The organism is Amycolatopsis sp. TRM77291, from assembly GCF_054166285.1.
Map to the genome: position 1 here is coordinate 7843456 of NZ_JBSZHF010000001.1, position 113603 is coordinate 7957058.

At 68.5% G+C, this 113603-nt stretch carries 109 protein-coding genes, 1 tRNA gene and 1 pseudogene (2 of these 111 only partly in view); 51 read left to right on the plus strand and 60 right to left on the minus strand.

The window, feature by feature from the left end; translation table 11 throughout:
* Positions 1-736 carry the 5' portion of an SIR2 family NAD-dependent protein deacylase gene (locus tag ACXIZN_RS36745; protein WP_457959452.1) on the minus strand. It extends 77 nt beyond the left edge of the window, so 736 of the gene's 813 nt are visible here — the first part of the coding sequence; it begins with the start codon at positions 734-736; the stop codon falls past the left edge of the window.
* Complete coding sequence (locus ACXIZN_RS36750; RefSeq protein WP_192743939.1) at positions 729-1037, minus strand: antibiotic biosynthesis monooxygenase family protein; 309 nt, start codon at positions 1035-1037, stop codon at positions 729-731. The genes ACXIZN_RS36745 and ACXIZN_RS36750 overlap by 8 nt, the downstream gene beginning before the upstream one ends.
* Before the next feature lie 40 nt (positions 1038-1077).
* On the opposite strand from ACXIZN_RS36750, the gene ACXIZN_RS36755 reads away from it, so the two are divergent.
* Positions 1078-2295 (plus strand): FAD-dependent monooxygenase, encoded by a 1218-nt coding sequence (locus ACXIZN_RS36755; RefSeq protein ID WP_457959453.1) that lies wholly within the window; start codon positions 1078-1080, stop codon positions 2293-2295.
* A 374-nt stretch (positions 2296-2669) separates the two neighbouring features.
* On the opposite strand, the gene ACXIZN_RS36760 is transcribed toward ACXIZN_RS36755, so the two are convergent.
* Entirely contained in the window at positions 2670-4112 is a 1443-nt protein-coding gene (locus ACXIZN_RS36760) for a M1 family metallopeptidase (RefSeq protein WP_457959455.1), read from the minus strand.
* Here ACXIZN_RS36760 and ACXIZN_RS36765 point away from each other — a divergent pair.
* On the plus strand, positions 4111-4893 hold the full coding sequence (locus ACXIZN_RS36765) for an alpha/beta fold hydrolase (RefSeq protein ID WP_457960691.1): 783 nt from the start codon (positions 4111-4113) through the stop codon (positions 4891-4893). The genes ACXIZN_RS36760 and ACXIZN_RS36765 overlap by 2 nt on opposite strands.
* Here the strand turns inward: ACXIZN_RS36765 and ACXIZN_RS36770 are convergent.
* The 4 genes from ACXIZN_RS36770 to ACXIZN_RS36785 form a co-directional block, all read right to left on the minus strand.
* Entirely contained in the window at positions 4883-5845 is a 963-nt protein-coding gene (locus tag ACXIZN_RS36770; protein WP_457959456.1) for a peptidoglycan recognition protein family protein, read from the minus strand. The genes ACXIZN_RS36765 and ACXIZN_RS36770 overlap by 11 nt on opposite strands.
* An 88-nt stretch (positions 5846-5933) precedes the next feature.
* Positions 5934-6809: an A/G-specific adenine glycosylase gene (locus ACXIZN_RS36775; protein WP_457959457.1), complete on the minus strand. Its 876-nt coding sequence runs from the start codon at positions 6807-6809 to the stop codon at positions 5934-5936.
* Between the two features lie 18 nt (positions 6810-6827).
* A complete protein-coding gene (locus ACXIZN_RS36780; protein ID WP_034310136.1) occupies positions 6828-7319 on the minus strand; it encodes a beta-class carbonic anhydrase in 492 nt (163 codons plus the stop codon).
* A 51-nt stretch (positions 7320-7370) separates the two neighbouring features.
* Positions 7371-8471 carry a LacI family DNA-binding transcriptional regulator gene (locus ACXIZN_RS36785; protein WP_034310329.1) on the minus strand — a complete coding sequence of 367 codons (1101 nt, stop codon included), beginning with the start codon at positions 8469-8471 and terminating at the stop codon, positions 7371-7373.
* Between the two features lie 200 nt (positions 8472-8671).
* Between ACXIZN_RS36785 and ACXIZN_RS36790 the strand changes: the two genes are divergently transcribed.
* From ACXIZN_RS36790 to ACXIZN_RS36800, 3 genes are all read left to right on the plus strand, one after another.
* Positions 8672-9604 carry a metal ABC transporter solute-binding protein, Zn/Mn family gene (locus ACXIZN_RS36790; protein ID WP_457959458.1) on the plus strand — a complete coding sequence of 311 codons (933 nt, stop codon included), beginning with the start codon at positions 8672-8674 and terminating at the stop codon, positions 9602-9604.
* Positions 9604-10437 carry a metal ABC transporter ATP-binding protein gene (locus ACXIZN_RS36795; RefSeq protein WP_457959459.1) on the plus strand — a complete coding sequence of 278 codons (834 nt, stop codon included), beginning with the start codon at positions 9604-9606 and terminating at the stop codon, positions 10435-10437. The genes ACXIZN_RS36790 and ACXIZN_RS36795 overlap by 1 nt, the downstream gene beginning before the upstream one ends.
* A gap of 174 nt (positions 10438-10611) precedes the next feature.
* Entirely contained in the window at positions 10612-11493 is an 882-nt protein-coding gene (locus ACXIZN_RS36800) for a metal ABC transporter permease (protein ID WP_126730193.1), read from the plus strand.
* A 90-nt stretch (positions 11494-11583) separates the two neighbouring features.
* Here ACXIZN_RS36800 and ACXIZN_RS36805 read toward each other — a convergent pair whose 3' ends face one another.
* The 3 genes from ACXIZN_RS36805 to ACXIZN_RS36815 are packed head-to-tail and all read right to left on the minus strand — an operon-like array spanning position 11584 to position 15364.
* Entirely contained in the window at positions 11584-12807 is a 1224-nt protein-coding gene (locus ACXIZN_RS36805; protein WP_457959460.1) for a DUF445 domain-containing protein, read from the minus strand.
* A 50-nt stretch (positions 12808-12857) separates the two neighbouring features.
* On the minus strand, positions 12858-14084 hold the full coding sequence (locus tag ACXIZN_RS36810; RefSeq protein WP_457959461.1) for a DUF445 domain-containing protein: 1227 nt from the start codon (positions 14082-14084) through the stop codon (positions 12858-12860).
* Between the two features lie 50 nt (positions 14085-14134).
* Entirely contained in the window at positions 14135-15364 is a 1230-nt protein-coding gene (locus tag ACXIZN_RS36815; RefSeq protein WP_457959462.1) for a DUF445 domain-containing protein, read from the minus strand.
* 123 nt (positions 15365-15487) lie between these two features.
* Between ACXIZN_RS36815 and ACXIZN_RS36820 the strand changes: the two genes are divergently transcribed.
* Positions 15488-16441, plus strand: coding sequence for a hypothetical protein (locus tag ACXIZN_RS36820; protein WP_457959463.1), 954 nt, complete (start codon positions 15488-15490; stop codon positions 16439-16441).
* 4 nt (positions 16442-16445) lie between these two features.
* On the opposite strand, the gene ACXIZN_RS36825 is transcribed toward ACXIZN_RS36820, so the two are convergent.
* The 4 genes from ACXIZN_RS36825 to ACXIZN_RS36840 all read right to left on the minus strand — a co-directional run bounded on the left by ACXIZN_RS36825 (position 16446) and on the right by ACXIZN_RS36840 (position 20920).
* Entirely contained in the window at positions 16446-17885 is a 1440-nt protein-coding gene (locus tag ACXIZN_RS36825) for an FGGY-family carbohydrate kinase (RefSeq protein WP_457959464.1), read from the minus strand.
* A complete protein-coding gene (locus ACXIZN_RS36830) occupies positions 17882-19216 on the minus strand; it encodes an MFS transporter (protein WP_457959465.1) in 1335 nt (444 codons plus the stop codon). The genes ACXIZN_RS36825 and ACXIZN_RS36830 overlap by 4 nt, the downstream gene beginning before the upstream one ends.
* Before the next feature lie 286 nt (positions 19217-19502).
* Positions 19503-20297 carry a DeoR/GlpR family DNA-binding transcription regulator gene (locus tag ACXIZN_RS36835; protein ID WP_192743925.1) on the minus strand — a complete coding sequence of 265 codons (795 nt, stop codon included), beginning with the start codon at positions 20295-20297 and terminating at the stop codon, positions 19503-19505.
* A gap of 5 nt (positions 20298-20302) precedes the next feature.
* Positions 20303-20920: a histidine phosphatase family protein gene (locus ACXIZN_RS36840; RefSeq protein WP_457959466.1), complete on the minus strand. Its 618-nt coding sequence runs from the start codon at positions 20918-20920 to the stop codon at positions 20303-20305.
* A 77-nt stretch (positions 20921-20997) separates the two neighbouring features.
* On the opposite strand from ACXIZN_RS36840, the gene ACXIZN_RS36845 reads away from it, so the two are divergent.
* From ACXIZN_RS36845 to ACXIZN_RS36870, 6 genes are all read left to right on the plus strand, one after another.
* Positions 20998-21684 (plus strand): HAD family hydrolase, encoded by a 687-nt coding sequence (locus ACXIZN_RS36845; RefSeq protein ID WP_457959467.1) that lies wholly within the window; start codon positions 20998-21000, stop codon positions 21682-21684.
* Complete coding sequence (locus ACXIZN_RS36850; protein ID WP_457959468.1) at positions 21681-23366, plus strand: dihydroxyacetone kinase family protein; 1686 nt, start codon at positions 21681-21683, stop codon at positions 23364-23366. Before ACXIZN_RS36845 ends, ACXIZN_RS36850 begins: the two co-directional genes overlap by 4 nt.
* Before the next feature lies 1 nt (position 23367).
* Positions 23368-23823, plus strand: coding sequence for a ribose-5-phosphate isomerase (locus tag ACXIZN_RS36855; protein ID WP_457959469.1), 456 nt, complete (start codon positions 23368-23370; stop codon positions 23821-23823).
* A 97-nt stretch (positions 23824-23920) separates the two neighbouring features.
* Positions 23921-24955: a 2-hydroxyacid dehydrogenase gene (locus ACXIZN_RS36860; protein ID WP_457959470.1), complete on the plus strand. Its 1035-nt coding sequence runs from the start codon at positions 23921-23923 to the stop codon at positions 24953-24955.
* Positions 24952-26400, plus strand: a complete 1449-nt coding sequence (locus ACXIZN_RS36865) for an FGGY family carbohydrate kinase (protein WP_457959471.1) — start codon at positions 24952-24954, stop codon at positions 26398-26400. The genes ACXIZN_RS36860 and ACXIZN_RS36865 overlap by 4 nt, the downstream gene beginning before the upstream one ends.
* Positions 26401-26402: 2 nt before the next feature.
* The gene (locus tag ACXIZN_RS36870; protein ID WP_457959472.1) at positions 26403-27053 is read left to right on the plus strand and encodes a class II aldolase/adducin family protein; all 651 of its coding nucleotides are present in this window, start codon (positions 26403-26405) and stop codon (positions 27051-27053) included.
* Positions 27054-27188: 135 nt separating this feature from the next.
* Here ACXIZN_RS36870 and ACXIZN_RS36875 read toward each other — a convergent pair whose 3' ends face one another.
* The 5 genes from ACXIZN_RS36875 to ACXIZN_RS36895 form a co-directional block, all read right to left on the minus strand.
* A complete protein-coding gene (locus ACXIZN_RS36875) occupies positions 27189-27881 on the minus strand; it encodes an HD domain-containing protein (RefSeq protein WP_457959473.1) in 693 nt (230 codons plus the stop codon).
* Between the two features lie 66 nt (positions 27882-27947).
* Positions 27948-28586, minus strand: a complete 639-nt coding sequence (locus ACXIZN_RS36880; RefSeq protein WP_257489673.1) for a hypothetical protein — start codon at positions 28584-28586, stop codon at positions 27948-27950.
* Between the two features lie 40 nt (positions 28587-28626).
* Positions 28627-29673 (minus strand): hypothetical protein, encoded by a 1047-nt coding sequence (locus ACXIZN_RS36885; RefSeq protein ID WP_457960692.1) that lies wholly within the window; start codon positions 29671-29673, stop codon positions 28627-28629.
* 149 nt (positions 29674-29822) lie between these two features.
* Positions 29823-30428 carry a transglutaminase-like domain-containing protein gene (locus ACXIZN_RS36890; RefSeq protein WP_457959474.1) on the minus strand — a complete coding sequence of 202 codons (606 nt, stop codon included), beginning with the start codon at positions 30426-30428 and terminating at the stop codon, positions 29823-29825.
* Positions 30425-30985: a TetR/AcrR family transcriptional regulator gene (locus ACXIZN_RS36895; protein WP_457959476.1), complete on the minus strand. Its 561-nt coding sequence runs from the start codon at positions 30983-30985 to the stop codon at positions 30425-30427. The genes ACXIZN_RS36890 and ACXIZN_RS36895 overlap by 4 nt, the downstream gene beginning before the upstream one ends.
* An 87-nt stretch (positions 30986-31072) precedes the next feature.
* Between ACXIZN_RS36895 and ACXIZN_RS36900 the strand changes: the two genes are divergently transcribed.
* Positions 31073-31792: an alpha/beta fold hydrolase gene (locus tag ACXIZN_RS36900; RefSeq protein ID WP_457959477.1), complete on the plus strand. Its 720-nt coding sequence runs from the start codon at positions 31073-31075 to the stop codon at positions 31790-31792.
* On the opposite strand, the gene ACXIZN_RS36905 is transcribed toward ACXIZN_RS36900, so the two are convergent.
* From ACXIZN_RS36905 to ACXIZN_RS36955, 11 genes are all read right to left on the minus strand, one after another.
* A complete protein-coding gene (locus ACXIZN_RS36905) occupies positions 31720-32199 on the minus strand; it encodes an HIT family protein (RefSeq protein WP_457959478.1) in 480 nt (159 codons plus the stop codon). The genes ACXIZN_RS36900 and ACXIZN_RS36905 overlap by 73 nt on opposite strands.
* A 9-nt stretch (positions 32200-32208) precedes the next feature.
* The gene (locus ACXIZN_RS36910) at positions 32209-32553 is read right to left on the minus strand and encodes a hypothetical protein (RefSeq protein ID WP_457959479.1); all 345 of its coding nucleotides are present in this window, start codon (positions 32551-32553) and stop codon (positions 32209-32211) included.
* Positions 32554-32566: 13 nt separating this feature from the next.
* Entirely contained in the window at positions 32567-34000 is a 1434-nt protein-coding gene (locus tag ACXIZN_RS36915) for an MBOAT family O-acyltransferase (protein WP_457959480.1), read from the minus strand.
* Positions 34001-34257: 257 nt separating this feature from the next.
* Entirely contained in the window at positions 34258-35214 is a 957-nt protein-coding gene (rlmB, locus tag ACXIZN_RS36920) for a 23S rRNA (guanosine(2251)-2'-O)-methyltransferase RlmB (protein WP_037335364.1), read from the minus strand.
* Positions 35215-35249: 35 nt separating this feature from the next.
* Positions 35250-36641, minus strand: coding sequence for a cysteine--tRNA ligase (cysS, locus tag ACXIZN_RS36925; RefSeq protein ID WP_457959481.1), 1392 nt, complete (start codon positions 36639-36641; stop codon positions 35250-35252).
* A 46-nt stretch (positions 36642-36687) separates the two neighbouring features.
* A complete protein-coding gene (locus ACXIZN_RS36930; RefSeq protein ID WP_457959482.1) occupies positions 36688-37374 on the minus strand; it encodes an HAD family hydrolase in 687 nt (228 codons plus the stop codon).
* A gap of 107 nt (positions 37375-37481) precedes the next feature.
* Positions 37482-37877, minus strand: a complete 396-nt coding sequence (locus ACXIZN_RS36935) for a PPOX class F420-dependent oxidoreductase (protein ID WP_457959483.1) — start codon at positions 37875-37877, stop codon at positions 37482-37484.
* A 22-nt stretch (positions 37878-37899) separates the two neighbouring features.
* Entirely contained in the window at positions 37900-38295 is a 396-nt protein-coding gene (locus ACXIZN_RS36940; protein ID WP_457959484.1) for a PPOX class F420-dependent oxidoreductase, read from the minus strand.
* Positions 38296-38323: 28 nt separating this feature from the next.
* Complete coding sequence (ispF, locus tag ACXIZN_RS36945; protein ID WP_034310203.1) at positions 38324-38794, minus strand: 2-C-methyl-D-erythritol 2,4-cyclodiphosphate synthase; 471 nt, start codon at positions 38792-38794, stop codon at positions 38324-38326.
* Positions 38791-39438 carry an IspD/TarI family cytidylyltransferase gene (locus ACXIZN_RS36950; RefSeq protein ID WP_457959485.1) on the minus strand — a complete coding sequence of 216 codons (648 nt, stop codon included), beginning with the start codon at positions 39436-39438 and terminating at the stop codon, positions 38791-38793. The genes ispF and ACXIZN_RS36950 overlap by 4 nt, the downstream gene beginning before the upstream one ends.
* Positions 39439-39497: 59 nt before the next feature.
* Positions 39498-39989, minus strand: coding sequence for a CarD family transcriptional regulator (locus ACXIZN_RS36955; protein ID WP_005165253.1), 492 nt, complete (start codon positions 39987-39989; stop codon positions 39498-39500).
* Between the two features lie 297 nt (positions 39990-40286).
* Between ACXIZN_RS36955 and ACXIZN_RS36960 the strand changes: the two genes are divergently transcribed.
* Together ACXIZN_RS36960 and radA are read left to right on the plus strand one after the other, a co-directional pair.
* Positions 40287-41006 carry a hypothetical protein gene (locus ACXIZN_RS36960; RefSeq protein ID WP_457959487.1) on the plus strand — a complete coding sequence of 240 codons (720 nt, stop codon included), beginning with the start codon at positions 40287-40289 and terminating at the stop codon, positions 41004-41006.
* 112 nt (positions 41007-41118) lie between these two features.
* A complete protein-coding gene (gene radA / locus ACXIZN_RS36965) occupies positions 41119-42477 on the plus strand; it encodes a DNA repair protein RadA (protein ID WP_457959488.1) in 1359 nt (452 codons plus the stop codon).
* Here radA and ACXIZN_RS36970 read toward each other — a convergent pair.
* Positions 42474-43592 carry a CU044_5270 family protein gene (locus ACXIZN_RS36970; RefSeq protein ID WP_457959489.1) on the minus strand — a complete coding sequence of 373 codons (1119 nt, stop codon included), beginning with the start codon at positions 43590-43592 and terminating at the stop codon, positions 42474-42476. The genes radA and ACXIZN_RS36970 overlap by 4 nt on opposite strands.
* Positions 43579-44190, minus strand: a complete 612-nt coding sequence (locus ACXIZN_RS36975; RefSeq protein ID WP_457959491.1) for an RNA polymerase sigma factor — start codon at positions 44188-44190, stop codon at positions 43579-43581. The genes ACXIZN_RS36970 and ACXIZN_RS36975 overlap by 14 nt, the downstream gene beginning before the upstream one ends.
* A gap of 158 nt (positions 44191-44348) precedes the next feature.
* On the opposite strand from ACXIZN_RS36975, the gene ACXIZN_RS36980 reads away from it, so the two are divergent.
* The 4 genes from ACXIZN_RS36980 to ACXIZN_RS36995 all read left to right on the plus strand — a co-directional run bounded on the left by ACXIZN_RS36980 (position 44349) and on the right by ACXIZN_RS36995 (position 47574).
* A complete protein-coding gene (locus ACXIZN_RS36980) occupies positions 44349-45014 on the plus strand; it encodes a C39 family peptidase (protein WP_034310216.1) in 666 nt (221 codons plus the stop codon).
* A 114-nt stretch (positions 45015-45128) separates the two neighbouring features.
* A complete protein-coding gene (locus tag ACXIZN_RS36985) occupies positions 45129-46085 on the plus strand; it encodes a glycoside hydrolase family 6 protein (protein WP_457959492.1) in 957 nt (318 codons plus the stop codon).
* Positions 46086-46248: 163 nt separating this feature from the next.
* Positions 46249-47301, plus strand: a complete 1053-nt coding sequence (locus ACXIZN_RS36990) for a WD40/YVTN/BNR-like repeat-containing protein (protein WP_457959493.1) — start codon at positions 46249-46251, stop codon at positions 47299-47301.
* Entirely contained in the window at positions 47302-47574 is a 273-nt protein-coding gene (locus ACXIZN_RS36995) for a MoaD/ThiS family protein (RefSeq protein WP_457959494.1), read from the plus strand. It begins immediately after the preceding gene.
* 332 nt (positions 47575-47906) lie between these two features.
* On the opposite strand, the gene otsB is transcribed toward ACXIZN_RS36995, so the two are convergent.
* The 3 genes from otsB to ACXIZN_RS37010 form a co-directional block, all read right to left on the minus strand.
* A complete protein-coding gene (otsB, locus tag ACXIZN_RS37000; protein WP_457959495.1) occupies positions 47907-50435 on the minus strand; it encodes a trehalose-phosphatase in 2529 nt (842 codons plus the stop codon).
* Between the two features lie 36 nt (positions 50436-50471).
* The gene (locus tag ACXIZN_RS37005; RefSeq protein WP_034310226.1) at positions 50472-51923 is read right to left on the minus strand and encodes an alpha,alpha-trehalose-phosphate synthase (UDP-forming); all 1452 of its coding nucleotides are present in this window, start codon (positions 51921-51923) and stop codon (positions 50472-50474) included.
* 81 nt (positions 51924-52004) lie between these two features.
* The gene (locus ACXIZN_RS37010) at positions 52005-53579 is read right to left on the minus strand and encodes a threonine/serine ThrE exporter family protein (protein ID WP_457959496.1); all 1575 of its coding nucleotides are present in this window, start codon (positions 53577-53579) and stop codon (positions 52005-52007) included.
* Between the two features lie 149 nt (positions 53580-53728).
* Between ACXIZN_RS37010 and ACXIZN_RS37015 the strand changes: the two genes are divergently transcribed.
* The 3 genes from ACXIZN_RS37015 to ACXIZN_RS37025 all read left to right on the plus strand — a co-directional run bounded on the left by ACXIZN_RS37015 (position 53729) and on the right by ACXIZN_RS37025 (position 56203).
* The gene (locus ACXIZN_RS37015; protein ID WP_457959498.1) at positions 53729-55480 is read left to right on the plus strand and encodes an alkaline phosphatase D family protein; all 1752 of its coding nucleotides are present in this window, start codon (positions 53729-53731) and stop codon (positions 55478-55480) included.
* Between the two features lie 44 nt (positions 55481-55524).
* Positions 55525-55597: transfer RNA gene (locus ACXIZN_RS37020), tRNA-Thr, on the plus strand.
* Between the two features lie 114 nt (positions 55598-55711).
* Entirely contained in the window at positions 55712-56203 is a 492-nt protein-coding gene (locus tag ACXIZN_RS37025; RefSeq protein WP_457959499.1) for a tyrosine-type recombinase/integrase, read from the plus strand.
* Positions 56204-56666: 463 nt separating this feature from the next.
* On the opposite strand, the gene ACXIZN_RS37030 is transcribed toward ACXIZN_RS37025, so the two are convergent.
* From ACXIZN_RS37030 to ACXIZN_RS37055, 6 genes are all read right to left on the minus strand, one after another.
* Positions 56667-56951 carry a hypothetical protein gene (locus ACXIZN_RS37030; RefSeq protein ID WP_457959500.1) on the minus strand — a complete coding sequence of 95 codons (285 nt, stop codon included), beginning with the start codon at positions 56949-56951 and terminating at the stop codon, positions 56667-56669.
* A gap of 337 nt (positions 56952-57288) precedes the next feature.
* Positions 57289-57585, minus strand: coding sequence for a hypothetical protein (locus tag ACXIZN_RS37035; RefSeq protein ID WP_457959501.1), 297 nt, complete (start codon positions 57583-57585; stop codon positions 57289-57291).
* A gap of 125 nt (positions 57586-57710) precedes the next feature.
* The gene (locus tag ACXIZN_RS37040) at positions 57711-58079 is read right to left on the minus strand and encodes a hypothetical protein (RefSeq protein WP_457959502.1); all 369 of its coding nucleotides are present in this window, start codon (positions 58077-58079) and stop codon (positions 57711-57713) included.
* 995 nt (positions 58080-59074) lie between these two features.
* Positions 59075-61771 carry a tetratricopeptide repeat protein gene (locus ACXIZN_RS37045; RefSeq protein WP_457959503.1) on the minus strand — a complete coding sequence of 899 codons (2697 nt, stop codon included), beginning with the start codon at positions 61769-61771 and terminating at the stop codon, positions 59075-59077.
* A 1310-nt stretch (positions 61772-63081) separates the two neighbouring features.
* On the minus strand, positions 63082-63285 hold the full coding sequence (locus ACXIZN_RS37050; protein ID WP_457959504.1) for a glycoside hydrolase family 48 protein: 204 nt from the start codon (positions 63283-63285) through the stop codon (positions 63082-63084).
* Positions 63242-65140, minus strand: coding sequence for a PEP-utilizing enzyme (locus tag ACXIZN_RS37055; protein WP_457959505.1), 1899 nt, complete (start codon positions 65138-65140; stop codon positions 63242-63244). The genes ACXIZN_RS37050 and ACXIZN_RS37055 overlap by 44 nt, the downstream gene beginning before the upstream one ends.
* A gap of 11 nt (positions 65141-65151) precedes the next feature.
* Here ACXIZN_RS37055 and ACXIZN_RS37060 point away from each other — a divergent pair.
* From ACXIZN_RS37060 to ACXIZN_RS37070, 3 genes and pseudogenes are all read left to right on the plus strand, one after another.
* A pseudogene (locus ACXIZN_RS37060) lies at positions 65152-65373 on the plus strand (SRPBCC domain-containing protein); the annotation flags it as partial.
* 32 nt (positions 65374-65405) lie between these two features.
* Positions 65406-66185, plus strand: a complete 780-nt coding sequence (locus tag ACXIZN_RS37065) for a DUF3800 domain-containing protein (RefSeq protein WP_457959506.1) — start codon at positions 65406-65408, stop codon at positions 66183-66185.
* A gap of 104 nt (positions 66186-66289) precedes the next feature.
* Positions 66290-68434 (plus strand): terpene synthase family protein, encoded by a 2145-nt coding sequence (locus ACXIZN_RS37070; RefSeq protein ID WP_457959507.1) that lies wholly within the window; start codon positions 66290-66292, stop codon positions 68432-68434.
* Positions 68435-68701: 267 nt separating this feature from the next.
* Here the strand turns inward: ACXIZN_RS37070 and ACXIZN_RS37075 are convergent, their stop codons facing one another.
* The gene (locus ACXIZN_RS37075; RefSeq protein WP_457959508.1) at positions 68702-69889 is read right to left on the minus strand and encodes a glycoside hydrolase family 64 protein; all 1188 of its coding nucleotides are present in this window, start codon (positions 69887-69889) and stop codon (positions 68702-68704) included.
* Between the two features lie 305 nt (positions 69890-70194).
* Between ACXIZN_RS37075 and ACXIZN_RS37080 the strand changes: the two genes are divergently transcribed.
* From ACXIZN_RS37080 to ACXIZN_RS37095, 4 genes are all read left to right on the plus strand, one after another.
* Positions 70195-70815, plus strand: coding sequence for a sigma-70 family RNA polymerase sigma factor (locus ACXIZN_RS37080; RefSeq protein ID WP_457959509.1), 621 nt, complete (start codon positions 70195-70197; stop codon positions 70813-70815).
* Positions 70816-71116: 301 nt separating this feature from the next.
* The gene (locus ACXIZN_RS37085) at positions 71117-71839 is read left to right on the plus strand and encodes a GAF and ANTAR domain-containing protein (RefSeq protein ID WP_457959510.1); all 723 of its coding nucleotides are present in this window, start codon (positions 71117-71119) and stop codon (positions 71837-71839) included.
* Positions 71840-71870: 31 nt separating this feature from the next.
* On the plus strand, positions 71871-72584 hold the full coding sequence (locus ACXIZN_RS37090) for a GAF and ANTAR domain-containing protein (RefSeq protein WP_457959511.1): 714 nt from the start codon (positions 71871-71873) through the stop codon (positions 72582-72584).
* A 52-nt stretch (positions 72585-72636) separates the two neighbouring features.
* Positions 72637-73551 carry a LysR substrate-binding domain-containing protein gene (locus ACXIZN_RS37095; RefSeq protein WP_457959512.1) on the plus strand — a complete coding sequence of 305 codons (915 nt, stop codon included), beginning with the start codon at positions 72637-72639 and terminating at the stop codon, positions 73549-73551.
* Here the strand turns inward: ACXIZN_RS37095 and ACXIZN_RS37100 are convergent.
* On the minus strand, positions 73533-74522 hold the full coding sequence (locus ACXIZN_RS37100; protein ID WP_457959513.1) for a small ribosomal subunit Rsm22 family protein: 990 nt from the start codon (positions 74520-74522) through the stop codon (positions 73533-73535). The genes ACXIZN_RS37095 and ACXIZN_RS37100 overlap by 19 nt on opposite strands.
* A gap of 152 nt (positions 74523-74674) precedes the next feature.
* Here ACXIZN_RS37100 and ACXIZN_RS37105 point away from each other — a divergent pair, with 152 nt between their 5' ends.
* Together ACXIZN_RS37105 and ACXIZN_RS37110 are read left to right on the plus strand one after the other, a co-directional pair.
* A complete protein-coding gene (locus tag ACXIZN_RS37105) occupies positions 74675-75091 on the plus strand; it encodes a YciI family protein (protein ID WP_457959514.1) in 417 nt (138 codons plus the stop codon).
* A 30-nt stretch (positions 75092-75121) separates the two neighbouring features.
* A complete protein-coding gene (locus ACXIZN_RS37110; RefSeq protein ID WP_457959515.1) occupies positions 75122-76396 on the plus strand; it encodes an RNA polymerase sigma factor in 1275 nt (424 codons plus the stop codon).
* A 56-nt stretch (positions 76397-76452) separates the two neighbouring features.
* Here the strand turns inward: ACXIZN_RS37110 and ACXIZN_RS37115 are convergent, their stop codons facing one another.
* Together ACXIZN_RS37115 and ACXIZN_RS37120 are read right to left on the minus strand one after the other, a co-directional pair.
* Complete coding sequence (locus ACXIZN_RS37115; protein WP_457959516.1) at positions 76453-76848, minus strand: sigma factor-like helix-turn-helix DNA-binding protein; 396 nt, start codon at positions 76846-76848, stop codon at positions 76453-76455.
* A gap of 121 nt (positions 76849-76969) precedes the next feature.
* Positions 76970-77842 carry a nuclease gene (locus tag ACXIZN_RS37120; protein ID WP_457959517.1) on the minus strand — a complete coding sequence of 291 codons (873 nt, stop codon included), beginning with the start codon at positions 77840-77842 and terminating at the stop codon, positions 76970-76972.
* A gap of 149 nt (positions 77843-77991) precedes the next feature.
* On the opposite strand from ACXIZN_RS37120, the gene ACXIZN_RS37125 reads away from it, so the two are divergent.
* Positions 77992-78402: a GNAT family N-acetyltransferase gene (locus ACXIZN_RS37125; protein ID WP_457959518.1), complete on the plus strand. Its 411-nt coding sequence runs from the start codon at positions 77992-77994 to the stop codon at positions 78400-78402.
* Here ACXIZN_RS37125 and ACXIZN_RS37130 read toward each other — a convergent pair.
* From ACXIZN_RS37130 to ACXIZN_RS37145, 4 genes are all read right to left on the minus strand, one after another.
* The gene (locus tag ACXIZN_RS37130) at positions 78383-80074 is read right to left on the minus strand and encodes an L-lactate permease (protein ID WP_457959519.1); all 1692 of its coding nucleotides are present in this window, start codon (positions 80072-80074) and stop codon (positions 78383-78385) included. The two genes, ACXIZN_RS37125 and ACXIZN_RS37130, sit on opposite strands and share 20 nt — an antisense overlap.
* Position 80075: 1 nt before the next feature.
* On the minus strand, positions 80076-80858 hold the full coding sequence (locus ACXIZN_RS37135) for an IclR family transcriptional regulator (protein ID WP_005165190.1): 783 nt from the start codon (positions 80856-80858) through the stop codon (positions 80076-80078).
* 281 nt (positions 80859-81139) lie between these two features.
* Positions 81140-81547 carry a CoA-binding protein gene (locus tag ACXIZN_RS37140; protein ID WP_125782248.1) on the minus strand — a complete coding sequence of 136 codons (408 nt, stop codon included), beginning with the start codon at positions 81545-81547 and terminating at the stop codon, positions 81140-81142.
* 34 nt (positions 81548-81581) lie between these two features.
* Entirely contained in the window at positions 81582-82154 is a 573-nt protein-coding gene (locus tag ACXIZN_RS37145) for a hypothetical protein (protein WP_457959520.1), read from the minus strand.
* Between the two features lie 417 nt (positions 82155-82571).
* On the opposite strand from ACXIZN_RS37145, the gene ACXIZN_RS37150 reads away from it, so the two are divergent.
* On the plus strand, positions 82572-83369 hold the full coding sequence (locus tag ACXIZN_RS37150; RefSeq protein ID WP_457959521.1) for a 2-keto-4-pentenoate hydratase: 798 nt from the start codon (positions 82572-82574) through the stop codon (positions 83367-83369).
* Positions 83366-84127, plus strand: coding sequence for a 2-keto-4-pentenoate hydratase (locus ACXIZN_RS37155; protein ID WP_457959522.1), 762 nt, complete (start codon positions 83366-83368; stop codon positions 84125-84127). The genes ACXIZN_RS37150 and ACXIZN_RS37155 overlap by 4 nt, the downstream gene beginning before the upstream one ends.
* Here the strand turns inward: ACXIZN_RS37155 and ACXIZN_RS37160 are convergent.
* The 3 genes from ACXIZN_RS37160 to ACXIZN_RS37170 are packed head-to-tail and all read right to left on the minus strand — an operon-like array spanning position 84108 to position 87164.
* Positions 84108-84992 (minus strand): alpha/beta fold hydrolase, encoded by an 885-nt coding sequence (locus ACXIZN_RS37160; RefSeq protein WP_457959523.1) that lies wholly within the window; start codon positions 84990-84992, stop codon positions 84108-84110. The genes ACXIZN_RS37155 and ACXIZN_RS37160 overlap by 20 nt on opposite strands.
* A 31-nt stretch (positions 84993-85023) precedes the next feature.
* Positions 85024-85215, minus strand: coding sequence for a hypothetical protein (locus ACXIZN_RS37165; RefSeq protein ID WP_126730283.1), 192 nt, complete (start codon positions 85213-85215; stop codon positions 85024-85026).
* Between the two features lie 47 nt (positions 85216-85262).
* Positions 85263-87164 carry an ABC transporter ATP-binding protein gene (locus ACXIZN_RS37170; protein ID WP_457959524.1) on the minus strand — a complete coding sequence of 634 codons (1902 nt, stop codon included), beginning with the start codon at positions 87162-87164 and terminating at the stop codon, positions 85263-85265.
* Between the two features lie 283 nt (positions 87165-87447).
* Here ACXIZN_RS37170 and ACXIZN_RS37175 point away from each other — a divergent pair, with 283 nt between their 5' ends.
* From ACXIZN_RS37175 to ACXIZN_RS37190, 4 genes are read left to right on the plus strand one after another with little or no spacing between them, the layout of a single operon-like run.
* Entirely contained in the window at positions 87448-87885 is a 438-nt protein-coding gene (locus tag ACXIZN_RS37175; RefSeq protein ID WP_192743874.1) for a hypothetical protein, read from the plus strand.
* Positions 87886-87917: 32 nt separating this feature from the next.
* Positions 87918-89510, plus strand: a complete 1593-nt coding sequence (gene boxC / locus ACXIZN_RS37180) for a 2,3-epoxybenzoyl-CoA dihydrolase (protein ID WP_457959525.1) — start codon at positions 87918-87920, stop codon at positions 89508-89510.
* Positions 89511-89517: 7 nt separating this feature from the next.
* Positions 89518-90939, plus strand: a complete 1422-nt coding sequence (gene boxB, locus ACXIZN_RS37185) for a benzoyl-CoA 2,3-epoxidase subunit BoxB (protein ID WP_457959526.1) — start codon at positions 89518-89520, stop codon at positions 90937-90939.
* A gap of 17 nt (positions 90940-90956) precedes the next feature.
* Complete coding sequence (locus ACXIZN_RS37190) at positions 90957-92555, plus strand: benzoate-CoA ligase family protein (RefSeq protein WP_457959527.1); 1599 nt, start codon at positions 90957-90959, stop codon at positions 92553-92555.
* Between the two features lie 54 nt (positions 92556-92609).
* On the opposite strand, the gene ACXIZN_RS37195 is transcribed toward ACXIZN_RS37190, so the two are convergent.
* Complete coding sequence (locus ACXIZN_RS37195; RefSeq protein ID WP_457959528.1) at positions 92610-93071, minus strand: MarR family winged helix-turn-helix transcriptional regulator; 462 nt, start codon at positions 93069-93071, stop codon at positions 92610-92612.
* A gap of 99 nt (positions 93072-93170) precedes the next feature.
* Here ACXIZN_RS37195 and ACXIZN_RS37200 point away from each other — a divergent pair, with 99 nt between their 5' ends.
* The 4 genes from ACXIZN_RS37200 to ACXIZN_RS37215 are packed head-to-tail and all read left to right on the plus strand — an operon-like array spanning position 93171 to position 96312.
* Complete coding sequence (locus tag ACXIZN_RS37200; protein ID WP_457959529.1) at positions 93171-94130, plus strand: ring-cleaving dioxygenase; 960 nt, start codon at positions 93171-93173, stop codon at positions 94128-94130.
* Positions 94127-94759, plus strand: a complete 633-nt coding sequence (locus tag ACXIZN_RS37205) for an alpha/beta hydrolase (RefSeq protein WP_457959530.1) — start codon at positions 94127-94129, stop codon at positions 94757-94759. Before ACXIZN_RS37200 ends, ACXIZN_RS37205 begins: the two co-directional genes overlap by 4 nt.
* Before the next feature lie 9 nt (positions 94760-94768).
* Complete coding sequence (locus ACXIZN_RS37210) at positions 94769-95917, plus strand: dipeptidase (protein ID WP_457959531.1); 1149 nt, start codon at positions 94769-94771, stop codon at positions 95915-95917.
* Positions 95918-95955: 38 nt separating this feature from the next.
* The gene (locus ACXIZN_RS37215) at positions 95956-96312 is read left to right on the plus strand and encodes a lipopolysaccharide assembly protein LapA domain-containing protein (RefSeq protein ID WP_457959532.1); all 357 of its coding nucleotides are present in this window, start codon (positions 95956-95958) and stop codon (positions 96310-96312) included.
* Here the strand turns inward: ACXIZN_RS37215 and ACXIZN_RS37220 are convergent.
* Entirely contained in the window at positions 96300-97229 is a 930-nt protein-coding gene (locus ACXIZN_RS37220) for an AraC family transcriptional regulator (protein WP_457959533.1), read from the minus strand. The two genes, ACXIZN_RS37215 and ACXIZN_RS37220, sit on opposite strands and share 13 nt — an antisense overlap.
* 82 nt (positions 97230-97311) lie before the next feature.
* On the opposite strand from ACXIZN_RS37220, the gene ACXIZN_RS37225 reads away from it, so the two are divergent.
* Positions 97312-97710 carry a pyridoxamine 5'-phosphate oxidase family protein gene (locus tag ACXIZN_RS37225; RefSeq protein WP_457959534.1) on the plus strand — a complete coding sequence of 133 codons (399 nt, stop codon included), beginning with the start codon at positions 97312-97314 and terminating at the stop codon, positions 97708-97710.
* On the opposite strand, the gene ACXIZN_RS37230 is transcribed toward ACXIZN_RS37225, so the two are convergent.
* A complete protein-coding gene (locus tag ACXIZN_RS37230; protein ID WP_457959535.1) occupies positions 97691-98542 on the minus strand; it encodes a maleylpyruvate isomerase family mycothiol-dependent enzyme in 852 nt (283 codons plus the stop codon). The two genes, ACXIZN_RS37225 and ACXIZN_RS37230, sit on opposite strands and share 20 nt — an antisense overlap.
* Positions 98543-98622: 80 nt before the next feature.
* On the opposite strand from ACXIZN_RS37230, the gene ACXIZN_RS37235 reads away from it, so the two are divergent.
* The 8 genes from ACXIZN_RS37235 to ACXIZN_RS37270 all read left to right on the plus strand — a co-directional run bounded on the left by ACXIZN_RS37235 (position 98623) and on the right by ACXIZN_RS37270 (position 110455).
* Complete coding sequence (locus tag ACXIZN_RS37235; RefSeq protein ID WP_457959536.1) at positions 98623-99405, plus strand: Abi-alpha family protein; 783 nt, start codon at positions 98623-98625, stop codon at positions 99403-99405.
* Between the two features lie 7 nt (positions 99406-99412).
* Entirely contained in the window at positions 99413-100657 is a 1245-nt protein-coding gene (locus ACXIZN_RS37240; RefSeq protein WP_457959537.1) for a DUF445 domain-containing protein, read from the plus strand.
* A 151-nt stretch (positions 100658-100808) separates the two neighbouring features.
* Positions 100809-103781 carry a patatin-like protein gene (locus ACXIZN_RS37245; protein ID WP_457959538.1) on the plus strand — a complete coding sequence of 991 codons (2973 nt, stop codon included), beginning with the start codon at positions 100809-100811 and terminating at the stop codon, positions 103779-103781.
* Between the two features lie 223 nt (positions 103782-104004).
* The gene (ectA, locus tag ACXIZN_RS37250; RefSeq protein ID WP_192743858.1) at positions 104005-104496 is read left to right on the plus strand and encodes a diaminobutyrate acetyltransferase; all 492 of its coding nucleotides are present in this window, start codon (positions 104005-104007) and stop codon (positions 104494-104496) included.
* A 38-nt stretch (positions 104497-104534) separates the two neighbouring features.
* Entirely contained in the window at positions 104535-105785 is a 1251-nt protein-coding gene (gene ectB / locus ACXIZN_RS37255) for a diaminobutyrate--2-oxoglutarate transaminase (protein ID WP_457959539.1), read from the plus strand.
* A 44-nt stretch (positions 105786-105829) separates the two neighbouring features.
* A complete protein-coding gene (locus ACXIZN_RS37260) occupies positions 105830-106219 on the plus strand; it encodes an ectoine synthase (RefSeq protein WP_007033454.1) in 390 nt (129 codons plus the stop codon).
* A 24-nt stretch (positions 106220-106243) separates the two neighbouring features.
* Positions 106244-107143, plus strand: a complete 900-nt coding sequence (gene thpD, locus ACXIZN_RS37265; protein WP_457959540.1) for an ectoine hydroxylase — start codon at positions 106244-106246, stop codon at positions 107141-107143.
* A gap of 522 nt (positions 107144-107665) precedes the next feature.
* Complete coding sequence (locus ACXIZN_RS37270) at positions 107666-110455, plus strand: BTAD domain-containing putative transcriptional regulator (protein ID WP_457959541.1); 2790 nt, start codon at positions 107666-107668, stop codon at positions 110453-110455.
* A gap of 349 nt (positions 110456-110804) precedes the next feature.
* Here the strand turns inward: ACXIZN_RS37270 and ACXIZN_RS37275 are convergent, their stop codons facing one another.
* From ACXIZN_RS37275 to ACXIZN_RS37295, 5 genes are all read right to left on the minus strand, one after another.
* A complete protein-coding gene (locus tag ACXIZN_RS37275) occupies positions 110805-111455 on the minus strand; it encodes a DUF4190 domain-containing protein (protein WP_457959542.1) in 651 nt (216 codons plus the stop codon).
* 161 nt (positions 111456-111616) lie between these two features.
* Positions 111617-112501 carry a hypothetical protein gene (locus ACXIZN_RS37280; protein WP_457959543.1) on the minus strand — a complete coding sequence of 295 codons (885 nt, stop codon included), beginning with the start codon at positions 112499-112501 and terminating at the stop codon, positions 111617-111619.
* The gene (locus ACXIZN_RS37285; protein WP_126730318.1) at positions 112498-112974 is read right to left on the minus strand and encodes a DUF6932 family protein; all 477 of its coding nucleotides are present in this window, start codon (positions 112972-112974) and stop codon (positions 112498-112500) included. The genes ACXIZN_RS37280 and ACXIZN_RS37285 overlap by 4 nt, the downstream gene beginning before the upstream one ends.
* A gap of 91 nt (positions 112975-113065) precedes the next feature.
* Positions 113066-113497: a hypothetical protein gene (locus tag ACXIZN_RS37290; protein WP_457959544.1), complete on the minus strand. Its 432-nt coding sequence runs from the start codon at positions 113495-113497 to the stop codon at positions 113066-113068.
* A 7-nt stretch (positions 113498-113504) separates the two neighbouring features.
* Positions 113505-113603 carry the 3' end of a cell envelope biogenesis protein OmpA gene (locus tag ACXIZN_RS37295; protein ID WP_457959545.1) on the minus strand. 618 nt of this gene lie beyond the right edge of the window, so 99 of the gene's 717 nt are visible here — the last part of the coding sequence; its start codon lies beyond the right edge, outside the window; it ends in the stop codon at positions 113505-113507.

Here is a 113603-nt window from a genome sequence, read left to right on the forward strand (position 1 = left end):
CCTGTGGCTCGCGCGGGTTGATCCGGACCAGCGCGCCGGTCGCGGCGCTGGCCAGCTCCGAGTACCGCCGCACCGTCGGCACGGCCTGCCCGGCGCCGAGCTCCACCACGACCAGGTCGCGATGCTCGCGGCGCCACGAGTTCAGCTCGTCGAGCTGGGCCTGGCTGCGCTGCCCGAACCAGTCGTAGTCGCCGAACATCAGGATGTTGGGCCGGGCGAGGCCCCCACAGCGCGGGCAGGACGGCAGCGGTTCGAGCGCGCGCATGCTGTCTTCGTCGATCGGGACCGCGACGTCGTCCGCGGGCCAGATCTCCTTGGTGCACCTGGCGAGGCATTGCAGGTGGTGGATGGATCCGTGCGCCTCGGCGACCTGGGAGTAGCCCGCCTTCTGGAACTGTCCGTCCACATTGGACGTGAACGCGCGCGTGCCGCCCGGTTTACGCGCTCCCCAGGACAGCAGGAGCGCGAAGCCGTCGTGGGGGACGGTGGCGCGGTACAGCGCGAGCCGGTGCCCGTAGAAACCCCAGGCCAGCTCGGGGTCTTCGGCGAAATGCCGCGGGTCGGCCAGCTCGACGAACCTGATACCCAGCCGCTCGTACGGCGGATACGCCTTCCAGAAACCTTCGTCGCCCCGGAAATCGGGCAGGCCGGAGTCGACGCCCATCCCGGCACCGGCGCAGACGAGCAGCGCGCCGGCGCCGTCGATCAGTTCCGCGGCTCGTTCGAGCTCACTCACCCGGCTTCGAAGCCTGGACGACCTCGAATTCCAGCAGGTTCGCGCCGGTGGAAACCGGCTTCGCGCGCTCGCCCGCGTGCGCCTCACGCGCCGGGCCGGACGCCCACGCCTGGTACGCCTCTTCGGACTCCCACTTGGTGTAGACGAAGTAGCGCGTCTCGCCGGAGACCGGGCGGAGCAGTTCGAAGCCGAGGAAGCCAGGCTGGTTGTCGACGGCGTGAAGCCGCGCGGCGAACCGCTTCTCCAGCTCGGGGCCTGCGCCTTCGGGGACCTCGATCGCGTTGATCTTCACGACAGCCATGCCGCCAGCCTACGACGAAACTCTTTTGCGCCGCGATGTGATGCGTGGGACCTTCCCAAGGGTGGCCGACACCAAGATCCTCATCTCCGGAGCGAGCGTCGCCGGGCCGGCGCTGGCCTTCTGGCTCGCCCGCTACGGCTTCCGGGTGACCGTCGTTGAGCGCGCGCCTTCGCTGCGCCCCGGCGGCCAGGCCGTCGACCTGCGCGGAACGGCCAAGGAGGTCGCGCGCCGGATGGGCCTGGACGAACGTATCCGCGCCGCCTGCACGGACACGAAGGGCGAGACGCTCGTCGACCGCAAGAACCGCACGAAGGCCACGATCCGCGCCGACGACTTCGACGGTGACGGTGTCGTCGCCGAGATCGAGATCCTGCGCGGCGACCTGACCGAAGTGCTCTACGAGGTGACCAAAGAAACGGCGGAGTACATCTTCGGCGACCGGATCACCGCGCTGGATGAACGGACCGACGGCGTCGACGTCACCTTCGCCGGCGGTGCCAGGCGGACGTACGACATGGTCATCGGGGCGGACGGGCTGCATTCGGGAGTGCGGGCGCTGGCCTTCGGCGAGGAGTCCCGGTTCGTCCGGCATCTGGGCTCGTACCTGGCGTTCTCCACCGTGCCGAACCGGCTCGGATTGCGGAACTGGGCCGTCGGCTACGACGACGTCGGCCGGTCCGCCGGGATCCGCGCCGTCCGCGACGGCGACGAGGCGATGGCCTACTTCGGGTTCGCTGCGGAGAAGGTGGACTACGACTATCGCGACGTCGAGGCGCAGAAGGCGCTGGTGCGCGAGTTCGCGGCCGGGATGGAGTGGGAGGCGCCCTGGCTGCTGGACCGGATGGACGAGGCCCCCGACTTCTACTTCGATTCGTGCGCGCAGGTGATCATGGAGTCCTGGTCGCGTGGCCGCGTCGGGCTGCTGGGCGACGCCGCTTTCTGCCCGTCGCCGCTTTCCGGGCAGGGTACGAGCCTGGCGTTCGTCGGCGCGTACGTCCTCGCCGGGGAACTCGCCGCCGGTCTCGACACCGGGCTCAAGCGCTACGAGGCGGTCATGCGCGAGTTCGTCGAGAAGACGCAGGAGATGGGGCGGGAGAACGCGGCGTCGATCTTCGCGAAGTCCCGTGCCGCGCTGCGGATGCGTTACGTGATGATGCGCGTGATGCGGCTGAAGCCGTTCGCCGCGCTGGCTTCACGGAAGATGCGGGACGTGGTGAACGGCATCGACCTGCCGGACTACCCCGCCTCCCGCATTTAGAGGACTAAATGCGCCGGGCACACGTCACCCGCGGGCCGTGTCGCGAAAGCCACTTTCGGGACGTCTGGTGTCCCGAAAGTGGCTTTCGCGACATCCAACGTCCGTGCCCACGCGCGCGAAGGCGACCGCGCCCACGCATTTAGAGGACTAAATGCGCCGGGTAGGTGGGGGTCGACCGCACCTCCCCNCCCGCGGGCCGTGTCGCGAAAGCCACTTTCGGGACGTCTGGTGTCCCGAAAGTGGCTTTCGCGACATCCAACGTCCGTGCCCACGCGCGCGAAGGCGACCGCGCCCACGCATTTAGAGGACTAAATGCGCCGGGTAGGTGGGGGTCGACCGCACCTCCCCGCATTTAGAGGACTGAACGCGGGGAGTCAGCCTCGCAGGGTGCCGGGCAGGAGTTCGGCGTCCGGCGGGATCGACGTGCCGTGGAACCACGCGTCGAAGAACGGCCGCAGGTCCTGCTCCGAAACCTTGATCGTGAACGCCTCGAAGTCCGCCCAGGAGGCGTTGGCGTTCCGATACGTCGCCGGCCACTCCTTCAGCAGGCGCGTGAACGCGACTTCGCCGATCTTCCGCCGCAGCGCGTGGATGGCCAGGATCCCCTTGTCGTAGACGCCGCGGAACTCCTGCCCGGTCCCCATGTCGACCAGTTTCGACTTCCAGAAATCCTGGCTGCCGCGCATGATCTCGAGGGCGGCGCGGTAGCGGTCGTCCAGGTTCTCGTGGTCCCGCGACTCCTGCCAGAGCCATTGCGCGTACGACGCGAGGCATTCGTTGAGGCAGATGTCGGACCACGATTTCAGCGTCACCGAATCGCCGAACCACTGGTGCGCGGTTTCGTGCACGACGGTGATCAGGTCGGCCCATTTCGCGTAGGTGGGCCTGGTCTGGGTCTCCAACGAGAAATGGATGTCCTCGTCGAGATAGATACCGCCCGCCGCGTCCACCGGGTACGGCCCGAACTTCGAGCTCAGGAAACCGATGATCTCCGGCAGCCGCCTGCCGGTGTCGCGCCGGTCCTCGGCGCCCGGCGCGTACGCGTTGACCACCGGCGTCCCGTCCGGGAGCGCCATCCGGTCGACGGTGAACTTGTCGATCGCCACCGTGGTCAGATACGACGCCACGGGCGTGCGCTCCTGCCAGGACGTCGTGGTCCAGCCGTTCGCCGAGGTCTTCTGGATCTCGCGCCCGTTCGAGATGACGGTCCAGCCGTCCGGCGTACGCGCGGCGAGGGTGAACATCGCCTTGTCACGCGGGGTCTCGTTGACGGGATACCAGAACGACGCCGAATGCGGCTCGCCGACGATGAACGCGCCGCCGTCCTTCGACTTCTGCCAGCCGTTCTCGCTGCCGCCCGCCTTGGGCGTCGCCGACGGGTCGCCGCCGTAGAGGACCTTCGTGCGGAATTCGGTCCCATTGCGGATCGGCTCGGCGGGCGTCACCACCAGCTCGAAGTCGCCTTCGCGTGCGAACTTCGCCGGTTTCCCGTCCACTTCGATGGATTGCACGGTCAAGCCGCGTAAGTCCAGGTTGTACCGATCGAGGTCCTGAGTCGCTTTCGCGATCACCGTGGTGTCGCCGTCGAGACGCCCTTTCGCGGGGTCGTAGGTGATCCCGACCTGGTACTCGGTCGCGTCATAGCCGCCGTTCCCGTCCATCGGGTAGTACGGATCGCCCGCGCCCGAAGCGCCCGGAGCCGGGTTCATCGGCGGCGGCGGTGGGGGCGCGGCCGGAGCGGGATCGGCGGTGCATCCGATAATCAGGGCGCAGACGGCCCCCATGACCAGACCGGCGGCGGGGACACGGCTGCGCATGGAGGGGAGCTTAGTGGTGATCCAGCGCGACGGGTTGATCACTTTCGGCGGCGACGGGCCGCCGATCGTCCTTCTGCACGGGCTGATGGGCAGGGCGACGACGTGGTGGCGGGTCGCGCGGAGGCTCCAGCCGTACGGGCGTGTCCACGGGCTCGACGCGCGAGGTCACGGACGCGGACCGCGCGGCGGGCCCTGGCGCACCGAGCAGTTCGCCGACGACGTCGCCGCGGTGCTGCGGAACTTCGACGAGCCCGCGGTCCTGATCGGGCATTCGATGGGCGGCCTGCACGCCTGGGTCACCGCGGCCACGCATCCCGGCCTCGTCCGCGCCGTGGTCTGCGAGGACTTCGCGCCGGACCAGCGCGGCCGGACCGTGGACACCTGGCGCGGGTACTTCGAATCGTGGCCGGTCCCGTTCCGCTCGCTGGCCCATGTGCGCGAGTTCTTCGGTGACACCGGCGACTACTTCATCGAATGCGTCGAGGAACGCGAAGACGGCTACCACCTGATCGCCTCGCTCCCGGACCTGTACGAGATCGCGGCCGAATGGGGCAGGCGCGACTTCTGGGAGTTCGTCGAACGCGTGAAATGCCCGTTGCTCGCGATCGAAGGCGAACGGACAGCGATGCCGCCCGGGCAGCAGGCCGAGCTGGCCGCACGCGTGCCCGGCGGCCTCGGACGGCACATCGTCGTCCAAGGCGCCGGGCACGTGGTGCACGACGAAGCGCCGGAAACCTACTTCGGCGCCGTGGAAGCTTTTCTCTCCGACGTCATCCGTTGAGTTGTGCTTTCAGCGCCCGGAGATCGGTGCCGGAGCCGGCGATGAGGGGCCAGACGTCGGAGCCGAGGAAGCCGGTCTCGTCGGTCGCCGCCGTCGCGCCGCAGGCGTCGCGCTCCAGCCCGTGCCGTGCCGCCACCGCCGCGACCGCGTCCTTTGTGGACTGTCCGAAAAGGCCATCGGTGGGAACGGCGAAACCGCGTGCCCGCAGGAGTTCCTGCGCCATCCGCACCCGCGGCCCGCTGTCGCCGGGTTTGAGCAGCGGCCACTCCGGCAGGTCCACCCTCGGCGACGAGGAGCCAAGCAGCTTCCCGACCTCGGCGCGCAGCTCCGGAAGCCGGTTGTAGAGCACGGTGCCCGGGCATTCGGTGGAGTTGAAGTCGCGGTGCCCCTTGATGAATTCCGGCGAGATCCCGTACTGCGAAGCCATGTACGCGACCAGCTTCACCAGCGAGTCCCAGAGCGCGGGCGTGACGTCCTCTGTGCTGTAGAGGCCTTCGTTCTCGATCCCGATGCAGGTGCTGTTGTTGTTGCCCACGTTCGCGCCAAGCACGTGCCGGGTGCCGCCGCGCAGAATCTCCAAGCTGCGGTGCCGCCCTTCGGTGATGTGCCCGCCGCGGCTGTTCGTGAACTGCTGGCCGGTGTCGATCCAGCCACGGGTGTCCATGTGGAAGTTCTGGATCGCCCGGGATGCCCAGAAGGCGTGTTCGAGGCTGTAGTCGGTGACGTTCCCCGGTTCGACCGTGTGGTGCACGACGATGTACGTCGGCTTGTGGTTCTGCACCTCGATCGTCCCGCTCGGCGGCCGCGCGTTCCACGCGGCCGTTCCGTGGATCTTGGGTTCTGTCACCCCGGACGCCGCGTCGGCGGCGGAAATCGTTGGTGTCCCCAGTAGCCCGACGGCGCTTGCCGTCAGGCCGCCCTTGAGCGCGGTACGTCGGTCGAAGTCGGCCACGGGCGTAACTCCCATCATGCGCGTTGGCCGGAAAACTAACCCGCCATCGCGCCGATGACAACCATTGACCAACTTTTGTCGTAATGCGTTAGTGTTCGCCGGGGAGTGCGAACAGACCGTCCTTGGTCTGTTCGAGCAGTCCGTCCACCAGCAGGGAGTCGAGGCAACGGTCGCGCTGGCCGGATTCGTGCCAGACGAGGTCGAGCCGCGCCTTCTCCACCGGGCCTTCGCTGCCGCGCAGGACGTCGAGCAGCAGCCCGCGCACCTGACGGTCGGTGCCGGCGAACTTCTGGACCTGCTTCGCGGGCCCGGCGTACGCGGGCCGTCCGGCGTGCTGCCACGCGCAGTCGTCGTAGATCGGGCAGTCCGCGCATCGCGGCGAACGGGCGGTGCAGACGAGCGCGCCGAGTTCCATCAGCGCGGCCGAAAGTTTCGCGGCGGGCGCGTCTTCCAGCGGCAGCAGGGCCTCGACGTCGGCCATGTCGCGGGTGTTCGACGGCGGCCCGGCATCACCCGCGCCGTGCACCGCCCTGGCCACCACGCGCCGGACATTCGTGTCGACCACCGGCGCCCGCTTGCCGTACGCGAAGGCCGCGACGGCGCGCGCGGTGTACGCGCCGATACCCGGCAACGCGAGCAGAGTGTCCACATCGGACGGAACGACGTCGCCGTGTTCGGCGGCGATGACGGCCGCCGCGGCGTGCAGCCGCAACGCGCGCCGCGGGTAACCGAGTTTGCCCCAGGCGCGCACGACCTCGCCCTGTGACGACGCCGCCAGCGCCGACGGCACCGGCCAGCGCGCCATCCATTCGAGCCAGATCGGCTGCACGCGCGCGACCGGTGTCTGCTGCAACATGATCTCGCTGACGAGCACACCCCAGGCGGTGCATTCCGGTTCACGCCAAGGGAGGTCGCGCCCCACCTCGTCGAACCACCCGGTCAGCACATCCGCGTCGACGCCCACCGGGCCAGCTTAAAACCCTTACGCGACCTCGGTCAGGCGGCCCAGCTTCACGTCGTAGACGAACCCGCGCACGTTGTCGGTGTGCGGGAGGAAGTCGCTGCGCCGGACACGCTGCACCGACCGGCGCACGCTGTCCTCCACCTCCCGGAACGCCTCGACCGACCACGTCGGGCGCAGTCCGCTGGCGGCTTCGAGTTCGTCCTTGAAGTCGTCTTCGGTGACCATGGAAAGGCCGCAGTCGGTGTGCTGCACGATCAGCACCTCGCGCGTGCCGAGCTTCCGCTGGCTGAGCGCGAGCGAGCGGATCATGTCGTCGGTGACGACCCCGCCCGCGTTGCGCAGGATGTGGGATTCGCCCTGGATCAGGCCGAAGATCTCGAACACCCGGATACGGGCGTCCATGCAGGTCAGGATCGCTACCTGGAGTGATGGCCTCGGAGACGAGCGGTCACCAGGAGTGACATCACCCAGCTCCTGGTTGCGCTTGAGCAGTACGTCGATTGAGGTCACGCGTTCATTGGAACCGACACGCCGGGGTAGAGCAACGCGAGCGGACGCAGATCACGGCCCGAACCAGCGTTCTTCGGCCGTTCGTGGCGGCGCCGACGTGCGGCCGACCCGCAGTTCCGTGTGCAGGGTGATCACCTTCGGCCCGACCCGGTCGGCCGAGCTGAGCAGCAGCTTGCCCGCCGCCTTGCCCTTTTCGAGCACCGGCTGGTGGACCGTGGTGAGCCCGGAGCGCTCGGCCTCGGTGATGCCGTCGAATCCGGTGACCGTCAGATCCTGCGGCACGCGCAGGCCCCGGCGCTCCGCCTCGGCCAGCGCGCCGAGGGCGAGGATGTCCGAGGTGCAGATCACCGCGGTCACCTGCGGATACGCGTCGAGCAGCTGACGCGCGGCCGACGCGCCGTCGTCCACCGTGTGGTCGAAGCGCTCGACCACCGGCACCGTCGCCCAGTCGACCCCGGCCGCCGAGAACGCGGCGGCCAGCGCCTCCAGCCGGATCCGCTGGACGTGGAAATGCGCGGCGCTCTGCCGCTGGATGGAGACGAAGTCGTCGTTGCGCTCGCGGGCCAGCCGCATGCACAGCACGCCGATCTGCCGGTGGCCGAGGGAGATGAGGTGTTCGGCCATAGCGGTGACCGCGGCCGCGTCGTCCGGGCCGACCCGGTCGACCCCGTCGACGCGCGGCTGGTCGACGATCACCGTCGGCACCGGGCGTTCCAGCACGGCGCCGAGATGCGGGTCGTCGTCGGGCACCGAGTAGACGACGAAACCGTCGACGCCGGCGCGGTGCACGGCCGCGACGTCCTCCCTGCCCGGGCTCGCCGGGACCAGGTGCAGGCCGACGCCCGCGTCCTCGCAGGCCAGCGCGAGCCCTTCGAGCACGCCGACGGCGGCGGGGTCGCGGAAGGCGTAGGAGAGGTTCTCGGTGAGCAAAAGACCGACAGCGCCGGCTTTGCGCGTCCGCAGTGAACGGGCCACCGGGTCCGGGCCCGGGTAGCCGAGGCGGCGTGCGGTCTCGAGGACGCGACGGCGCAGCTCAGGGGACAACTGGTCCGGTCGGTTGTAGGCGTTCGAGACGGTGGTCCTCGACACACCGAGCTCTGCGGCCAACGACGCCAGTGTCGCCTGCCTCCTGGTGCGGATAGGACGGCCCATCCGCAAACCGTAACGGTTCAGAACGTTTTGCAGAAGCATCACCCGACGTGTGGCAGGTCTCGATTCAGAGTGACCCTGGGTACAGCTCGGACCAGGACCGGAGGCGTCGTCATCCGGATGGGGTACAGTTGAATCTGACAACGGTTTCCATTACCCGGCATTGGGGACACCTGGCCAGGGCATCCGCAGGAGTGCAGTAAATGAATTCCCGCCGTACCAAGAGTGTTTTCGCGGCCGTGTCGGCCCTGGCCGTCTTCGCGCTCGGCGCGACGGCCTGCGCGTCGAGCGACAAGGCGTCGACGGGCACCGGTTCGCAGAACGCGTCCGCCGCGAACCCGGGCGGCGGCGAGAAGATCAAGGTCGTCGCCTCGACCGACGTCTGGGGCAGCGTCGTGACCGCCGTCGGCGGTGACAAGGTCGAGGTCACCTCGATCATCCACGACCCCTCGGCCGACCCGCACTCGTACGAGACCACCGCGAGCGACGCCGTCGCCGCGAAGAACGCGAAGCTGACGCTGTCCAACGGCGGTGGCTACGACGACTTCTTCTCCAAGCTGGCCGACCAGGCCACCGGCGCGCAGAAACTGGTCGCCGTCGACATCGCCGCGACCGGCAACGAGAACGAGCACGTCTGGTACAGCCTGCCGGGCGTCGAGAAGGTCGCCGACCAGGTCGCCGCGAAGCTCGGCGAGATCCAGCCCGCCTCGAAGGACGCCTTCACCGCCAACGCGACCGCGTTCAAGGGCAAGACGCAGGAGCTGCTGAAGAAGGTCTCGGGCCTGGGCGCCTCGAACGCGAAGGTCGTCGCCACCGAGCCCGTCGCGCACTACCTGCTCGACAGCGCGAAGGTCACCGACGCGACGCCGCCGGCCTTCGCCGAGGCCGTGGAAGCGGAGCAGGACGTGCCCGCCGCCGCGCTCAACGAGGTCAAGCAGCTGATCTCCGGCAAGCAGGTCAAGGCGCTGGTCAACAACGCGCAGACCACCACCCCGGTCACCCAGCAGGTCGTCGGCGACGCCAAGAACGCCGGTATCGCGGTCGTCGACGTCACCGAAACGCTGCCCCAGGGTGTGACCGACTACATTGCATGGATGACCAAGGAAGTGGACGCGCTGGCCGGAGCACTGAAGTAGTGACCTCCGTTCCCGCCGAAGCTCGCCCCGCGGTCCGTGTCCGCGGGGCGAGCCTCGCGTTCGGCACCAGGACCCTCTGGTCCGGGCTCGACCTCGACGTCGAGCCCGGCGAGTTCCTCGCCATCCTCGGGCCGAACGGCTCCGGGAAGAGCAGCCTGCTCAAGGTGCTGCTCGGCCAGCAGGGGCTGCCCGAGGGCACGGTCGAGATCGCGGGGCGGCGCCCCGGCGGGACGAACCGGCGGATCGGCTACATCCCGCAGCAGCGCGCCCTCGACGAGGGCCTGACGATGCGCGGGGTGGATCTGGTCGGCCTCGGCCTGGACGGGCACCGGTGGGGCACCGGGCTCTTCGGGATCTCGAAGCGGCGTCAGCTGGTGTCGCGGGCGATCGAGTCCGTCGGCGCGCAGGCGTACGCGAAGCAACCGGTCGGCCGGCTTTCCGGTGGCGAGCAGCAGCGGCTGCGCGTCGCCCAATCCCTGGTCGGCGACCCCGAGGTCCTGCTCTGCGACGAGCCGCTGCTCTCCCTCGACCTCGCGCACCAGCGCGCCGTCAGCGAACTGATCGACGAGCGGCGGCGCTCCGCCGGGACGGCCGTCCTGTTCGTCACCCACGAGATCAACCCGATCTTGTCCTATGTGGACCGGGTGCTGTATCTGGTGAACGGCCAGTTCCGGGTCGGCAAACCGGACGAGGTGATGAACTCGGAGACGCTGTCCGAGCTGTACGGCACCCGTATCGAGGTGCTGAAGGTCGGCGGGCAGATCCACGTCGCCGGTGCGCAGAGCGCGCTGTGCGAGGACGAACCCCACCACATCGACGAACAGGCCGGCTAGCACCGTGGTAGACGAAGTGAGGTCATTCGTGCGGCCTGAACCACACGTGGAACCCGCCCTGGCCGGAGGCCTCGGCATCGGGGCGGCAGGGCGCCTCGGCAGGCCGGCTCGACCGACGGCGCGAACTCGCGCCCTGGCGACGCGATCCCGGTCGCGGGTTCTTGGATAGACACCGTGGACAAGATGTTCGACTTCGCCCTGACCGGCGAACTCCTCGGTCTCGATTTCGTTCAGACGGCGTTGCTCGCGGCCGCCGTCCTCGGCCTGGTCGCCGGGGTGCTCGGCCCGCTGGTGGTCATGCGGCGGATGTCGTTCGCCGTGCACGGCACCGCCGAACTGGCCTTCACCGGCGCGGCAGGCGCGCTGCTGCTGGGGGTCGGCGTCGAACTCGGCGGCCTCGCGGGCGCGGTCATCGCCGCCCTGCTGATCGGGCTCCTCGGCGGCCGCGAGTCCGAACGCGACTCCGTGATCGGCGTGATCCTCGCCTTCGGCCTCGGCATGGGCGTCCTGCTGCTGTCGTTCTACGAAGGCCGCAGCGCCAACAAGTTCGGCATCCTGGTCGGGCAGATCATCACCATCGACTCGACCAACCTGAACCTGCTCGTCGGCGCATCGGTCGTCGTGCTGGTGGTGCTCGCGGTGATCTACCGGCCGCTGCTGTTCGCCACGGTCGACCCGGCGGTCGCGACCGCGCGCGGCGTGCCGGTGCGGCTGCTGTCGCTGATCTTCGCGGTGCTGGTCGGGATCTCGAGCGCGCTCGGCGTGCAGATCGTCGGCGCGCTGCTGGTGGTCTCGCTGATGGTGACCCCGGCCGCGGCGGCCGCGCGGGTCACGGCGAGCCCGTGGAAGGCGACCGTGCTGTCGATCGTGTTCGCGGAGATCGCCGCGCTCGGCGGGATCATCCTTTCGCTGGCGCCGGGGAAGCCGGTGAGCGCCTTCGTCACGACGATCTCGTTCGTGATCTACCTCGTCTGCCGTCTCATCGCGTGGCTGCGCGGGCGTTCGTCGCGGGTCCGCGTCGAGCCGACGGCGGTGGCACAGCCCGCCGTCCCCTAGCGGATCGGGTGCTCACGCCCAAATCGCGTTTAGCCCGCTAAACGCAGGTGCGCGCGGACCTGCGTTTAGCGGGCTAAACGCGATCCGGCGTCAGTGGAGCATCAGGAGGACCTGGAGCTCGCCGACCACGAAACCGATGACCCCGCCCACCGCGATGAGCTTCCACTCGTCCTGCCGGAACGCGGGCCTCAGCAGCCCCTCGAACTCCAGCGGGGTCAGCCCGAGCATCCGCCGCTCGACGATCTTCGCGACGTCCATCGCCTCGGTCAGGTAGCCCTCGGCGTGGCGGATCGTCGGCGGCAGCCGCTCCAGCGCCTTCCGCGCGGCCGCCTGTTTGATCTCCTGCAGCCGCTGCCCGCCGACGGCCATCGCGACCACCGGTTTCGCGACGCTCGCCTGTTCGTCGACGGCCCGCGCCACGAGCCGCTCGACCAGCGCGTACAGCCGATCCGACCGAGGCCCCCGCAGGACGGCGTCGAGCAGGTTCGGCACGGTGAGGATCTCGTTCGCGATCATCTCGCCGTACTGATGCGCGACCTCGGCCCGCCGCCGCTGGAACTTGCCCTGCAGGACCACCCGGCCGAACCGCACCGGCTCACGCGGCACGAAGATCAGCTTGATCGCGAGCCAGTCGGTGAACAGCCCGATGCAGCCGCCGAAGATCGGCAACACCCACGGTTCCTTCGTCAGCGCCCAGACGAACGCCTGCACGATGCCGAGCCCGAAGCCGAAGTAGATCCCCGTGCGCGCGATGAACGCCATCTCCGGCCGCGACGTCTCGCGGATCAGCCGGACGAGCAGCTTCTTGTCCCTGGTGAGCCGCTGCACGGTCATATGCTGGAAGTCGAGCACCTCGTCGAGGTTCTCGGTCATCTCCGCCATGAACTCGCGCACCAGCCGCGGCGTCGACGCCTGGACCTGCTTGATCAGCAGCTCCTGCGCCATCGTCGGCATGACCTCCCAAAGCCTGGGATGGTGCTTTTCGAGCACTTCGCGGGCGACGTCGTCCACGGCCCGCAGCAGCGGCTGCTCGATCTCGCGCGTGATGATCGCCGGGTCGATCCGCCGCAGGACCTCCTTGACGTCCAGCAGGTTCGACGTCAGCAGCTCGGTCGCGACGGCGGCCATCCGCCCGCCGTGTTTGGGCACCACGCCCTGCCAGCCGAGGAACGGTTTGATCCCGACGAACTCGAGCGGTTTGAACATCATCTCGATGGCGACGCGTTTGGTGACGTAGCCGATCAGCGCGGCGACGAACGGGATCGCGGCGTACAGCCACCAGTGCCGGGCGAGGTCGTCCAGGACCGCGTCCACTCGACCTCCTCGCATCGCTCAGGGAAGGGGGAAACGGTATCGGGTGGCCGTCAGTGAAGCAGCAGAAGCACCTGAAGTTCACCGACGAGGCCCCCGATCACCGCGCCGACGGCGATCAGCTTCCACTCGTCCTGCCGGAACGCCGGGCGCGGCAACTGCTCGAATTCGAGCGGGTTCAGCCGCCGCATCCTGTCCACAATGGTGTTCCGGACGTCGAGCGCGTTGACCGCGTAGCTCTCGGCGTGGCGGATCGTCTCCGGGATCCGTGCCGCCGCCTTCGCCGCCGCCGTCTGCTTCATCTCTTGGAACCGCCTGCTCCCGACGGCCAGCGCGACGAACGGCTTCACGACGCTCGCCTGTGCGTCGATCGTCCGCTGCACCTCGCGGGTGATCATCGTGAACAGCTTGTCCGACTTCGGCCCGCTCAGCACGGCTTCGAGCAGGTTGGGGATGGTGATGATCTCGCGCGCGATCATGTCACCGTAGTCGGCGGAGACCTGGTCCTTGCGCTTCTGGAAGACGCCTTGCCAGGTGTAGAAGCCGAAGAACCGCTTCGGCTCCCGCGGCAGGAAGATCATCTTCAGGGCGATCCAGTCGGTGAACCAGCCGATGCCGATCCCGAACAGCGGCAGCACGATCGGCGACTTCGTCAGCGCCCACACCAGCAGCTGCACACAGCCGAGCGAGAACCCGAACACGATCCCCGACCGCGCGATGAACCGCATCTCCGGCCGTGAGATGTCGCGGATCAGCCGGTTCAGCAAGGCCTTGTCGCGCACCAGGTTCGTCACGACCATGTGCTTGAGGTCGAGTACGTCCTCGATGTTCTCCGCGATCTCGCCCATGATCTTCGTGATCGCGCGCGGCGCCTCGGCCTGCACCCGTTTGAGCAGCAACTGCTGGGCGGTGTTCGGGAGCACTTCCCAGAGCCTTGGCTGGTACTGCTCCATCACCTCGCGGGTGACGTCCTCGACGATCCGCAGGAGCGGCTGCTCGATCTCCTTCGCCACCTGGGCCGGGTCGAGCCTGGCGAAGATCTCCTTCGGGTCGACGAGGTTGGTCGTCAGCATTTCGGTGGCGGTCGCGGCCATCCGCTCGGCGTTGGCCGGCAGCACCCCCTGCCAGCCGAGGAACGGCTTCACGCCGACGAATTCGACCGGTTTGAACATCATCTCGATGGCGACGCGTTTGGTGACGTAGCCGATCAGCGCGGCGATGAACGGCATGCTGACGTACACCGGCCAGTGCTCGCCGAGATCGGCGATGACGGCGTCCACTTTCCAGCCCCTCCCGCGTCGCGCTTGAGGGGCAACCTAGCCGCCTGTCCTCAATGGAGGAGTAGCAGGACCTGAAGTTCACCCACGAGCCCGCCGATCACCGCGCCGACCGCGATCAGCTTCCATTCGTCCTGCTGGAAGGCGGGACGGAGGATCCCCTCGAACTCGAGCGGGGTCAACTGCTGCATCTTCGTGACGATGGTGTTGCGGACGTCGAGCGCGTCAGTGGCGTAGCTCTCCACGTGTTTCACCGTTTCGGGGAGATACGCGATGGCCTTCTCCGCCGCGGCCTTCTTCATCTCCTGGTACTGGACCCCGCCGACGGTCAGCGCCACCAAGGGTTTCGCGATGCTCGCCTGCGCGTCGATGGTGCGCTGCACCTCGCGGGTGATCATCGCGAACAGCTTGTCCGACTTGGGCCCGGTGAGCACGGCCTCCATCACGTTCCGCACGGTGAGCACCTCGTCCGCGATCAGCGCGCCGTAGTCCTTGGCGACCGCCTGGCGACGTTTCTGGAACATGCCCTGCCAGCTGAAGAACAGGAACCGGCGCGGCTCGCGCGGGTAGAAGATCATCTTCAGGGCCAGCCAGTCCGTGACGAAGCCCGTGACGAAACCGAAGATCGGCATGATCAACGGCTGCTTCGTCAGCGCCCACACGACGAACTGGACCAGGCCGATGACAAAACCGAACCAGATACCGGACCGGGCGATGAACCGGAGTTCCGGGGTCGCGACCTCCTTGATCAGGCGGCAGGTCAGCGATTTGTCGCGGACCATCGCGTTGATCAGCATCTCGTTGACGTCGAGGACCTCGTCGATGTTCGCCGACACCTCGCGCATCAGCCTCGCGACGACCTTCGGCGCCTGCGCGCGCACCTGGTCGACCAGCATGCGCTGCGCCCGGGTCGGCAGCAGTTCCCACAGCCTGGGCTGGTACTGCTCCATGACCTCGCGGGTGACGTCTTCGACGGCCTTGAGTAGCGGCTCCTCGAGTTCCTTGACCACCTCCTCGGGATCGAGCCGGGAAAAGATCTCCTGCGGATCGACGAGGTTCTTGGTCAGCAGGTCGACGGCGGTGGTCGCCATCCGGCGCGAGTTGGCCGGGATGACCCCCTGCCAGCCGAGGAAGGGTTTGATCCCGACGAACTCCAGCGGCCGGAACATCATCTCGATGGCGACGCGTTTCGTGATGTACCCGATCAGCGCGGCGATGAAGGGCATCGTGGCGTAGACGTGCCAATGCTCGCGGATGTCTTCGAGGATCGCCGAGATGTCCAACCAGGCCTCCTCTGCTTACGAGCCGTCAACAAAGCAGGATGCCATGTGATCGCCCTGCCGTACGCCGAGTGCAGCCGTTTGGCGGTACTGCCGCACGGGTCCCCGCTCATTAAGGTGGCCGCCATGGTCGCTCCTGAGAAGACGGCGCCTCAGGCGCCCTCAGCGAAATCGTCCCAGTTCGCGGGCGCTGTCCGCGGTTACGACAAGCGTCAGGTCGACGAGCGTCTCGCCGAGCTGGCGGCCGAAATCAAGCAGGCCTCACGCAGCCGCGACGAGGCCGTGGCGACCGCCGGTGAGCTCACCAAGGCGCTCGGCCACGCCCAGAAGGAACTGGACGAGACCAAGGCCGCCCTCGTGCGGATGAGTTCGAGCCCGTCCGGCGCCGGCGCGATGGCCGAACGCGTCCGCATGATGATGCAGCTCGCCGAGGAGGAGATCGCCGACCTCAAGGCCGCCGCCGAAGCGGACGCCAAGTCGGCACGGGCCGAAGCCGACAAGTACGCCCACGAAACCCAGCGTGCGATCGACAAGGCCGCCAAGGACGCGCAGGCGGAGCGGGAGAAACTGCTCGCGGACGCCAAGGCCGAGATCGAACGGCTGAACTCCGAGGCGGCGCAGAAGCGCAAGGAACTGGACATGGAGAGCGTCCGGACCCGCGCCGCGGCGGACAAGAAGGCCGAGGAGGCATCGGCCGCTCGCCGCGCGGAGGCGGAGAAGGCGTCCGCGGACAAGATCGCGGAAGCCGACCGGGTGTCCGCGGCCAAACGCGCCGAAGCCGAACGGATCTCGGCGGAGAAGATCGCCAAGGCGGAGAAGGCTTCGGCGGAGGACATCGCCGCGAAGCAGGAGCAGGTCGCGGAGGCCCTCGCCGACGCGAAGACCCAGCAGGCCGAAGCTCAGCAGGCGAGGAAGCTCGCGCTGGAACTCCGGTCGAAGGTCGCCGACCGGCTTTCCGCCACGGACGTCGCCGTCCAGGAGGCCATCCGGCTGCTGGCTCCCGCTCCTGAGGCCGCCGAGGCGCCCAAGCCCGCACCGAAGCCGGCTCCTGACAAGACCAACGGCCCACGTCCTTCCTGATCTCTCACCGCTGGGCGACGGCGAACAGTTCGTCGTCGATCCAGCCCCGGGTGTGCAGCTCGGTGCAGAACCGCCGGTACGACTCGGCGAGCGCGGCGCTTTCGCGCTCGTCGGGTTCGACCAGCACTCCCTTGCCGAGCCCTGCGGACGCCTCCGCGAGCCCGCCCGGCAGGACTCCCGCCGCGGCGAGCAGCGCGGCACCGTATCCCGTTTCGGCCTGTGGTGACACCCGCAGGCCGAGACCGGTGACGGTCGCCCGGATCCGAGTCCACAAAGGACTCTTACTGCCGCCGCCCGCCGCCAGCAGCGGATCGGTGATCGTGACGCCGAGGCGGCGCAGGTGATCCAACGCCAGCCGCTCTAGGAAGGCGACTCCCTCCAGCCGGGCCCGGTGCAGCTCGACCTCGTCGGCTTCGCCGGACACGAAGCCTTCGGCGTCCGCGCTGGTGAACGGGAAGCGTTCGCCCTTGCGCCGCAACGGGTACGCGACGATCTCGGCCGGGCCACGGGCGGCCGCCGCCGCGTCGAACTCCGGAAGACGCTCCTGCCCGGCGACGGCCTCGCCGCCGGTGTTCGACGCGCCACCCGGGAGCCACCAGCCGTCCGGATGACGGTGGCTGTACATCGCCCCTGTCGGATCCGGCACCAGTTCCTCGGTGACTCCCTTCAGTACATAGGTCGTGCCGAGGATGCCGACGAAACTGCCGGGGGTGACCGCACCGGCCGCGAGCTGGCCCGCGCAGCCGTCGGTCATCCCGGCCACGACCCGGCAGCCTGCCGGAAGCCCGGCGACCGGGCGGGCCACCTCGCCCAGCACGGTGGCCGGTGCGACCACCGAGGGCAGCAGGCTCTCCGGCACTCCCAAGGCATCGAACACCTCGCCCGGCCATTCGAGGGCGAGCGGGTCGTAGCCGCTCTTCAGCGCATGCGACCAGTCGGCGGCCACCGGCCCGCCGGTGAGTTCGGCGGCGATCAGGTCCGGCGTGTGCCGGATCCCGGCGACGCCGGGGACGTGCCCGGCCAGCCAGGCGATGCGGCCGAGCGCGGCCGTGGCGGACACGCCGAAACCGAGCCGCCGCCAGCGGTCCGCGCCGAGTTCGGTGGCCTCGCGGTTGAGCTCCGCGCCACGCCTGTCGTCGTACATCAGCGCGGGCGTGACCGGCTCGCCCGAGGCGTCGACCCCGACGATCGTCCCCGACGTCGCGGCGACGGCCACCGCGACGACCTCGCCGCCCCTGCCCGGCAGGTCGCCGGTGACCTTCGCCAGCACCGTCTTCACCGCGGGCCACCAGGACCGGGCGTCCTGCTCGCTGCGCCCGCGGCCGTCGCGGACCGGTGTGGGCAGCGGCGTGGCGGCCGAAGCGAGGACGGTGCCGCCGCCCACCGCGAGGGCGCGGACCCCCGCGGTGGCGACGTCGATGCCGATCGTGACGGGTTGGTTCACGTGGTGACGACCTTCTCTCCGACTTCTTGCAGACTCTTGTCCTCTTCGATCGCCTTCGCCGTCTCCTCGGGCAATTTCAGATAGCGCACCATGACCGCCGCGACCAGATACAGCACGGCGAAGACGATCACCACTCCGGCCGCGCCCAGCGGGCCGAGGAACAGGCTGACGATCGCCGGCCCGACGAACGCCGCCGCGCCCGCGCCCAGGTTCAGCAGCGCCATCGCACCGCCCTTGTTCTCCGGGGCGAGGGAGGGGAGCAGTGCCGAGATCGGCACGAACCCGGCGAGCGTGGCGCCGTACAGCGCGCCGACGAGCAGCGCGAGCCAGTAGTACTCGGCGCCCATGGCGATCGGGACGAAGTACAGCAACAGGATCGAGATCGCGCAGCCGATCGCGCCGAACCAGAAGATCGTGGTGCGCCAGCCGATCCGGTCGCTCAGCACGCCGAAGATCAGGTTGAAGAAGATGTTCGTCCCGTAGATGACCGAGACCAGGAGGAGCCAGCGGCTCTCCCCGAACCCGATGTCCTCGATGAAGATCGTCGGGAAGAACACCAGCATCCCGAACTCGGGCGCGGTGTTGATGACGCGGACGAGCATCCCGACGCCGACGCGGGGCTTCTTCCACGCGATCGACACGCTGGACACCAGGCTCTGCACCGGTTTCACGTCCGGCGGCGCGAGCCGGGTGTACCCCGTCCGCTGCCGGACCCCGAAGATCGCCAGCACTCCGCCGAGCCCCAGCAGCGCCACCGACAGCCAGAGCGTGCCGTACTGGCCGAGAACGGGGTTCGTGAAGCTCGCGACCAGCGCGCCCAGCGTCGGCAATCCGCCGGTGAACGCGAAGTAGAACCAGCCGACGGCCGCGCCGAGCCTGGCGACCGGCGCCACCGCCGTGATCCAGACCAGGAAACCGAACGCGAACATCGGATAGCCGAAACCGCGGAGACCGTAGAACACCAGCATCAACGGGTAGCTCTCGCCGGAGACCGCGACCGCGAGGAACAGCACGTCGAACACCAGCCAGATGGCCAGGCCGATCATCATCACGCGCCGCGGCCCCCACAGATCCGAGAGCGCGCCCGACAACCACGACGCCAGCATCACGGCGACGCCGTACACGGTGATCACGTACGAAGCCTTGAGCTCGGTGCCCGCGCCGTTGTCCGCCATGAACGGCGCGATGAAGCCCGACTCGACCCCGTCGCCGATCATGAACAGCAGCAGCCCGGCGTAGCCGAGGAACAGCGGGGCGGGCAGGCCCCAGCGGTTCAGTACACGGGCGAACCCGCTCTCGGGTCGCGATAACGGCGATGTTACCTGGTTCATGCACGCCTCCATGACGTCGTGTTCAGCGTATCATGGATCGTGTTAACTTAACTTTCAAGATGTTACGTCGGTCGATTTTCGTGTTAGCCTCGCGCGTCCGGGCGGATCCGGGGCCTTCGCGGAACGGCGGCACATGCGTCGGCCGTGAGTGACGATTCGAGGTGACCGGTCAGTTCGGCCGAACGCGTCGCGAAAGCCACTTTCAGGACATCAGGCGTCGCGAAAGTGGCTTTCGCGACATGGGCGCGGGCGGCGCGCTGGCCCCTCGGCCCGCGATCCAGAGCCCTCAGAGCTCCGCGATGTCCACTTCCACCTGGCTCCGCATCTCCTCGGCCAGATGTTCTTCCACCCCGTCGTCGACGATCAGCACGTCGAAGTCGCTCAGCGGCGCCAGCCGGTGCAGTGCCGCGCGTTCGGTCTTGCTGTGGTCCATCAGCAGCACCTTCGTCCGGGCGCTGGCCAGCATCGCGCGTTTCAGCATCACGATCTCCGGCTCCTGGTGGAACGTCATCCGCGTGTTCATCGCCGAGGTCGAAACGAAGGTCGCGTCGACGTTGATCCGCTCGATCGCCTCCAGGCTCTGCATGCCGAGGAACGAGTCGTGGGTCGCCGAGTAGTCGCCGCCGATGCAGATGAGCCGCAGGTCGGGGACGCCTTTGAGCAGCTCGATGGCGCCGAGGTAGTTCGTCGCGACGGTCAGCGGGGTGACCCGGTGCAGCATCTTCGCCAGCGCGAGCGCGCTCGTGGAGTCGTCGAGCAGGATCGACATCCCCGGTTCGACGCGGGCGAGCGCGTGCGCGGCGATGGCCATCTTCTCCTCCGAATGCACGTTCATCCGGTAGTCGGCGTTGCTTTCGAAGACGGTCGACGGCATGGCCGACACGCCGCCCCGGTACTTCCGGAGCAGGCCGCGCCGCGCCAGTTCGTCGACGTCGCGGTGCACCGTCATGGTGCTGACGCCGGTGAGTTCCACCAGTTCGGCGATGCTCGAGGAGCCGGTCTTGAAGACGTATTCGGTGATCAGCTGCTGACGCGTGTTACGAGAGTGTGCGCTCGCACCGGCCGTCTTCTCATCGCTCATGCCGTTCAGTATCGCGTGCGCGCCGGCTGGTTGAAGCGCAGCAGGCCGGTGCGCGTGCCGTCGATCGCGATCTCGGTGACGGCAGCGTTGTCCAGCCGCGGGAACACCGTGCGGTAGGTCTCGAGCGGGATGCCGAGCAGCGCGCACAGGGTCAGCCTGATCAGCGTGTTGTGCGCGACGACCAGCACGGTCTCGCCTGGGACCTCGGCGGCGATCCCGCGCAAAGCCGCGGCTCCGCGGGCGGCGGCTTCCGCTGGAGGCTCCGAACCCGGGAAGGCGCCGGTCACGGGGTCGGCGAGAAACCGCGCGACCGCCTCGGGATCCGACGCCGCCAGCTCGTCCCGGGTGCGCCCTTCCATCAGTCCGAAGTGGACTTCACGCAGGCCGTCGACCACCCGCAAGGGCAGGCCCAGTGCCTCGGCCGAAGGTTCCGCCGTGCGACGGGCCCGGCTCTGCGGCGAGCAGAAGACGGCCGACGGCTCGATCGCGGCGGCGAAGCCGGCGAGTTCGTCCGCCTGGCGCAGCCCTTCCTCGGTCAGCGCGACGTCGCTGCTGCCCGCGTACCGGTTCTCGGCGTGCCATTCGGTCTGGCCGTGCCGTGCCAATAACAACCGTGCGACCACGGGATCCCTCCTCAGGGCTTGTCCAGATCACATCATCGATGTTAACTTAACAGCATCGATGTGAAAGGAGACGCCGGATGGCACTCGCCGCGGTGGTGTTCGACCTGGACGGTGTCCTCGTCGACAGTGAACACCTTTGGGAGGAGAACTGGGTGGCGTACGCCGCCCGGCACCGCACCGAATGGACGGCTGAGGACACCGCGTCCGTGCAGGGGATGAGCGCGCCCGAATGGGCCGCGTACCTCGCGAAGCGGTCCGGCACCCCGGAAAGCGCGGCCGAGGTCGAGCGTGCCGTGGTGGACGGCATGATCGCCGCGATCGAGGCGGGGGAGGCGCCCTTGCTGCCGGGCGCCGGGGAGATGGTCCGCGAGGTGAGCGCGAAGGTGCCGGTCGCGCTGGCGTCGTCGGCCGCCCGCCGGGTGATCGACGCGGTACTCGGCAAGCACGGGCTCACCGGCGAGTTCTCCGCGACCGTGTCCAGTGCCGAGGTCGCCAGGGGCAAGCCGAGTCCGGACGTCTATCTCGAAGCCGCGGCCAGGCTGGGCCGGTCCGGCGAGGAATGCCTCGGCGTCGAAGACTCCAGCAACGGCATCCGCGCCGCCGCGGCGGCCGGGCTCACCGTGATCGCGCTGCCGAACCCGGTGTACCCGCCGAAACCGGACGCGCTGGAGCTGGCCGCCGAGGTCGCGGAGGACAACGACGACGTGCGCCGCAAGCTGCTCGCGTACCTGTCCGGCGAATTCGCGGAAGCGAGCGGGCGATGACGGTCCTGGGTACCGCGGAGACGTTCAAACGCGACTGGCTGGACGGGTTCGTCACCGCCTACGGGCGTTCGGTGCGCAAGGTGCCCGATGCCTACGGCGTGCTGCGCCGGGAGGAGTCCGCGCCCAAGGTCGCGGTGGTGATCGGCGGCGGCTGCGGGCACTATCCCGCGTTCGCCGGGCTGGTCGGTCCCGGTCTCGCCGACGGGGCCGTGGTGGGCGACGTGTTCACCAGCCCGAGCGCCGAGCAGGTCTACCGCACCGCGCGGGCCGCGGAGAGCGGCGCCGGTGTGCTCTTCGGTTACGGCAACTACCAGGGCGACGTGCTGCATTTCGGGCTCGCCGCGCGCAGGCTGGCCGCCGAGGGCGTCGAAAGCCGGACGATCCTGGTCACCGACGACATCGCCAGCGGTCCCGCGGACGCGCCGGAGAAGCGCCGCGGTGTCGCGGGCGACTTCCTGGTCTTCAAGATCGCGGGTGCCGCCGCCGAGCGGGGGGACGATCTGGCCGCCGTGCACGCGGTGGCGGAGAAGGCGAACGCGAACACGCGGACCTTCGGCGTCGCGTTCGGCGGATGCACCCTGCCCGGCGCTTCCGCGCCGCTGTTCACCGTCGGCGAGAGCGAGATGGAGCTGGGGCTCGGGATCCACGGCGAGCCCGGCGTGCGCACGGTCGGCAGGCTGAGCGCGCGGGAGCTGGCCGACGAACTGGTCGACGGCCTCCTCCCGGAGCTGCCCGCCGGTGACGGCCGGGTGGTGGTCCTGCTGAACGGGCTGGGCCGCACCAAGTACGAGGAGATGTTCGCGACCTACACCCGCGTGCACGAACGGCTCGCCGCGGCGGGGCTCAGCCCGCTGCACACCGAGGTCGGCGAATTCGTCACGTCGCTCGACATGGCCGGTGTCTCGCTGTCGATCCTGGTGCTCGACGACGAACTCGCCGAGCTCTACGCGGCTCCTTGCGACACCCCTGGCTACCGGAGCACCGGCGCCGCGCTGGCACCGGTGCCGCTGGAGTCCACAGTGGACTCACTGCTGGCCGAGACCCCACCGGGACAGGGCATCGTGGACCGGGCGCTGACGGCGGCCCTGCACGACATCGAGGCCAACGAGGCCGAACTCGGCAGGTTGGACGCGGTCGCGGCGGACGGCGACCACGGGCTGGGCATGACGAGGGGAATGCGGGCCGCGGTGGCCGCCGCACGGCGTGACGAAGACTCGCTGTCCACCGCGCTCCTGGCCGCCGGGACGGCGTTCGCCGACGCGGCGGGCGGTGCGTCCGGCGCGCTGTACGGGGTCCTGCTCGCCGAGACCGGTGCGGGGCTGCGCGGCCGGTCTCCGGGCGAGGTGACCACGGCGGACCTCGCGGACGCCGTCGACGGCGCCGTGGCGGCGTTCGTCGAACTGGGCAAGGCCGAACCCGGAGAGAAGACCATGCTCGACGCCATCGAGCCGTTCAGGCTGGCGTTGCGCGAACAGGCCGAGGCGGGCGCCGACGTCCCGCAGGCCTGGCAGAAAGCGGCCCAGGTCGCGGTGAGCGCGGCCGAGGCCACGGCGGACCTGCTGCCCGTCAAGGGGCGGGCGGCGCGGTTGGCGAAGCGGAGCGAAGGGCACGCCGATCCCGGGGCCACTTCGTTCGCGTTGCTCGTCACCGCGGTCGGCCAAGCTCTGGGAAAGGAAGACTGAAATGCGGATCGTGGTGGCGGCGGACAACGCCGGGGTCGTCCTCAAGGATCAGCTGCGTGATCTGCTCCTCGCCGACGACCGGGTGGACGAGGTCACCGACCTCGGCGTGGCCGACGGCGCCGACGACAAGGCGTATCCGCTGCTCGGCCTCGCGGCGGCGGAGAGGATCGCGCGAGGCGAGGCGGATCGCGGCGTGCTGGTCTGCGGGACCGGGATCGGCATGGCCATCTCGGCGAACAAGGTCCCGGGGGTGCGGGCCACGGTCGCGCACGACTCGTACTCCGCCGAGCGTTCGGTCAAGTCGAACGACTGCCAGGTGATCACCTTCGGTGCCCGGGCGATCGGTCCGGAGCTGGCGAAGAAGATCGTCGCCGAATGGGTCGGCTACCGCTTCGACCCGGCCTCGGCCAGCGCGAGCAAGGTCGCGCACATCACCGAATACGAGCAAGCGCACTGAATCGGACGGCGAAAGCCGAGCGGCGTCGATTGCGGTGGCGGGTTCACCAACAGACACTGAGAACTGCCCGATGCGGGCACGGAGAGAGGACGCAGAGTTGCGGATACTCGCTGCGGGAGACCATTTCGTCGGCACCGGCCTGCTGGCCGGCGCCGTCCGTGCCGAGATCGGCGCCGGGCACGAGTTCTCGGAACTCACGCTGCCGTGGCCGGTGGAGCCGTTCGGCCCGGTCGCGAACGTGCACGAGGCCAGCGGCACCGAGGAGCAGGTGATCGAGGCGCTGGCTGGAGCCGAGGTCGCGGTGACCCAGATGGCGCCCTTCACCAAGCAGGTGTTCGCCGCCGCGCCGGGCCTCAAACTCGTGTCGGTGTGCCGGGGAGGCCCGGTCAACGTGGACCTCGCGGCGGCCACCGAGGCGGGTGTCGCGGTGACGTACGCGCCCGGCCGGAACGCCGGCGCCGCCGCCGAGTTCGCGGTGGGGATGATCCTGGCCGCGATGCGCCGGATCTCGACGTCCTCGGCCGAACTGCTCGGCGGCACGTGGCGCGGCGACTACTACGCCTACGACCAGACCGGTCTCGAACTCGACGGGACCACCGTCGGCCTGGTGGGATACGGCGCGATCGGTGCGCGGGTGGCCAAGGTGCTCGTCGCGTTCGGCGCGAAGGTGCTGGTCTCGGATCCGTTCGCGGATCCCGCCAAGATCGCCGCCGATGGCGCGGAGCTCGTCGAGCTGGACGATCTGCTTCGCCGCAGCTTCGTGGTGAGCCTGCACGCCCGGCTCACCGAAGAGACCCGGCATCTGATCGATGCCGCCAAACTCGCCCTGCTGCCCGAAGGCGCCGTACTGGTCAACACCGCGCGCGGGGGCCTGCTGGACTACTCGCCGCTGCCGGAAGCCCTGCGTTCGGGACGGCTCGGTGCGCTCGCGCTCGACGTGTACGACGTCGAGCCTCCGCCTGCGGACTGGGCGCTGCGGGACGCACCGAACGTGATCGCGACCCCGCACCTCGCCGGAGCCAGCAAGCAGACGGCGGAGCGCGCGGCGAGCATCGTCGCCGCCGAAGTCGGCCGGTACGTCCGCGGGGAGGCGCTCGCGAATCTGGCGAACCCCGAGGTCCTGCGGCCATGATCATCGGTGTCGACATCGGCACGTCACTGACGAAGGCGGTCGTCTTCGACAAGGCCGGGATGTCCGTGGCGAGCGCGTGCACCACCTCCGAGGTGCACCATCTGCCGGGCGGCCTGGTCGAACAGGACCTCGACCAGGTACTCGCCACCGTGGCGACGGTGGTGCGCGAGGTCGCCGCCGGGCTCGACGGCCCGGTCACCGCGTTGGCCCTCACCGGTCAGGGCGACGGATTGTGGCTGCGCGACGAAGCCGGCGAGGCCGTCCGCCCGGCGATCTCCTGGCTCGACGGCCGGGCGAACTCGCTGCTCGCCAAGTGGCAGGCCGACGGAGTGACCAGGGAGGTGTTCCGTCGCACCGCGTCGGGAATGTTCCCGGGTTGCGCCGCGGCGATCATGTCCTTTTTGGACACTCACGAACCGGAGTCGCTGGACAGGGCGGCGGTGGCGGGTTACTGCGTCGACGCGGTGCTCCAGCGGTTGACCGGCGAGATCACCGTCGACGCGTCGGACGCTTCGCTGCCCTTCCTCGATCCGGCGACCCGGCGCTACGACGAAGCCGCCATCGCGGCCGTCGGGCTCTCCCACCGCCGAAGCCTGTTCGTGGAGCCCGCGGCGCCGAAGACCGTCTTCCGGTTGGACGAGCGCGGGGCCGCGCTGCTCGGTCTTCCCGCCGGGCTGCCGGTCACCGCGGGCCCGTTCGACCTGCCCGCGAGCGCCATCGGCGCCGGCGTACGACGTCCGGGCGACGGCATCCTCACGGCGGGCACCACCCTCGCGTGCCAGGTCCTGACGGATTCGGCGGCATTCGATCGGGAGGGCGAGCCGGCGGGCATGTTCCTTTGCACGCCGGAACAAGGGGAGTTCCTGCGGGCGATGCCGGCGATGGTCGGCACCGCGGGCATCGACTGGGTGTGCCGCCTGTTCGGCATCGCGGTCGAGGAGATCGGTCCGCTCCTCGACGCGAGCAGGCCGGGCGCGGGTGGCGTTCGCGCGCTGCCGTTCCTCTCCGCGTCGGGTGAGCGAGCCCCGTTCGTCGACGCTTCCGCGAGGGCGCAGTTCTCCGGGCTGAGCCTGGAGAGCGAACGAGGCGACATCGTCCGGGCGCTGTGCGAGTCGATCGCTTACGCGGCAAGGCATTGCTTCGACGCCGCCGGGCTAACCGGCACGTTGTACGCCTGTGGAGGCGGGGTCCGCTCGCTCGAGTGGACCCGGATCTTCGCCGATGTTCTCGGGCGGCCCATCGTCATCCCCGGCGATCCCGGGGTCGGTGCGCGGGGTGCGGTGATCGTCGCGGCGGACGCCCTCGGCGAACCGGTCGACAGGGAGCTCTGGGCGGAAAGCGCACGCGTCGTCGAGGTCCGGCCCGGGAACGTAGAGTTCTACGAGCAGGGCTACGCCGACTATCAGGCCTCACTGGCCGCGGCCCGCGGACTCTGGAGGTTGTGACGGTGATCCTCGCCAAAGAACGCTTGGCGGTCTGCGAATTCGCCCGCCGGATGACCACCGACGGGCTCGTGGTCGGCACCTCCGGCAACGTCTCCGCGAGGCAGGGCGACCTGATCGCGGTGACCCCGACGGGAGTCGACTACGCCGGGCTGCGGCCGGAAGACGTTCCGGTCGTCGGCCTCGACGGGGAAACCGTGGAGGGCTCGCTCAAACCGACGAGCGAACTCCCGATGCACCTCACCGTGTACCGGCAGGCGGCGGATCCCGACGGCAAACCGGTCTCCGCCGTGGTGCACACGCATTCCGTGCACGCCACGGCGGTCTCGACCCTCGTCACCGAGGTGCCGCCGATCCACTACATGCTCGCCGCGATCGGCCCGACAGCCCGCGTCGCGGCCTACGCGACGTACGGCACCGAGGAACTCGCCAAAGTGATGCTGGAAGCGCTGGAAGGCCGCCGCGGCTGCCTGCTGGCGAACCACGGCACCGTCACCTTCGGCGACAGCCTCGGCTCCGCGTACAGCCGGGCGCAGCAGCTCGAGTGGGTCTGCCAGGTGTGGCTGACGGCCCGGGCGGCGGGAACACCGGCCCTGCTCCCGCCTGCCGAGATCGAGCACGTCGTGGAGAAACTCCGCGGCTACGGCCAGCGCTGAACGCACGCGAGTTACGCCCCCGATCACGCGAGTCGCGTCTCTGATCACGCGAGTTACGGCTCTGATCACGCGAGTTACGGCTCGGATCACGCGATATCCGCTGTTCGCCGACCGACGAGCCAGCATCACGCGGGATCAGGAAGCAGCGGGCTCGGCCTCGAAGTCGGTGGCGTCCACGGCGTGTACCGCGTCGAGGAGTTCGACGACCGTCGGATCGTCGACGGCTTCCTTGATGCACTGCCACAACTGAAGATTCGCCAGTGCCCAGCGGGAGTAGTTCTCCGCCGCCTTGGGGTTGTAGAAGTAGTAACCACTGTCGTGGACATCGCACTGTTCGCCCACGATCTTGTCCGCCAGCTCGCGGAGGCTCAACCCGTTCTCCCGCAGATAGCGGTGGGCGAGTACGACGGGCGTCACCGGCAGCGCCTTGAACAGCGTGTCGGCGTCGCTCAGCGCCTGAGCTTCGAGCGAGATGTGACGGCCTCTGGTGGCCATCTCGGCTTCGTCGATGATCTCGTCGACCCACTCGGCGACGGTTTCCTCGACACCGCATTCCTGCAGGATGCCCATCCGGAGGTCTCGCCCGGCGGCCGCGGGGGAATTCCGGTGCACGATGTAGTTCACGTCGTGCACCAGTGCCGCCACCTCGACGACGGCGCGATCCGCACCGTTGTGATCGGCGAACCCCGCGGCCTTGGCCCGGACGAAACTCACGTGGTGCCAGCCGTGGAACTGCAGTTTGTCCGCATAACGCCAGCACAGTCGCCGGACATGGTGTTCGACGGCTTCGATGGTCTGGGAAGGAATCGTGCTCTTTCGCGCGCGCATACACCTCTCCGATCCCGTTTACGGACGGGTGGAGCAAGGGTATGCGCCTTCGACGGCGGTGTGTAGTCAGATACGGCCTGCCAGGTCCCCCAATCGGACCTCGACCGGAACGTGACGATGTCCGATTCCGGTCTTCGGGTCGAAGGAAAGACTGAACTCGCTCACCGGACGTGATTTCACCAGAAACGTCATAGTCCCTTCGGTGGCTTCGGGAATCCGATGGAACTCGTCCGCGTACATGACGCCCGCCGACCCTGTCTGGCACAGGGTGCTACGTCGTAACCGAACCGATGTGATCAATCCGGAAAGTTGATCTCGCAGGGTCGAATATCGCTCGTGGACGTAGTTGCCACGGAGGATCGTGGTGCAGAAGTGATATCTGTGATTGTGCACTGAATCGGCGTACCCCTCGCGCCAATCCGACGGCGCCTTGTACTCGTGCAGCCAGATCGAGAAGGGATCCGTCGGGCAATCGAGCAGGCACCAGGCGAAATGGGTGGTGGTCTCCCGGGACCGCTCGAGCACCGCGCTCGCTTCGTCCGGGCTCAGCGAAGCCAAATGCCGCCGGAGGTCGTCGCGCAGCTCTGGTCTCGACGTCCAGTCGCGGAAGATCCCGTCGACGATCTGCCAGTGCTGCGTCAGCGGCAGATCCGTGGTCCGGAGCAGCGCGGAGAGCTGGGTGAGGGGGGACAAGCGAGTGAGCAACTTCAGCTCCTCAAATCTAGTGCCGTGCGACGCCGAGGGGTCAGGGGTTCAGCTCGGCGATTGTGGTGAACTCCTTCCGGAAGGTGTGGAATTTCCCTTCCAGTTCGAGGAAGTTCTCTTCGGACAGGGGAGAGCCGGTGATCTTTTCATACAGGGCGAGGAAATCCGCCCTCGTCGTCGTGGTCGAGATACGGAAGTGCCGTCCGGAGCGCGATTGCGACACGCGCAGGAACTCGGAACGTTCCTTGTTGTACAGGAACGAACCTTCGCTGAACCGCAGCGTGCGCGGATACAACGTCGTCGCGCCGCGGATGTCGCTGTACAAGGTCACCCAAACGCTCTCGTCGAACACTTCGAGCCGGTCCAGTGGCGGGTCGGCGACGACGGTGATGTCCACCAGCGAGCACCGGCTGCGCGCCAGGAACAGCCCGACGAGGCCGATGCTGATCTCGTCGTTGAGCCGCTTCTGGATCGTCTCGTAGTCCATCCCCGCTTCTTCACTGCGCAGGAGATAGCGCGCCCTGCCGCCGATCGCGCCCTCGTCGCGCGGGTCGGCGATGACCACGCGAAGCTCCCTCTCGGTGCGGGACAACAACAATCGGGCGGCGGCGTGCCTGCCGGAGAAGCCGCGGAAGAAGTAGTGCCTGGTCGCGTCGAGGTCTTCGGTCATGACCCGGTTGAACATCGGGTCCGGATCGGTGGTCGCCTCGAAGACGTGGGTGGGGAAGAATTCCTTGTTGAGCGAACGGTATTCGGCGCTGAGCGCTTCCAGCGCCCGGCGGCTCTCCTCGATCACCGGGGTCACCATCGCGCGCTGTGACGCGGTGGCGGTGATCAGGGTCTGGCCGAAGCCGACCACCGCGGAGATCAGGGTGCCGGTGCCCACTGAGGTGAGCAGTGTCTTGCCGGCGCCGGGATCCATCATGCTGGAGATCCACAGGCTGAGGCCCGCGACGACGACCAGTACGGTGAGCAGCAGACTCGTCCTGGTCCAGAAGATCTCTTGCAACGGGGTACGGCGGAGCCGATCGGCTTCCGCGGGCACGAAGGTCACCTCCTCGATCAGCACTCGAACGGACGAACGCAGTGCGTATCTGTTCGAGTGCGGGGAGTTACTCTACGCGCATCGTGACCAGCCCGAAATAAGAAATTCGGGGGAAAGCGACCGGCAACGAATGTGACGCTCGGCGATGCCGGTTTCGCATCGGAGGTTTCGCCGGATCACGGAAAAACCACTCACGGAGCGTGTGGAAGTATTCCTTCGTACCAGGCGGGTCCGGGCTTCGCCGACGACAAGGTTTCGACGACCGCCGAAGACGGTGCGGTGTACACCGTGGGGAAGTCGATCTCGCCCTTGCCGGGGTCCAGCGTCCACGCGAGCCGCTCATCTTCCGGCAGGCTCGCTTGTATCAAAGGAAAGTGCGCGTCCGCACCGTTTTTGTTGCCTCTGGGGTCGAGCCGGATCCACCGGTCCAAGCTCGCGAGGTACACGCCGTTGAGCCCGTGCAGAACGCCGATCCGCTGATAACAGAACCCGGCCGGGATGCCTTGGCTGCGAAGCAAAGCGGCCAGAAGATGGGCCTTCGCGTAGCAGAGCCCGACTCCCTCGCGCAGAACCTCGGAGGCCATAAGAGTGACCCGGGAATCGGCGGCGTCCACCGTATGGTCGATCTCGTCGCGCACGAAGTGAAACATCGAACGAATCACGTCGACTTCGGTGCCACCGGTCGGTGACAGTCTGTCAGCCGTTTCGCGGATCAGCGGGTGATCGTGATCGACGATCGCGTCGGCGACGAGATAATCTTCGAGGCGCTCGGATTCGATCTTCAACGTGATTTTCACGCGGCACCACCCAGTACGGTATCGACGGCTTCTTCGAGGAATTTCGATCCGGCGTCGCCGCCGCGCAGGAGCAACCGGAACCAGATCGCCCCCGCGAGCAGATCCATCACCAGAACCGGGTCGACGCCGGCGCGCAGTTCGCCTCTCGCGGTGGCGCGTTCGAAGATCGGCTCTTCGCGTGCCATGCGGTCGGCGAAGAAACTCCGTGACACCTCACCGAGTTCGGGGCGCCGGGGGCCCGCGGTCAAGGCCGCCGTGACGACCGGCGCGGTGCGCTCCGAGGTCAGCAATCGATGGATTTGCGTTGCCACGGCGAGAAGATCGCCGCGCAGGCTGCCGGTGTCGGGGACGTCGACGGCGAACAGGCCCGAATCGCGCAGCGCGGCGGCCAGGAGCGCGTCCTTCGACGGCCACCATCGGTACAGCGTCGTCTTGTTGACGCCGGACCGGGTGGCCACCGCCTCGATGGCGAGCTTGTCGTAACCGTGCTCGGCCAGCAGTTCGAGGGTGGCGGCGAAGATCGCCTCGGCCTTGCGCGGACCGTTCTGGGTGGTCACCCGCAAACAATACAACGCACCGTTGCGTTGGGTGTCGAGGGCGGGTACTTTGCAACGCAACGGTGCGTTGCATTCAGGAGGTAGTTCATGGTCCCCCTCGTCCTCGTCCACGGCATCCGGCTCAGCGGCGCCGCGTGGACCGAGCAACTCGAACTGCTCGGAGAGGCCGCGAAAGCAGTCGATCTCCCAGGCCACGGCACCCGCCGGGGAGAGCGGTTCACCGTGGCAGAGGCGGCGGACGTGATCGCCGAAGCCATCACCGAACCCGTGCTGGTCGTGGGGCACTCGCTTGGTGGCTACGCCGCGATCGCCGCGGCCGCGCGGTATCCGGAGCGCGTGGCAGGCCTCGTCGTCGCGGACTCGACCCTCCTGCCCGGCCGTGCCCTGGAGACTCCGTTCCGCGTAGCGCACCGCCTGCTCATGCGGCTGCCGGACCAGGGCGAGCGGCTGAGCCGATGGCAGTTCCGAAGCGTCCTGCCGCCGAAACTCGCCGAAGCGGTGATCGGCGGCGGCATCGCGACCGAGGTGATCCCGGATGTCGCCGAGGCCTTCGCGGACTTCGACGTGCTGGCGGAACTCGCGGCCTACCCGGGCCCCACGTGGATCGTCAACGGCTCACACGACCACTTCCGCCGCCATGAACGCCGCTTTCTCGACGCGTGCGCCGACGGCAGGCTGGTCAATGTCCCGAAGGCGGGGCACTACCTGCCGATGGTGCGCGGCAAGGAGTTCGCTCAGCTCGTACTCGACGCGGCCCGTAGCCTGTCGATCTCCGCGGTCAGCTCGGAACGCAGCGAATCGTGCTGAGGCCCCAACGAAGAGGCCCAGTTTTCCACCGGATACAGCCAAACCGGCCGTCCGGCCACCTCGGCGGGCTCCCAGTCGTAACGCGGCCAGACGTGCGCGTGCAGGAACGGATCCGTGTTGCCGAGAATCTCCAGATTCACCCGGCGGAAGCCCGGATCCCTACGCGCGCAGACGTTTTCGACGGCTTCGCCGAGCAGCTCCATGTCTGCCAGGAACTCCAGCCGTCGCGGCCGCGGTAGGTCGGTCAGCCTGCCGACGGCCGGGGAATCGGTCAGCAGGACACAGTAGCCCGGCAGGAACTGCGTATCGCCGATCACCGCGAACCCCGCGTCCAGCCGCCGCAGCACCGTCGGGTTCTCCCCGCGCAGCGCCGAACCGATCCGATCCCGCTTCCAGTCGCCGGTCATGCGGCCAACCTAGCCGACCGGGAACATCGAACCGCCGGATCCGGTGAACTGGGCGGTCAGGCGGACCGGCTCCGGATGGGGGGCCAGCACGATCGAGGCGAACGGTGTCGCGGCGGCCTGTGACCCGTAATTGGTGTGCAGATGCGCGCTGACGTGGACGTTCCGGTCGGCGGGGATCTCGAACGTGACCGCACCCCACGAGACCAGGAACTGCCTGCCGTCGATGCTCACGAACGGGGCGTACGGCACCGAGCTGGAGGGGAACGGCCGCAGTTCGACGGTGAGCAGCCGGCGCGGGCCGTCGTGGGCGTCCACGTACGGGATCACGCCGGGCCGGCTGGACAGGTCCGTCATTCTCGGGGCTCCCTCAGAACTGGTAGTAGAGGAACGGGCTGAACGTCCCGGTCGCGATCAGGATGGCCGCGTACACCAGTCCGACGGTCATCACGCCGATCCGCAGCGCCGTCGCCGGGCGGCTCCGCGAGGACTCCAGCAGCGGCCCGGTCACCGGATGCGCGGGCAGGAACACGATCGCCAGCGCGCACAGCAGGATGATCAGCCGCTGGTTGGTGACCGCGCTTTCGACGACGTCGGTGAGGCCGGTGAAGTCCGGCAGCACCATGTGCCCGATCATGCCGAGCGCCTGCGGCAGGTCCTTGGCGCGGAAGAACACCCAGCCGAACACCACGAGCACGAGCGTCAGCGCGCGGCGCCCGATACGCGCGGCCTGCGACTTGGGGGTGGTGTCGTAGCCGAAAGCGCGTTCCACGATCAGGATCGCGCCGTGATACATGCCCCAGATCAGGAACGTCCACTGCGCGCCGTGCCAGAACCCGGTCAGCACGAAGACGATGCACAGGTTCCGGTACGTGCGCCCGGCGCCGGCGCGGTTGCCGCCCAGCGGGATGTAGACGTAGTCGCGGAACCAGCGCGACAGCGACATGTGCCAGCGCCGCCAGAACTCGGTGATCGTCACCGACGAGTACGGTCTCGCGAAGTTCTCCGGGAGCCGGAAGCCGAGCATGCGGCCGAGCCCGATCGCCATGTCGGAGTACCCGGAGAAGTCGAAGAACAGCTGCAGGGTGTACGCGATCGCGCCGAGCCAGGCGATCGCGAAGGTCATCTGATCCGGTGGTGTGTTGAAACAGGCGTCCACCAGCGGGCTGAGCGAGTCCGCGATGATCGTCTTCTTGCACAGCCCGAGCGCGAACCGCGGGAAACCGGCGGCGATGTCGTCGAGGCGGTGGGACCGCTGTTGCGGCAGCTGACCCGCGATCTCCCGGAACCGCACGATCGGCCCGGCCACCAGCTGCGGGAACATCGCGATGTACGCGGTGAACGCCACGGGGTCGCGCAGCGCGCGGCGTTCACCGCGGTAGATGTCCACCACGTAGGAGATGTGGTGGAACGTGTAGAACGAGATGCCGATCGGGATGACCAGTTCGGCCACCGGGAAATCGCCGCCGAACCAGTGCGTCACGGCCGCGATCTGCTGCGTCGCGAATCCCGCGTACTTCCAGATCAGCAGCATGCCGACGTTGAGGCCGATGACCCCGATCAGCAGCCGCTTGCGCCGTTTGTTCTGCAGGTCCCAGGCGTTCGGCTCCAGCGCGGGCCCGGCCAGGAAGTTGACCACCATGCAGCCGAGCAGCACCAGCGTGTACGGGCCGGCGCCGGTGGCGTAGAAGATCAGGCTGCCGACCGCGACGATGCCGTTCCGCCAGCTGCGCGGGCACACCAGGACGGCGAGCAGGATCGCCGGCATGAAGTACCACAGGAACAGCGGTGAAATGAACGACATCGGTGCGGGTCCCCCAGGGCGGTTACGCGTTAGCCGCTGGTGACCTTAGCCTGCGTTCCTGTTGGCGGAGCCGGGATGGCCTCGGAAAAGTGACCACCCGCATGAACCCGCACGGCCGGAGGCCCCGCTATCGCGGTGGCAGGGCGCCATGTCACCTCCAGCGAGGTGGACGATCAGGCCGCGCCCCGCCGACGTCGATCGCGGACGCGGGTTCACCAAGGGACACCGCTTCCCGCACCGTGTGACGAAGTGCGGGGTCAGACACGTCCCGCGAGCCGCCGGCGGCGCGCCACCTCGGCCAGCAGCACCCCGGCCGCGACCGACGCGTTGAGCGACTCGACGCCCGCCGCCATCGGGATCGACACGGTCGCGTCGCAGGTCTCGCGCACCAGCCGGGAGAGGCCGCGGCCCTCCGAGCCGAGCACGATGACCAGCGGATCCGCCGCGAGGTCGAGTTCGTCGATGTCCACCGAGCCGTCCGCGTCGAGGCCGACGACCATCAGGCCTTCGTCCTTCCACGCCTTCAGCTGACGGGTGAGGTTGGTCGCGACGGCGATCGGCAGCTTGGCCGCGGTGCCGGCGGAGGTCCGCCACGCGACCGCGGTCATACCCGCGCTGCGCCGCTCCGGCAGGAGGACACCCTGCGCGCCGAACGCGGCGGCCGACCGGATCACCGCGCCGAGGTTGCGCGGGTCGGTGACGCCGTCGAGCGCGACGAACAGCGGGGTCTGCCCGGAGTCCTTCGCGACGGCCATCAGGTCGCGCGGGTCGGCGTAGACGAACGGCGGGACCTGGAGGCCGAGGCCCTGGTGCATGGCCCGGTTGGTCTTGCGGTCCAGTTCCTCGCGTGGGATCTCCAGGATCGAGATGCCCTTGTCGCCGGCGAGCCGGACGGCCTCGTTCACGCGGTCGTCGATCTCGATGTTGATCGCGACGTACAGCGCGGTGGCCGGCACGTCGGCGCGCAGCGCCTCGACCACCGGGTTGCGCCCGGCGATCAGTTCCGGCTTGTCGGCCTTCTTCTGCCGCGCCTGGTCCTTGCGGTCACGCGCGTTGGCCATCCGGTACGCCTTGTGGCCGGGCCGGTCCTCGGCCTTGGGCGTCGGGCCCTTGCCTTCGAGGCCCTTCCGGCGCTGGCCGCCGGAGCCGACGACCTGACCCTTCTTCGTGCCGGGCTTGCGAATAGCGCCCTGGCGCCGGGAGTTGCCTGCCATCAGTGAGAATCCTTGAGCTAGAGACCGAGTAAGGGTCAGACGTCCTTGACGGTCCACTGTGGACCGTTCGGGGTGTCCTCCACCACGATGCCCGCCTGCTGGAGGCGGTCACGCGCGGCGTCCGCACGGGCGAAGTCCTTCTCGGCGCGGGCCTGCTGCCGTTCGGTGAGCAGCCCTTCCACGAGTTCGGACAGTGCCTGCCGGGTGGGCGTCTCATTGCCGCCCGCCTCGGACCAGCGCGCGGAGAGCGGGTCGAGGCCGAGCACGTCGGTCATCGCGCGCACGGAGGCGGCGATTTCGAGTGCCTTGGAATTGTCGGACGCGTCGAGGGCCGCGTTACCGTCGCGGACCGTGTTGTGCAGCACTGCGAAGGCCTGCGGAGTGGCGAGGTCGTCGTCGAGCGCGGCCGCGAACCCGTCCGGGATCTCGCCGAGGTGGACCGTGCCGGCGATACCCGCCGTGCGGCGGAGGAACTGTTCGATCCGCCGGTAGCCCTGCGCGGCTTCGGTGAGCGCTCCGTCGGAGTACTCGATCGTCGACCGGTAGTGCGGCTGAACCAGGTAGTACCGGAGTTCGGGCGCCCGGTAGTCCTTGAGCATCTCCGGGATCGAGACCGTGTTGCCCAGCGACTTCGACATCTTCTCGCCGGACATGGTCACCCAGGCGTTGTGCAGCCAGAACCGCGCGAACGGGTCACCCGCCGCGTTCGACTGGGCGCGCTCGTTCTCGTGGTGCGGGAACACCAGGTCGACGCCGCCGCCGTGGATGTCGAACTCCGCGCCGAGGTACGTGGTCGCCATCGCCGAGCATTCGAGGTGCCAGCCGGGACGGCCGGAGCCCCACGGCGTCGGCCAAGACGGCTCGCCCGGCTTCGCGGCCTTCCACAGCGTGAAGTCGCGCGCGTCGCGTTTGCCCTCGCCGAGGCTCTCGCCCTGCTGGACCTCGTCGAGCTTCTGGCCGGAGAGATCGCCGTAGCCGTCGAACGCCTTGACCGAGAAGTACACGTCGCCGCCCGAGGCGTACGCGTGCCCGCCGTCGATCAGCCGCTGCATCAGCTCGACCATCTGCGTGACGTGCCCGGTCGCCCGGGGAGCGATCGAAGGCGGCAAGCAGCCCAGCGCCTCGTACGCCGACTCGAAGGCGCGCTCGTGCGTGGCCGCCCACTCCCACCACGGGCGATCCGCCGCGGCGGCCTTGGTGAGGATCTTGTCGTCGATGTCGGTGACGTTGCGGACCATCAGCACGTCGAGTCCACTGTGGACGAGCCAGCGACGAAGGACGTCGTAGTTCAGCGCGCCGCGGACGTGGCCGATATGGGGAACACCCTGCACGGTGGCACCACACACGTACATGGACGCCGTTCCGCTACGGGCGGGATGGAATTCCCGCACGCTCCGGGTCGCGGTGTCATAGAGGTGTAGTGCCACCCTAAAAGGGTACGGGGTAGGCGTGAGCGGTGTCGCAGTGACCGTATTACAGCACGTTGCGGGCGCGCATGACGTTGAGCAGGGCGTCCGGCCGCTCGGCCGTCGGCAGCGGCTCTACCAGCGCGAACGCGCAGCCGATCTCGCGTGCGGCGCCGTCGGCCTCCTCGCTGTCGCCGACCATGAGCGTTTCCGCCGGGTCGACCCCGAGCCGCTCGACGGCCGCGCGGAAGATCTCCGGCTCCGGCTTCACCGCTCCGACCTCGAACGACAGGATGAATTCGTCGACGTAGGCGTCCCAGCCACGGCGGCCGAACGCGGGGCGGATGTCGAAGGCGATGTTGCTCAGCACCCCGACCTTCACGCCCTTGCCGGAGACGCCCTTGAGGACGGCTTCGGTGTCCGGGTACGGCGTCCACTGGGTGGGATCGATCAGCCGGGTGTAGAGCGCGACCGCCTGGTCGGCGTGCGGCACCCCGGACTGCTTGAGGACCTCGAGGTACACCTTCCGGTGCAGCACCGGGTCGCGGTCGCGGTGGTTCCAGGCGTGCAGGTGCTCCTCGTCGAGGTCGACGACCTGGCCGACCGGCGCGGTCATCCGGCGCATCAGTTCGGTCTGGGCCTCGATGTCCAGGCTCTCGCCCTGGTGGTCGGTGAGGTCGGCGAGCCAGGTCTCGTCCTGTTCGAGCCGGAAGACCGTGCCGGAGAAGTCGAACAACACAGCGCGAAAGGTCACGAACCCCACATTAGCCACGATCGTGGGATCTTCGCCGCCCCTCGCGTGTGAGATGAAAGGTCCTTTCCCGGCGGGATTCGCGAGGAAAGGACCTTTCATGGCGCGCGTCAGGCGGCGTTGCCGGTGATCCGGGTGGGCGTGATCCGGACCAGCACGCGGACGACGTCCGCCGGCTCCTCCGGGTAGTCCTTGCCGAGGTACTTGTGCGAGAGCTCGTTGATCAGCTCGCGCCCGCCCTCGTCGGTCATCTCCACGGTCCCGCGGATCTCGACGTAGTCGTACGGGTTCTCCTGGTCGAAGACCGAGACGGACACCCGCGGGTCCCTGGCCATGTTCCGCTCCTTGAGACGGCCCCGGACGGTCGCGAAGACCACCGTGTCGCCGTCCCGCTTCGCCCACAGCACGGACGTCTGCGCGGAGCCGTCCGCGTTGATGGTCGCCAGCACCGGGAAGTTGTTGCCGTCGAGGAGTTTCTTGGTCGCTTCGTTGAAGGTCACACCCATGGCTGAATCCTAGGCAGCCTGATCACCGGACGTTCCCGGCGATCCGCTCGACCCGCAGGCGGACGATCACCCGCTCGACGTCGTCGCCCTCCGGCGGCGGGTCCTGGCCGAGGTACTTGTGGCTGAGCGTCTTCGGCAGCGTCTTCCCGGGATCCGGGGTGATCGTGACCGTGCCGCGCAGTTGCGTGTGCCGGTACGGGTTCTCCGCGTCGGTGATCGACACGCTCGCGCGAGGATCGCGACGCAGGTTCCGGACCTTCAGCCGGTCTTCGGTGGCGCTGAAGACGAGATCGCCCTCGTCGAGGCCCACCCAGATGACCGAGGTCTGCGGGCCGCCGTCGGCGTCCAGCGTGGCCACGGTCGCGAAGTTCTTGCCGTCCACCAGTTCGCGGACCGGTTCGGGAAGTGTGACTGCCATGACAGCCGGAACCGGCGCCCGGCGGCGGCTATTCCTGCGAGGGCAGGAGCAGCGCGGTCGCGAACGCCGCGATGCCCTCGCCGCGTCCGGTCAGGCCGAGCCCGTCGGTCGTCGTCCCGGAGACGCTCACCGGCCCGCCGACGGCTTCGCTCAGCACCTTCTGCGCCTCTTCGCGGCGCTTCCCGACCCGCGGCGCGTTGCCCACGATCTGGACGGTCGCGTTCCCGACGGTCCAGCCGCCCGCCTCGACCAGTCGCCGTGCCTCCGCGAGGAATTCGACGCCGTGCTTGCCCGCCCAGCGCGGATCGCCGGTGCCGAACACCGCCCCGAGATCACCGAGCCCGGCCGCGGACAGGAGCGCGTCGCACAACGCGTGCGCCGCGACGTCGCCGTCGGAATGGCCCGCGCAACCGTCGACACCCGGCCAGAGAAGACCGGCGATCCAGCATTCGCGGCCCGCCTCGACGGGGTGGACGTCGACGCCGTTCCCGATCCTCACAGGGTTTCCTCTTCCCCGGCCCGGGCGATCGCCTCGGCCAGCTTCAGTTCGAACGCGTTGGTGACGCGCATCGCGTCGGGATGGCCCGGGACGGTGTGCGCGCCGTCGAGAGACGGCTCGCCGGCATACGAGAGAAAAGTCTCACGCGTGAAGCCGAGCGGGGTCTGGGCAGTGCGCAGGTATGTGCGGTCTTCGGTGCCAGTGATCACCTTCGCCGCGTCGGTCACCTTCACGGTGTCCGCCATCGGCAGTACGGGAACCACGAAAGGCGAGCCCGCGCGAACCGCGTCCGCGACAGCCCGGACCGTGTTCGCGGGGGTGAAGGCGCGCAAGGCGTCGTGCACGAGGATCACCGGATCCCCGGCGATCTCACTTTCGACGGTGTCGAAAGCATGCGCGAGTGACGCGCCGGGTACTATCCGGCATCGCTCTTCGAAGCCGCGCAAAGCGGCCGAAAAAGAATCAGCACACCGCTCGGGGGCCGCTACGACCACCAGATCGAGATCCGGCAGAGCGAGCAGCCCCCGCACAGTGTGCGTGAGTAAAGCCTCACCATTGACCGGCGCGAGAGCGAGCTCCGCGTCGGAGGCATGGTGTCGAACGACAGTGACGAACACGATCGTGCTCATAAGGACGGTGCTCATATGTGCGCGATCGTAGAGGTATCCCCCGCAGCCTCACCTGGCGTGGGACACCCGCCGGTTCAGACTGCCGCGGTTTCCAGAACTTCGTCGAGGAGGACTTCAGCCTTGTCCTCGTCGGTGCCCTCCGCGAGCGCCAGCTCGCTGACCAGAATTTGCCGCGCCTTCGCCAGCATGCGCTTCTCGCCGGCTGAAAGTCCGCGGTCCTTCTCTCGCCGCCAGAGGTCGCGCACCACTTCGGCCACCTTGTTCACATCGCCGGAGGCGAGCTTCTCGAGGTTGGCCTTGTACCGACGAGACCAGTTGGTGGGCTCTTCGGTGTGCGGAGCACGCAGAACGTCGAAAACCTTGTCCAGTCCTTCTTGCCCGACGACATCACGAACGCCGACGATCTCGGCGTTGTCTGCGGGCACGCGAACCGTAAGATCCCCTTGCGCGACTTTGAGGACGAGGTACTTCTTCTCCTCGCCCTTGATCACGCGGGTCTCGATGGCTTCGATGAGTGCGGCACCGTGGTGCGGGTAGACGACGGTCTCTCCGACCTTGAAAACCATGTGTCCTCTGCCCCTTTCGCTGAATTCATCTTAGCACGTGCCGACGAGGCCCACCTAGCGGCCCGCGATCGTCGTCGCAGGTCAGCGGCCTGACGGTGCTCCGCCCGGGGGTTGACAAACCCAATTCGCCCATGCTCACGCTGGTGAGAAGCGAACGATTTCCAAATCCTTTGTGGACGGTTGATCTTGGGCACGTCACCGCATTGGTGGGGTGCCAACACGCACCGGGTTCTCCGGCCGCCGAGGCGCCCGGCTAGTCTTCGCGGTGAAGAGGCCGTGAGATGGAAGGACTCCGACGTGAGGCTGCAGAATCGTCGCGTGTTCGGCGCAGGTGTGCTGGCGCTCGGCGCCGCGCTCGTGCTCGCCGGCTGCGGTGCTGGTCAGATCACCCAGACCGACTCGCAGCAGCCCGCGGTCAACGGGACGTACGCGCAGGCGAAGGACCTGGTGCTGCGGAACGCCGCGCTCCAGTTCCCGACCGAGGGGCAGGCGTACCCGGCCGGTTCCGCCGCGCCGCTGACGCTGACCATCGTGAACCAGGGCAAGCAGGACGACGAGCTCGTCTCGGTCTCCTCCGAAGCCGCCGCCGGTGACGCCAAGATCACCGGGTCCAAGGTCATCGCCGCGAGCCACGCGCTCGTGATCGGCCCGTCCGACTCGGTCGAGTCGACCAAGGAGGTCGCCCCGACGAGCGCCCCGTCCTCCGCGCCGGCGTCGTCCTCGGGCGCGCCGTCGTCGTCGGGTGCCCCGTCGTCTTCCGGTGCCCCGTCGAGTTCCGCCGGGACGGTCACGCCGTCCGCGGGCCCGGAGGCGACCAACGCGCCGGACCAGGTTGGCAAGGCCACGATCGAGCTGCAGGGGCTGAAGCAGCCGGTGTGGGCGGGCCAGACCATCAAGGTCACCTTCGTCTTCAAGAACTCCGGCTCGATCACGGTGGACCTGCCGGTCGCGGCGCCGTCGCACCCGGGCAGCCGGGCGCCCGCGCCGGAGAAGGAAGCCAAGGGCGGCGGGCACTAAGTCCTCAGAAGTACGTGAAGGCCCCCTTCACTGCGCCTGGCGCGGTGAAGGGGGCCTTCACGTACTTGCGTCGTTGCCGGGGTTTGTCGGTGGTGGCCGCTAGCCTCGCGGGGTGGTCAAGAAAGGCAGCACCTACCGCTGCGGTGAATGCGGGTACGAGGCTTCGAAGTGGGTCGGGCGCTGCCCCGAATGCCAGGCATGGGGGACCATCGAGGAACGCGGCGACGCCCGCCCCGCGATAGCCAGGGTCGCGGCGGGAGCGCCGAGCGCCCCGGCGCGCCCGATCGGCGAGGTCGACGTCGAGACGGCGCGCGCGAAGCCCACCGGCGTCTCCGAGCTGGACCGCGTGCTCGGCGGCGGCTTCGTGCCGGGCGCGGTCATCCTGCTCGCGGGCGAGCCCGGTGTCGGCAAGTCGACCCTCCTGCTGGAGGTCGCCTACCAATGGGCGGCCACCGCGGGCCGGGCGCTCTATGTCACCGGCGAGGAGTCGGCGGGGCAGGTGCGCCTGCGCGCCGAGCGCACCGGCAACGTCCACGACGAGATGTTCCTCGCGGCCGAGAGCGATCTCTCCGCGATCCTCGGACATGTCGACGCGGTCAAACCCGGGGTGCTGATCGTCGACTCGGTCCAGACCATGGCCTCGCCGCAGGTGGAGGGCGCGCCGGGCGGCGTCACCCAGGTCCGCGCGGTCACCTCCGGGCTGGTCGCGCTGGCCAAGGAGCGCGGGCTGCCGATCGTGCTGGTCGGGCACGTCACCAAGGACGGCTCGGTCGCCGGGCCTCGGGTGCTGGAGCACCTGGTCGACGTGGTCCTGCAGTTCGAGGGGGACAAGCATTCGACGCTGCGGATGCTGCGCGGCATCAAGAACCGGTTCGGCGCCGCCGACGAGATCGGCTGCTTCGAACTGGTCGAGGAGGGCATCGTCGGCGTACCCGACCCGTCGGGGCTGTTCCTCAGTCACACCGCGGAGCCGGTCGCGGGCACCGCGGTCACGGTGACCATGGAGGGCAAGCGGCCCCTGCTGGGCGAGGTGCAGGCGCTCGTGTCGGCGACCCAGTCACCGCAGCCCCGGCGGGCGGTGAGCGGCCTCGATTCGGCACGCGTCGCGATGGTGCTGGCCGTGGTCGAGAAGCGGGCGAACATCAAGGTCGGCGACAAGGACGTCTACGTGGCGACGGTCGGCGGCATGAAGATCACCGAACCCGGGATCGACCTCGCGGTGGTGCTGGCCCTGATCTCCTCGGCGAGGGACACACCGCTCTCGCCCAAGCTCGTCGCGATGGGCGAGGTCGGGCTGTCGGGCGAGGTCCGGCGGGTGCCGAGCGTCGGGCGGCGGCTCGCGGAGGCCGCCCGGCTCGGCTTCACCTACGCGCTGGTGCCGCCGGACTCCGGCAAGATCCCGCCGGGTATCCGGGTGCTGGAGGTCCCGGACGTCGGAAGCGCGCTCAACGCCGCCAAGCACGCGCGCTAGCTGGGTTCGGGGCCGCCGTCGTCGGTGATCACCACCGAGATCGACGTGTCGAACAAGGTCAGCCCCGGCCAGCCCTCGTCCTGTCGGCTGGACCGCACGGCGCGGTTCCCGATGACGGCCGCCGTCGCCCGGTCGACGACGAACGTGCGCGTCCGGTCCGGCAACGCGACCGTGAAGGACACCGCGGGCCGTCCACCGGGAGCGACCAGGCTCGCCACGGCGATGCCGGGCATCCTCGCGAGCGCTTTGCACAGCGCCACCCGCATCGCGCCGAAGCCCTGGGACGAGCGGAGGACTTTGAAGGCCATCTCGAACATCTCGGGGGTGGAGTTCCCCTGCTCCGGTGAGCGGCCGTCACGGCGGAGCCGTTCGGACAGCTTCCCCGGGTCGGCAGGCAGTTCGGCAAGGAACTCCGGCGTCGGGTCGGTCCACCCGTTTTCCGGCGTCAGCCGGTCCTCGGAGGTTTTCAGCGGAGGAGGCACCGGTGACGTGGTGGTCGTCCGCGGCGACCGGGCCTCCGCCACGGTGACGTGGGAAGACGGGCCCGGAAGTGTTTCGCCGTGGGCCATGGCCGTCTGGTAGTCGCCCTTGACCCAGCGGATCTCGCCGGTACCGGTGAAGCGCGTCTTGACCCGCATCCAGCTGCGCGGCGGCAGCCATCGTTCGAGGATCTCATGGGTTTGGTAGACGAGCCCCGTGTTGGTGACATGCGTGGTCCACGTGGACTCGGTGACGAGCCGGAACTGGTCGTCCCGGATCGGGAAGTCGTCGCCGTGGAGGCCTTCGAGGGCGTTTTCGCCCTGGGTGACGGTCGAGTGGGCAGCGGGATCCGGGCCGTCGTCGACGGTGAAGACGTTCGTCGCCACGATCCCGCCGCCGGACACCAGTGCCGCGGCGGCCGCGGCCGCGATCCATCGCCAGGAGCCCGCCCGCTTCTTCACCGGGGGCGCGGTCATGGGAAGGAGTTCGTCCTCGACGTCACCGGCGGCGCGCAGGAGCGCCGCCTTGGCGCGGGAAAGTTCGTCCTGCCGGGTTTCGGGCCCGGCGTGGAGGTCGGCCAGCGCTTCGTCGAGTTCGGCCTCGGACCACACCTTCCGGATGTTATCGCCGTGCACTTCCGCCGCCCTCCTTTGTGGACTCCGGTGCGTTGGCGCGCAGCCATCTCCGGATCCGGTGCAACCGTGATCTGACCGTCCCGGCGGGAATTCCCAGCGCCTCGGCGACCTCGCCGGCGTCCAGCCCCGCCCACGAGACCAGCAGCAGGGTGTCGCGGTCCGCGACGCTCAGCTCGGCCAATGCTCCCGCGAGCTGGGCCGCGCGGGATTGGGCGTCGACCCGTTCGGCGACGCGGCCGTCGTGCCCGGCCGAGACCGTCTGTCCCGCGGCCGCGAGCCGGGCCGTCGCGTGGAGCGCCCGGGTCTCCGTGCGGACGTGGTGGCGCAGCAGGTTCGTCGCGATCCCGTAGAGCCACGCGCGCGCCGTGCCGGCCTCGGGGCGATACGTCTCGCGTCGCCGGAGCGCCACGAGGAACGTCTCGGCGACGAGGTCATGCGCGGTCTCCGTGCCGACGCGGCGCGCGAGATAACGCTGCAGCGGGGCCGCGTGGGCGTCGAAGAGCAGGCCGAAGACGGGTGCGGGATCCGGGCCACCGAGATCCGGCCTGTCCAGCCCGCGCGTGCCGGCCTGCTCGTGATCGTCTTTCATCACCTGCACGATCGCTATTGCCCGATGACCCCCGGAGCGTTCATCCGATCCTACTTTCGTCGTGGGCCGATCGGGGAAAGCGCAGGTGACGCCGCAGACAAAAGCCGCGGGACCGGAGATCCTGTTCAGGATTCACCATTCAAAAGTGAAACTGGGGAAGGATTACCATGCGTCGACTCAGGACCGCGGTCGTGGCCGCGCTCGCGGTGTCCGCACTGATCACCGCTCCGGCCGCGGCCGTCGCCCAAGGCGAGAACGTCGTACCCGCGCCCGACTTCGTGAAGTCGATGGCGCCGCCCGCCAAGGTCGAAGGGGTCAGGGCGGCCGCGGAGCTCAACATCCAGTACCAGATCCAGGAGACCGGATACTGGTGCGGCCCGGCCGCCACCCGCATCGCCATCTCGGCCAAGAACGGCAACCCGCCGAGCCAGCAGCAGCTCGCGAACGAGCTCCCGACCAGCACCAACGGCACCGACTGGATCGGGCAGGTCACCCGCGTCCTCAACAACCACGTCGCCGGCGGCTGGTACGAGACCAAGGAGATGCCGAACGACCCGCCGACCCAGGCGCAGCGCGACCTGCTGTGGCGCGACATCGTGCTGGACGTCGACAAGGGCTACGCGATCGTCGCGAACATCGTCGCCCCGGCGAACAACCACCCGCCGGGCTACCCGAACTACACGATCTACCACTACTTCACGATCATCGGCTACAACAGCGACAACATGACGGTGAAGATCGCCGACCCGGCCAACTTCGGCGGCAACCAGATCTACTGGCTCACCTTCAACCAGCTCGCCACCCTGATCCCGCCGAAGGGCTACTCGGCCTGACCCCGCCGCGTTTCGTCCTCTGGATGCGTTACTTGCACGCGCAACGACCGCATTCAGAGGACGAAACGCGTGGGTTGTACGAATCTTGTACGGGAGGGCTCGAAGCTGGTGGACATGCGCATCAAGACGCTCGGTCTGCTGGCCGCCTCGCTGCTGGCGCTGGTCGCCACGCCGGCCCAGGCCGCCGACGGCAACCCCCTCGAGAAGACCAACGGCTTCTATGTCGACCCGAATTCCAACCCCGCGGTCTGGGTGCGGGATCACCCGGGCAGCACCGCCGACAAGATCAAGGCCGCCATCTCCACCAAGGCGGGCGCGCGCTGGTTCGGCAACTGGAGCGGGAACGTCAAGACCGCCGTCGACGGCTACACCTACGCCGCCGACGTGGCCGACAAGCTGCCGATCCTGGTCGCCTACAACATCCCCGGCCGCGACTGCGGCGGTCACTCCGGTGGCGGCGCGGGCAGCCCGGAGGCGTACCGGACCTGGATCTCGAACTTCGCCGACGGTATCGGCGGCAAGCCCGCGGTCGTCGTCATCGAGCCGGACGCGCTCGCACAGGTCGACTGCCTGCCCGCCGTCGAACGCCAGACCCGCCTCGACCTGCTCAAGTTCGCCGCCGAGCAGTTCGCCGCCAAGGCCCCGAACACCTGGGCGTACATGGACGGCGGCAACTCGACCTGGATCCCCGCCGCGACCATGGCCGACCGGCTCAACGCCGTCGGGGTGAAGTCGATCCGCGGTCTCGCGATCAACGTGTCGAACTACAAGACCACCACCGACTCGGCGAACTACGGCAAGGCCGTCAGCGCCGCCCTGTCGAGCAAGTACGGCTACACCAAGCCGTTCGTGATCGACACCAGCCGCAACGGCAACGGCCCGCTGGGCTCCGAGTGGTGCAACCCGGCCGGGCGCAAGCTCGGGGCGACCTCGCAGACCGGCGGCGGCGCCGAGATGCTGCTCTGGGTCAAGGTGCCCGGCGACTCCGACGGCAAATGCGGCATCGCGCCGAACGTCGAAGCCGGTCAGTTCAGCCCCGATCTGGCGCTGCGCCTGATCAGCGGGACCTGACCGCCCCCGAAGCCCGTCGCGCCGGCTGTTCGTCTGTGACCCTCGTTCTCCCGAGAAGGCGAGGGCCACGACCCCTTGGACAGCAGCCGGCGCGACGCCTCCATTTCCAGCCTTTCGGTAGTACGGTGACCTGAGTCACAGTGTCGGCCGAGAGGATGGCGTCGTGGAGTTCCAGCTGGGGATCGGTACCAGGAAGGGCTTGTTCCTCGCCCGCAGCGAGGACCGCGTGAACTGGGAGATCTCCGAACCGAAGTTCCCCATGGAGGCCGTCCGGGCGGTCGCGCTGGCCCCCTCCAAGGTCTACGCGGCCGCGGTCAACGAGCATTTCGGCCCGACGATCGCGACGTCCGGGGACTTCGGCGAGACCTGGTCCCAGCCCGATCACGCGCCGGTCGCCTTCCCCGCCGATACGGAGACCGCGCTCGAAGGCATCTGGCAGGTCGTGCTCGCCGGGGACGTCGTCTACGCCGGTGTCGAGCCGTCCGCGCTGTTCCGGTCCGAAGACGGCGGCGAGAACTTCGAACTCGTCCGCGGGCTCTGGGAACACGAGCACCGTCCACACTGGACTCCCGGTGGCGGCGGCCAGATGATCCACACGATCCTGCCGCATCCCACGGATCCGGGGCGGATCACCGTCGCCATGTCGACGGGCGGGGTCTACCGCACCGAGGACGGCGGCAAGAGCTGGACGGCGGCCAACCGCGGGATCAGCGCCGGTTTCCTGCCCGACGAGGAGCCCGAATTCGGGCAGTGCGTGCACAAGGTCGCGATGCATCCGTTGCGTCCCGAACGGTTCTTCCTGCAGAACCACGGCGGTGTCTACCGCAGTGACGACGACGCGAAGACGTGGCGGTCGATCGCCGGCGGCCTGCCGAACGACTTCGGGTTCGCCATGGTCGTCCATCCGTCCAAACCGGACACCGTCTACAACTTCCCGTTGGTGGCCGACGTTCTCCGCTTCCCGCCGGAGGGCCGTTGCCGGGTCTACCGCAGCGAGGACGCGGGCGAGACCTGGACGGGCCTCGGGAACGGCCTGCCGGACAAGGGGTTCTACGCGGGAGTGCTGCGAGACGGGATGTGCGTGGACTCGCGGGACGGCATCTACTTCGGCACGCGATCCGGTGAAGTGTGGGCGAGTCCCGACGAAGGCGACACCTGGCATCAGGTCGCCGCGCATCTGCCGGACGTGCTGTGCGTGCGGGCCCAGGTGGTCTAGGTGGTCCGGGTCCTGTTGCCCGCGATGCTGCGGCACCTCGCGGACGGCCGCGGCGCGCTCGAAGTCGAGGCCTCGACGCTCAACGGTGTCCTGGACTCGCTAGGCGCCGGGTACCCCGCGCTGGAACGCCGCCTGCGCGACGAGACCGGCGCGCTGCGGCGTTACGTGAACTTCTATGTGGACGGTGAGGAATGCCGCCGTCTCGACGGTGCCGAGACTTCACTCGCGGAGGTGAAGGAAGTCCAGATCATCCCGTCGGTCGCCGGGGGCTGAAGGGGACTTTCACGCGTCGCCCGCGGTCCGGAGGTGTCGCGAAAGCCACTTTCGGGACGTCAGATGTCCCGAAAGTGGCTTTCGCGACATGCCCACCACAGCCTCAAGCCCGGTCGATGACCGCCTTGAGGAACCGCCGCGTCCGGTCGTGCTCCGGATCGTTGAACAGCTTGTCCGGCGTGGCGTCCTNCACTTTCGGGACGTCAGATGTCCCGAAAGTGGCTTTCGCGACGCTCGCCTCGGGCGTGCCTGACCCCGGAGGTCGTGAAGGCCTCCTTCGCTACCTTGAGGGTAGGGAGGGAGGCCTTCACGGCGTCTCGAACGTGGGCGCGTTACTGGGAAAGCAGGTTCGCGCAGCGGATCAGCCCGATATGCGAGTACGCCTGCGGGTGGTTGCCCAGCGAGCGCTCCGCGATCGGGTCGAACTGCTCGGGCAGCAGCCCGGTCGGGCCTGCGGCGTCGACGATCTGCGTGAACAGTTCCTCGGCCTCGGTGCGCCGCCCGGTGAGCAGGTACGCCTCGATGAGCCAGGCCGCGCAGATGTGGAAGCCGCCCTCGCCGCCGGGAAGGCCGTCGTCGCGGCGGTAACGGTACACAGTGGACCCACTGCGCAGCTCCGCCTCGATCGCGGTCACCGTGGACTGGAAGCGCGGGTCGGCCGGATCGATCAGCCCGGTCAGCCCGACGAACAGCGACGCGGCGTCGAGATCCGTTCCGTCGTAAGCCGTGGTGAAGGCCTGGACCTCTTCGTTCCAGCCCTTCTCCAGGACGTCCGCGGCGATCTCGTCACGCAGCGCCGGCCACGCGCCCGGAACCGCACGGCCGTAGACCTCGCCGAGCTTGATCGCCCGGTCGATGGTCACCCAGCACATCACCCGCGAGTACACCCGGTGGCGCGGCACGTGCCGCTCTTCCCAGATGCCGTGGTCCGGCTCGTTCCAGCGCCGCGTGACGGCCTCGGCCATCGCGCGCACCATCTGCCAGTCCTCGTCGCGGAGTTCGCCGCGCGCCGCCGCCAGCGTCTGCACGAGTTCGACGACGGGGCCGAACACGTCCAGCTGGACCTGGTGGTTCGCCAGGTTGCCGACGCGGACCGGCCGCGAACCGGCGTACCCGGGCAGCGACTCGATGACCGCTTCGGCGCCGATCACGCTGCCCGCCAAGGTGTACAGCGGGTGCAGCCGCTCCGGACCGGCCAAAGTGGACAGCACGCCGTGCAGCCAGCGGAGGTAGCCTTCGGCCTCCTCGGTCGAGCCGAGGTGGACCAGTTCGCGCACGGTCATCGCCGCGTCGCGGATCCAGCAGTAGCGGTAGTCCCAGTTCCGGACGCCGCCGATCTCCTCCGGCAGCGAGGACGTCGCCGCGGCGAGCACGCCGCCGGTGTCGGTGTTCACCAGCCCGCGCAGCGTGAGCGCCGAGCGGCCGACGAGGTCGGTCTGGACGCTGGGCAGTTTGAGCGTCCGCGCCCAGGTGCTCCAGTAGTCGCCCGCACGGGCCCGCCGGTCCACTTCGGACAGTTCGTGCGCGCCGAGATCCGAGGTGCCGCAACGGAGTTCGAGCACCACCGGGCTGTCCGGGGTGGGGGTGACGAGCGCCGTCGCGGTGTCGTTCATGCCGTCGGAGGTGATCTCCCACTCGACGCCGGGCGAGCGCAGCGCGAACGGTTCCGAGGTGCCCTGCACCAGGAGCCCGTCGCCCTGGGCGACCAGCTTCACCGGGACACCGCCGAACTCGGGCCGCGGCGCGAACACGATCTCCGCCGCCGCCTCGCCCGAGATCACCCGGACGAGATCCGTGCGGTGCGCGGGGCTCTCCGGCTCGAGGTAGTCGGTGACGAGCAGCCGCGACCAGCGGGTCTCGACCGTCATCGTGTTCGGCAGGTAACGCTGCCCGAGCGGCAGGCCGTTGCGGTGCGGCTTGATCGAGAAGTGGCCGGCGCCGGCCCCGCCGAGCAGGTCCGCGAAGATCGCGGGCGCGTCGGGACCGGGGTGGCACAGCCAGGTCAGCCGGGCGTCCGGGGTGACCAGCGCGACCGAGCGTTCGTTGGCCAGCATGGAAAGCCGCTCGATCGGCGGAGCCTGCTCGCCGTACAGCCAGTTGCGCCGCTCTTCGAGGAGGAAGGCGAGCGCCATCGCGACGTCGACGGTGTCCGGGACCCGGTATTGCGCCAGGCTCTCCCCGTCGCCGACCTTCACGCCGACGTCCGGGCCGGAGATCCGGGCGAACGCCTTCTCGTCGGTGACGTCGTCGCCGAGGAAGACTGCGGCCGTCGCGCCGACCTGGTGGCGCAGGGTGTCCAGCGCGCGGCCCTTGTCCGTCTGGACGACCGCGAGCTCGACGACCTCCTTGCCGTCGGTCGTGGACACGCCCTCCCACTGCGCGGGTCCATTGTGGACGTCGCGCAGGACCCGGCGGCCCGCCTCGTGCTCGGCCCGGCGGACGTGTACCGCGATACTCGCGGGCTTGACCTCGAGTGAGACGCCCGGCACGTCGAGCACCAGGTTCTCCAGCTCGGCTTCGAGCCGTCTGTGCAGCTCGCGGGCCTTGTCGTCGAGAGCGTGGATGAAGCCGATGTCGAATTCAGACCCGTGGCTGCCGACCAGGTTCACCTCGGCCGGGAGACGGGACAGGGTGGCGAGATCACGCAGCGCGCGGCCGGAGATGACCGCGGTGGTCGTCTCGTGCAGGCCGGCCAGCGACCTGAGAGCGCCTACCGATTCGGGCAGCGGCCGGGCTTCGTCCGGGTTGGCCGTGATCGGAGCCAGCGTGCCGTCGTAGTCGCAGGCGACCAGCAACCGCGGGGTGCGCGCGACCTGGACGATCGCGCGCCGCAGCTCGGCGGGCAGTGCCTCGGCGGTCAACGATTTCTCCTCGGGAACGTAGCGGGGGTTGGGGGATCAGTCGGCCGGTTCGGCACCGAGTGCTTGGAGGAACGAGCGCGCCCAGCGGTCGACGTCATGCGTGAGGACCTGTCGACGCATGGCGCGCATACGGCGGCGTCCCTCTGCGGGGTCGAGCGTAATGGCAGTCTCCAAGGCGTTCTTCACCCCGTCCAGGTCATGGGGGTTGACCAGGAGCGCGCTGGTGAGCTCCGCCGCGGCGCCGGCGAACTCCGAAAGCACGAGCGAACCGCCCAGGTCGTGGCGGCAGGCGACGTACTCCTTGCAGACGAGGTTCATCCCGTCACGCAGGGGAGTGACCACCATGACATCGGCCGCGGAGAAGAACGCGGCCAGCTCCGTCCGGTTCACGGACTGGTGCAGATAATGCACGACCGGGTGACCCACGCGGGCGAACTCCCCGTTGATCCGCCCGACCATCTGCTCGATGTCCCCGCGCATCCGCTGGTAGTGCTCGACGCGTTCGCGACTCGGGGTGGCCAGCTGGACGAACGTCACGTCCTCCGGCCGGACGCGGCCCTCGTGCAGCAGCTCGTGCAGCGCCTGCAACCGCAGGTCGATGCCCTTCGTGTAGTCGAGCCGGTCGACGCCGAGCAGGACCTTCTTCGGGTTGCCGAGGTCACGCCGCAGCTGGGCGGCGCGTTCGGCGACGCCCTTGGTCTTGGCGAGTTTGTCGAGGCCGATGGCGTCGATGGAGATCGGGAACGCGCCGACCCGCACCGTGCGGTCGCCGACCTGCATCAGGCCGGGACGGGTGCGGATGCCGACCGCGCCGCGGCTGGACTCCAGGCCCGCCAGCTGCCGCGCCAGCCAGAGGAAGTTCTGCGCGCCACCCGGCCGGTGGAACCCGACGAGGTCGGCCCCGACCAGGCCGCGGACGATCTCGGTCCGCCACGGCATCTGCATGAACAACTCGACCGGGGGAAACGGGATGTGCAGGAAGAACCCGATCCGGAGGTCGGGACGCAGCTCGCGGAGCATCGCGGGGACCAGCTGCAGCTGGTAGTCCTGGATCCACACCGTCGCGCCCTCGGCCGCGACCTTCGCGCTCGCCTCGGCGAAGCGCCGGTTCACCCGGACGTAGGCCTCCCACCAGCTCCGGTCGAACACCGGCCGCTCCACCACGTCGTGGTACAGCGGCCAGAGCGTCGCGTTGGAGAAGCCCTCGTAGTAGTCGCGGACGTCGTCCGACGTCAGGGAGACCGGGTGCAGCACCAGGCCGTCGTCGTCGAACTCCTCGACGTCGACGTCGGGCACACCCGGCCACCCGACCCAGGCTCCCTTGCGTGACCGCAGGAACGGTTCGAGCGCGGACACCAGTCCGCCCGGGCTCGCCGTCCAGCGCCTGCTTCCGTCGGCGGTCCGTTCGAGGTCCACCGGGAGCCGGTTCGCCACCACCACGAAATCCGCGGAGGCCGTTCTGCTCGTCTCGGCAATCACTTCGTCCACCAGCCGCTCCCTCGATTCGCGGGTCGCTGCCCTAAGCGGAAACCCTATCGCGCGAGGAGGCCGCGGCCGGTCGGCGAGCGATCACTCCAAGCGTCGTTCGGCGGGTTCCATCGGGCCCGCCATCCTCGGGCCGGCGAACTTGCGTTCGAGCCTGCCGAGACCCGTGCGCACCGGCTGCGCGAGGTATTCGCCGAGTACCACACCCGCTGCCAGGGCAAGCCCGATCGCGACCGCGGTCATCAGCGTCGAGATGTTCCCGCCGGGCTCGACGCCCAATTGGTATAGACCACGATAGGTGGAGAGGCCGGGGAGGAGCGGCGTGATGCCGGACACAGCCACCACCAGGGGGGTCACCTTGAGCCGCCTGGCGAGTACGCCGCCGCAGAAGCCGACCAGCGTGGCGGCCACGGCGGACGAACTGACGGCCTGGAAGTCGGTCAGCATCAAGGCGCCGTAGACCGCGCCGCCGATGGCGCCCGCCGCTCCCGCGACGATCATCGCGCGCAGCGTCGAGTACGAGGCCAGCGCGAAGCAGGCCGACGCGCCGACGCTGCCCAAGATGATGATCGGCAGGTCCTGTGGCGTCGACGAGACGACCTCGGGCAGCGGCGTCAGCGGGAGCCCGAGCAGCAGCGCTATCTTCAGCGCCAGCACCACGCCCGCGATCAGCCCGGCACTCATCAGGGCGGTTTCCATCGTGCGCCCGGCCGCCGTGACGTAGTAGCCGGTGATGGCGTCCTGCACGGCCGAAACCGTGGAGAGACCGGACAGCAGCACGGTGACGGCCGCCGCGACGACCAGCGTGGGTTTGTCCGTGGTGAGCAGGTTGCTGCTGACTATCGCCATCGCGGACAGGGTCGCGACCAGGCCGCCGATCACCTGCTGGAAGAAGAACGGCAGCGCGAAGCGGTTGAGGAACCGGCCGAGGCGGTCGATGACCGCGCTGATCACGAGCGCGACCAGCGCGACGTCGATGCTGCCGCCGAGGATCAGGGTGATGAACGCGGCCAGCCCGCCCCAGGCGGCCGTGGCCACCCAGCGGGGGTACGGGTGCGGCGCGGTCGTGATCCGCTGGAGTTCCTGCTGGGCCTCTTCGGCGCCGATGTTGCCGCGGACGATCCGGCGGACCAGCGTCTCGGTCTGGGTGAGCCGCGTGTAGTCGAGGCTGCGTGAGCGGACCACCCGCAGCGCCGTCACCGGGGCCATGTCGGTGCCGCGGTGGCAGGTCACCGTGATCGACGTGAAGATCACGTCGACCTCGCAGTGCGGGAGGCCGAGCGCGGAGGTCAGCGCGATGATGGTCGCCGTGACGTCGGAGGCGCCGGCGCCGCTCGACATCTGGACCTCGCCGATGCGCAGGGCGAGGTCCAGGACGAAGTTGACCGTCGAGTCGTCGGGCGGCTTCGGGCCCATCGCCTCGTCGCTCTCGACGGCGGGCTGCTCCGCCGTCGGCGCTTCGAGGATCTGCCAGGCGCGGCGGCGCAGCAGATTCGGCCGGTGCGAGCGGGCCTGGGGGATCGATCGCTCTCCGTCACGTTGGCGCGGCGCTTCCAGCAGCCATTCGCCACGTTCGGGTGTTTCGTCCTGGTTCTTTTCGACACCGTGCTGCCTGGGTTCGCCCGGCTGGGCCCTCTTGGTGTGCTCGTTGATCTTCATGATCGATCCACCTCCTCACTCTGGTTCGAGGGACTTTCCCGAGGAGCATCGGGGCCGGTGCCTCGACCGTTGCAGGAAACCCGAAGTGGCGTCCACCACGTCGGAGGAAGATCATCGCGGGCACGCCGGTTTACGGCACACTGCAGGCCATGGCGTCCTCTGTGAGCAGGAGATCCGTTCTTCGCGCGGCCGGGGTCACCGCCGCCGGAACAGCGACGGCATTCACCCTTTCGGGTGCATCTAGCGGGGCGGAGGCCCCGGTTTTCGCGCACGGGGTGGCTTCGGGCGATCCGATGCCCGATTCGGTACTCCTCTGGACCCGTGTCACCCCCTCGCCGGACGCGGTTCCGGGATCCGGAAAAGGGACGCCCGTGGGCGTCCGGTGGGAGGTGGCCGAAGACGCCGGATTCACGCGCGTCGTCGCTCGCGGTCACGTCCGGACGGGGCCGGAACGCGACCACACGGTGAAGGTGACGGCGGGCGGGCTGTGCGCGTCCACCGCGTATTGGTACCGCTTCACGTCTCAGGGGAAGGTCTCGCCTGCCGGGCGGACACGCACCGCGCCTTCTCACGACCAGGATGTCGCGAGCCTGCGGTTCGGCGTGGTCTCGTGTGCCAACTGGGCTGTCGGTCACTTCGCCCCCTACGGCTGTTTGGCCGACCGTGACGACCTCGACGCCTTCATCCACCTGGGTGACTACCTCTACGAAGGGAATCCCAACCCTGCAAGTGATCTCCGCCCTTCGGTACCGCCCTACGAGTTGATCACCCTGGGGGACTACCGGCAACGCCACGCNAACTGGGCTGTCGGTCACTTCGCCCCCTACGGCTGTTTGGCCGACCGTGACGACCTCGACGCCTTCATCCACCTGGGTGACTACCTCTACGAAGGGAATCCCAACCCTGCAAGTGATCTCCGCCCTTCGGTACCGCCCTACGAGTTGATCACCCTGGGGGACTACCGGCAACGCCACGCGATGTACAAGACCGACGAACACCTCCGGCGGCTCCACGCCCGTCACCCGATGGTCGCGACCTGGGACGACCACGAGGCCGCCGACAATGCCTGGTCCGGCGGGTCTCCGTCACACGATCCGGCGGCCGAGGGAAGCTGGCTGGACCGGATGCGGGCCGCGCACCAGGCGTACTTCGAATGGATGCCGGTGCGGCACCGTGGTGACCGGCTGTACCGGCGGCTGAAGTTCGGGAAGCTGGCCGACCTGACCATGCTGGACCTGCGGACGTACCGGACCCGGCAGCCCGGCCCGGCTCCGGGGACGGACGGCACCATCCTCGGCGCCGAGCAACGCCAGTGGTTCCTCGACGGCCTCGCCCGCGGGACCGCCTCCTGGAACCTGATCGGGAATTCGGTGATGGTCACGCCGATCAAGATCCCCGCGCTGCCCACCCGCGAGCGGCTCGCGCTCGACGACCTGCTCGACGGCCAGCCGACCACGGTGAACACCGACCAATGGGACGGCTACACCGAGGATCGTCGCCGGGTCCTCGACACCATCGCGGCACAGGGCCGGGGCAACACGGTGTTCCTGACCGGCGACGTCCACTCGTCGTGGGCGAACGACGTGCCGCGCGACGGGACGAGCGTCGCCGTGGAGTTCGTCTGCCCGTCGGTCACCTCCGACAACATCGACGAGCAGCTCGGCGTCCCGCCGCGGACCGGCTCGCTGAAGGTCGAGGCCGCGATCCGCGCGCTGAACCCGCACGTGCGCTTCGTCGAGCTCGACTCGCACGGCCCCGGCGTCCTCGAAGTGACCCCGGAAGCCGTCCGGATGAACTGGTACTACGTCGCCGACCGCCGCGACCCGGCGACCGCCGTGACGTTCGCGCACGCCTTCCGGACGGTGGCCGGTGACCCCCGGGTGCGCCCTGCGGACGGCTGAACGGGCGCCGATATACTGGCCTTGCCCAGGCTGTCCTGGGCAAGGCCGCTATAGCTCAGCTGGTAGAGCATCTGTCTTGTAAACAGAAGGTCAGGGGTTCGAGCCCCCTTGGCGGCTCAAGATCAAATATGGCTCCGAGCAGTATGTTTCTTCGGAAACGGCTCTGGCGGACCACTCTGAAGTGGATCTTGGTCCACATTTCGGTCCACCGACCCTGCTAGCTTGAATTTCGTGGCGACCACGGGCTCGATCGAAGGCGGGCGGCAGCGCGGCAGCGTTCGTCGCCACCGTGATGCGTTCCAGGTGCGAGTGTCCGCCGGGAAGGACCCCGTGACCGGGGAGCGGATCGTTCTCATGGAATCGGTGTCGATCGAGAGGCCGGGGAACGAGAGGTCCGAGCGTGCCGCCTTGAAGGAAGCCGAGAAAGTCAGGACGCGGCTTCAGCATGAAGCCGACTCCTTGAAGGTCGCCCAAACGAGGTCGACTTTCAGCGCACTCCTCGACCAGTGGCTTCCACAGGCGGAGATTGACCCCACGACCCGCATGAACTACGAGTGGATGATCAGGGATCACATTCGTCCTGTGCTCGGCGACCTTCCGTTGGTTCTGCTCATGCGTGACGCTCCAGAGCGCTTGGAGAAGTTTTACGCGGACCTGCGTCGTTGTCGCCAGCGTTGCGACGGGAAGCCGTTCGTCGAGCATCGAGTCGACGGTCAGCACTAGTGCCGAGTTGTGGTGAAACATTCGGCGACCTGGGCGACCGACTGCCGAGGAGTTGGCGAATCACAACTGCGATTCGGTGGGCTGTGAAACGGTCGAATGCCGGCCACATGTGTGCAAGCCCTACGCGGCGTCGTCGATTCGTTCGATCCATGGCGTCATCAGCGGAGCACTGAGTGCGGCTGTGTGTTGGAAGCGGATCCCATATAACCCGGCGCCGAGTGTTCGCCTGCCCGCCAAGCGGAAGACGCAACCTCGCCCGCCGTCGAGCCAAGAGATGGCGCGAATGATCGAAGCCGCACGAGGTCAGCCCCGAGTGGGGAACCTATGTCTGGCTGTCCGCGGTGACAGGTGGCTCCGTGCCGTCCTCGACACCCCCGAAGCGATCGCCTGACCCGCGAACACGCCGGTAGATGCAGAAGGTCCCCGTCGGTATGACGAGGACCTTCTAAGTTCGGGCGGTTCGTCAGGGTCTGCCGAGGCGGACCAGGCCGAGGTCAACGGTGGCGTTCAGCAGCCACAGCACGCCCGCGACGACGGCGAGGATGACGAGCAGTCGGATGGTGGCCGGCCAGGATCCGAGGATCTGCCCTGCGAGCTGGAACAGGGCTCGCCGTTCGGCGCCTGTCTCCTCACGCTCACCGACCGGCGGATTCGGTCCCGGTACTGCTACCTGCTGTTCGTCGTCGCGTGGGACTGTCGTTCTGTCGTTGCGGGCTCGCGAGACTTCCCGTGGAGCATCTATCGTCATGGTGTTCCGTTCTCACGTGTTCCTGCTGGAGGCAAGACACCACCGGACGGGACAGCTATTGGGGGGCGGCCTCTCGGATCAGGAGAGACCGCCCCCGCTTTGCGGCCGATGGTGCTCACGAACGAACCTATGAGAACGCGATCGACCTGAAAACCGACGTTCGGCGTCCGGCCGCTCCGTGCAGCGAACGCGCGGCAGTCCGACATGCCGAGCCGAAACCGCACGCCCGCCCACCGTTTTCTACATGCGATGAGCGGCTTTGCGGTCGCGGTGAAGGACTTCTCGCGGCACGATCACGCTGCGTTCACCGCGCCCGCGGCGACGGTCCTCAGAGGATCTACACGTCGCGGCGACGGAGAGCGTCCGAGACGACCCATTGGGCGTTCCGAATTCCGCCGCGGTCAAGGTCCCCGATCGTGAAGACCACCCAGCCGACCCAGTGACCGGTGGTGGTCGCCTGCCTCATTCCGAGGAACCCGGGGACCGTGACCGTCAGGTCAAGCTCGTCCGGCAAGGTCGGACGGCACTCGCCTACCTGGTAGACCTTGCTCAGATCGACCCACACTGGACGGCTCGGCCGCACCATGTGCAGGTACGGCGGCCCTGGCGAGGTCGTATCGCCGGTATCGAGCATGCGTTCGATTATGCATCGAACGTCGCAGTTCGCAGTAGGCGAGCTGATCGCCGGTGAGGCGCGCGCGGCCGGCTTCGATGACTTGGCCACCGAGATGGTCCATGACCGCAGTCTGGCCGGGTGCGTCAGCCCATGGTCAACGGAAACGCGTCGTGGCGGGTCCGGTTTCGCCAGCGCCCCCGCCACGTGACGACCACGACATCCCCGGGGGTGCAATCGCTGACGTCGAGTTGTGCCCAGCTGAAACGGTTGAACGAACGTCCTTCCAACTCTGCGCGCAGGTCGGTGGCCTGAAGTGGCATCCGATGTGGAATGTGGACCTGCACGACAGTGACCTGTCTGCGCCATCCAATGTAGGTCAACACCGCGACTCCTCCGGCTGCCGCAGACAAGCGCCAGGCCGCGCGCGGCCGGTTGACGTCCCACGCCAGAAACGCGAAGCACAGCGACGCGCTGGAAATGCCGATACCGATCCACGGTGCCACGTCGCCCATCGCCGCAGCTAAAGCCGCAGCTCACGCAGGCCCACGAATCAGGGCGAGCAGGACTGGACCGTATGGAGTGATGTAGCGGACTGGTGACTCTCTAACTGTTGCAACCGCGCCACGAAGCGTGGAGGGTGGCACGTGGCTGCCGGATGGAGCGCCAACTCCACCCGGCAACCAAGCGCGTCACTTGATGAAGTGGTGCATGATCGGGCTGATCAGAGGAATGAGCACGATTAGGAGCTTCAGGTACTGCACGTGAAGCTCGCTGAAGTTGCGTCGGCCAGGGCTGTTACCCCTGGTCCGGCGCTTCTTCCGTCTTTCGGGGTGTTTGGGCAAAGCTGATCTCCAGGTGGAGACGGGCCTCTTGTTGAGGCGGTGGTGTTCCGACGTGACCGATCACGTCGGAACGAGGGACATCCCCGTGCGCTGGGCTTGTGGCCTTCGAACGGTTGGTCGAGATGGTGGAGCGTCTGCCTGGACCGGCGCAAGTTCGCCTGGGTACTGGCCTGTGGATAACTTGTGGAAAACCTGCTTGAGCTGGGCACAGTGGGGGCTGAAGCTGTTCACACCTTAGGGGCAACTTTTCGGCTGCGGCCTAAAGTCCCTGCTTAGGGCCTATGGGCAACCTGTGGAGAACTTTGTCGAAGCGTGCACGGCGTGTCGGGCAAAACTCGTTCGTCGGCGTGTCGCTATGAGGTGAAGGCTGTGGACCACCAGGTGGTTGAGCCAGCGCCGATAGTAAGAGCCGTGTGTTCAACGTCGTAGAGCGGCACACGGCCGTGTCGTGGTCTCAGCCGCAGATCGAGTGCCGCAAGACGAGGACGCAGTTGATCAAGGGTGCCACGATGGGTGCGAACCCCAGCCGGGAGCATCCAGACAAGCCAGTCCAGCCACGCCCTGGTTCACGTCAACCAGCGGTATACGCCCCAGATGCCTTCGGCCAGCACTTTTGCAAGGCGTGGTTCGACAGTTAAGCCTCAGCATGTACCGCTCGCGCAGATCTATGGTCTACCAAGTACTCCCCGCCAGTAGGCGAGGTTGTTTCGGGTGGTGAGGGTGTCGGGGTGGCCGGGGCCGAGTACGCGCAGTCGGTCGGCGAGCAGTTCTTGGTAAGCGTCGGCGGCGCCAGTGGCGTCGCCGACTTCGCCTCGCCAGTGAGCGAGGTTGTTTCGGGTGGTGAGGGTGCTGGGGTGGTCGGGGCCGAGTAGGCGTAGGTAGTCGGTGAGCAGTTCTTGGTAAGCGTCGGCGGCGCCAGTGGCGTCGCCGGTGTGGCCTTGCCAGGAGGCGAGGTTGTTTCGGGTGGTGAGGGTGTCGGGGTGGTCGGGGCCGAGAACGCGCAGTCGGTCGGCGAGGAGTTCCTCGGTTGCGGCGGCGGCACCAGTGGCGTCGCCAGCTTCGCCTTGCAAGGAGGCGAGGTTGCTGCGGGTGGTGAGGGTGTCGGCGTGGTCGGGGCCGAGAACGCGCAGTCGGTCGGCGAGGAGTTCCTCGGTTGCGGCGGCGGCACCAGTGGCGTCGCCAGCTTCGCCTCGCCAGTAAGCGAGGTTGTTTCGGGTGGTGAGGGTGTCGGGGTGGTCGGGGCCGAGAACGCGTAAGTAGTCGGGGAGGAGTTCCTCGTATGCGGCGGCGGCACCAGCGGCGTCGCCGCCGCGGCCTTGCCAGGAGGCGAGATTGCTGCGGGTGGCGAGGGTGTCGGGGTGGTCGGGGCCGAGAACGCGCAGGTAGTCGGGGAGGAGCTCCTCGGTTGCGGCGGCGGCACCAGCGGCGTCGCCGGTGTGGCCTTGCCAGGAGGCGAGGTTGCTGCGGGTGGTGAGGGTGCTGGGGTCGTCGGGGCCGAGAACGCGCAGTCGGTCGGCGAGCAGTTCTTGGTAAGCGTCGGCGGCACCAGTGGCATCGCCAGCTTCGCCTCGCCAGTGAGCGAGGTTGTTTCGGGCGGTGAGGGTGCTGGGGTGGTCGGGGCCGAGTACGCGCAGGTAGTCGGTGAGAAGTTCTTCGTATGCGGTGGCGGTGCCAGTGGGGTCGCCAGCTTCGCCTCGCCGGGAGGCGAGGTTGCTGCGGGCCATAAGGGTGTCGGGGTGGTCGGGGCCCAAATGCTTATGTGCTTCTTCGTGAAGTCGAGTGCCAGCGATGATGGCGGAGTTCAGAAGTCCTGCTTGGCCTAAGCTTCCCTCGTTGCGAAACAGAAGGGGATGACCTGCGGGTTTCCACAGGTGTTGCTCGGCGATGCCATGCAGGACGACCGTGTTAGCTCGTAGAGCCTGGACCAGTTCGCGGTCGGTCTCAATAACGGGCCACACCCCGACGAACGCGTCTGCGGTTGTACGTGCGAGGTCTCCTAAAGAGCCATCGGAGACTGTGTCGCGGACGGCGCGCTGAACCAGGGCGTGTACTCGAACTACCCGGTGAGGTTCGTTGAAGTCGAGTGTTAGCAGACTAAACCGGCTTAAGCACTCCAGCCCGCCCTCGGTATCGCTGACTGTGACTCCCTGGCCCAAGCGGTTGGAGAGATATTGGGTGACGGCTTCGGTGGTGAAAATGGCTGCGGGGATGCCAGCGGGGTCGAGCAGTGACGCCAACTCCAGGATGGGGCGCGCTACGCTTGCAGGGTCCAGCTGGTCTGCCTCGTCGATCGATACTGCCCAGGTGGCCGCTACCGTTTGCTCGTGTCCGTCTGGGAGTTCTTGCTCCTTGGGAAAAACTTCGCGCAACGCGGTCCGGTGCTTGCCTACTTGGTCGAGGTAGCCGGTAGTGCTGAGTAACGGCTTATTCGATAAGTAGGCGGCAGCCTGTGCCAGTGCTAGTGGCAGATACTCAAGGTCTTTCGCCAGCGCCGCCAGGTCTTGCTGCTCTTCTTCGGTACGCGCACGATCGGGGAGCTTTTCGAGCAAATAGGCCGAGGCTTCGTCGATGGTGAAGAGGTTGACGTCGACAATCTGGCGACGATGTCCGTGGAGAGCAGCGTCGCGTCGGCGGGTGGTGACGATGACCTGGCCTGTAGCGGAGTGTGGTGGCCACAGTCCGGATAGGTGGTCGGGGTGCTGGAGGTCGTCGAGCACGATCAGCCATCGACGCGAAGTCTCAGCCAGCCATTCCAGTAGTCGACGCCAGGCGCGCTCCGGTTTGTCCGGTGCCTGGCCCAGCGTCTCCACGGCTACTTCGATGTAGGAGGCGAGGATGGCGTCGCGGCTGCGGGCGGGGATCCACACCAGCAGGTCCACATCCTCGGTGTCCCAGCGCCTGTGCGCGTGGTCGGCTGCGACCTGGGTCTTGCCGACTCCGCCCAGCCCGATCAGCAGACTCGTCGGGCTGGCCCCGGTGATAACCACGGTGCCGCCGTCCTCGACCGCGTGGGTGAGTCTGTCGGACACGGCACGGCGCTGGAACGCGCCTGCCAGTACTGGCACAGAGCCGAATAGCCGTCGTTCAGGCTGGCCGGTGACAGTCCGCGAGCGCGGCGTGTGGGAGGCGGATTTCCGAGTGGAGGTTTCGAGCATCTGTGTGAGCGTGGCGTGATCGTTCCGTAGCTGCCTTAGTACGTCCTCCTTGCGAAGCCTGATGCCTTTGGCCTCTGCTGCTTGGACGCAGGCGATCGCGTAGGCCGCGACTCGCTCCCATGGTGGCGCTTTGACGAACTTGCCCTTCAGAAGGTCCGAGAGGGAGGACTTGTTCAGCTTCTTCCCGGCCTCCTTGTCACAGGTCAACAGTTGAGTCTGGGACGGGTTTCCCGCTTTCGCACGTAGCGGCCCTGTCATGATTTCCGTGTAAGCCACGGATGATTGTGTGGTTATGTTAGTGGATTGGTAGGCGGTCGGGGAAGAGTACGACAAGTGTGTTGAGTGCTTGTTTCCATCCCCAGGTTCCGGTTCCTGATGGTCCTCCGCGGTGGCTGGTGATGTTCCGGAGTCCGAGNGTCACAGAAAGGGCCTTCCTGGATCGCCAACGACGATCCGATCTTGGTCCATCCGCGGCTTACACGGTTGTCATGACACGGCCCACGTAGCTGCTGCAGCTGACTGACGAACCAGTCCTGCGGACTCGGCACCGCGCGTCCTCCTGCCCCTATCTCCGGAATCCGGAACCGTCCGGATTCCGGATCTCGGAATCTACTGGATCCAGTGGGCGGGCCCCGCGCTGATCCGGGCCCGGCCGAGAACAGCGCCCCCGAACGGCCCAACACCTCATCGTTGTCCTCAGCAGGCTTGCCGCCCAAACTTCTACCGATACCTACGAGGAGCAACCCTCATGTCCCACACGCGCAACCGCCAGCCCCGGCCCCTGGTCCGTACTGTCCTTGGCGGCGTGATCTCCGGCCTCACCCGCACCATCCTGGACTGGCTGATCAAGCAACTCGACCTGTGACCGGATAGAACGACCGCCAGCCGGTACTCGTTACAGAGTGCCGGCTGGCCTGGGTGCGTTGACCAGCCCCGCTGCTCGCGTGTGGCATCAGCTTGGAGAACGTCGAACTGTAGATCTAAGTCCACAAACTGGTCCACGAACTGATGCCCACCCGTGCCTCTGGAACCCAATTTCGTGCAACTGACGTCACCTGTGACCAGGGAATCCGCGTATCACTATGGGAGCGCTGGAACTTGTAAACAGAAGGTCAGGGGTTCGAGCCCCCTTGGCGGCTCAAGATCGAATATCGGTGGTGTGTCGCGAAAGCCACTTTCGCGACATTGACGGTTGGGAAAGTGGCTTTCGCGACTTCAGCGGCCTGCTGGACCGCCTATCTCAGGGGTTGATCCGGGTGTACGCCGGCTTCGGCCGCAGGTGAGTGTCGAACAGGCAGGCCGCCGCCCTCGCCGGGGAACGTGTCCGGCATCCGTGAGTGGCGGTCGGTGAAGCCCCACGTCGTGAACTCCACACACCGCGTGACGGCGTGGCAGCCGTCCCAGAGCTGCTTGAAGTAGCCCGCCTGCGTGTTCAGTTCGGTCGCGTCGGCGGGTATCGGGATATCGGGATGCGCACGTCGGCCTCGGTGATGGCGACGGCCGGCGGGACCTGGGGCTCAGCCGAACAGTTGCACGTGCAGTGAGAACGCCGTCGCGATCTCCGCCTGCGCCCAGAACCGGTGATGGATGAACGTCGGCGCCGCTCCACCGTCCGGATAGGACTGAACCTTCGGCCCTGGCCACGCACGACCTACCCGGCGGCGTAGCGACGCCCTACTATTCGATTCCGCCCTCCCAGCGCCGCACGGTTCCGCTGTCACCGTCCACGGTGACCATGTCGCCGTCCCGCAACCGTCGGGTGCCGTCGCCCGTCGCGAGTACCGCGGGGACGCGGTATTCCCGCGCGATGATCGCCGGATGGGACAGCAGGCCACCGGTGTCGGTGATCAGCGCGCCCACACAAGGGAACAGGACGGACCATTCCGCGGTGGTCTCCGGGCACACGAGCACGTCCCCGGTCCGCAGCTTGCCGAAATCGGCCTCGTTCATGATCACGCGCACCGGGCCGGTGTAGGTACCGCGGGACGCGGCCAGGCCGTGCGCCACCGCCGACGCGTCCGGAGAGGCCTCCGCACGGATGCCCGCGACCTCGCGCATCGACCACAAGCCCGCTTCGACGACCTCCCGCGCGGGCGGCGGCAGCTTGGCGATCAAGTCCGCCGGTGGCGTCCGCTTCTTCTCCTCGCCGTACTCCGCCGGGCCAGGGTTCTGTTGTGCCCAAAGGAATTCTCCGGTCCGGGTGGCTTCCGCCGCATGGAGGTCGACGTCGCGCCGAAGCGCGTCGATCACCTCGTCGAAGACGAGCATCAGGACACCCTCGGCCTGGCTGATCAGGCCGCGCCGGGCGAGCCGGTCGCCGACGTGGAGCACGGCGCGGCGGAACAGGCCGCCTGCCACCTGCACCAGGTAGTTGCTGTCGTCACGGAGGGGATAGACGGCCTGGGCGAGGCGCAGAACCGAATCGAAGGTCCCGGTGTCGGTGATCTTCGACCGGGCCTCGCGTTCGGCGGCGGCGCGTTCACCGGCGAGTGCCGCCGCTTGCCCGTCCGGGTCGAAGCCACGATCGAGTTGCCCGCGCAGCAGGGCCACGAGAAGTCCGGGCCGCTCGGCCATCGCCGGGCTGCCGATGTCGATCCCGATCGTGCGCAGCCCGAAATCCCGGAGGTAGGCGTCGAACGCCGCCCCGAATCGCTCGTCGACGGCGCGGATCCCGTCGACGGTGGCGTCTTCGCGTCCGATCGCCTCCATGACCGCGGCGGACGCGCGCGCCCGCGCGGCCAGCGCGGCGAGGCGGTGAGCCGGTTCGGTCGTCATCCCTGGCAGGCCGTTGAGCAGGTCCAGCGTCTTCGCCGCGCTCCAGCCGAGTTCCCTCGCGCACAGCACGCCGAGCTTGCCGACCGCGAGGACGCCGACACCGCCGAGCTTGAAGTGCACCTCCATCGCCTTGTCTTCGACAGCACGGATTTCCAGCAGATGGGTCAGCAGGTCCTCGTCGGGCAACGCGGCCGGGTCGACCTCGTCACGCAGCCGCCGAAGCGCGCCGGTGAGCTCGTCGCGCCACTCGCCGTGCCACTGCTCGACCCGATGCCGTGGTTCGTCCTGGAACACCGCTCCGACCACCTGGTGCAGCCGCTTCGCCATTTCGGCAGGCCCGTCCGGCATGACGAAACGCGAGTAGAGCCAGCCTCCGATGTCTTCGAACGCCAGCCGCTCGCCCATGCCGAACGAGAAGAGGTAGCCGCTGGTGTCGTTGAGGGTGGGCAGCACCGTCGAACGGCGCAACGGCGTCAAGGGACCGGTGGCGTGGCTCGCCTTGGACCAGTGACCCGGTGGCGGGTCGGCGACCATGGGCACGGCGGCGACACCGGGTTCGGGCAACGCCGTGATCGGCCGGGCCTGAAGCAGCCAGACCCGATCCCGCGCGATGGCCCATTCGATGTCCTGCGGAGCGCCGAAGAGCTTCTCGATCTCGCGTGCCAGCTCGGCGATCTCGGCCGCCTGCGCGGAATCGATCGCTTCCTCGGTCCCGGCGACCCGGGAGGCCACGGATTCCCGCACCGACCATTCGTCCGGGGTGACGAGCCCGGACACCAGGCGGTCGGCGAGGCCTCGCACCGCGTTCGGTGGGGCTCGACGACGACGTGTCGGCGAAGCTCCAGACCGAATCGCGGTCGAAGGTCACCTTCGATCTCGAACCCGCCGGTGACACGGTGAAACTGACCGTGGTGCACGACGGTTTCGACCCGGGAAGCACCGCGCTGGAGATGGTCAAGGGCGGCTGGCCGTCGATCCTGTCGAGCCTCAAGACGCTGCTCGAGACCGGTGAGCCGCTGCCCGACCCCGCGTAACCCGGTCGACGTCGCCGGGGCGATCGGGCACGATGCGCAGCGTGCCCCTGGAGATCGCCTGCGACGAGTCCGGGTCCGAGGGCGAGAAACTGATCGGCGGCGAGACCGGCGTGTTCGCGCACGCCGGGGTGCGGCTCAGTCTGGAAGAAGCCACCGCCTGCCTGGTCGAACTGCGGCGACGGATCCGTTCGCCGGCGGTCGAGTACAAGGCGAACCATCTGCTCCGCACGAAGCACCGGCGGGTCCTCGAATGGTTCCTCGGGCCGCTCGGCCCGGTCCACGGGCGAGCGCGGGTGTACCTCGTGGACAAGAAACGGCTGCTGGCGAACGAACTCCGCGCGCTCGCCGGCGCGGAGATCCGGCCGGACGACGCGCTCCTCGCCGCGTTCAACGACGTGCTGCGGACCAGGAACCGCCGGGATCCGGCGGCGGGGTCGTTCTTCGCGATGGCCGGGGACACCGCGGAATTGAGGGCGAAGGTCGCCGCGGCACGGGACGCCAAGATCCTCGATCCGCTGGTGCCCGCGATCCTCCGCGCCGTCGAGTACTGGAGCCAGGGCGGGGAGCAGGTCTTCCTCGTCCACGACGAACAACCTTCGCTCAAAGGGGACCGGCTCGCCCGGATCGAGTCCACACCCGGGTTGGCCGGGGTGGAGTTCGTGGATTCACGGGTGGATCCACGGGTGCAGGCCGCCGATTTCCTGGCCGGTGTCGCCCGGCGGATCGCGGAGGACGAATTGGCCGGGAACGGCGACGAGAAATTGGCCGGATTGCTCGCGCCCTATGTCGATCCGGCGTCCCTCTGGGGCTGATTCACTCCTTGGCACACCGAATCGCTCGGCTGGACGTTGCCCGGTGCGGCGGCGGGCTGGAAACGTCGGAGCGGATCCGACACCGGCCCGGGAGGCAGTCGCAGATGCAGGCTTTCACCTTGCCCGAGTTCTACGTGCCGCATCCGGCCAGGATGAATCCGCACCTCGAAGCGGCGCGAGCGCACAGTATGGCCTGGGCCAGGGAAATGGGGATGCTCGATTCACCGTCGCCGTCCGGTGACGTCGTCTGGACCGAACAGGCACTGGCGAAAATGGACTACGCGCTGCTCTGCGCGCACACCCATCCGGACTGTGACGGGCCGTCCCTCGATCTGGTCACGGACTGGTACGTGTGGGTGTTCTTCTTCGACGACGATTTCCTCGCGCAATTCAAGTACACCCGGGATATCGAGGGCGCGAAGGCCTATCTGGACCGCCTGGAACTGTTCATGACCGGGCCGGGGGAAACGTCGCCGCAGCCGGGGAATCCGGCCGAAGCCGGGCTCGAAGACCTTTGGGCGCGTACCATTCCTTCGATGTCGGAGGCCTGGCGCCGTCGTTTCGTCACCAGTACGCACAACCTGATGGTCGAATCGCTCTGGGAATTGGACAACATCGACCGCGGCCGGATCGCGAATCCCATCGAATACGTCCAGATGCGCCGCCGGGTCGGCGGGGCGCCGTGGTCGGCGAACCTCATCGAGTACGCCGTCGGCGCCGAAGTACCGGACGGGATCGCGGCGACTAGGCCGATGGAGGTCCTGCGCGACACGTTCGCCGACGCCGTCCACCTTCGCAACGATCTCTTTTCCTACCAGCGCGAAGTACGCGAAGAGGGGGAGAATTCCAACGCGGTCCTGGTCTTCGAGAAGTTCCTCGACCTCCCGACGCAGGAGGCGGCCGATCTCACCAACGACCTGCTGACCTCGCGGCTGCAGCAGTTCGAGAACACCGCGCTCGTCGAGGTTCCCGCGCTGCTGGCCGAACGCGACGTCTCGCTGTCCGAGCAGATCGCGGTCGGCCTTTACGTCAAGGGGCTGCAGGACTGGCAGTCCGGCGGGCACGAATGGCACGTGCGGTCGAGCCGGTACATGAACGAGGGCGCGGCCTCCGGTGGCCATGGGCTCGGCCTCGTCCAGCGGGTGCGGCAGCAGGCGCCGCCGCCGTTCGCGAAGGTCGGGCAGCTGCCGCTGCCGGAGTTCCGCATGCCGTACCCCGTGCGCACCAGCCCTCACCTCGCCGCCGCCCGTGCGTACGGGCCGGGCTGGGCGCGCGAGATGGGGATGTTCGACGACGTCGTCTGGGACGAGCGCCGGTATCTCGGCATCGACCTGGCGCACTGCGCCGCGATGATCGACGCGGACGCGGACTTCGAACGGCTGAAGCTGTCGACCGACTGGCTCACCTGGGGTACCTACGGCGACGACTACTTCCCGCTGGTCTTCGGCGCGAAACGGGACTCGATCGCCGCGAAACTGTGCAGTGAGCGGCTTTCCTTGTTCATGCCCCTCGACGGCGAACCGGTGCCGAAACCGTCGAACCCGATCGAGCGGGGCCTCGCGAACCTGTGGGACCGCACCGCCGGACCGCTGACCCCGCGCGGGCGGGCGGGATTCCGGCGGGCGGTCGAGAGCATGACCGCGAGCTGGGTGTGGGAGGTGGGGAACCAGGCGCAGAACCGGGTCCCCGATCCGGTCGACTACGTGGAGATGCGGCGGCGGACGTTCGGATCCGACCTGACGAAGAGCCTCGCGCTCCTCGAACTCGGCGACACCCTGCCGCCGGAGCTATTCCAGAACCGAGTGCTGTCCGAACTCGACACCGCGGCGCAGGACTACGCGGCGTTCGCCAACGACCTGTTCTCGTACCAGAAGGAAATCGAGTACGAGGGCGAGGTGCACAACCTCGTGTACGTCGTCGAACGGTTCCTGGAGGTGGACCGGATCGAGGCCCGCGACATCGCCGCCCGGCTGATGGACGCGCGGCTGGAGCAGTTCGAGCAGCTCGACGGCGAGGGCCTGCCGCGGATGTGCGACGACCTCGGGCTCGGCGACGACGTCCGCGCGGCGCTGACCGGATACGCGGACCACCTCAAGGACTGGATGGCCGGAATCCTGGAATGGCACCGGAAATGCGTGCGGTACACGCCGGTGGAGCTGGAGCGTGGCCGTACGCCGGAGCTGTCGTTCTCGTTCGTGCCGAGCGGGATCGGGATGTCGGCCTGGCGGATCGGGAGCGGAGCGCGCTGAGTGGTCTCTCGGCGGCCTGGGTGTTGTGAAAGCCATTTTCGCGACGTTGGGGTGGGCGTGGGCTTGACTGTCGCTGGTGGGGTGTCGCGAAAGCCACTTTCGGGACGTCTGGTGTCTCGAAAGTGGCTTTCGCGACGTTGATGGGGTGGCTCGCTGGTGAGGGGGTTGCGAAAGCCGCTTTCGCAACAGCTACACAGCGGACCCCCGAGCGGTGAAGGGGCCCTTCCCGCCAACCGACGCGGGAAAAGGCCCCTTCACCCCCGGTCCCTAGAAAGCCGTCAGAACGATCCGCGCGGTCCGCGGATCCCCGTCGTGCACCAGCGACTCGAAGTGCCCGACGTCGTCGAAGGCGAACCCGTACGCCTTCCCGTCGACCATCTGCTCGTGCACGATCCGCGAGTAGTGGTCGGTCACGGCCTGCTTGTAGAACTGGCCGGCGTCATAGGTCGGCTGCGTGTGCAGGGTGCCGAGGGTCGACCGGTGCAGCGCCGCGCACAGTGTCCGCGCGATCGGGCCGACGACCTGGTCGTTCGGCGCGTGCAGCCGTCCGTCGCAGTTGAAGACGTCACGGGTGCTCGGCTTGCTGAACGACGCCACCGTCGCGCCCGAGGTGTCGGTGAAGCGCAGGACGTCGTCCCCGCCGGTCCGGCCGGTGAACTTCTTGCCGGGTTCGGCCTCGAACGGCACCACGGTCAGCGGTGTCGACTTGTAGGCGTTCCAGGCGCTCGTGACGTAACCGTCGAGGTAGGTCCCGCTGAACTTGCCGGTGTCGAGCCCCTTGCCGGGGGCGAGCACCCGCAGCCGGTTGTACACCAGGTTCGAGAAGCCGGACTGTCCTTGGACGGCGTTGAAGATGGCCTCGCGGCCACCCGCTTTGAGCCGTCCGGCCTCCTTGTTCGTCCCCGCCCCGTTGGTGAGCCCGACGGCGTGCGGCACGCTGAACATGTCGACCTGCGAGCTGTTGATGAACAGCCCGCCGTTGTCGTAGGTGAATTCGCTCCAGTCGAACAGGATGTCGCGGTTCGGGTCGCCGTCGGCCCACGGAGCGGGCTGCACCAGCCCGTCCGGGGTCAGGAAGAACTTGATCTTCTGCCCGAACGACATGTAGACGCGGCCCGAGAGCATCCGCGGGATCCGCAGCGTGGTCGAGCCGCCGTTGCCGGGGCCGGCGATCGAGACGTCCGGCGCGGGGCTCGGCGGGTTCGCCCCCGGCGGCCACGGGGTGAAGGCGCCGTCGGCGTTGACGTAGCCGAGTTTCCCGGTGTTGAGGTTCGTGCCGAGCACGTAGAGATGGACCGCGTCCGAGCGGTTCGAGTTGTTGGTGACGGTCAGCGGCAGCGGATCGGGGCCCGCGGCGACCGCGGTGGGTGCCGAAAGCGCCGAAACTCCGGTGACCAGGGGGAGGGCGACCGCCAACGCGGTCAAGACGCGCCGGATCTTCTTGCGGATGCGCACAGTTCACTCCTCGGCGGAATCCCGCCGCGGAGCGTGGACGCGCCGCGGCGGTGCTTGCGGATGTCGGCCGGGGGCGCGTTCCCGGCCTGGGCGTGACCTTGGCGAGGGGTCTCAGCACGGGAAGTTACGTCGCCGGACGCGGAGATGTCCAGACCAATGGTGGGAATCTGTCCGGTTTTCCGCCGGGCCGGACAATTCGTCGCGGGCCTTTCGTCGATTGAGGTGGCCGGATTCCTCGACTACCGTTGGCCGGGTTCCGTCCTGGACCCCGGCGGCCGGGTTTTCTCATCCGTGGGGAGCGGGACATGAGCGACGAGTTTCCGATGCGAAGAACCGGCGGCGGTGAGACGTGGATTTCCCCCGCCTGCTGGGACGGCCTCGCCAGGGCCGCGGTGGACGCCGAGCCGAACGCCATGGACGACCTCATGGCCGCGCTCGTGCCGTGGGCGCGGCAGTACGCCGAAACCCGCCTCGGCGGCCGTGAGCTGACCTATCTCGAACCGGCCGACGTGGCGCAGGAGATCTGTCTCGCGGTCTTCGTCGCGCTCCCCGGCTACGGCCGCCGCGGCGGCTCCTTCCTGTTCCTCCTGCGCGCCATCGCGGCGAACAAGGTCGCCGACGTCTTCCGGAAGGCCGCGCGGAGCAGGCAGGTGCTGACCGGCGAACTCCCCGAACGTCCGGCGGGTGCCGCGGAGGAACCCGAGCAGCGTGCTCTGCGGACCGATCTCGGTCTCCGGCTCGGCAGGCTGATGCGGACGTTGCCGACCTCCCATCGGGAGGTGCTGGGAATGCGGGTGATCGGCGAGCTGACGTCGAACGAGACCGCGGCGGCGCTCGGGACGACGTCGTCACGCGTGCGGGTGACCAAACACCGCGCGATCAGCAGGCTGCGCGCCTGCGCTCAGCGCCAGGACGCTTTGAGCTGAATACGGATCAGCAGCCGGACGAAAGGATTCTCCCGTTTGGCACGGGTTTCGAGAATGCGAACGCACATGGCCCCTCCAGAGCTCGCCGTCGAGTGCCGCTGCCGGGGGCCGGGACAGACGGTCTCGGATTCCACCCTAGGCGTGGACCGGTGGGCCGGAACCGGCCGAACGGACCATTGAGGCCGAGTTATCCGTCACGGAAAACGTGGGAGGATGTCCGTGGTGCGGACAAGTCGTACGCGCTGTTCGCCCTTGATCCCGGCGGGCCCGTCCGATACCGGGCAACGCCGGGAGGCACGCCATGGGGATTCGACGGCATGATCGCGCCGCTTCGGTTTGGGCGAAGATGTGTTTTCTCGCTTCGGAAACCGATTCACCGGTCTCGGTCGAACACGCCTGTGTCATTTGCGGACAGGTCCTCGACGCCGCGGGTGTCGGGCTCACCCTCACCGCCGGCGGCCTCGCCGAGCCCGTATTCGCCACCGACGAACGCAGCCGTGAATTGGAAGATCTGCAGTTCACGCTCGGCGAAGGTCCCGCGGTGGAAGTGGCGCGCGGCGGTATGCTCGTCGTCGTAACCGATGTGACCAGTTCGGAGGTATCACTCCGATGGCCGATGTTCGCGCCCGAGGCGATCGACCGGAGCGTGAAATCGATCATCGCGGTGCCGATCCGGGCCGGTGCGGTCAAAGTGGGCGTCGTCGACTGTTATCGCGAATTCGCCGGTGCCCCGTCGAGGGAACGGCGGGCGCAAGCGCTCGTCTGCGCCGAAGCGGTGATCACCCTCGCCATCGCCGAGGCCGACGCCGGCGGGCCGGGGCTGGCCGGATTGATCGATCGCGGATTCACCGGCCATCGCGACCGGGTGCATCAGGCCGCGGGCATGGTGTCGGTCCAGCTCGACATCGGGCTCGCGGACGCGCTCGCGCGGTTGCGCGCCTTCGCCTACGCCAACGACCGGAAGCTCGACGAGGTGGCCAGGGACGTGGTGCTTCGCCGGGTCACGTTCCGGTCCGGACCATGACGGACGTGAGCCCGAGGAGACAGCAGAGACGATGACCGACCTGACGGCCGGCTTGCGCGAGACCTTCGTCCAGTTGGCGGACACCCTCGTCGACGACTTCGACCTCGTCGAGTTCCTCGATCTGTTCGCCTGCAGATGTGTCGAACTGCTCGGGGTCCGCGCCGCCGGGCTGGTGCTCGCCGACGCGCGCGGCGCGCTCACCATGGTCGCCGCGTCCGATGAAAAGACCCGCCTGCTCGAAGTGTTCCAGCTGCGGAACTCGGAGGGGCCGTGCCTTGACTGCCACCGGGACGCCGAGCCGGTGGACTGCCCGGATCTGGCGAAGACGGGCAAAAGCTGGCCGAAGTTCTCCAAAGAGGCGGAAAACGCCGGATTCCGTTCCGTATACGCCTTGCCGATGCGGCTTCGTGAGGAAGTGATCGGTGCGCTGAGCCTGTTCGGTACGAGCCCCGCGTCGCTCGACGCCGCCGGATTGTGGGTGGGGCAGGCGCTCGCGGACGTCGCCACGATCGGCATCCTGCATCACCGGATGTGGCAGCGGCAGGAGATCGTCACCGCGCAGCTGCAGACGGCGTTGAACAGCAGGGTGATCATCGAGCAGGCGAAGGGCGTTCTCGCGGAACGGCTCCGGGTTTCGGTGGACGACGCGTTCGGCGTATTGCGCGCCTACGCGCGGAGCAACAATCGCAAGATCCTTTCCGTGGCGGCCGGGATCGTCGACCGCACAGTGGAGATCCCGCGCTGAACGATACCGATTCGGCGCTTGTCCGCCCCTCGGCGATACCTAGACTGGCTGGGTGTTTTCCCTGGAGCAGCTGGTGAGTTTCGTCGCGGTGGCCGAGGAACTGCACTACGGCCGGGCGGCGGAGCGGCTCTCGATGACCCAGCCGCCGTTGAGCAGGCGGATCCAGTTGCTGGAACGCGAACTGGGGGTCGAGCTTTTCGACCGGACGCATCGTGCCGTCCGGCTGACTCCCGCCGGACGGGTTTTTCTCGCCGAGGCAAGGAAGATCCTTCGTTCGGCACAGGAGGCGACGCTGTACGCCCGTCGGGCGAAGAAGGGCGAGGCCGGGGTCGTCACGCTCGGTTTCACCGCCACGGCGGCGTATTCCTATCTCGAACGCGTCATCGCCGTGGCGAACGCCGAGGTGCCCGGTGTCGATCTCGTGCTCCGGGAGATGGTGACGGCGGCGCAGGTGGAGGAGCTGCTGGCGGGTGGGATCGACCTCGGCATGATCCGCCCGCCGGTCACGGGAGCCGACGTCGTGACCCTGCCGCTGTGGCGGGAGCCGCTGCTGGCGGCGTTGCCGTCGGCGCATCCGTTGGCGCGGCGCAAGAAGAATCCCGATGTCCGTGACTTCGACGGCGAGCCGTTCATCATGTACTCGCCTTCGGATGGCCGCTATTTCCACGACCTGCTCGTGGCGGTGTTCCGCGCCGCCCGGGTGCTGCCGGAGTACACGCAGTACCCCTGTCAGGTGCATACGGTGCTCGCGCTGGTGAAGGCGGAACTCGGGGTCGCGCTGGTTCCGGCCGCGGCCGCCACGCTGCGCTTCGAGGGGGTGGTGTTCCGTCCGGTGGACGGTGTCGAGAACCGCCCGGTCGAACTAGAACTGATGTGGCGGCGGAGCAACGACAATCCGGCGCTGGGCGCGTTGCTCGCCGCCGTCGGCAATCAGGCGCGGCGGAATCGTCAGTCTACTGTGGACTGAGTGGGCCAGGCGTCGCCCCATTCGGCGTCGCGGGCCGCGCGGTAGGCCGCGCCGTGCCGTTTGGTGACGATCGTTTCGGTGAGCCCGGCCCCGGCGCAGAGGGAGAGGCCGACCATGCCCTTGCGTTTGGCCGGATGCCGCAGGATGCGGGCTTCGGCGCGTTCCGGCGCCGTGCGCGACGCGACGACGTAGGAGAACTTCTCGTCCTCGAAGCCGAGCGTTCCGGACTTGAGCTGGCGGTGCAGGCCGGTGCGCGGGAGCCGCGCGGCGAAATGGCACCAGTCCTTGCCGCGCGGGATCGGGCACGCGCCCTCGTGCGGACAGGGCGCGACCAGGGAGAGCCCGAGTTCGACGAGCTGATCGCGCGCTTCGACGATCCGTTCGTAGCCGGCGGGGGTGCCGGGCTCGATCAGGACCAGCATCCCGGCTTTCGCCGACAGCCAGCGGACGGTGTCGGCCCGGCGGGCTTCGGGCAGCTCGCCGAGTACATAGGAGAGGGTCACCAGATCGGCCTCCGGTGCGGGCGCGGCCGGGTCGATCAGGCCGCGCCGCCAGATCGAGCCCCGGACGGCCTTGTCCCCGGCGTTCCCCGCGAGCCGCCGTCCCAGCGCGATCGCGCCCGGGACCTGCTCGACGACGGTGCTCTCCTCCAGCGAAGACCACACATCGGCCGCCGCCCAGATCGCGGCACCGGTCCCGCCGCCGACGTCGATCTGCGTCCGCGGAGCGAACCCGGGAGCGCGGAGGGCGGCTTCGGCGAGAACGGCGTGTACGGCCGCGTACGTGGCCGGCATCCGGTAACCCGCGTACGCCGCGATGTCGACCTCGGAAGAGAGGATGGGCGCGCTCGCGGGGTTGTTCTCGCGGTAGCGCGTGCTGAGCCGCTCGACGGACTGCGTCAGCCTGTTCTGCGGGTACTTGCCCAGCTCTTCGTCGAGGGCGGAGCGGAGGGCTTCGGGGAGTGCGGCCACGAGGGAGCATCTTCTCATGGGTCCTTGACCTGCGGTTTTCCGGCTGCTCGAATGACCGCGGAAAAAAGTTCGGGGACCGTGTCGAAACCCGGGGTGCCCGATCGACGCGTAGATGTGGCAGGGACGAGCCCCGCCGGGAACGGAGACCTCAGATGCGGTTCATGGTGATTGTCAAGAGCGACGAGAAGTCCGACGTGGCCGGTGCGCAGCCGAGCGCCGAAGAGCTGCAGGAGATGGGGAAGTTCAACGAGGAACTGGTGAAGGCCGGCGTCATGCTCGCGGGTGAAGGCCTGCTGCCCAGCGCCGAGGGATTCCGCATCCAGTACTCCGGCACCACGGAGGCCAGGGTCGTCGACGGGCCCTTCGCGGAGAGCAAGGAACTCATCGCGGGTTTCTGGATCCTGCAGGTGAAGGACCGGGCCGAGGTCGTCGAATGGATGAAGCGCGCGCCGTTCCGCGAGGGCGAGATCGAGATCCGCCGGATCGCCGAACTGGAGGATTTCGACAACGCGACCCCGGAGATCGTCGAGCACGAACGGAAGCTGCGGGAGCAAGCCGAGGAGAACTAGTGGTTGCGGTCGTCGCGCCGACGATGTTGATTGGTCGGCGTGACGGCAACAGCAGACCCCCGTTCGGCGATCGACGCGGTGTGGCGGATCGAATCGGCCCGCCTCATCGCCGGCCTCGCGCGGATGACGCGCGACGTCGGGCTCGCGGAGGAACTGGCGCAGGACGCGCTGGTCGCCGCGCTCGAACAGTGGCCTGAGTCGGGCGTCCCGAGGAATCCGGGCGCCTGGCTCATGACCACGGCGAAACGCCGCGCCGTCGACACCTTCCGGCGCAACGAGCGGTACGAGAAGAAGCTCGGCGAGATCGGTCGCGAGCTGGAGTTCGAGGAGGATCCCGACTTCACCGCGGGTCTCGACGACCATATCGAGGACGATCTGCTGCGGCTGGTGTTCACCGCCTGCCACCCGGTGCTGTCGACCGAGGCCAGGGTGGCGCTGACGCTGAAGATGATCGGCGGGCTCCAGACGCACGAGATCGCGCGGGCGTTCCTCGCCAAGGAGACCGCCATCGCGCAGCGGATCGTCCGGGCGAAGAAGACGCTCGGCGACGCCAAGGTGCCGTTCGAGGTGCCCGAGGGCGAGGACAGGGTCGCGCGCCTGTCCTCGGTGCTGGAGGTCATCTACCTGATCTTCAACGAGGGCTATTCGGCGACGGCCGGCGAAGACTGGATGCGCCCTGCGTTGTGCGAAGAGGCGCTGCGGCTCGGCCGGATCCTGGCCGGGCTGATGCCGAAGGAACCCGAGGTGCACGGGCTCGTCGCGCTGATGGAGATCCAGGCGTCGCGGTCGGCCGCGCGCGTCGGGCCGAACGGCGAACCCGTGCTGCTGATGGATCAGGACCGGACGAAATGGAACCGGCTCCTGATCGGCCGCGGTCTCGCCGCGCTGGAGCTCGCCGAGTCGCTCGCGGACGGCGCTTTCGGCGTCTACGCGGCGCAGGCCGCCATCGCCGCCTGTCACGCGCGGGCGCGAACCGGCGACGAGACCGACTGGGCGCGTATCGCCGTGCTGTACGAAGGGCTCGGGAAGCTGAACCCGTCGCCGGTGATCGAACTGAACCGGGCCGTGGCGCTGTCGATGGCCGTCGGGCCGGAGGCGGGGCTCGAAGTCGTCGACAAGCTGCTGTCGGAACCCGCGCTGAAGTCGTACCACCTGCTGCCGAGTGTGCGCGGCGACTTCCTGTCGAAGCTCGGCCGCCTCGACGAGGCCCGCGCCGAGTTCGAGCGCGCGGCCGAGATGACCGGGAACGACCGGGAGCGCACCCTGCTGCTGAACCGGGCCGCGGAGTGCACCCCCCGAGTTTAGTCCTCTGGATGCGGTAGTGCGTGGTGCGAACCACCGCGTCGAGAGGACGAAACGCGTCAGGCGGGGGCGGGACGCAGGGCGCTCAGCGCCCGGTGCTGCCCCAGCCGGACGGCCTGGACGGAGCAGCCGAGCGCCAGCGCGGTGTCGTCGGCGGAAAGCCCGACGAGCGACCGCAGCACCATGATCTCGCGCTGCTGGCCCGGCAGCCCCGAAAGCGGGTTCGGCAGTTCGGCGGAGGTCCGGTGGAAGTCGTCCACCAGGCCGCGCATGACGTCGTAGGCGAACGTGAGGAGCGCGGGAGCGCCGGCCGCCCCGGCGATGATCTCGCGGCAGCTGTCCCCCGCGATGGCGTCGGCGATTTCGTAGGTGCCCGCACGGCGGCCGATCCGCGCCCGGCAGTAGCGCACGACCAGGACGCGGACGGTGTCGACGAGTTTCGAGGCTGTCTCCATCCGCCCGCCGGCCTCCTCCGGCCGTCGCGAACCGTGTCCTTCCATCGGCTCCCTCTCCCACCTTTCAGATGAGCACGCCGGAGGGGGAGGGAGGTACGGTCTTTTTGCCGACACGGGCGGCTCAGGCCTCGATGAAGACGATCCGCTCCGGCTCGATCGTCAGGTTCACGGTCTGCCGCTTCACGCTCACCAAGGTCTCGAACTCCGTCGCGTGCCCGTCCGGGACGGTGAACAGGCGGTCGTTGCGGGAATCGAGGAAGTCGGAGAAGCCGCTCAGCGAGACCCCGCCGCTTTCGTCGAGCGCGAGGTAGTCGACGAGCCTGCGGAACAGTTTCGGCAGGATCACCAGTTCGTCGGCCAGTTGCCGCCGCGACGAGAGCTTGAACCCGGAGTTCGTGACGTCACGGGGCCACAGCCCGAGCCCGTTCTCGCGCGCTTTGACCGCCGCTTCGGCCAACGCGTCACGCAGGTCGGGGTAAAGCAGCGAATAGAAAGTCGGGTAGACGAGCCCGTCCGCGACCTGCCGGTAGTTGGCGGAGTTCTTCAGCGTTTTGACGTCGAGGTGGACCTTGGAAAGGTCCGCCGACCGTCCCGGCCGTTGCCCGGGAAAGGCGAACGCGACCGCCCGTCCGTATTTGTCGGCGAATCGCGTCAGTATGTGACCCGGTACCTTGATCGGCGTCGACGAAGTGACCGTTCCCCGTTCGTCGCGTTCGACGGTCTTGAAACCGAGCGCCTTCAGCAGGTTCGCCGCGGCGGCGTCCGCGAACTCCGCGGGCTGATGCCACATCCCGCCGGTTCCCCTGGCCTGGTAATGCGTTTCGAGCGCGTCGATCGCGTCGAGCCGCAGCTGCATCCCGCCCCGCGAATTGAGCCGGACCTTCAGGCCCGCCTTCTTGGTCGCCTGTGGATCCTCGGGATAGAACCGTACCGAATCGCCGTCCGGTGAGGCTCCGACGAGCTGGAACGTACCTTTGATCAGCGTCATGGGCATGAGGACAACGGTAGTTCTCATTCCGGTGAACGAACCATGCGTTCATCCATCCAGAGCAGTCACGGGTTAAGAACGGATGACCATTGTGGACATTCCCGGAGACCTTCGAGCGGCTGGCGCGGAATGATCATTTCGTGGATGCTGGCGGGATGACCGACTTCTCCTATCGCTGGCGCGACCCGGTCACCGACGACGAGATGTGCGATCTCGTCCGTTCGCACGGCGGGGAGCCGGTACCCGGTTGGTGGAACGGCATCCGGCGGCACAGCCTCGGCTGGGTCACCGCCCGCGACGGCGCCGGAGCACTGGCCGGCTTCGTCAATGTCGCCTGGGACGGCGGCGCGCACGCCTTCCTGCTCGACACGAAGACCCGCGGGACGCATCAGCACCGGGGCATCGGCACGGCCGTCGTCCGGCTGGCCGTGCTCCACGCGCGAGCGGCGGGCTGCGAATGGCTGCACGTCGACTTCGTGCCGGAACTGGGTCCGTTCTACTTCGGTGCCTGCGGTTTCCGGCCGACCGAAGCGGGCCTGATCCGGCTCAACGACCAGGGATCATGAAGTCCAGCACGGTCGCCTGAAGCAGCGAGATCACCCCGACCACGGCGGTCAGGGCGACCGACCACAGGAAGGTCTGCCGCAGCAGCGCGCCCTCCTGCCCGGATCGCCCGATCGCGGTGGCGCCGATGGACAGGTTCTGTGGCGAGATCATCTTGCCCATCACGCCGCCGGAGGTGTTGGTCGCGCCGGCGAGGATCGGGTCGACGTGCAGCTGCTGAGCCGAAATCACCTGCATCGGCCCGAAGAGACTGTTCGTCGACGCGTCCGATCCGGTGAGGAAGACGCCCAGCCAGCCGATGTAGGCGGAGAACAACGGGAACAGCGCGCCGGTGGTCGCCAGCGCGAGGCCGAGGGTCTGCGTCGCACCCGAGTAGTTCATGACGAACGCGATCGCGAGGATCATGAAGATCGTCGCCAGCGCCCAGCGCATCTGGTGCAGTGTCCGGCGGTAGGCCGCCAGCAGCAGCCGCGGTTTCGCGCCCATCAGGAAACCTGCCACGATCGCCGCGATCAGGGCCACGGTTCCCGGCGAGTAAAGGAAATCAACGGTCAGCGTCGCCGCGTACGGGGTGTCCTTCGGCGTGATCGGCGCGTGCTGGACGACCTCCTTGTGCAGTCCTGGCCACGCGAACACCCAATCGGCCTTGTGCAGCAGCTTCGTCAGGTCCAGCCATTCGGGCAGGTTCTTGAAGATCGTGCCGATCCGCGAAAGGAAGATCGCCGCGATCAGGACGATGTACGGCGCCCACGCGTACAGCGCGCCGCGCCCGGCCTTCGCCGCGCCGAGGCTCGCCCCGGCCCGCACGGGTTCTTCGCCGTCGAAACGCCAAACCGCCGGCGGCTGCCAGAACCGCGTCAATATCCACAGTGACGCCATCGCGGCGAGCGCGGCGACGACGTCGACGAGGCTCGGGCTGATGAAGTTCGAGGTGACGAACTGCATGACCGCGAACGACAGCCCGGCCGTCAGCACGGCGGGCCAGACCTCGATCATCCGTTTCCAGCCCGCGAGGACCACGATCAGGAAACCGGGGACGATCAGCGCCAGCAACGGGAGCTGGCGGCCGACCATCGACGAGAACAGCTCCGTCGCCTGTTCCTGTTGCATCCCGAGGATCGGCGCGGTCAGCCTGCCCAGCACGATCAGCGGATTGCCGAGGCCGCCGAACGCGACCGGCGCGGTGTTCGCCAGCAGCGCGAGCACGACCGCCTTCACCGGTGGGAAACCGAGCGCGGCCATCATCGCCGCGGTGATCGCGATCGGCGAGCCGCCGCCCGCGATCCCTTCCAGCAGCGCGCCGAAGCCGAACGCGATCAGCAGCGCCTGGAGACGGCGGTCCTCACTGAATCCGGCGAGGACCGCCTTGATGTCGTCGAAGCGTCCCGTCGCGACGGTGACGTTGTGGAAGTACACGGCGTGGAACGCGATCCAGGCCACCGACCACACCCCGAACACGAGGCCCATGGCCGCGGAATCGAAGGCGAGCCCGGCCGGCATGCGGTACAGCAGGACCGCGACCAGCAGCGCGGTGATCAGCGCCAGCGCCGCCGAGAGATGCGCGGACCTGCGCAGGACTCCCAGCGTCACCAGCAGCACGATGATCGGCAGCGCCGCCAGCGCGGCGGACACCCACAGCCCGCCCGCCGGCTGGTAGTCCTGGATCCAGCCCACCTCAGCCCCTTTGCGCGCGGACGTAACCCAGCCGGAGCGACAGCGCGGCCGCGGTGCCCGCCACCGTCGCGCCCAGCTCGTCGGTGCGGCGGAGCACCCGGCCCGCGGGGCCCGCGATGCTGATCGCGGCGATCGGCCGTCCGGTGTGGTCGCGGACGGCGGCGGCCACGCAGCCCACGTCCGGTTCGTTCTCGACGTCGTCCACGGCCCAGCCACGGCGGCTGGTCCTGGCCAGGTCGTCGAGGAGCCGGGCCGGATCGTTGATCGTCTTGAGTGTGAGGCTGTCGAGTTTCATCCGGCGGATGCGTTCGACGCGGTCCTGTTCGGGCAATGCCGCCAGCCACGCCTTGCCCAGCGACGTCGCGTGCTGCGGGCGGCGGGTGCCGAGGCGGCAGGCCAGGGTGACGGCGTTGGCGCTGCGTTCGGTGGCGACGTAGACCATCGTGTCGTTGTCGGGGACGGCGAGATACGTCGTCTCGCCGCTGCGTTCGGCGAGCGAGGCGAGATAGCGCGGCGCGCAGCGGTGGAGGTCGGTCGCCGCCATCGCGCGGGCGCCGAGTTCGACCAGCCGGGTACCGAGCCGCACGCGGCCGGTGGCGCGATCGGCTTCGAGGTATTCGAGGTTCTTGAGGGTGCCGACGATGCGGTACGCGGCGCTCCGGGAGAGACCTAGTTGCCGGGCGATCGCGTTGGTGGAAATCTCCTGGTTCTGACCGACATGCTCGAGAACCGCGAGCCCGCGCTCGAGTGTGCCACTGGAATCCAGGCCCCGTGGTGTGCCCACTTCGCCCCTCCGTTGGACCGGGGTGCCGATGATCGGCACCGGTTTCCGCTAAGCGGATTCGGACGTTAACAGCTCGCCCGACCCTTGGGAAGGTTTCTTAACAAACTGGCGACCGGACAAGTTTTCCCAGTTCGGAGGCTTCTGGTCAAGATCACCGGTTTGGACCAATCCGTTCGGCGGATCCGAATCGGTGTATGACTTCAAAGGTCATTTCTTTGTTCACGGATATGAACGAACCCCCGCCGGAAAATCGTGGCGGGGGTTCGGCGCGAAGTGCGTTTCTAACGCACAGACAGATTCGCGACCGCTCGGACGACGGCGGTGCAGCGGTCTTCGACGTAGGCCAGCCCGCCTTCTTCGGCGATCCGGCGGGACTCGGCGGAGACGATGCCCTGCTGAAGCCAGAGCGCTTTCGCGCCGATCGCGACCGCCTGTTCGGCGATCGGCGGGGTGTCCTCGGACGGCCGGAAGACGTCGACCAGGTCGACCGGCTCGGGGATGTCGGTGAGCGAGCGGTACACCTTCTCGCCGAGCAGCTCATCGGCCGAGGGATGGACGGGGATGATCCGGAACCCGTGTGCCTGCAGCACGGCGGCGACCCCGTGCGAGGCCTTCGCCGGATCGCGGCTCAGCCCCACGACGGCGATCGTCTTCGATCCGGCGAGGATTTCGGTGGCGCGATCGGTCATACCTGGTTGAACGACGGCGGGCGGCCGCGCATTCCTAGAGCTTCCAGAGCCGCAGGCCGCGCACCCGGTACACCGGCCAGACGACGTGCCAGGCGCGGCGCCGCAGGAAGGCGGCGGAACAGGTGAGGACGCTGCGCGCGGACGTCGTCGCGACGTCGTGGCGATCGGGCCAGATCTCGCCGTGCCGTCCGGCGGCGATGCGGAAGACGTTGACCAGGCCGCGGCCCTGCAGGTCGAATTTCGCGCCGGTGTCACCGGAATCCGGTGTCAGGGAAGCGATCTCCTGGCCGAACGCGGCCGCGGGCGCGGGGCCCGCGTCGGCGGGGAGGTCGCCGACGGCCGCCGAGACCGCCTTGCCGTAGAGGCGGCGGGTGTAGCGCTGGAGCAGCAGCCGCTCCCACAGCGGCAGGACGCGGCGGTGCTTCAGCAGCGCCGAACACTCCGCGTGCCCGATGGCGAAGATGTCGGTCAGCTCGTCGTAGGCGTTGTGCGCGGTCGGCTCGTTGAGGTGCACCCGCACCTCGTAGCGGATGCGCGCGGTGAGCTCGTCGAGCTCTTCGCGGCGGTCGATCCTGGCCTTCGCCCGTGAGAGCGCCCAATCGGACATGGGAGCAGGCTAGGTGATGACCGGGGTCCCGCGAGACCCTTTCGGCCTAATCAGTCGCTCCCGAGACGAGGCCGCCGACCGCGGGGGCCCTGAGGCGCGGTCACCGATCGTCGGGGTGTCGCGAAAGCCACTTTCGGGACATCAGACGTCGCGAAAGTGGCTTTCGCGACGCGCTCACCAGGCCTCGTGAGTGGCTAGGACGATTCCAACTGTCCTGACCACTCACGAGGGCTTGGTGCGGCGGCTGCTCCGCACCAGAGTCATGNGCCACTTTCGGGACATCAGACGTCGCGAAAGTGGCTTTCGCGACACGGTGGCGGCCAAGACTCGGCCTGACCCGTGCGTACCGGCCAGTGGAACGGGCGTCTTGTGCGGGGCACCGGTGACGGGGCAGAGTTCGGCTGTCGGAAGGAGCCCATGGACGCCAGCACGCTGCAGGAGGCCGCGGCCGCGCTGCTCAGCGCGTACGAGACCGGCAAACCGATCGCGCCCCTCATCGAGTCCTATCCCGGCGCGACCCTGGAGGACGCGTACCGCATCCAGCAGCGGCTCGTCCGCCACTGGGCCGAACGCGGCGACGAGGTGCGCGGGCACAAGGTCGGTCTCGCGTCCGCCGCCATGCAGCGGCAGATGGGCGTCGACCAGCCCGACTACGGTCACCTGACCGCCTCGATGTTCCACCTCGAACACCAGCCGATCCCGATCGGCGGCTTCCTGCAGCCGAGGATCGAGCCGGAGATCGCGTTCGTGCTCGGCTCGCGGCTGCGCGGCCCCGGCGTCACGGTGGCGGACGCGCTGCGGGCGGTGGACTTCGTCGTCCCGGCGCTGGAGATCGTCGATTCCCGCATCCAGGACTGGAAGATCAGCATCGTCGACACGATCGCGGACAACGCGTCCTCGGGTGGTGTCGTCCTCGGCAGCAGGCCGACCGCGATCGGCGACATCGACCTGCGGCTGGTGGGCTGTGTCCTGCACCGGAACGGCGAGATCGCGGCGACCGGGGCCGGCGGCGCGGTGCTCGGCTCGCCGGTGAACGCGCTGGTGTGGCTCGCGAACACGGTCGGGCCGCTCGGTGTCGCCCTCGAACCGGGCCACGTCGTGCTGCCGGGTTCGATGACGCGCGCGATCCCCGTGAGCCCCGGCGACACGGTCGTCGCGACGATGGCGGGGCTCGGCAGTGTCACCGCGAAGTTCTCCGGGGAGGAACGGCCGTGAGCCTTGGTGTGCGGGAGGCGGCGGAAGCGCTGCTGTCCGGGGAAGAACGCGAACCGCTGACCGACGACTGGCCCGATTTGGACGTCGATACCGCCTATGCGATCCAGGACGAGGCGCTGCGGCTCCGGCGTGCGCGCGGCGAGACGGTGGTCGGCGTCAAGCTGGGCCTGACCTCGCGGGTGATGCAGCGGCGGATGGGGATCGACTCGCCGTTGCTCGCGTGGCTGACCGACGCGATGGTGCTGCCCGCCGGTGTCCCGGTCCCGTCGCTGATCCACCCGCGTGCGGAGCCCGAGCTGGTTTTCGTGCTGGGGGAACGACTCGCGGGCCCCGGCGTGACCGCGGCGACCGCGATGGCGGCGGTGAGCCGGGTCCACGGCGGTATCGAGATCGTCGACAGCCGCTACCGCGACTACCGGGGCACGCTCCCGGACGCCGTGGCGGACAACGGTTTCTCGGCGTACTTCACCCTCGGCCCGGTCGGCGCCGAACCGTCCACAGTGGATCTTTCGCTGGAGGCCGCGCTGCTGGAGGTCGACGGCGCGATCGTCGACACCGCCACCGGTGCGGCCGTGCAGGGGCATCCGGCGGAAGCCCTGGCGCTGGCGGCCAACATCCTCGGCGCCCGCGGGCTCGCGCTGGAGCCGGGCTGGCTCGTGCTCACCGGAGGGATGACCGACGCCGTCGACGTTCGCCCGGGTTCACGGGTGGCTGCGCATTTCTCGCATCTGGGCTCGATCACGCTCGCCGGGTCTTGACGTCGGCGCGGTCGGCCGTCCGGACCAGGCCGCGCGTCAGCCGCGGCCAGATCGCGCGCGGGAGATCGTGTCCCATCCCGGGGACGATGTCCACTTCGGACTCCCGCAACGCGCGGGCCGTCGCCCGGCCGCCGGACACGTGGACGAGCGGATCCTTCGAACCGTGCACGACCAGTGCGGGTACTTCGAGTTTCCGCAACGCGCGGAAGCGATCCCGGCTCGAAACGATCGCCGCCAGCTGCCGCGCGGTCCCGCCGGGGTCGACGCCGCGATCGAAGGACCGCTCCGCGCGCTCACGCATCCGCGCCTCGTCGAAGGGGTAACCGGGCGAGCCGATGACGCGGAAGGTGCGTACCAGCGAGTCGACGTACTCCTCGCGGCCGCGCGGGGGCGCCGTCAGCAGCATCGCCATCGCCTTGGCACTCGGCCGTCCGACGAACCGGTTGCCGGTGGTCGACATGATCGACGTCAGCGACCGCACGCGCGACGGGTACTCGATGGCCAGCGTCTGCGCGACCATCCCGCCCATCGACGCGCCCACGACGTGCGCGCTCTCGACACCGAGCGCGGTCAGCAGTCCGGCGGCGTCGCCCGCCATGTCCGCCAAGGAGTACGGCGCCGTGCGCAGGGCGTACGCGAGCGGCAGGTTCGCCCGGCCTGACATCCGGCTGGACCGGCCGGCGTCCCGGTTGTCGTAGCGGATGACGTAGAACCCCTCGGCCGCGAGGTTCTCGCAGAGTTCGTCGTCCCACCAGATCATCTGCGACGCCAGGCCCATGATCATCAGCAGCGGCCTGCCGTCCGGCGAGCCGAACGTCTCGTGGCACAGCTGGACGCCGTTAACTTCGGCGATCTTCTCCGGCATCAGGACAGTGTGACCGCCCGAGCGGAAACGGCTACGCGTCCTCGATGTGGACAGCTTGGCTTTCCGGCCCGGCGGTTCGCTGCGTGCCCTCGTCCTCGGCGATCTCTTCCGGCTCGGTGTCGCCCGGTTCGCCGCCGTCGGGCCTGCTGAGCTGGACGGCTTCTTCGGACGCGTCGGCCGGGCTCGGGCCGTCGGCCGCTTCGCGATCTTCCTGGTCGGACATGGTTCCCTCCGGTGGATCGGGGTCGTTCCCAGCCACCGGTTACCCGCTCATCCGCCGCGATACGCGCGAGCCTGGATTTCGTAAAGCTCGTGGTAGAGGCCTCCTTCCTCGATGAGCTCGGCGTGCGTGCCCTGCTCGATCAACCGTCCCTTGTCCAGCACGAGGATCCGGTCCGCGGAGCGGATGTTGGCCAGCCGATGGGTCACCAGGATCGTCGTGCGCCTGCCCGCCCCGGAAACGCTCGCGTGCCTCAGCCCCGCGAAGACCCTCGCCTCGGCCTTCGCGTCGAGCGCGGCCGTCGGCTCGTCGGCGACCAGGACGGCGGCGTCACGGTAGATCCCGCGGGCGATGCCCATCCGCTGCCACTGCCCGCCCGAAAGGTCCTGCCCGTCGTCGAACTTCTTGGACAGCACGGTTTTCTCCTTGGCGGGCAAGGAATCGATCACTTCGTCGGCGCCGGAGGAGATGATCGCGTCGCGCCACGCGGCGCGCTCCGGGTCTTCCCGGCCGAGCCTGCCGACGGTCACGTTGTGCTCCGCGGTCATCGGCCATTCGGCGGGATCCTGGGCGATGACGGCGATGTTGGCGTGCACCGACTCGTGATCGGCACCCGCGAGATCGACGTCGTCCCAGTACACCTTTCCCTCCGAAGGCGGATAGAGCCCGGTGAGCAGCTTGCCCAGCGTGGTCTTGCCCGAACCGTTCTCCCCGACGAGCGCGACCACCTCGCCGCGCCGAATGGTCAGCGAAACCTCGCTCAGCGCGGGGTTCTCCTGGCCGGGATAGGTGAAACCGACGTTCTCCAGCCGGATCTCCGCCGGATCCGGCGGGGCGGCGACCCCGCCCTTCACCGGGCCGCGTTTCCCGGATTCCACCAGCAGCCGGTGGAAGAAGGCGATGTAGAACGACTCCTCGTACAGGGAGTTCACCGCATGCATCGTGATGGACAGCGAATTCGACGCCGTCCGCATGGCGAGCGCGGCCGTCCCGGCGAGGGCGAGCTCCATCTGGCCGGTGTAGAGGAGGAGGCCGAGCACGAGATACGCGATCGCGGTGCCGACCCCGGCCGCCGCGCGACCGGTGAGGCGGACCATGTTGCTGCGATGCGCGAGCCGGACCTCTTCGCGCATCAGGCTGTCGGTGATCCGCCGGTACTCCGCGAGCAACGGCTCTTGGAGCGTCAGGGCGTGCCGTTCGAGCGCGAACTCGCGCCACGTCGCGACCTCCTCGACGATCCCCTTCCGGATGTTGCGGCCGACGGTGTCGAGATAGTGCCGGTAGTTCAGCTTCGCGACCTTCGCCGCAGCCCAGCCGTCGGCCACCGCCGCGAGCAGCAGCACCGGCGCGAGCCACGGGTTGAGCAGGCCCGCCGCCACCAGCGCGGCGAGCAGCGAGATCAGCGCCGACGTCAGATCCGCGAGCCAGCGGAGGCTCATCTCGATCGACCGGACCCCGTACCGCGCGCCCTGCCGCGCCAGCTCACGGAAATCCGCGTCCTCGAACGCCAGCAGCCGGACGCGGACCATCGCGGCGGTGACCTCGTCGCCCGCCGACGTCACGACCCGCGGCCGGAGCGCGCCCTCGACCGCGGCCACCGCCGTGTCGAGCAGCGCGCGCAAGGCGTACGTGCCGACGACGATCAGCAGCGCGGGCAGCGATTGCAGCACCCTCTCCGGCGTCGGCCCGTTCTCCAGCAGCGCGATGAACACGTTCGCCGTGGCCAGCAGGCCGAACGCCGTGACACAGCCGGAAAGGAGGTGGACGACGCCGGCGAGCAGGGTCAGCCGCGGCGACGTCCGCCAGGCCAGCCGCAGCACGATGGCCACGGCGGACGGAAGCGTTCGGATGGCCTTGACCATCCCCGCCGAGGCCACGGTCTCGTCGACCATGGCCCATTCGGGCATCTTGAGGTTCTCGACCCCGATCAGGGGCACGGTCGCTTCGGGCACTCCTCCTTCTCTACGCGCACCCACCGACATTTTTGAGGTGGTGTGGTTCCTGTGCTCGGGGCGACGCCGGGGGCGGGTGGTAGCAAAGGTCCCCTGCTCCCTCAGGTGACTGTGTGGGTTTCAGGACATCTGGCGTCCTGAAATCGACACGGTCGCTACACGGGGTGAGGTGTGTGTGTGGGTTCGGGGCACCCAACGCACAGGACGAAAGTCCCCTTCACCTCCCTCGGACCGTGCGTTACGCTCTCGCTAGAGCGATCTATCAAGTCGCAAGGGGGCGAACATGGAAACTCTTCAAGACCGGGGACTCACCGCGTTACGGCTGATCCTCGCCTTCACGCTGCTGTCCACCACGCTGCACTACGCGCACAACGTGATCCGGGCCGCGGACTATCCGCAGGTCGAAGGGGTCTCGGTGGGCATGGCCGCCACCTTGGTCGTCGTCGCGTACGTCCTCTTCACCGTCTTCGGCGTGCTCGGCTACCGCGACTACCTGCGCGGACGGTACTGGCGGGCGCTCGCCTTCCTGATGGTCTATTCGCTGTCCGGCCTCGCGAGCCTCGGCCACTTCCTGGTCGCCGTGCCGCAGATCCCGGCCTTCTGGTTCGCCACGATCTACACCGACACGGCGGCCGCGCTGCTGCTGTGGGCGTTCGTGGTCTGGGCGGCGACGAAGCTCAACCGGGTGACCTCGGCTGACCAACTTTCTACACAACATTGACGCTGATCAGTACCGTGTAGACAATCGGATGGGTGACGCGGACCACATCGGTGACGTTCGAACGTCATCCCAGCGGCTACCGGCACTGGAACCTGTCCATCGACGGCGACATCGCGTGGCTCGAACTCGACGTCGACGCGGACGGCGGGCTCGTGCCGGGTTACGAACTCAAGCTCAACTCGTACGACCTCGGCGTCGACATCGAGTTGTACGACGCGACGCAGCGGCTGCGGTTCGAACATCCCGAGGTCCGCGTGGTCGTCGTGACCAGCGCGAAGGACAACGTCTTCTGTGCCGGCGCGAACATCCGCATGCTGGCCTCGTCGTCGCACGAGTGGAAGGTGAACTTCTGCAAGTTCACCAATGAGACCCGCAACGCCATGGAGGACGCCACCGCGCACTCCGGGCAGATCTACGTCGCGGCGGTCAACGGCACCTGCGCCGGCGGCGGCTACGAGATCGCGCTCGCCTGCGAAAAGATCCTGCTGGTCGACGACAATTCCTCGACCGTCGCGCTGCCGGAGGTGCCGCTCCTCGGCGTCCTGCCCGGCACCGGCGGGCTCACCAGGGTGGTCGACAAACGCGGCGTGCGGCGGGACCTCGCCGACGTCTTCGCCACCCGTCCCGACGGGGTGAAGGGGCGGACCGCCGTCGACTGGCGGCTCGTCGACGAACTCGTGCCACGGCAAGGGTTCCGCGAAGCCGTGCTGGCCAGGGCGAAGGAGTTCGCGCGGACGAGTGAGCGGCTCGACGGCGAAGGCGTCGAACTGAAGCCACTGACGCATCGCTATGTCGACATCGCGCGCGGCAAGTCCGAGGCGACGATCACCGTCAAGGGGCCGGAGGACGACGACGGCTGGCTGCTGGACGTCACCCGCGAACTGGACGACGCGATCCTTCGCCTGCGCACCAACGAACCCGAGCTCGGCACGTGGGTGCTCCGCACCGAAGGCGATCCGGCGAAGGTCCTCGAACACGAACGCGCCGTGTTCGACGCGAAAGACTGTCTGAGCAACGAAATCGTCCACTATTTCAAGCGGACGCTGAAGCGGCTGGACGTCACCAGCCGCAGCCTGATCGCGCTCATCGAGCCTGGCAGCTGCTATGCCGGGCTCCTGCTGGAACTCGCGCTCGCCGCGGACCGGCAGTACATCTTGGACGGTCCGCCGATCGACGACGAAGACAGTGAAGAACGTGCGTCGATCACGTTGTCCGAGGCCAACTTCGGCCGCTTCCCGATGGGCAACGGCTTGACGCGCCTCGAATCCCGCTTCTTCGGCGACCCGGAGCACGTCACGAGGCTCGCGGAGGTCCGCGGCAAGCCACTGTGCCCCGCCGAGGCGAACGGACTCGGCCTGGTCACCGACGCCCCGGACGACCTCGACTGGGAGGACGAGATCCGGATCGCGCTGGAAGGACGGGCTTCGCTCAGCCCGGACGCCTTGACCGGAATGGAGGCGAACCACCGGTTCGTCGGTCCCGAGACACTGGAAAGCAAGATCTTCGGCAGGCTCGCCGCCTGGCAGAACTGGATCTTCACTCGTCCGAACGCATCGGGCCCCGAGGGGGCGCTGCGTCGCTACGGTACCGGTCAGAAGGCCGTCTTCGACAGGAAGCGGGTTTGAACAGCTCATGCCCACCAAGATCGATTACGACGCCAAGATCCCCAACAACGTCGACCTCTCCGGCGATCGGCGCCTCCAGCGGGCGCTGGAGGGCTGGCAGCCGAAATTCCTGGACTGGTGGGGCGAAATGGGCCCCGCGCTGCGGACGCAAGGGGTCTACCTGCGCACCGCGGTCAGCGTCGGCCGGGACGGCTGGGCGCATTTCGACCACGTCGACGTGCCCGACTACCGATGGGGGATCTTCCTCGCGGAGCCGGATCCGGACCGGGTCATCGGCTTCGGCGAGCACAAGGGCGAGCCCGCCTGGCAGCAGGTGCCCGGCGAATACCGTGCCGATCTGCAGCGGCTCATCGTGATCCAGGGCGACACCGAACCGGCGTCGGTCGAACAGCAGAAACTGCTCGGCCTCACCGCGCCGAGCCTCTACGACCTGCGGAACCTCTTCCAGGTCAACGTCGAAGAAGGCCGACATCTGTGGGCGATGGTGTATCTGCTGCACGCCTACTTCGGCCGCGAAGGCCGGGACGAAGCGGAAGGATTGCTGCTCCGGAACTCCGGAAGCCCGGACGCGCCCCGCATCCTCGGCGCCTTCAACGAGGAGACCGCGGATTGGCTCGCGTTCTACATGTTCACCTATTTCACCGATCGCGATGGCAAATATCAGCTCGGCACCCTCAAGGAAAGCGGCTTCGACCCGCTTTCCCGCACTTGTGAATTCATGCTCAAGGAAGAGGCGCACCACATGTTCGTCGGCACGACGGGGGTCGACCGCGTGGTCACCCGCAGTGCCGAACTGATCCGCGAGCACGACACCTTCGACATCGCCGGGCACGGCGGGATCCCGCTGGACGTCATCCAGCGTTACCTCAACTTCCACTACACCGTCTCGCTCGACCTGTTCGGTGGCGAGACGTCGACCAACGCGGCGAACTACTACACCGCCGGGCTGAAAGGCCGCTGGCAGGAGGCCCGCCGCAAGGACGACCACAAGCTCACCGACGCCGCCGGATCGCTGTCCCGGCCGAGGGCCGACGGCACCTGGAAGACCGAGGAACTCGCGGCCATCCTGCTGCTGAACCTCGACCTGCGCGAGGAGTACCGCGCCGACTGCCAGACCGGCGTCAACCGCTGGAACAAGATCCTGGAGGAGGCGGGCGTCGACTTCCGATTCGTCCTCCCGCACCCTGGATTCAATCGCGAAGTCGGCATAAACTCCGGCCACCATGTGACGCCCGACGGCACCGTTGTCGACGAGCGGACCTGGCTGGCCGGCAAACGCAAGTGGCTGCCCACTCCCGAAGACCTGTCCTTCGTCCGATCGCTGATGCACCCGGTGTACGAGCGAGGAAAGATCGCGAGCTGGGTGGCGCCGCCACGCCAGGGCATCAATGGGAAACCGTTCGACTACGAATACGTTTACCTGAGCTGAGCGATAGAGGTGCGCCCGTGACCGCTGCTGCTACCGGGTTCAACGCGGCGAGCTACCTGCTCGACCGGCATCTGGCGGAAGGGCACGGGGCGAAGGACGCCGTCGTTTCCCCGAGGCGGAGCCTCACGTACGCGGAGCTGGCGGCCGAAAGCCACCGGGTCGCGGCGGGGCTGAAGGCGATCGGCGTCCGCCCGGAGGAGCGGGTCCTGTTCTGCATGGTCGACGACGTCGAACTGCTCACCGGGATCCTCGGCGCGATGCTGGCCGGAGCTGTCGCGGTGCCGGTGTCCACCATGGTCACCGGGCTGGACCTCGGCAAACTGCTCGCCGATTCGCGGGCGAGGGTGCTGTGTGTTTCGGGCGAGTTCGCCGCGCAGGCGACGGTCGCGCTGGGGCTGGCGCCGGAGGTCACCGACGTCGTGCTGGACAGGGCCAAGGTGGCCGAACTGCCGCCCGGCGTCCGCGCGCACGAGTGGGGCGATCTGTCCACAGTGGACGAAGCTGGTTTCCGGCCGGCGCCGACCTGGGAGGATTCGCCCGCGCTCTGGCTGTACACGTCGGGAACGACGGGCAAGCCGAAGGGTGCGATGCATCGGCACGCGAGCATCCGCGCGGTCTGCGAGACGTACGCGCGCGGCGTCCTGGACATCGGGCCGAACGACCGGTTCCTGTCCGTCCCGAAGCTGTTCTTCGCTTACGGCCTGGGGAATTCGGCCTTCTTCCCGCTCGCGGCGGGCGGGACGACCCTGCTCGAACCGGCGCGGCCGACCCCGGGGCTGATCGCCGCCAGGGTCCGCGCGGAGCGGCCGACGTTGTTCTTCGCCGTCCCGACGTTCTACGCCGCGCTGCTCGCCAGCGACATCCCCGACGACACGTTCTCCTCGGTGCGCCAAGCGGTTTCGGCGGGCGAGCCGCTGCCCGCCGTGCTGTACGAACGGTTCCGCGACCGCTTCGGCGTCGAGATCCTGGACGGGATCGGCTCGACCGAGGCGTTGCACATCTTCCTGACGAACCGGCCGCGGCAGGTCCGGCCTGGCAGCACCGGGGTGCCGGTGCCGGGCTACGAGATCGCGCTGCGCGACGAACAGGGCGAGCCGGTGCCGGACGGGCAGCCCGGTGAACTGTTCGTCGCCGGGCCGTCGATCGCGACGGGGTACTGGGCGCGGTACGAGACGACGAAGCACGTCTTCCAGGGCGAATGGCTGCGGACGGGCGACAGCTTCGTGCGCAACGCCGACGGGAGCTACACCTGCCTCGGACGCTTCAACGACATGCTGAAACCGGGCGGGATCTGGGTGTCGCCCGCCGAGGTCGAGGACAGGCTGCTGCAGCATCCGGCGGTCGCCGAGGTCGCGGTGGTGGCCGCCTTCGACGCCGACGGTATCGAGAAACCGGTCGCGTGCGTGGTCGGCGTGCCCGGCGGCAGGCTGGACGCGGACGAGCTGATCGAGTTCTGCCGGGCCGGGCTGGCGTCGTTCAAACGGCCGCGGAGCATCGTCGAGCTGGGCGAACTGCCGAAGACGGCGACAGGGAAGATCCGCCGCAACGTGATCCGGGAGCTGGTGCGGGACATGTACGAGGTCCAGACCCCCGCCCCGCCGCATTTGGTCCTCTGAATGCGGTCCATGTGCACGCAAGTACCGCATCCAGAGGACTGAACGCGGTAGGTGTCAAGCGCCGTTGACGGTGCGCAGCGTCCGCATGGCCTCGGCCAGGTCGTGCGCGCCGTCCCCGAGCGGGGTCAGGACGATGCGCCGCAGGATCTCGGCACACGCTTCCCTCGCCTTCTCGGCGACGTCGAGACCGTGGGCGGTGAGTGCCGCGAACGTGACGCGGCGGTCGTCCGGGCTGGGCACGCGGCAGATCAGGTCCGCGGCGACCAGCCGGTCCGCGACCTTGGTGAACCCGCCACTCGACAGCGCCGCCTCGACGGCCAGCCGAGTCATCGGCATCCGGTGCTCCGGCGACCGCACGAGCCGCAGCAGGATGTCGAACGACGCCGGCGCGAGGCCGAACCGTTCGGCGATCTCGCCCATCAGCTTGTTCTGGGTGGCCAGGTAGCCCTCGATCACCAGGCCCCACCACGTGACCACTTCGTCGTCGTCCGGTTCCTCCGGTTTCGCCACTGTCACGCGAGCGAGGGTACACCAAGAACTCTTCCTGGAATATATCTTGCGCGCGAGAGGTTATCGGGCTAGCTTGAGTTCACCGGCTCCCAGAGGAGGGGCACCATGTCGATCAAGACTTCGGGCCTGCACCACGTCACCGCCATCGGTGGCGACCCCCAGCGCAACGCGGACTTCTACACCCGGGCACTCGGCCTGCGGCTGGTGAAGACCACCGTGAACTTCGACGACCCCGGCACGTACCACCTCTACTACGGCGACGAGTCCGGCAAGCCGGGCTCGCTCATGACGTTCTTCCCGTGGCGTGACGCGCCGAAGGGCCGTCACGGCACCGGCCAGGCGACCACGACGTCGTTCTCCGTGCCGGAGTCCTCGCTCGGCTGGTGGAAGCGGCACCTCGCCGAGAACCGCGTCGAGACCAGCCAGCTCCGCAACGCCGACGGCGAGGAGACGCTCACCTTCCTCGACCCGGACGGCCTCGAACTCGCGCTCGTCGCGCATCCGCAGGGCGACCCGCGTGACCCGTGGGACACGAAACTGGTCCCCGCCGAGCACGCCATCCGCGGACTGCACTCCGTCACGCTTTCGGTGTCCAAAGAGGACGCGACCGCCGGGATGCTGGCCGACGGCCTCGGTCTGACCTTCGTCCACCAGGACGGCAACCGCCTGCGGTTCTCCGCCGGTGAGGGCGGCCCCGGTGCGCTCGTCGACGTCCTCGTCACACCGGACGCCCCGCGCGGGCTGGTGGCGGCGGGCACCGTGCACCACGTCGCCTGGCGCGCGCCGGACGAGGACACCCAGGCCGCCTGGCGCGACGAGCTGATCGACGACGGCGTGAACGTGACGTCCATTTTGGACCGTCAGTACTTCCGCTCGATCTACTTCCGCGAGCCGGGCGGCACGCTGCTCGAGGTCGCCACCGACGAACCCGGTTTCGCGATCGACGAGCCGTTGCTGGAGCTCGGCCGCGCGCTGAAGCTGCCGCCGTGGCTGGAGCCCAAACGCGAGGACATCGAGGCCATGCTGCCGAAGCTGGACCTGCCGAGCGAGAACAACCCGCGATGAGCGCCTTGGAGCACAAGTACGTCGAAGGGGCGGCCGACGAGCCGGTGCTGCTGCTCCTGCACGGCACCGGCGGCGGCCCGGACGATCTCGTGCCGCTCGCCCGGCAGCTGAGCCCGGCGTCGGCGCTGCTCGCGCCGGCCGGGCCGGTGTCGGAACACGGTGCGGCGCGGTGGTTCCGCAGGCTGGCGGAAGGCGTTTTCGACCACGAGGACGTCGTCTTCCGCGCGAACCAGCTGGCCGATTTCGTGCTCGCCTCGCGGGCGGAGTACGGCCTCGGTGACCGGCGGCTGGTCGCCATCGGGTTCTCCAACGGCGCCAATATCGCCGCCGCGGTGTCCCTGCTCCGCCCGGACGCCGTCAAGGAGGCGGCTCTGTTCGCGGCGATGTCGCCGGTGCCTTCCCCGCCGCGGAACGACCTGTCCGGAACGAGGGTCTTCCTGTCGAACGGCGAGCACGATCCGATGGCGCCGCTGGCTTCGGCGGACACGCTCGTCCGTGACCTGCGCGAACGCGGCGCGGACGTCGTCGCCCACCGGCATCCCGGCGGGCACCAGGTCACCGGCAACGGTTTGGTAGCGGCCGCGGGGTGGCTCAACCCATGGCGGGGAGAGCAAAGCACGCGAACGTAGCATCGGCCGATGACTAACGGGGACCTCGTCCGCGCCCAGGCCCTGCTCGACAGGGTCCTCCTCGCGGACGGGCACAACGATCTGCCATGGGAGCTGCGGGTCACGACCGGGCCGGATCCGGTCGAGGCCGTGGCCGGTACGGATCTCACGGTCCGTCAGCCGCATCTGCACACCGACTTCCCGAAGCTCGCCGAAGGCAGGCTCGGGATGCAGTTCTGGTCCGTCTACGTGCCCTGCCAGTTCGAGGGACACAGCGCGGTGACGGCGGTGCTCGAACAGATCGAGGTCGTGCACCAGATGGCCGAGCGCTACCCCGATCGCCTGACCCTCGTGGACACGGCCGACGAGGCGGAAAGCGCTTTCCGCGACGGCAAGATCGCGTCGCTGCTCGGCGCCGAGGGCGGCCACAGCATCGCCGAATCCCTTGGCGTGCTGAGGATCCTGCGCCGCCTCGGCGTCCGCTACATGACGCTGACGCACAACTACAACACCACCTGGGCCGACTCCGGCACCGACGAACCCGAGCACGGCGGGCTCACCGAATTCGGCCGCGACGTCGTCCGCGAGATGAACAAGATCGGCATGCTGGTCGACCTCTCGCACGTCGCGCCGAGCACGATGCGGGCCGCGCTGGAGGTCAGTTCCGCGCCGGTGATCTTCAGCCACTCGTCCTGCACCGCGGTCAACGACCATCCCCGCAACATCCCCGACGACGTCCTGGAGACGTTGGCGGCCAAGGACGGCGTCGCGATGGTGACGTTCGTGCCGGGCTTCATCTCGCCGAAGGTCGCCGAGTGGGACGACCAGCTGCGCCAGGACATGGAAGCCGCGGGCAAGGACTACCGGAACATCGACCAGCGCACGAAGTTCACCGCCGAACGAGGCGGTCCCGAGAAGCCGAAGGCGGGTATCGACGACGTCGTCGCGCACATCGAGCACGCGCGCGAAGTGGCCGGGGTCGACCACATCGGACTCGGCGGCGACTACGACGGAGTCGCGACCCTGCCCGAAGGTCTCGAAGACGTCTCCAAGTACCCGGTGCTCTTCGCCGCCCTTCTGGAACGCGGCTGGAGTGAAGAGGACTGCGCGAAGCTGGCCGGGAAGAACACCTTGCGCGTGCTGCGCGCGGCGGACGAGGTCACCCGTTCGGACGCTTGAGAGCGCGATCAAGCCCGCTTCGGCGGACACTGTCCAGCATGACGCAGCCGGAGGAGGGCGCCGCCCAGGTTCCCGTCACGCCGTCCGACACCGCGGGCGGCGCACGCCACAGCGGTAAATTCGAAGCCGGCCCGAAACTCAAACGGACGCGGGTGAGCGGCACCTGGATCGCCGTCATCGTGGCGTTGATCGTGCTGGTGTTCCTGCTCGTGTTCATCCTGCAGAACCAGGACACGGCCACCGTGCACTTCCTCGGCATGTCCGGAAGCATGCCGCTGGCGGTCGCGATGCTGTTCTCCGTGATCGCCGGTGGCGTGCTGGTCGCGCTCGTCGGCGGTGCCCGGATCCTGCAGTTGCGCAAGCAGGCCAAGAAGTCACGGCATCAGCTGCGCTGAGGGACCCCGCGCCGGAACTCGCTCGGGTTGACGCCCCGCACGCGTTTGAACGCCGCGCTGAACCCGAACGCGTCGGAATAGCCGACGGTGCGGGCGATGTCGGAGATGGTCGCGGGCTCCGGACCGGCGAGGAGATCCGCCGCGAGGGTCATCCGCCAGCGGGTGAGGTAGGTCAGCGGCGGTTCGCCGACCAGGTCGGCGAACCGTTTGGCCAGCGTCGACCGGGACACCCCGGTCCGCCCGGCCAGCGTGCCGACGGTCCACGGTGCCGCCGGTTCCGCGTGCAGCAGGCGCAGGGCGTCGCCGACCACGGGATCCCGCTGCGCTGCCCACCACGCCGGGGGCTCTCCGCCCGGCCGCTCGAACCACTCGCGCAGGGAACAGACCAGCAGCCAGTCCAGCAGCCGGTCGAGGACCACCTGCTGCCCCGGCGCGTCGACGGCGACCTCGGCGGCGAGGTGCTCCAGCACGGGGTCGCCCGCGCCGCCGGAGTCCACGCGCAGCACGACGGGCAGCGCGTCCAGCAGCGGGCGGCCGATCTCGCCGCGCACCGGGTACGCGCCGACGATCAAGGTCGTCTCGCCGCCCGGGTCGTCGACCCAGCCCAGCCGGTGCCGGGTCCCGCCCTGCTCGGGCGTCGCGCAGTCCTCTCCGCACGCGATCGGCTCGGCCGGGGTGCCGACCTCGTCGACGAAGGTGAACGTCGCGGGGCCGCGCACGATGACCGACTCGCCCGCGCGAAGCGGCTCGGGCGGGCCGTCCTCCGGGACGATCCAGCCCGCGCCGGTGAGCACCGCGCACAGGGTCAGCGGCGCGCCGTCCACGAAGTGCAGATTCCACGGCGGGGAAAGGGTCGAACTGCCGAACAACGAACCGTGGGAGCGCACCCCGCGGATCAGGTCACTGAACACGTCCACCAGGCCGAGGTTAGACGAATACACAGGCGATCCGGTCTTTCACCTATGGGATCGTCCGAATCCGCCGTGTTGAATCGAGCTCATGCTGACTTCTGACGACCTCGAATTCCTCCGCAGGCCGCTGCACGGGTTCCTGACCGTGGCCGACGGCGCGGTCCGGCCGGTGTGGTTCGAGGCCGACGGCGACGGCACGATCCAGCTCTTCACGCCCCGCGACTCACCCAAGGTGCGGCGGCTGAAGGACGACCCCCGCGCGTCGATCATCGTGGCCGCGCCGGTGGGCGAACGCGAGCGCTGGGTCTCCGTCTCCGGCGGCGTCACGGTCGAGCCCGACGGGGCGCACGAACTGGCCGCCCGGCTCGGCGCGCGTTACTGGGACCTCGACGACCCCGCCCACGCGGGCGAGCTCGCCGGGATCCAGACCCTCGACCTCGTGCGGCTCGTCATCCGGCCGGAGAAGGTCAGCCGTTACTCGATGTGATGATCGACGTCATCCCGAACAGGGCGGCGCAAACGTTTTCGTCGCCCTCGGCGGTGACGCGGCCGCGGTCCGCCGGATTCCGGGTGCAGAGCCGCCAGAAGGTGTCCGCGTCCGTCGTCACCGAGGCCAGCGGCGCGCGTGACGTCGGCGCGGCCCGGTCGAGTTCCCAGCCGTCGGCGGTCCGCCGCGCCGTCCACTTCCCGCCACCCTGACCGGTGACGGTGTAGGCGACCTGCCTGCCGGTGCGCGCGTCGACGTCACGCAGGGTGTGCGGCAGCGCCCGCATGAAGGTGTCCACCACCGGACCGCGGAACTCCGCCTCGTCCAGCATCCGCGCGCCGACCGCTTCGCGGATCTGCTGCTGATGCACCCAGAACTCGGTGTACTCGCGGGCGACGTCGAGCCAGACCGGCGCGGGCTCGTCCCCGGCCCAGCTCACCGGCTCGCCGATGGCGTCGAGGTCGGCACGGCCCCACATCTCGGCGATCTGCGAGGTGCTGTCCACCAGCATCGCGAACAGCACTTCGGGGGACAGCCGACGGCACGCGACGACCCATTCGTCGTTGATCCGGTCGATGAAGTCGCCGAAGCGTTCGCCCTCACGCGGTGCCGTCGTCCGGTAGTCGTCGCGGTCGCGGGACAGCCTGCCGAGTTTGTCGCCGAGGATGTGGGCGGCGAGATCGTGCACCGTCCAGCCCGTGCACACCGTCGGCGCGGCCCACTGATCCGCGTCGAGTCCCGTCAGCACGTCGAGCAGGGCTTGCTCCTCCCGCGCGAACAGCGGGAGGACGTCGATCGGCGGACCCCAGCGCGTGAAGCTCATGGTGACCATCCAAACACCCAGGTCCATCACATTTTCGGCCATTCGGCCTACTCGCAGGTAGCATCAGCGCGAACGCGAGGGGAGTGCCCGTGAGCAACGATCGACCCGCCGGTGAAGACCTGGCCGCTTTCGCCAAACGAGCGGGACAGCTGGCGGGCTGGGCCGCGCGCACGGGCTTCGAGTTCACCCGCAAACTCCCCGGTGTCGAGATCGCCGAACAGATCGTCAAACAGGGCGAGCGGCAGCTGCTTTCGGAGCTGCGCCGCCGTCTCGACGAGGTCGACGACCCGTACCACGCGGCGCTCACCGCCGCGTCCGCGATGAACCGGCCCGACACCAACGGTTCGCGGCCGGTCGAGGCGACCATCACCCTCGTGCACACCCGCGCCCAGCTCGAACCGCTGCGCGCGGCGATGGCGGAACTGCTCAACCACTCCATCGGCTTCGGCCGCGAGCGGGCCCGCGAATACCTCTACGCGATCATCCTGCGGCAACTCACCCCGGACGAGGCCCGCATCCTTTCCGCGCTCTCCGACGGCTCGCCGTTCCCGGCCGTCGACGTCGCCGAGCGGACCAGCCTCGGTGCGGCCGGCCGGTTCGTGCTCCGCAACGCTTCCACCGTCGGCAAGGCCGCCGGGGTGTCGCTGACGGACCAGGTGCCCGGCTACCTCACCAGGCTGATCGGGCTCGGCCTGGTCGAGCTGGACGAAGAGGTGCCCGCGCTGGAGACGCAGTACGAGATCCTGCTGACCGACGAGACCGTCCGCGAGGCGGAGAAGTCGGTCAAACGGGCGAAGTTCGTGAAGCGCACGGTCCATATTTCCCGCCTCGGCGCCCAGTTCTGGCAGGCCTGCGACCCGAGCGCCGGCTGACCCCGGCATGGGCGCGTTCCTCGACGGCATCCTCGCCGATTTCGCCCAGCACTGGCCGATCTACGTCTCGATCCCGATCGTCGCCGCCCTGATCGGCTACACCACCAAACTCGTCGCGATCCGGATGATGTTCCAGCCGGTCGAGTTCGTCGGTATCAAACCCTTCCTCGGCTGGCAGGGCATCGTGCCCAAACGCGCCGCCCGGATGGCGAGCATCGCCTGCGACACGATGACCGAGCAGCTGATCAAACCGGCCGAGGTCGTCGCCCGGCTCGATCCGCAGAGAATCGCCAAGGAGATCGAAAAACCGCTCCAGGCGGCCGTCGAGGACATCGTGCGCGATGTCGCCGCCCACTATCAGCCGGGGCTTTGGGAATCCCTGCCGGTGGGCATGCAGCGGCTGGTGATCCAGCGCGTCCAGGCCGAGACGCCGCGGATGGTCGCGGCCGTGCTGGAGCTGATCAAGTCCGATGTGGACAGTGTGTTCGACCTCAAGGGCATGGTGGTCACCGCACTGGTCAAGGACAAACGGCTGCTGAACCGGATCTTCCAGGAGGCGGGCGACAAGGAGTTCAAGTTCATCGCCCGCTCCGGCATCTTCTTCGGCGGGCTCATCGGGATCATCCAGATGGTCGCGTGGGTGCTGTTCAAGTTCCCGCTGATCATGCCGCTGTTCGGGCTTTTCACCGGCTGGTTCACCGACTGGCTCGCGCTGCGGATGATCTTCTACCCGATCGAGGAACGCCGGTACTTCGGTGTGCGCTGGCAGGGACTGTTCCTGAAGCGGCGCGGTGAGGTCGCGGAGGCGTACGGCGCGCTGATCGCGAAGGAGATCATCACCCCGCACAACGTGATCGAGGCGGTGCTGCACGGCCCGCTGTCGGACCGCGTGCTCGGGCTGATCCAGCGCCAGCTCGACGAGCAGCTCGGGCGCCGCGTCGGCGTCGGGAAACCGCTGGTCGTGTTCGCCGTCGGCAGCAAGCGGTATCAGGACATGAAGCTGAACATCGCCGAGAAGATCATGGACAAGCTGCCGGACACCATGCGGTACATCGAGGACTACGCGACCGACGCGATGGACATCCGGAACGTGCTGGTGACGAAGATGAAGGAGCTTTCGCCGCGCGAGTTCGAGGGCCTGCTGCGGCCGGCCTTCCAGCAGGACGAATGGATACTGATCGCGACCGGTGCCGTCCTGGGTTTCGCCGTCGGCGAGGCGCAGGTCTTGCTGCTGGAGCACTTCGCCGCCTGACTCCCCGCATTTCGTCCTCTGGATGCGGTAGTTGCACGCGCAAGGACCGCATCCAGAGGACGAAACGCGCGGATGGCTGCCTCATCGGCGGTACCCGGGATCCTCCGTCCGGTCTAGAGTGCCCCTGCACAAAGCCTTGGGGAGGGCGCACATGGCCGACGCGGGAAGCCCGTGGCCGCAGGAGATCCGGCTTGCGATGACCATGGTGGGCGGGGCGAGCCTCGCGGTCTGGATGGGCGGGGTCGCCACCGAGACCTCGCATCTGTTGCAGGCGTCGAGAACGCCGGAATCGAAAAGCCCGTACCGGGCCTTGCTCGATCTGCTCAACGCCACGGTTTCGCTCGACGTGCTGACCGGCACGAGCGCCGGCGGGATCAACGCGGCGTGCCTCGGGCTGGCCGAGGCGTTCCGGTCGAGCCCGCAGGTGCTGCGCGACACGTGGATCAGCACGGGCTCGCTCGACAACCTGATCCGTGACCCCGGCGAGAAGGAACCGCGTTCGCTGCTCGACGGCGACAAGGTGCTGCTCGGCGATCTCAAGGACGCGTTGCACCGGATCACCGACAACGCGACGGTGAAACCCGACTGTCCCGACATCACCGTGCTGCTCACCGGCACGATGATCGACGGCGAGACGACGAGGTTCGACGACGCGCTCGGAAACCTGGTGCGGGACACCGAACACCGCCTCTTGTTCCGCTTCGACGCTCCTTTGTGGACGGACGACGTGGTCGGCCCGCTCGCGCTCGCCGCGCGGTCCACCGCGTCGTTCCCCGGCGCGTTCGAGCTCTCCCGGATGCCGATCGGCGAGAAGACCGGCCCGCTGCATCCGGATATGACCAAGTACACCGACGTCACCCGTTCGCATTGGCTCACCGACGGCGGGGTGCTGCTGAACAAGCCGTTGCGCCCGGCGTTGCGGGAGATCTTCGAGCGGCAGTCCCATTCGGACGTCCGGCGGCTGCTGCTGTACGTGGTGCCGACGGCGGAACGCGAAGCCGAGCGGGTCGCGGTCGATCCGGAGCGGCCCCCGCTGCTGGGCAGCGCGCTCAGCAAGGTCGTCGGCACCGTGCTGAGCCAGACGATCAGCGCCGAGCTGGAGGACCTGACCAGGCACAACGACGCCGTCGTCCGCACCAGGGGAACCCGCGTTTCCCTTGCCGCGATGGGGGTTCGCGGCGGCCCGGACTCGCTGGTCGACCAGCGCCTGATGAACGACTACCGCGACCGGCGGGTGCAGGAGGACGCCACCGCGCTGGTCCGTGAGGCGACCCGCAGGCTCTCACTGTCCGATGTGGAGGATCAGGACCGTCAGTGGGCGTCCGGCACGGCGGCGCAGCTGCGCGCGGCCGCGGCGGCCGGGCTGCGGGACGGCCTGCCCACCGAGCCGCCGAAGGACGGCTGCGAACTCGCGGACCTGGTCGCCTTCCGCACCACCGCGCTCGACGATTCGGTGGCCACCGGACTGCAACTGGTGAACGCGGGTTTCCGGCTCGATCCGGCGCCGGAACAGGCGGTGCAGCTCAACCGCTGCCGCGTGCTGTTGCACGAAGCGCGGCACAAGGCCGCGCGGGGCAAGCGGCTCGCGGGCTGGGTCACCGAACAGGAGCCGCCCGCCTCCGACGTCACATTGGCGGCCTGGATCGAAGGCCTCGCCAAGGAATGGGCCGCGCTCGGCCGTTCGGACACGCTGAAGGAGGCGTGGCCGCTCGTCGTCGCCGCCCTCCGGCAGGCCACACCGATCCTTTTGCCGCTGGCACAGGCGAAACCCGACACCGAAGCCGCCGACACGGTCAGCACGCTGCTGGCCTGGACCGGGCTCACTTCGGACGACGAAAGCGCCGGCGATCCCATCGTCACCTCGCGGCTCGTGCGCCTGCACATCGCGACCCGGGGACTGCTCGCGCAGCCGCCCTCGGTCGACCAGCGGGTCGATCTCGTCCAGGTGAGCGCGGATTCGCGGACGCTGCTGGACATGAAGCGGCGCCGTTCGTGGGACAAGCTCACCGGGATGCAGGCCGACTACTTCGGTGCGTTCTACAAGGCGTCCTGGCGGGCGAACGACTGGATGTGGGGCCGCGTCGACGGCGCGGGCTGGCTAGTGCAGTGCCTGCTGGACCCGAAACGGCTGCGCCTGTTGCGCGACGTCGTCGGACGGGAGGCGTTCCGGACGCAGGTGCGGGACACCTTCAAGGAGATCGGCTGGCGGCAGCCCGGCACGGAAGACGGGCTGTCACAAGAGGAAGCGGACGCCCTGCGGGCGCAATTGGCCGGGGAACTGGCTTTCCTCGGCCTGGACGGCGAACTGGCCGATGTGGAGGGAGAAGCAGGCCTTCCGGTCAGCATGCCGGTGACGGCGATGGTGCTCGCCAGGGTGCGGCAGCTGGAGATCGCGCGCGAGGAGCTGCCGTGTGTCGGCCTCCACTGCGGACACGACGCGAAAACGGCCAAGGGGAACGGAAAACCGTCGGAACGGTTCAGGAGACTCGTCGAGAACGAACCCGAAACCGACGAGCAGACCCAGCGCGCGTTCCAGGCGTGCCAGGTCTCCGGCGAACGGTTCGAGCACGAACGCGGGACGATGCTCCTGACGAAGACGCTGGTCAAGGCCGGTGCCGCCGGGCTCAACGCGGCCGCCGGGGCGACCAGGGTGCCGAAATCGGTCCAGCCCGCCGCCACCTTCGCCAAGGCCGCCGGGCGCAGCGCGTGGTGGATCACGCGCGGGGCGGCCACCCTGCCGTCGCCGTGGAACGTGCTCGCCGCGCTGATCACCGTGCTGGCCGGGTTCGTCCTCGGTGGACAAGGCGGTCCCGTCCTGCAGTGGGTCGGCGTGCCGGTGGCCGCGGGCGCCATCGTGTTCCTGGCGGTGAGCCTGATGACGTTGCGCAAGACGTGGCGGATGGTGCTCACGGTGCTCGGTGTGCTGGTGGTGGCGGCCCTGCTGTTCGCCGCGTTCCTGCCACCGGTGCGCGACCCGCTGTTCGGCTGGCTCGGCGACGTCGTCGCGGGCTGGCGGCGCGGCGAGGCGCCGGTCTGGTGGCTGGTCGTCTGCCTGCTGCTCGTCCTGCCCGCCATCTGGACGCCGCTCGGTTCGCTCGTGGGTCGCAAGCGGCGTCGTGAATAGCGGAATCGGATGCCGAATAGTGCCCTGAGCCTGCGACGAAGCGGTAACGGTTGGTATCGTCACATGCAGTGAGACCGCAGCGGAGCGGCCTTACCCACAAGTGCTGCGCTTCAAACGTTACCGTTACCTTTGTCACGTGTGTTTCAGGGTTGTTGCAGGTAGCCGCGTTGCCGCCGCCGCGCTGATCTGACCGCGCCCGAATCCTCCGGTACGTTTCTTGGACATGTCCGGAAAGCACTTGATCGAAAATCCGACCAAGGCAGACGGTGCCGCGCTCTGGAGAATCGCCCGCGATTCGAAGAAGCTCGATCTCAACACGCCTTACGCCTATTTGCTGTGGTGCCACGATTTCGCCGACACGTCGGTGGTCGCGAAAGTCGACGGCACGCCGGTCGGCTTCGTGATCGGGTACCGCAAGCAGGACGTCGGCTTCGTCTGGCAGGTCGCGGTCGACGCGTCCCAGCGAGGAAAAGGCCTGGCCGGAGCTCTGCTCGACGAGCTGTTCGGCCGGCTGACCGCCCAGGGCGTCCGGTACCTCGAAACGACGATCACCCCGGACAACGAGGCTTCGATCCGGTTGTTCGCCTCGTTCGCCAAGCGGTGGAACGCCACCGTGGAACGCCAGGATCTGTTCTCCGCGACGGATTTCCCGGCCGAGGAAGGAACGCATGAGCAGGAGGACCTGTACCGAATCGGTCCGCTCAGCAGTCAATAGAACGTAAATCCGGGGATCTCAGGGAGAAAGAAAACGTCATGAGCATTTTCGAGGAACTCGAATCCGAGGTGCGCAGCTACAGCCGCGGCTGGCCCGTCGTGTTCGACAGGGCGCAGGGGAGCTACCTCTACGACGAGGACGGCAAGCCCTATCTCGACTTCTTCGCCGGCGCCGGCGCGCTCAACTACGGGCACAACAACCCGGCGCTCAAGCGGGCACTGATCGACTACATCGCGCGTGACGGCGTGACGCACGCGCTCGACATGTTCACCGTCGCCAAGCGGGACTTCCTCCAGACCCTGCAGGAGAAGATCCTCAAGCCGCGGGATCTGGACTACAAGGTCGTCTTCCCCGGCCCCGGTGGCGCCAACGCGGTCGAGGCCGCGCTGAAGCTCGCCCGCAAGGTGACCGGCAAGGAATCGGTCATCAACTTCACCAACGCCTTCCACGGGATGACGCTGGGCGCCCTCTCGGTGACCGGTAACTCGATGAAGCGCGGCGGCGCGGGTGTCCCGCTGGTGCACGCCACCCCGATGCCGTACGACAACTACTTCGACGGCTCCATCCCGGACTTCCTCTACTTCGAGAAGCTGCTCGAAGACTCCGGCAGCGGCCTGAACGAGCCCGCCGCCGTGATCGTCGAGGGCGTGCAGGGCGAGGGCGGGATCAACGCCGCGCGCGTCGAGTGGCTCAAGGCGCTGGACGACCTGTGCAAGAAGCACGGCATCCTGCTGATCCTCGACGACGTCCAGATGGGCTGCGGCCGCACCGGCCCGTTCTTCAGCTTCGAGGACGCGGGCATCAAGCCCGACATCGTCTGCCTCTCGAAGTCCATCGGCGGCTACGGCATCCCGATGGCGCTGACGCTGATCCGCCCGGACCTCGACGTCTGGGAGCCGGGTGAGCACAACGGCACCTTCCGCGGCATCAGCCCGGCGTTCGTCACCGCGACCGAGGCGCTGCGCGTCTACTGGAGCGACGACGAGCTGGAGAAGTCCACCAAGGCCAAGGGCGAGCGCATCGCCGCCGCCTTCCAGGGCATCGTCGAGGCGTACCCGGACGCGAACCTGTTCGCGAAGGGCCGCGGCCTGGCCCGGGGCATCGAGTTCGCCAACGGCGACCTCGCGGGCAAGGTCTGCGCCGCCGCGTTCGAGCGCGGGCTGCTGATGGAGACCTCCGGCCCCGACGGCGAGGTCATGAAGGTCCTTCCGCCGCTCACCCTGACCGACGACGAGCTCACGAAGGGGCTCGCGATCATCGACGAAGCCGTCGCAACAGTCCTCAACTGACCTGAACCGACCGCCCTCAACCAGGAACGAGAAGGAGTTTTCCGTTGCTTGTCAGAACACTCGACGAGGTCACCGACACCGACGCCGACATCAAGACCCCGAACTGGCGCAGCAAGCGCATCGTGCTGGCCAAGGAGGGCGTCGGTTTCTCGGTGCACGAGACCACGCTGTACGCCGGGACGGTCAACGACTTCTGGTACGCGAACCACATCGAAGCGGTGTTCATCACCTCTGGTGAGGGTGAGCTCGAAAACACCGCGACCGGCGAGGTCTTCCAGCTGAAGCCGGGCACGTTGTACCTGCTCAACGACCACGACAAGCACCAGGTCCGGCCCAAGACCGAGATCAAGTGCGTCTGCGTGTTCAACCCGCCCATCACCGGCCGTGAGGTCCACGACGAAAACGGCGTGTACCCGCTCGTCACCGAACCCTAGAAATCGCTCGAGGAGGCGACTGCATTGACGCTGACCGACACCCGAGTCGACGACAGTTACCCGACCCGCATCACGGGTAAGCCCGAACACCTGTCCAGGACGCACCCCACCGTCTGGGGCACCGAGGCCGACGGTCCCTTGGACGCGGCCACGCTCGCCAACCACGAAACGCGTGGTTACACCGTCGTCGACCAGTTGCTGTCGCCGGGCGAGGTCCAGACCTACTGGCAGGAACTCGTCAGGATGTCGTCGGGGGACCACCGCGACGACGAACGCGTGATCACCGAGGCCAAGACCGGTGAAGTCCGCTCGATCTTCGACGTCCACGAGACCAGCGAGCTGATCGCGGAACTCGTCCGCGACCCGCGCGTGCTCGACCGGGCCCGGCAGATCCTCGGCTCCGAGGTCTACATCCACCAGAGCCGCGTGAACTACATGCCCGGCTTCAAGGGCACCGGGTTCTACTGGCACTCGGACTTCGAGACCTGGCACGCCGAGGACGGCATGCCGGTGCCGCGCGCGGTCAGCTGCTCCATCGCGCTCACCGACAACTACCCGTTCAACGGCGGGCTGATGGTGATGCCGGGTTCGCAGCGGACCTTCGTCCAGTGCGCCGGGGAAACCCCGGAGGACAACTACAAGAGTTCGCTGAAAGAGCAGCGGGTCGGCGTCCCGAGCGAGGCGGACATCACCGCGCTCGCCGCCGAATACGGGATCGACCAGTTCACCGGGCAGGCCGGTTCCGCGCTCTGGTTCGACTCGAACGTGATGCACGGTTCCTCGAACAACATCACGCCGTACCCGAGGTCGAACATCTTCCTCGTGTTCAACAGCGTCGAAAACGCGCTGCGGGAGCCGTACGCCGCGATCGAACCGCGTCCGGCGTTCATCGCGGGCCGCGACTCGACCCCGCTGTCGCGCTGACGGAACCGCAGGTCGCGAAGGCCATGATGGGGCGCTTGTAGCCGTCGGTGTGCGCCCTGTTACGTTGTCGCCACGTGAGCGGGCCAGTGGGCTCGCTCACGTAGGTGTTGTCGACGACCGAACGGGTTCTTCGCTCGGGGTGAGCCCACCCGGACGGACGTGGACGCCGATGTCCGATGTGGGTCGCGCCCCCAGGCGGCCCAAGTCGGACATCCCCCGGCTCCGTGCCATCAGATCGGGACTGATAGCACGGAGCCTTTTTCGTCTCCGGGCCACGCCGAGCCCGGCCCCCCCGCGGAATCGAAGTCCACAGTGGACGAATGATGCCCGCTTAGGCGCCTTTGTCCGGATCGGCCGGGTCGTGAAGGCCTCCTTCCCTACCCTGAAAGTAGGGGCCTCCTTCCCTACCCTGAAAGTAGGGAAGGAGGCCTTCACGACCTCGAGTGTCCTGGTTGGCGGGCTCTCCGCGCGGTAGGTTGGCTGTTCCGGTAAGGGGAGAGATCGGAGGGAGGGGGGCTTGTCATGGCCGAAAGCGGTTCCCCTGCCCGCTTCCAGCTCCTCGGTCCCGTGCGCCTCCTCGACGGCGATCGGCCGGTCCCCGTCGGCGGTCCCGGCGTCCGCGGCCTGCTCGCGCTGCTGGCGCTGAAGGTCAACAAGGTCGTCGCGCTCGACGAGATCATCGACGCGCTGTGGGGGCACGATCCGCCGGCCACGGCCCGCACGATCGTCCACGGCAACGTCTCGCATCTGCGCCGCGTGCTCCGGGGCATCCAGGGCGGCCATCCGGACGGCGCCCGGATCCTGACCGCGCCGCCCGGCTATCAGCTGACCGTGGATCCCGAGCGGATCGACGTCCATCGTGCCCGTTCCCTGCTGGAGCGGGCTTCGGCGGAAGAGCCGGAGAAGGCGTCCGCGCTGCTCACCGAGGCTCTCGCGCTCTGGCAGGGGCCCGCGCTCGCCGGTGTGCCGGGGTCGGTCCGGGCGCCCGAACTGGAGGATCTGCGGCTCGCCGTCCACGGCGCCAGGGTCGACGCGGACCTCGAACTCGGCAGGCACGCGGAACTGATCGTCGAGCTCAGCCCGCTCGTCCGGGCGAATCCGCTCGCCGAGCGCACGGCGGGGCAGCTGATGCGCGCGCTCTACCACGCCGGCCGCCGCGGAGACGCGCTCGAGCTCTATCGCACGGTGTCCCGGGCGACCCTGCGCACCCTAGGCGTCGAACCCGGCGCGGATCTGCGCTGGCTGCACGAACGCGTCCTCAACGACGACCTGCCGGTCAAGGTCGTCGCGGAACCGAAGGCCGAGGCGGCGCCCGTCCAGCAACTGCCGCCCGCGGTGCCGAACCTCGCCGGGCGCGAGGCCGACCTGGCCTGGCTCGACGAACTCGCCGAGCGGGCCGAAGCGGGTGAGACCGCGGTCGGCGTGGTCACCGGGACGGCCGGGATCGGCAAGAGCAGCCTGGTGGTGTGGTGGGCGCATCGGGCAGGCCGCCGCTTCCCCGACGGCATCCTTTTCGCCTCGCTGCGGGGTTTCGACCCGCATCATCCGCCGCTGGAGCCCGCCGACCTGCTCACCCAGTTCCTGCTCGGGCTCGGCGTCCCGGCCGAGGGCGTCCCGGAACAGGTCCACGAACGCGTCGCCCTCTACCGCTCGATGATCGCCGGGCGCCGGATGCTGGTCATCCTCGACAACGCCCGGAGCGCCGAGCAGGTCCGGCCGTTGCTGCCGCCCGGCTCGCGGTCGATGACGCTGGTGACCAGCCGTTCCCGGCTCGACGGGCTCGCCGTGTCCAACGCGGCCAAACTGCGGGTGCTCGGCACCCTCGCGCCCGGCGACGCCGTCCGGCTGATCGAGGAACTCGCCGGGCCCGCCGGTTTCGACCTCAACCACGCGCTCGCCCGGCTCTGCGGTTATCTCCCGCTGGCGCTGCGGATCGCGGGTGCCCGGCTCGCCGCGAGCGCGCAGTGGTCCGCGCAGGATCTGGTCGACGAACTCGGCAACGAACGGACGAGGCTGGCCGCCCTCGACGTCGAGGGCCCGGACGACGGTGTCCGCGCGGCGTTCGACGTCTCGTTCCGGGGGCTGCCGCCCGAGGTCGCGGACACGTTCCTGCGGCTCGGCGTGGTCCAGTGCGTTTCGGCCGGTTCGCATCTGACGGCGGCGATCGGCGGGATCACCGTCGCCGAGGCGCGGCGGCATCTGCGGGTGCTCGCCGCGCACAACCTGCTCGCCGAAACCGGCCGCGATTCGTTCGTCCCGCACGATCTCGTCCGCCTTTTCCTCCGCGAGCTGGCGGAGAACGAACTCGACGAAGCCGACCGCGAAGACGTCCTGTCGCGGTCGGTGCGGTTCTATCGGGCCGTCGCCGACCGGGCCCGGCGGAAGATGCTGCGGATCGTCGACCCGCTCGACTTCACCGGGGAGCTGACCGACGCGCAGACGCCGCCGATCGGTTCCTTCGACGAGGCGCAGGACTGGTTCACCGCGGAATGGGAGAACCTGATCGAGGTACTCGAAGCCGCCCGCGCCGCCGGACGCCACGACGACGTCTGGCGGCTGGCCAGGGTCGCGCACACCTATCGCGCGGTGTACCCGCTGCTGGACGAGTGGACGCGGCTGGTCGAGATCGGCCTGGAGGCCGCCGAGCGATCCGGTGACGTCCTCGGCCGGTGCTGGATGCTGATCTCCCGCTGCGCCATCGCCCTCACCTTCGAACTGCCGCAGGGCTGCCTCGCCGACGCGGAACGCGCGCTGGAACTCGCGACCGCGATCGGCGACGACCGGCTGACGATCTCCGCGAACATCCACCTCGGCTCCGCGCTGACCTTGCTGGGGCGGCACGACGAGGCGATCAGGACGCTGCGGCGCGTGGTCGAGGAGACCGAGCGGACCGGCGATCTCGAATTGCGCGGGCAGGCGCTCAACAACTGCGCCGAGGCCGAAAAGCGGGCGGGGCGGTTCATCGAGGCGATCGGCCATCAGATCGCCTCGCTGGAGATCGACCGCACGCTCGGGGACGAGAGCTACGTCGTCGTCTCGCTGAACAACCTGGCCGAATTGAGCCTGCGGATCGGCGAGCTCGCCGCGGCCGAGCGGTACGTGTGGGAAGCGGTGGACCTGACGATCAGCAGACGGTTCGTCCTGCAGGAGGGCGTCCTGCGGCTGACGCTGGGCAGGGTGCTGCGGGCCGGGTCGGATGTGGACGGTGCCCGCGAACAATTCGCGCTCGCGCTGAAAATCCTCGCGGACGCCAATCCCAAGCTCGCCGCGCTGGTCCGTGCGGAACTCACCGACCTCGGCGAAAGTCCGTGAGTGATCCTTAGCGGATTCTTAGTGGCCTCGCCGCACACGCGCGTAGGGTCCGGTTCAGTGTCGATCGAGCCCTAGGGGAGGGGCACGCGCTAGTGATCGACGCTCGGGCGGGCCCGTTCGCGGGTCCCGTCCGAAGAGCCGCCAGGAGCGGCTCGTGGCGGTCCGGCCGGTGGAGGTGGGGGCGATACCGGCCGGCCGCCAGGCGGCACCCCCGCGTTTCGTCCTCTGGACGCGGTCGTTGCACGCGCAAGGACCGCATTCAGAGGACGAAACGCAGGCCCGCGTTTCGTCCTCTGGACGCGGTCGTTGCACGCGCAAGGACCGCATTCAGAGGACGAAACGCAGGGGGTCAGCCGGTGCCGGCGGTGCACAGGGCGATGGTCTGGCCCTTGTTCTCCGCCACCTTCTTGCCGTTGACCAGGATCGTGCAGGCGATCTGGTTGCTGACCGACGAGTTCCGGGTGTCCGCGGTGACGGTCAGCAGGTAGTCGCCCGAGTTGAAGGACGCCGTGCCGCGCCATTCGTCGGTGCTGGCCGGGGCCGTCTCGGTCCGCTGGTCGTTGAGCGAGCCGTACCGGATGGTCGCACCGCCGGAAGCGCTGACGACGAACTCGACGGTGTTCTTGTCCCCGGCGACCGCCGGGACGTGCAGCCCCGACTCACCGGTCGCGAAGAAACTGGTGTAGACCAGTAACCCGCCGGCGGCCAGCAGTCCGGTGATCGAAAGCGCGAGCCCCGCGATCCCCATTCCCTTCTTGTCCGCTTCACCCTTCTTGATTTTGGTCAAACCGATCACGGAAAGAATCAATCCGATCACGGCGAGCGGCCAGGCGGCGATCCCGGCGACCGGGACGAAGGCGACCCCGAGCGCCGCCAAGCCGATCAGGAAACCCGCGATGACCACGCCGTTCTTGGGTTTGCGGTGCCGGGTTCCGTGCGCGGCGAACCCAGGGCCGTAGCGGGTGGCAGGCGGGTGCGGGAGAGGTGGATCGGTCGGCATACATGCCCTTTCGGAGGCTTCCGTCCGAAGACGTTAACCCATCGTTCGGGGCAATGGCCGAAATTGTTACCTGCCGGAAAAAGTCATCATTCAACGATGATCAAGCGGTCACCGACATTTTCTGACGAGAATTGTGGCATCGCCGAATGTCGGAAACCCGATCACTGATCGAACAGGTTGACTTCCGGCGTGATCTCCAGCAGTTCGTGCACCGGGCGGCCGCGGCGGCCGTCGATGGTCGTGGTGCGCACGACGCGCAGCCGCGCGGTCACCGGCCGGTCCAGGTTCTCCTTGATCTCGTCGAGCAGATCCGGCGCGACCGCGCCCTGGATCGTGCCGCCCGACTCGCGTTCGAGATAGAAGATCCGGCGCCGCGTGCGGACGCCGTCCAGCCTGCCGCTGACCGTCTCGTAGCCGACGGCTTCCCGCGACTCGCGCAGGCTCCCGGACAGGATCCTCGCCTGCTCGGTGGTCATGCTGCGGGTCAGTTCGTCGCCGGACGTCGGGGTCAGCGCCATGCCGATCCCGGCGTGCTTGCTGACCGCGTTGACGATGTCGCTGACCGCGTTGCGGACGGTGTCGCGCTGCAGCAGCACCGCGTCCAGCGCGCCGTCGTCGGAACCGTTGGCTGGCAGGAAGTCGCACAGTTCCTTGACCGCGCGTTCGGACAGCGACTCGATCCCGTCGTGGATGAGCGCGTCGTCGAGCGCCGGCTCCGGGAAGCCGAAGAAGATCGCGTTGCCCGCCTGGCCGCGCTGGATCAGCGGGGCCTTCTCGCGGTCCGCGGGCTGGACGAAGGTGACCTCGCCCGACGGGTTCCGGATGATGTGCCCGATCTTCGCCGTCGCGTCCTGCAGCGCGCGGCTGATGTCGGAGAACGTGTACGCGTCCAGATGCGACTCGCCGATCACGGAGACGCGAAGCAGCGGCGAACGCGACGTCCGCTCGAACTTGGCGTACGCGGCCATCGCCGACGCGCGGGCGAGGTCGTCGAGCCAGGTGCCGCCGGGGATCTCGTCGGCGATACGCCGGAATTCGTTCCTCACCAGATCACTTCCGGAATTCCCCTGCCACCCGATGCCCACACTTCTTCCCAGATCTCCTCGTCGCCGGGGCGGCAGAGGAAACCGTCGAGCATGCCGCCGACGGGCTGGACCTGGTCCAGGTACATGGCGGGCTGGCCGACGATGACCCCGCGCAGGGTCAGCAGCCCGTACAGCGCCGAGCGGCCCGCGTCGTCGAGCCGTTTGAGCGCGCCCCATTCGTCCGGGATCAGCACCACGTCGAGCCCGCGCGGCGCGTGCGGGGTCCTGGCGGTCAGATCCCCGCCGATCCACGCGCGGCCGGTCGGCATGATCCGCCGGGCGACCCCGAGGTAACTGTTCAGCGCGCTGAACAGGATTTCACGGTCGTTCTGGTGCGGCGCGTCGAAGACCAGCCGCTCGTAGACATCGGCCAGATCGGCGGGATGGCGGCCAGGAGGCAGCAGGTTGTGCGGCGTCCAATAGGGGAGCGCCAATCGGAGCCTCCTTCGTGTGCCGGAGCTCCCGATCGAAGAAACGTACCCGGCGTCCCGCTCACAGTGCGTAGCCGAATTTACCAGGCGAGTGTCAGCCGCCCTGCCCCGGCCGGTGCCCGGCGGGTGGCCAGTCCTCGTCGCTCGGCCAGACGGGTTCGGGTTCGTGGCCGCTCTCGCCGTTGCGGGCGGCCGCTTCCGGCGGCCCCGGCTGGTAGGCCCGCACCGCTTCCGGCGCCAGCTGACCCTCACGGTGGCCTTCCGCCTCCTGGTCGTACGGCTCGTCGTCGTCCTGCACCCGCGCGGGCGGCAGGAACTGCGTCCGTTCGGTGGAGAGCAGTTCGGGGACGGGTTCGGGATCCGGGTCGTGCCGGACCGGGACCGCGGCGCGCGCCGGCTCGGGGACCGCCGGTTCCGCGGCGGGACGCTCACGCCGTTCACCGCGCATCAGCAGCCAGGTGACACCGCAGCCGAGGGCGAACGAGATGAGCAGCCACAGCCAGATCTGCCCGAAGAGCCAGAGCATCAGGCCATCACCTCTGTTCCGCCGTGATGTCGACGCGGCGGCCCTCGCCGCTCGCGCCGTCGGAGTTCCTGCGCTGGGTGGAGTACGCCTGGTCGCGTTTGACCCC

What these genes read in the sequence shown, in the direction of transcription:
- ACXIZN_RS36750 (WP_192743939.1), bottom strand. Translation starts at nt 1,037, where the DNA reads ATGGCTGTCGTGAAGATCAACGCGATCGAGGTCCCCGAAGGCGCAGGC.
- ACXIZN_RS36755 (WP_457959453.1), top strand. Translation starts at nt 1,078, where the DNA reads ATGCGTGGGACCTTCCCAAGGGTGGCCGACACCAAGATCCTCATCTCC.
- ACXIZN_RS36765 (WP_457960691.1), top strand. Translation starts at nt 4,111, where the DNA reads ATGGAGGGGAGCTTAGTGGTGATCCAGCGCGACGGGTTGATCACTTTC.
- ACXIZN_RS36760 (WP_457959455.1), bottom strand. Translation starts at nt 4,112, where the DNA reads ATGCGCAGCCGTGTCCCCGCCGCCGGTCTGGTCATGGGGGCCGTCTGC.
- ACXIZN_RS36785 (WP_034310329.1), bottom strand. Translation starts at nt 8,471, where the DNA reads ATGGGCCGTCCTATCCGCACCAGGAGGCAGGCGACACTGGCGTCGTTG.
- ACXIZN_RS36790 (WP_457959458.1), top strand. Translation starts at nt 8,672, where the DNA reads ATGAATTCCCGCCGTACCAAGAGTGTTTTCGCGGCCGTGTCGGCCCTG.
- ACXIZN_RS36820 (WP_457959463.1), top strand. Translation starts at nt 15,488, where the DNA reads ATGGTCGCTCCTGAGAAGACGGCGCCTCAGGCGCCCTCAGCGAAATCG.
- ACXIZN_RS36830 (WP_457959465.1), bottom strand. Translation starts at nt 19,216, where the DNA reads ATGAACCAGGTAACATCGCCGTTATCGCGACCCGAGAGCGGGTTCGCC.
- ACXIZN_RS36835 (WP_192743925.1), bottom strand. Translation starts at nt 20,297, where the DNA reads ATGAGCGATGAGAAGACGGCCGGTGCGAGCGCACACTCTCGTAACACG.
- ACXIZN_RS36845 (WP_457959467.1), top strand. Translation starts at nt 20,998, where the DNA reads ATGGCACTCGCCGCGGTGGTGTTCGACCTGGACGGTGTCCTCGTCGAC.
- ACXIZN_RS36850 (WP_457959468.1), top strand. Translation starts at nt 21,681, where the DNA reads ATGACGGTCCTGGGTACCGCGGAGACGTTCAAACGCGACTGGCTGGAC.
- ACXIZN_RS36855 (WP_457959469.1), top strand. Translation starts at nt 23,368, where the DNA reads ATGCGGATCGTGGTGGCGGCGGACAACGCCGGGGTCGTCCTCAAGGAT.
- ACXIZN_RS36865 (WP_457959471.1), top strand. Translation starts at nt 24,952, where the DNA reads ATGATCATCGGTGTCGACATCGGCACGTCACTGACGAAGGCGGTCGTC.
- ACXIZN_RS36875 (WP_457959473.1), bottom strand. Translation starts at nt 27,881, where the DNA reads ATGCGCGCGCGAAAGAGCACGATTCCTTCCCAGACCATCGAAGCCGTC.
- ACXIZN_RS36900 (WP_457959477.1), top strand. Translation starts at nt 31,073, where the DNA reads ATGGTCCCCCTCGTCCTCGTCCACGGCATCCGGCTCAGCGGCGCCGCG.
- ACXIZN_RS36905 (WP_457959478.1), bottom strand. Translation starts at nt 32,199, where the DNA reads ATGACCGGCGACTGGAAGCGGGATCGGATCGGTTCGGCGCTGCGCGGG.
- ACXIZN_RS36910 (WP_457959479.1), bottom strand. Translation starts at nt 32,553, where the DNA reads ATGACGGACCTGTCCAGCCGGCCCGGCGTGATCCCGTACGTGGACGCC.
- ACXIZN_RS36915 (WP_457959480.1), bottom strand. Translation starts at nt 34,000, where the DNA reads ATGTCGTTCATTTCACCGCTGTTCCTGTGGTACTTCATGCCGGCGATC.
- rlmB (WP_037335364.1), bottom strand. Translation starts at nt 35,214, where the DNA reads ATGGCAGGCAACTCCCGGCGCCAGGGCGCTATTCGCAAGCCCGGCACG.
- ACXIZN_RS36935 (WP_457959483.1), bottom strand. Translation starts at nt 37,877, where the DNA reads ATGGGTGTGACCTTCAACGAAGCGACCAAGAAACTCCTCGACGGCAAC.
- ACXIZN_RS36940 (WP_457959484.1), bottom strand. Translation starts at nt 38,295, where the DNA reads ATGGCAGTCACACTTCCCGAACCGGTCCGCGAACTGGTGGACGGCAAG.
- ACXIZN_RS36950 (WP_457959485.1), bottom strand. Translation starts at nt 39,438, where the DNA reads ATGAGCACCGTCCTTATGAGCACGATCGTGTTCGTCACTGTCGTTCGA.
- ACXIZN_RS36955 (WP_005165253.1), bottom strand. Translation starts at nt 39,989, where the DNA reads ATGGTTTTCAAGGTCGGAGAGACCGTCGTCTACCCGCACCACGGTGCC.
- ACXIZN_RS36980 (WP_034310216.1), top strand. Translation starts at nt 44,349, where the DNA reads ATGCGTCGACTCAGGACCGCGGTCGTGGCCGCGCTCGCGGTGTCCGCA.
- ACXIZN_RS36985 (WP_457959492.1), top strand. Translation starts at nt 45,129, where the DNA reads ATGCGCATCAAGACGCTCGGTCTGCTGGCCGCCTCGCTGCTGGCGCTG.
- ACXIZN_RS37010 (WP_457959496.1), bottom strand. Translation starts at nt 53,579, where the DNA reads ATGAAGATCAACGAGCACACCAAGAGGGCCCAGCCGGGCGAACCCAGG.
- ACXIZN_RS37030 (WP_457959500.1), bottom strand. Translation starts at nt 56,951, where the DNA reads ATGACGATAGATGCTCCACGGGAAGTCTCGCGAGCCCGCAACGACAGA.
- ACXIZN_RS37035 (WP_457959501.1), bottom strand. Translation starts at nt 57,585, where the DNA reads ATGCTCGATACCGGCGATACGACCTCGCCAGGGCCGCCGTACCTGCAC.
- ACXIZN_RS37040 (WP_457959502.1), bottom strand. Translation starts at nt 58,079, where the DNA reads ATGGGCGACGTGGCACCGTGGATCGGTATCGGCATTTCCAGCGCGTCG.
- ACXIZN_RS37065 (WP_457959506.1), top strand. Translation starts at nt 65,406, where the DNA reads ATGCGCAGCGTGCCCCTGGAGATCGCCTGCGACGAGTCCGGGTCCGAG.
- ACXIZN_RS37070 (WP_457959507.1), top strand. Translation starts at nt 66,290, where the DNA reads ATGCAGGCTTTCACCTTGCCCGAGTTCTACGTGCCGCATCCGGCCAGG.
- ACXIZN_RS37080 (WP_457959509.1), top strand. Translation starts at nt 70,195, where the DNA reads ATGAGCGACGAGTTTCCGATGCGAAGAACCGGCGGCGGTGAGACGTGG.
- ACXIZN_RS37085 (WP_457959510.1), top strand. Translation starts at nt 71,117, where the DNA reads ATGGGGATTCGACGGCATGATCGCGCCGCTTCGGTTTGGGCGAAGATG.
- ACXIZN_RS37090 (WP_457959511.1), top strand. Translation starts at nt 71,871, where the DNA reads ATGACCGACCTGACGGCCGGCTTGCGCGAGACCTTCGTCCAGTTGGCG.
- ACXIZN_RS37105 (WP_457959514.1), top strand. Translation starts at nt 74,675, where the DNA reads ATGCGGTTCATGGTGATTGTCAAGAGCGACGAGAAGTCCGACGTGGCC.
- ACXIZN_RS37115 (WP_457959516.1), bottom strand. Translation starts at nt 76,848, where the DNA reads ATGGAGACAGCCTCGAAACTCGTCGACACCGTCCGCGTCCTGGTCGTG.
- ACXIZN_RS37120 (WP_457959517.1), bottom strand. Translation starts at nt 77,842, where the DNA reads ATGCCCATGACGCTGATCAAAGGTACGTTCCAGCTCGTCGGAGCCTCA.
- ACXIZN_RS37125 (WP_457959518.1), top strand. Translation starts at nt 77,992, where the DNA reads ATGACCGACTTCTCCTATCGCTGGCGCGACCCGGTCACCGACGACGAG.
- ACXIZN_RS37140 (WP_125782248.1), bottom strand. Translation starts at nt 81,547, where the DNA reads ATGACCGATCGCGCCACCGAAATCCTCGCCGGATCGAAGACGATCGCC.
- ACXIZN_RS37145 (WP_457959520.1), bottom strand. Translation starts at nt 82,154, where the DNA reads ATGTCCGATTGGGCGCTCTCACGGGCGAAGGCCAGGATCGACCGCCGC.
- ACXIZN_RS37150 (WP_457959521.1), top strand. Translation starts at nt 82,572, where the DNA reads ATGGACGCCAGCACGCTGCAGGAGGCCGCGGCCGCGCTGCTCAGCGCG.
- ACXIZN_RS37160 (WP_457959523.1), bottom strand. Translation starts at nt 84,992, where the DNA reads ATGCCGGAGAAGATCGCCGAAGTTAACGGCGTCCAGCTGTGCCACGAG.
- ACXIZN_RS37165 (WP_126730283.1), bottom strand. Translation starts at nt 85,215, where the DNA reads ATGTCCGACCAGGAAGATCGCGAAGCGGCCGACGGCCCGAGCCCGGCC.
- ACXIZN_RS37175 (WP_192743874.1), top strand. Translation starts at nt 87,448, where the DNA reads ATGGAAACTCTTCAAGACCGGGGACTCACCGCGTTACGGCTGATCCTC.
- boxB (WP_457959526.1), top strand. Translation starts at nt 89,518, where the DNA reads ATGCCCACCAAGATCGATTACGACGCCAAGATCCCCAACAACGTCGAC.
- ACXIZN_RS37200 (WP_457959529.1), top strand. Translation starts at nt 93,171, where the DNA reads ATGTCGATCAAGACTTCGGGCCTGCACCACGTCACCGCCATCGGTGGC.
- ACXIZN_RS37205 (WP_457959530.1), top strand. Translation starts at nt 94,127, where the DNA reads ATGAGCGCCTTGGAGCACAAGTACGTCGAAGGGGCGGCCGACGAGCCG.
- ACXIZN_RS37210 (WP_457959531.1), top strand. Translation starts at nt 94,769, where the DNA reads ATGACTAACGGGGACCTCGTCCGCGCCCAGGCCCTGCTCGACAGGGTC.
- ACXIZN_RS37215 (WP_457959532.1), top strand. Translation starts at nt 95,956, where the DNA reads ATGACGCAGCCGGAGGAGGGCGCCGCCCAGGTTCCCGTCACGCCGTCC.
- ACXIZN_RS37225 (WP_457959534.1), top strand. Translation starts at nt 97,312, where the DNA reads ATGCTGACTTCTGACGACCTCGAATTCCTCCGCAGGCCGCTGCACGGG.
- ACXIZN_RS37230 (WP_457959535.1), bottom strand. Translation starts at nt 98,542, where the DNA reads ATGGTCACCATGAGCTTCACGCGCTGGGGTCCGCCGATCGACGTCCTC.
- ACXIZN_RS37240 (WP_457959537.1), top strand. Translation starts at nt 99,413, where the DNA reads ATGGGCGCGTTCCTCGACGGCATCCTCGCCGATTTCGCCCAGCACTGG.
- ACXIZN_RS37245 (WP_457959538.1), top strand. Translation starts at nt 100,809, where the DNA reads ATGGCCGACGCGGGAAGCCCGTGGCCGCAGGAGATCCGGCTTGCGATG.
- ectA (WP_192743858.1), top strand. Translation starts at nt 104,005, where the DNA reads ATGTCCGGAAAGCACTTGATCGAAAATCCGACCAAGGCAGACGGTGCC.
- ectB (WP_457959539.1), top strand. Translation starts at nt 104,535, where the DNA reads ATGAGCATTTTCGAGGAACTCGAATCCGAGGTGCGCAGCTACAGCCGC.
- ACXIZN_RS37270 (WP_457959541.1), top strand. Translation starts at nt 107,666, where the DNA reads ATGGCCGAAAGCGGTTCCCCTGCCCGCTTCCAGCTCCTCGGTCCCGTG.
- ACXIZN_RS37275 (WP_457959542.1), bottom strand. Translation starts at nt 111,455, where the DNA reads ATGCCGACCGATCCACCTCTCCCGCACCCGCCTGCCACCCGCTACGGC.
- ACXIZN_RS37290 (WP_457959544.1), bottom strand. Translation starts at nt 113,497, where the DNA reads ATGCTCTGGCTCTTCGGGCAGATCTGGCTGTGGCTGCTCATCTCGTTC.